Consider the following 115343-nt stretch of genomic DNA (forward strand, 5'->3'; position numbering starts at 1 on the left):
GAACGAGACGATATCCGCAAGATCGAAGCAAAGCTCGCGATCGCGGTGATGCGAAGCAAAGCTTAGCGGCCTTGACGAATCCATCGTTCGGATTTGCTCGAGCTGCGTCCGATATATCTCCCGGCCTTCCGGCGTATCGCTCGCGCATTCGTTCAGAATTGCCCAAATGATGATGCTTGGATGATTGAAATGAGTCTCTACCATCTCCCGGTTGCAATCCTCGCATTGCTTGGCGAACAGCGGATGCTTCATTTGCTCCAGACTAAGGCCGCGCGCATGATTTTCTTCCCATACAAACATGCCTCGCTCATCGCACAAATCAAGAAACCGTTCGTCGTTCGGATAGTGGCTGGTCCGTACGGTATTGGCGCCCATGTCCAGCATCAACTCGATGTCGTGCACCATAAGCGGATAAGGAATGGCGGCTCCTGCCAGCGCATGATCCTCGTGCCGGTTGAAGCCCTTCAGCACAACGTCCTCGCCGTTTACCTGGATGCGCCCGTTCTTCGTCGACACCGTTCGAAAGCCGACCCGCTCAATCAAATCGTCCATGGGGGCTTCCTGCCCCTCTACATACAGACTCGCCTTCAGCAGATAAAGCGTTGGATCACTTGCCGACCAAGGAGTAATGCCAGGAAACGGCTCCGTAATCGATAGCTCGACGGTTTCACCCGGCATCACGCTCGCCTCACCTGCATCAATGTCCCGGCCCGCCAGACTGAGCTGCAGCCGTGCGCGGCAAGCCCGTTGCCCGATATTCCGTACATAGAGCCGAATCGTCCCCTGCCAGCCTTCGGCTGTACAAATCGGCGTAAACGCGATTCGTTCGATGAATAATTCATCCAGCAGCTCAATGGCCGAAGGTCGGATTAAGCCCCCGTAGGTATAATAATCGTTCGGAACATGGAGCGCGGACGATTCGCCGAACGAATTGTCCACGATCACGGCAACTTCATGCATTCCCGGTTCGACATCCGGAATGACGAGAGCAAACGGCGTGTACGCATTATAATGGCGTCCTGCCGGTATACCGTCAAAAAAAATATCAGCTGTATGGCTCACACCTTTGAAAACAAGCCGGATTGCGCCTTTCCGCGATATTTCTACCATTCGCCGGTATACGGCTTTGCCCCGATAGGTTGAAAACTGCGGATGCATCTCCCAGCACCCGGGTACGGGCATTCGGTATTCGTAGCGGGACGGCAACCCGTCCTTTCCGTTAGTCGGTTGGAAATCCCAATCGCCTTCCAACTCTTGCACGTCGCGTATTTCATTCGTTCTAAACAATCGCAGCAACGTTTTCCCTCCAAACTCTTCATATAATTCGATGATTGCTCTTATATTCCATTACTTTCACATCAAATTATAGAGTACGGTTACATTGTGAACCATGATTTTCAGGTCATGGATTAGCATGATTTAGCCTCTAGGACTCGCGCCTGTAGCCAAGAGACTTTCAGGCTTACATTCGCTTTTACAACAACAATCGATTGCAAGCAAAATTAAACGGCCTTAGTCCGATAGATGACCGGATCAAGGCCGCCGAAATAACATTGATTCATTCATAGTTATTTATGGATTGTTGAAAGAACTCTTGTTCTCTCCATCGTGAGGGAGTCATATTAAAGTGTTTTTTTAACGTTGATATTCTCGTAAAGCCTCTTGCGAACGGAGATATTGCCATATCCTTTATAAATCTCGGCGACTCAAAAGATACGAAGGGCGGGGGCTTGGCCCCTCCCACGGCCGGACTTTCTCCGGCTAGAGAATGCGTGCCTCTGGGCACGCCTAAAACGAAAAAGGCACCAGGGCTTCGAAAAGAAGTGCCCCGGCACCTTACTAACATTTTCGTTATCATGGAGAAATCTGTTACTTGCTATCGCAGCCTCTTCGTTTCGCCTCCCGCAATACGGACGGCTTCGCCGTCTGCGCTAATCCAAACCTCACGGGCATTCGGATTATGCACCATGCTTCGATCAACCGAGAAACGGAGCGCTTTAAGGGCATTCTGATAGGTTACAATGTCCGTCATCGACGCTTTCCAGACCGATTCCTCGCCGCCGATCAGCTCGCCCACCTTGTCTACCAGGTCCCAGTTGTCATCATGATCGAATTCGTAGCTGTGGCCCCAGATAAACAATAGTTCCATCCGGCTGAACCACTGCTTGGACGACAGCAGCTGTTCCGCCTTCTCGACCATGTCTTTATGGTGGCAGGTCGGATGCCATCTCAGCGGATCATCCGGCATGTGGAAGCCGCCATGGCTCTGGACGGTGCGGGCATATTCGATACCGAGCACCGGCAGCGCGTGCACAACGCGGTCGTTGTAGGTGCCGAACGGATAACTCATGCCGCGAACTGGGTATCCCGCAATCGCCTCCAGATTACGGCGGTCCGCGATCAGTTCCTCCGCGATCTGGTCATCCGGAGACTGCTCCAGGAAGGGATGCGTGACGGTATGGGCCGAAATCTCGTGACCGCGAAATAAGTCCGACGCTTCTTCGGCAGTGATATATCCTTCCTGGCCGAAATTGCCGGAATTCAGATGGAACGTTCCTTTGAGGCCATATCGATTAAAAGCCTCCACCAGCCTCCTGTCTTGCTCGCGGCCATCGTCAAAACTAAACACGACCGCCTTGCCAAGCCCTCTCGGAAACCGGTCGAATTGAATGCTCACGTTACCCATTATGACTCCTCCTTAAGTTTTGTGGAACGGAGTGGAACAAAACCGCATCGGAAGCTTCCGTTACCATTACACCTGAATACCTCCGAACCATTACGGCCGGAGGCATCAAGCTTCTGAACTAGCTTATTCTTTCTCCTGATTGATCATGAGGAACAGTAACGGTGGAAGATGCTTCCGTTACATTCCCTGCTTGATCGGTCGCTCTATAAGTAATCGTATAAACTAGAGGCCCTTTACCCTTGGATTTTTTGGCGAGAAGCAAGAATTCCGTATCGAATGTGCTGAATTCGGCTTCTTGTACCATAGATTCATAGCTGTCGACGGCAGCGCTCGGCGTAATGGACAGCAATTCCACTTGAGACAGCTCATTATCCGTTTCAATAGTTGCCGTTACTTTAACCAGCTTATTGTTGGCCGGCCACAAGGTTTCCTTATCCAGGACAACTTTCAGGGTAGGAGCAGCCGTATCAATGACCAAGCTTCTGTACGCCCACTCCGACCAGGTGCCCCCATTGTCCTTCAAGCGAACCCTGATCGACCAATTTCCGTCCGCCAATCCATTCAAAGTGTATGAACCGGATGCGCCCGCCAGTTCGCCGCTGTCCACATCGACCGTCTCCCAACCGTTGCTGGAGGCTTGAACCTGATAAGCAGATTGAACATCCGCATCGTCGGCGTCATGGAACGTCCAGTTAAGCTGCAGATTGTTCAGATTGATCGCCTGGCCATCCTCATACGAGGTGATCGAGACGGATGGAGCCGAATTGCCGGCACCTGTGCCTGTAACGGTTGTGCCGTTCTTGGTCATTGTGTATGTGACTACCTTGCCGCTCCAGAAGTGGAACGTCAGATTCACAACTCCGTCATTCGTATTCTGGAAGAAATTTGGCGTAAGCCTGATTCTTCCATTGGCGTAGTCAGGATTGTAGGAATCATAAATTTCCTTGTACGAAGTCCAATTATGCGGACCGGCATTGCCGCCATCAGCATATTTTGCCTCCATCGTAGCGACTCGATCGCCATTGAAGGCTGTAGGAATATCAAAGCCTTGGGAGGTGATCGTGCCGGAAACGCTGGACAACGTCGCTGTATCATAATAATTAACGTACAACTTCCACGCAGGACCCGCGCTGAAATGGGCCGACAATACCGCCTTCTGGCCTAATGCGCCTGTAGCGAGACTTGAAAGATAGCTTGCTTTGAGCGTTAATACGTCCCCGTCCACCGTATAGTCTGTGCCGGGTACGAGCGTTTGATCGCCATTCTTCAGCGAGACAAAGCTGTTGCCGTTCAGGTTCAAGGTGACCGATTGGTCGCTGACCGTCTCCCCGCTCTTGATGAAGATTCGATCGAAAGACGTCGTCGAAGTGCGGCCGGTCAAGCTATGCATAATAATATGATATAGCTCCGGGTCACTCCACTCGAAAGTTGTCCGGTTAACGTACGGGCCGTAATCCCACATCATCGTCGCAATGCTCTTCGACTGCATGGCATGGAGGAAGTATTCGAAATACTTGAGCATCTCGCCGCGCTCGACGGTTTCCTCACCCTTACCGTAACCGAGTATTCCGTATTCGCCTATGACAACAGGAATGCCTTTCGATACGAACGTATTATAGACATTGTTAACCGTTGTATCGATATCGTTTTTCACTTCGGCATTAAACGTTGTGTAGCCTGCGATGTTTACAGAGAAATGCCACAAGCCGTAAAAATGAACGGTAGTGATCAGATTCGGGTCGTTCAATTGTTCTATCGTGGCTGCAAGCGAATCCACATATTTTTGGCTGGCATTCGTCCACAGCGACGGCAAAACAAGCGGACGAACCCCATTATTGCCGCCGGACTCTCTTACAATGTTGAAGAAGGTCGTATTCAATTCATCGAGCAGCGACATTTGCGTTGTGTCTGCTAGGTTGTTGCCGAAAACCGGCTCATTGATGCTTTCGAACACCAGTTTGTTGGGATAATCCTTGAACGTGTTGGCGATTTGCTTCCAGACCGCCGTGTATTCGGCTACGACCTGGTCATGGTTCGTGTCCATCGTGTTGACCCATTCCACCGAATCGTGGTGCATGTTGATCATGACGTGCAGGCCGGCTTCGAGCGACCAGTCGACAATTTGCTGTACCCGGCTCATCCACGCCGGGTCAACCGTGTAGGATGGCGCAGGTCCCGTGTGCTGATACCAGGTCACGGGAATCCGGATGCTTTTGAAGCCCTGGGCGGCAATTTGTTCAATAAATGCTTGAGTGACAACCGGATTGCCCCAAGACGTTTCATCCGGGCCTCTTGCATCCAGGGAATTCCCCAGATTATATCCCGGCTGCATCGCGTTGACATAGGACTGCATTGGCGTCTGCACCGTCGCACCCTCTTTAATATCGCCGCGCACGATGCCCATACCGTTCGTTCCGATATAGACCCGGCCGTACACTTGCCCATCGCCCGTAATCGTTCCTCTTGCATTCGCGAATTGATGCTGTTCGTCGTTAATACGGATCCAGCTCGCCCCTTCATCCTCCGATCGGTAGAACCCGAACTTGCCGCCGTTCACTCTCATCCCGGCATAGATCGTTTTATACGTTTGGCCTGGCGCTTCTTTGCCGAAACCGACGGATACCGCCTCGTCGACGCCGCCTATCTTCCCGAAACTCGCTCCTGAATCCGTCGAACGGAATAGTCCTTCCTCGCTGGCAAGCCAAATATCGCCTTCGGCCGTAGGAGCAGCCTTGAATTTGCCATTCAGATTATTCGGCAGTCCGGAAGCCGCCGAAGCCGTGAAGTTGGCGCCGCCATCCGTGCTGACATAGAACTTCCCGTCAAGGAAACCGTAGAATTTGTCCGGATTGACGCGGTCCGAAGAGACGCTCGCGCCTTGCGGGATGCCTTTCGAGGCCGTCCACGTCTTGCCAAGGTCGGTAGAGAAGCTCACCGGCCGGACAGCGCTACCATCCGGATGCGGAGCCCATACGATCGTATGGCCGTTCGCGCCGACCGCGACCCATCCTCCGCTCGTGTTGTCGCCATTCTCCGCCTGCCAGGCATTGGTCGCCGGCGTCCAGGTGACGCCGTTGTCCGTCGATATGCCCATCCGCGCGTCTTGGTTCGATGCATGGCCGACCCGCACGATCAAATTCGAATTCGTCTCCGCGTAGTCCAGATCGGTGCTGGTTCCGATATAAGGATTCCTGATCATGCGCGGCGCCGTATTCAGGTCTTCGTGACGGAACCCTCCAATATCGCCCATCGCGCTAATCAACGGCGCCCCGGATGAAGGGCTAATCAAGCCGAGAACCGCGGTCTCTTCGATCCCGTCCGCCATGACGGAGATCCCGATTTTCTCGCCTTTGTCGAGATTGGTCACGTTCTCGGAGCCGAACAGCGTCGCCCCGGTACCGTACATGATCCGGTCGGAGTTGAACGGATCGATCTCCAGGTCGCCGATCATCCAACCCAGCTTCGGCGAGGTCTCCGGATCGGTCTCAGGATCGCGCTGAACGCCCCAGTCGAGCCATGGCGAGATGGAATAATCGATCGTGTACCGGTTGTCTCGCTTCGGATAGGAGCTGAACTGCCACAACGAATTCCATGTTTTCCCGCCGTCCGTACTGCGGTAAATCGATTCCTCCGGCCACCATTTGTTCATCGTGGCGACCATCAGCGTATCCGGATGCTGAGCGTCGACGGCAAGACCGCCGTACGGATTGCTCGTATTGCCGGCTCCTTCCGGGCTGATGTCCGTCCACTCGCCCGTCTTCGTATCCAACTTCCATACTGCGCCATTGCCGCCGAGGTAGGGTCCGATCGTCGAGTTAAACGATACGTACAGCATACCGTTGGAACCCAGCGTACCGTGGTGGGGCAGGAAGCCCTGTTTCGGCTGACCCGCTACCGGTTCCCAAGTAGCCCCGCCGTCGACCGACTTGTAAATGCTCGTCTGGGTATCCGCCAAGCCGACATATATCGTCTGCGTCGCATGGCCTGCAGAGCCCGTCGAAGGATCGAAGGTGACCCATACTGGGCCGACATTGCCGCCGTAGTCATCCTTTACATCGCCGACTGCAGTGAAGCTGCTCACCTTATGCCATGTCGCTCCGTAGTCCTCGCTCTTCCACAATCCGTTCCCGTTGCGGGCTCCCAAGTAGAGGATCCGGTTATCGTTCGGGTCGACAACCAGACGTTCGCCCATGGAACGGCCGGGCATGTTGCCGCCGAATTTGAACGGCATTTCCGTCTTCTCCCACGTTTGCCCGCGATCCTGCGAACGGAGAATGTAACCGTTCGACTGCACCCAGTCGTTCGAGTAGGTGCCGGCAGCAATATAGACGCGATTCGGATCGACAGGGTCGGTAGCGATACTCTCTACGCCCGATAGGTTCCAGTCTTCTAAGCTCACCCATTCCAACAGCTGAATCCACTTCTTCGTCGCGGGGTCCCAGCGATACGCGCCCCCCATATCCGTGCGGGCATAGATGAGATCCTTCTCCTTCGGGTTGTAAATAATGCCCGGAATGAATCCGCCTCCGACGATCTTCACCCTGCCCCAATCATAGGCTTGTGACTTCATTGGCACGATGTCCGACTGTACGGCCGCTGCTGCGCTTCCGGTCGAATCCGCCGCGAATGCCTTGTTAGGGAGCGTCAAGGCAGGGCCAATGCTTACCATTAACGCGGCGGTCGTCACCAGAATTGAAGCGGACTTACATAAGGAAATCATTTGTTTGGTGAATCCACGCGACGTTTTCCTTGTTTTCATCAAGCGAATCTCCTTCTTCAATCGTTTTCTTCTTGCGATCATGCCACTTGCCCTTGTTGAAAGCCGATATATGAGAGCGTTCTCAGTTTTCGATAACCACTCCTCCTCATCCCACATCTTTCCTTGCATAACTACTTTATCAACAGGTTGAATCGCGAACCTTAATTTTTTGGACATGTATAGCACGATTTAGTCCGGTTAAATTTGGATTTTCTCGATAGAGACGAACAAGGTACCAGGGCTTCGTAAGGAAGTGGCCCAGCACCTTGTTGTGATCTACCATTTTTCGCAATGCGATGCCCGCTGCCCAATAAATCTGCCAATTCGTCTTGTCCTGTTTCGCCGCAACATCATCCGTTCAACGGTTCATATTCGAACCAATCAAAGCATGCCGGTGAACCTTGCCCCGTTTCGCAGACCGCGTACATCGCAATGATTACTCCCGTAAATCCGCCCGCTACCTCTGTCGAGAGCAGATGCGATTCTCCGGATCCCACTTCAAGAACATCGGATGGATGCTGCTGAAGCTTGAAGTGAAACCATTCCGGCTGCGCTTCAATCTTAAGAACAACAGGCCCGTCTAAGCATACTAGCGTGCTCTCCGATCTCAAAGATCCTACCGTTCGCCGGAATACGATCACTTTCCGCCCTTCTTTACGCGTTACGGCCAGGTCGTAATGATAGTTTTCGTTCATAAACACGGTAAGTCCGGCTTCCTCGCCATCTTGCTGCGGTTCGAAATTCAGCAAGGCGGCAATGTTGCTTGACCAGTGGCGCAAACGACGGCCTACAAAGGCTGGAGCGCCGGCATCGTCTAGAGACGCCTCGTTTCCGCGCAATACAAGATTCCCCGGCGATTCGCTGAGCGACCAGCATAACGGATTCGGATTTCGCAGGAACACCCAATCGAAGCCTAAGGTTGCATCGTCAAAATCATCTCGGGTTGAGTGCGTCTGCCACCGGACCTCCGACAACTGCGGAGCATCCATGACGCTCTCGACGCTTCCCCCATTACCGATGATTGGCCAGCCGTCGGCCGTCCATGACACGGGCGCCAGAAACGTCTCTCTGCCCAAATGATGCCGGTAGGGATAGGAGACAGGTCTGACACCCAAGAAAACCGCCCACCAGCTGCCGTCATGCGCTTGTACCAAATCTGCATGCCCGGTTGCCTGTATGCTGTTCTTCCGGCTTCGGTGAGAAAGAATCGGATTATGGGGGCATGGTTCGTAAGGTCCATATGGAGCGTCGCTCCTCGCTATCGTCGCCATATGACCGTACTCCGTCCCGCCTTCGGCAATCAACAAATAATAAAGTCCGTTGATTTTGTAAAGATGAGGCGCTTCCGCATGCGCTCCGCCCGTTCCTCTCCAGATCAGGCGACTCACTGTCAGCATTGTCCCGGTCGCTATGTCAATCTCACACTGATAAATGCCGTAGCCTTCATTGCCGGAATAAGTGGATTGAAAGTATACGCTGCCATCTTCATCGAATAAAAGAGATGGATCGATGCCACCCTGCACCACAGGTATCATCTCGGACCAAGGACCTTCCGGCCGTTGGCTGCGAACATAGAAGTTGCCGACCCCGCTCACATTCGTCGTAACCATATAGAACCAGCCATCGTGATAGCGGATCGTCGGGGCGTAAATCCCTCCCGATAACCAGGCGTTGGCCAGCGGCAATTGCTGCTCGGTCGTCAGACAATGTCCGATCTGGCGCCAATTGACAAGATCCTTGCTATGAAATATAGGAACTCCAGGAAAATAAGCAAAAGTGCTTGTCACCAAATAATAATCATCTCCGACACGGCAGATGCTCGGGTCGGGATAAAAGCCTGGTATTACCGGATTGCTATACGTCGCGGTGCTACACGTCGTCTCCATGTTACAACTCCTAATCATTCTAAAGTTTGATAGTACCGAAACCTTCCATTCGGATTATAAAACACGGCATAGGCTTGCACCTTCATTTTCAGGTCCTCGAATAGCATGATTTAGCCATTTGTATTTCAAGCTCTAAACAGCAAAAAAAAAGGATTGCCCAAGACCAGTAAACCAGTAAAAGGCAAACCTTTCTGAGTATGTTTAAGGCAAGCCGTTAGCTGATCCGCTTGCACTTATTTCGACCAAAGCTCAGCGCGGGCTTTCACCATATTTGTAAATTCTTCATTCAGCTTCGCAGATCCTTGTAAGTCGTTGCGCCGTAAGCCGCCAGGTTTATTGTTCGCTCGTGTAATGTAAATGGTGAGTATAAGCCCGCCCACAAACACAAGTACGCCGACTGCAAACCAAACGCTGGAGAATGCCGATGTTGACCGGGCAATCGATAAACGGCACTTCCTGCTTCCATTCGTTGAGACGCTCCAGAACCTCATAGTTTAAATACTTCAAGTTGTCTGCAGGTAGGTGGAGCTTCGCGTCTAGCAAATGTCCTGCGCCAGCTTCGCGAATATGACAATATCTTTTGCAAAGCTTAAGCTTGAAGGTGGTTGGGCTCGTTATAGCGGGCAGTGAGCCCCACTGATAGCTGAAAGATAACAAGTATTCTGTTGTTTTGCGTTTCCTTGGTTTTATTTAATTAATCGGAACCAACTGCCATTGCTGATTAAAGTTATACTGATTGCCTAATGACCATTGACCAACTGTTGCACTATCATTAGTAGACCAACCGAATACTTCCAGATACTTGCCGCTTGCAGCATTTTTAAATTCGTAATAACCACCGCCTACATCAATCATCTGCCAATGTTGATTATAGCTGCCAAGACCAGAATGTGCCCATTGTTGAGCTGCAGCTCCGTCAGAAGAAGACCACCCCCCGATTTCCAGAACCTTGCCGCTATTACGATTTATGAGTTCATAACTGTTAAGTCCGACATGAAGCAATTCCCATTGCTGATTGTAGCCGCCAGTATACGTATACTGATTTACAGCAGCGCCATCGGCAGTTGAGTAGCCATTTACATCCAGAACCTTGCCGCTATGGCGGTTGACGATCCTATAATAATTACCTATTCCGCTCATGATGGCATCGATGATTCCTTGCTGTGTTATGGAGAGGTTATGTCTGTTAATCAAACTAAAATTGGATCCATTGTCCCACCATACAGGAACTAAGCTATACTTCTTCGCTGTTGAGACAACTGCTTTTGTCCAAATGGCACGATAAGTATTGTTGGACGAGTCATAAGCCGACTTATCGATTGCACCGTATTCTCCCACGACTACAGCATAACCTTGTTTAACGAACTTATCGTACATGGATTTGAATTGTGACTCCAAGTGGGCTTCCTGTCCCCCGGAGTCTTTTTTGGCAGGGTCGGCTGTTGCTCCCCATTGGGTAGCCCCTCCGTTTTCTACTAGGCAGAAGGTGTAAGGATCGTAATAATGGACAGAAATCATGATTCTCTTTTCGGAGCTAGGAACTGTACTTGATCTGTTATAGTCTGTCGGAAGTACAAAGCCAGTATAACCATTGTTGCCTGCCGTGTAATCAATGTTCGTATTCCATCCTGGAATCAACAGCCATCTTGCCGCATTGTTTCCGCCGGTCAGTCTCACGGTGTCCACAAAGATTTGATTCAATGTATTAATGTTTGAATATATCGTGAGGTCAGGCTGTACCCCGCCATATGTCACCCCATCGAATACTTCGTTCATCGATTCGAAGATCAAATGCTCGTTATAATCGATGAATGTCTGGGCAATTTGCTGCCAAACCTTTTTAAATTTGTCTCGAATCGTAATTTGATCGCTTGCATTCGGCAACAACCAATTATCTGACGGGGTATTGGGGGTAGTAGAGTGAGCGCCATCATGGTGAATATTGAGAATGACAAACAGGCCCTCGCTGTAAGCATAATCGACAACTTCTTTCACTCTGGCCAGATACGCAGCATCAATGGCGTAATTCGGAGCAGATCCGATTTTTTTCATATACGTAACCGGGATCCGAATGGATTTAAACCCTGCTGCTTTTACCTTTTGAATTAACGCTTTTGTGATAACTGGATTACCCCATGCTGTTTCGCTAGGAACACCATTAATATTAGCATCTAATGCGTTTCCTAGATTCCATCCAGCACCCATAGCTGAAGTAATTTGAGCGGCGTTATATGGCGTGAAATCCCATGTCATAGTAGCCGCCGATACTGTGGATCCCAGGCTTGCAAAAACGGTTGTAAACATAATAATCAATGCGATCATGAATAACTTGCAGGACTTGAACGTAAATTTGGACATCAAATGGCACCCTCTTCTCTGAAAAGTAGTTGAAAAGAATAATACCTCGCTAATCACCTCCTAATTCGCTTCAACAGACGCTTCTGATAATGCAAAAGTAAGCGTTTTCAGTTCCTTGTGTTTTCATTATAGTCGAGATCAGTTAGAACCCACCTTTATTATCTAGCCATCGATTAGCATATTATAGACTAAAACGCCGGGTGTTGCTCTTTACAAAGTAATGAGGCGCCTCGTGTCAATTAAATAGATCCGAAGCGCCCTTATTAGCTACCTGGAATATCTCGTTTACATGCATCTTCAAAAGTAAAGCGGAGTTTATTTATGCTTTGTCGGCCAACATCCGGAACCAAGAGAGAGAGACGGGACCATCCAAGATTACGTACACGTCGCGCTTGCCGGAGACGCCTGTCAGCCCGCAAGTGAGGCTCCGCCAGTCACGTTCCCCGCCAGCTGGAATCTTGCACTTACCTGCAATCGGACCATCCAGTCCATCCAATCGAAATTCAACCTCAGCATCCTCAGTAGCGGCGGCCCGCAGCTCGACCGCGAAGATGCCTGCACCGAGTTCTGCGTCATGGAATGCAAGCCAGCCTCTATTGCCGTATACGGCTGCGGCGCTCCCGCCTTCGATGCATTCACCGAGATGGATGCCTTGGTACGCATCGTAATTTGCGGCCCGAGTCACAATCGTAAGGTCACGCGGCGGAATCGTCTCGCCTGAGACTGTAAGGCTGCCATCGAGCCGCAAATCGACGGAGGAAGCGCCGAGCATGACCGTGTACGTTCCGCTTTCTAAGCAGAATCGGTCGCGCGTTACGTCCCAGATGGCGAGCGATTCGAGCTGTAGTTGGAACGTCACCTCCGCAGACTCTCCCGCAGCCAGAGCGATACGTTTGAAGTCCGCCAGCTGAAGGCGCGGGCGCTTGACCCGGGATGCGTCTGCGCGAACATAAAGCTGTACGACCTCTTCACCCTCACAGTCGCTTATGTTCGTCACACGGCAGGAAACCTGGACTGCCGTGTCTGTCCCGGCCTCAGCGCGGTTCGGCAACAACTGCAAGGCTTCGTAACGGAAGTCGCTGTACGATAGGCCGTGTCCGAACGGATATAGCGGTTCGCCTTCAAAATATTGATACGTTCGGCAGCCACGGATGATGTCATAGTCCATGAATGGCGGAAGCTGATCGACGGACTTGTACCACGTCATGTTCACTCGGCCTGCGGGATTGACATTGCCAAACAGAACGTCCGCAACAGCACGGCCGAGTTCCTGACCTGCATGAGACGTGTAGATAATCGCTTTCGCCTTCTCCTGTAAAGCGTTCAAGGCGAACGGGTAGCTGCCGACGACCACTATAATCGTGTTCGGGTTTTTCTCTATTACAGCAAGCGCCAGCTTTTCCTGTGATTCCGCCAGCGTGATGTCGGGCCGATCCATCGTCTCCTTGCCGTTGATCAGTGGATGATTCCCGACAAACACGATTGCCGCGTCGGCTCCGCGAGCCGATGCGACGGCCGCGTCCAAACCGCTCGACACGCATTCAATCTCGAATGTGTCGGCTTGCGTTCCCACAACCGAACTGCCCACCTCCGCTGCTCCTCCGACGTTAATATCGTTCGACATCTCAACCTCTTGGCCATCACCTACGAGCAGTATACCTGTCTCATCATCAACCGTTACAGGTGTTCCGTTCCAGGTCGAGAAGGTAACTAGCGAACTGTCCTGGTCTACAGGTAGTATCTGGAACACTTCCTTCGTAAACCATTCCCAAATCCGATGAGCCGACGCTTGCAAATTCTTGTCGTCCGTTGTCACGAAGAGGCTATTGCGCAGTGCAATTAATGTATGGCTACCCCAGCCCCAGTCCGATATTTCGAAAATGTCGCCTTCTTCGGGCCTCTCCGCACGAGCAGCGAGAGGCGACTTTGAATCTTCGCCGAGCCGGACATACCGTCCGCTAGATATAGCCTTAATGCGCATGCGATCGGTGCCGGCGGCGTATGACGTTACGGCGTCTTTCCCCTCCGCTGCCAGCCTCTCGCGAATTCCCTGCAGCGGGGTAACCGCATATGGCAATGAACCGCTATACCAGTCTTGATAAACAACATCGGCAAGCGGGCCGATGACGGCAACCTTGCTCAGTTTGTCTGCCTGCAACGGCAGCGTCTTCCCGTCGTTCTTGAGCAGCACGACAGCTTTTTGCGAAGCCTCCCTCGCGAGCTTGGCGTGCTCTGGATGGAGAATTGCCGACTCGTCGATCGCGGCATATGGATTCCGTTCCGGCGGGTCGAACTCCCCAAGCCGAAAACGAACGCGAAACATGTTACGCAGAGCGGTATCCAGATCATTTTCTGTCAATAGCCCGTCCTTTAATGCTTCATGGATCGCCTCCGTCACTACGGCTGCATCGTCCGTAATACTGTCGATTCCGCCTTCCCGAATCGACCGGGCCACCGCTTCCTTCAGCGTCTCTACGTAGTGATGATCCCGCATCGTGCCCGTTACGTCGAAAGCATCACTCACGACAAAGCCGTTCATTCCCCATTCGCCCTTAACGATGTCTATCACGAGCTCGCTGAGATTGGCCGGCACGCCGTTGACCGCATTGTATGCCGTCATCATCGACTGGGCTCCGCCTTCTTTGAACGTGATCTCGAATACCTTCAGGTAATATTCGCGCAGGTTGCGTGGATCGAGGCTGACAGATGTATCGCCTCTTCCTGCCTCATTATTGTTACCAATAAAATGCTTCAGCGTTGCAACGGCTTTCAAGTAAAAAGGATGGTCCCCCTGAATGCCTTGCGTGAGTGCAGCGGCTAGTTTGCCGGCCAGAACCGGATCCTCGCCATACGCTTCTTCCGTCCGACCCCACCGAGGGTCCCGCTCCAAGTCAACCGTTGGCGCCCACAGCGTCAAGCCGTTAAAATTCGGATTCTGCTTGTAAAAGCCGCGAGCTTCGTCCCCAATTGCGCTGCCGATTCTCTTTAGTAACTCGCTATCCCATGTACAAGCGAGACCGATCGGTTGAGGATAACTGGTCGCTTCCCCGAGCCAAGCCATGCCGTGTGCCGCCTCCGTGCCATGCTTGTACGCCTGTATGCCTAGACGCTCTATTGCTATCTGGTACTGCGGCATAAGCTCAATTTTCTCATCCAGTGTCAGTTGGGCAATCAAGTCGTTTACACGGTCCTCGAGAGGCGCATTGAAATATAAAGGTAATCCTTTTCGATTGTCATTTTCTCACTCTCCTAGGAAATCCTTAAATATCTCTCCAATCACCATCAGCGACACACTCTAAAATTTGCTTCCGAACAGTGGAGAGCGGACGACGTTCTCTATCGCATTTTGGGCGATAAAACCCTCGTATACCCGCCTTTACTCATTCTTCTAGCATTTTAGTTCAAAAATGACATGCAAACCTCGATTTTTTGGTCTTTTTACTAGCATAATATAGACATTGCCGGCGAACCTTACCCCGTTTCGTAGACGGCGTACATGGCAACGATGACCCCAGTAAAGCCGCCCGCTACCTACGTAATAGCAGATAGCCAAGGGCATCATGCCAGCAAAAAAAGGATTGCCCAAGACCAGTAACCAGTCAAAGGCAATCCTTACTCATAAAAGCATATGCCCCACACTTCAATGGGAGCTTATTATTTCGACCAAAGCTCAACGCGGGCTTTCACCATCTTGGTAAACTCTTCATTCAGCTTGGCAACTCCTGCGTCTTCCAGGTCCTTCAGGAATTGATCATAGATCTTATCGAAATCTTCCGGCTTCGCCATAATCGCTTCCGGTATGCGTTTCTTCATAATATCTTGCGTTTTCTGGAAAATAACGTTCGCCTGGGAGCCCGTGTCGAACTGAAGCGTCCATGCCGCGCCGTATTTGCGTTCGGGGAACGCGTCTTCAGAAGGCCACAGATCCTTGTAAGTCGTTGCGCCGTAAGCCGCCAGCGTCTTTTTGTCTTCATCCGAGTAAGCTTTTTGGATCTGCTCGGGGAATGTCGTCGTGTAGTAGTTTCCGGACGGATCCTTCACGCCGTCGCCGTAACGGGCGGATAGGTTGTAGTTGCCGATACCCGTTGTTTTCGTAAAGGCATTGTTATCGTTTGATTTTTGCTCTTGCACATCGGCAGGGATGACGCGTTTGCCGTCAACCACATTGTAATGCTTGCCTTCAATACCCCAGTTTATGAGCACTTGGCCTTCATCGGAAGCAAGGTAGTCCAGGAATTTGATCAAACGAACCGGATCATTAGCATCTTTCGTAATACCAGTGCCCCAGCCAGCAAGGTAACCCGTACCTTGGAAGGAATGATCCTGGTACGTTTCGTTCAATGTGACAGGGAAACGAGCGTATGTCGAAGCAAATTTGCCTTCCGCTTTCAAAGCGTTCTCAGCTTGGCCGTAATCCCATTGCTGGTCGATAAGACCCAGAACGCGGCCGGAAGCGATTTTTGCTTTGTATTGATCGTATTTTTGAATGAAGCTCTCCGGGTCTAGCAAACCGATATCGTTCATATGGTTCAGCCAACGGAAGTATTCTCTTTCTTCAGGGCGTTGGTAGTGCATCATAGCTTTATACGTATCTTGATTAATGAACATCTCACCGTCGTCCGGTGCTCCGGTTGCGTAGAATGCAGGGTTTGTTACGGAAATCAGAATTTGCCATTCCCCGCCGTTAAGAGACAACCCGATTGTCGGTTGGCCGTCTGCCGTTTTCGGGTGTTTCTCCATGTAGGCTTTAATTGCGGCTTCGTAATCCTTAACGGTTTTGATTTTCGGGTAGCCGGCTGCTTCAAGCACTTGGTGCTGCAATTGGAATCCGCCACCCGCATCAAAGTACTTATGACCTACGGCGGCTAGTGATGGAAGGATATAAATCGCGTCATCATCCGCGCTCCAACGAAGACGGTTAAAGTATTCGCCGTAAACTTTTTTAAGGTTAGGACCATGCTCTTCGATCAATGGACGAAGGTCGATCAAAGCGCCTGCATCAACCAATTTGCCTGCGCTGCCAGATGGCATAACCAGATCCGGATACTCATCGTTTGCTACCATAAGCGCAAACATGTCCGTGTCGGTACCACCGACGGGGAATTCTGGTTTAAGTGTAATGCCTGTTTTTTCTTTAATAAATTTGCCGACATCGGATTGCATGTCATCCCAGTTCGGGTTGTTACCGGTTGCCAAGCGAATCGTAATTGGCTCAGCTGCCCGCTCATTTGTTGCATTTGTTGTTTCTGGCGTCGCCGTGTTATTACCGCCTTCTTGATTCGAATTGCGGCATGCCGTGACGAAAACGAATACGAGTGCCAACATCAAGCTAAGAGCCATGTGCATCTTTCTTTTCATTTTGTTAAAGCCTCCCTTTTTCATGAGCAAGTTTTGCATGTATATAACAGCAACCTGCTACTACCAAAAATTAGCTTTTTACTGCGCCAAGTGTCATTCCTTTGACAAAATACTTTTGAAGGAATGGATATACGAGCAAGATGGGTACGGTAACGACGATCGTAATCGCCATCTTAATGGATTCGGGCGAAACCGCCGCCATCGCTTGCTGTGCGTTCGGGTCGCGGTAATCGCTGCCCGTCTGCGTAGATAACAGCACCTTCATCAGCTCGAACTGCAACGTCGTATTTTCCGGACTCCTGTTATTGAACAAGTACGTATCAAACCAGGAATTCCAGTGTCCGACCGCAATGAACAATGCGACTGTCGCCAATACGGGTTGACAAAGCGGAAAAATAATTCTCCAAAATATCGTCCAATCACTCGCGCCGTCAATTTTCGCCGATTCTTGAAGCGCATACGGAAGTCCGTCGATATACGAGCGGATAACGAACACGTTCCACACGCTGAGCAGTGCAGGAATGATGTAAACGGAAAAGGTACCGATCAAGCCTAAGTGTTTCATCAAAAGGAAGCCCGGAATGAGTCCGCCTGAGAAATACATCGTGAGCGCGAACATAACCGACATCCATCTTCTGGCCTGAAAATCAGGACGGCTTAACGTGTAAGCCATCATGGAAGCTGCCACAACCCCGATTGCCGTACCGACAACCGTACGGATGACGGAGTTTTTAAAGCCGGTAACCAAGCCCTCAAAACCGAAAATCGTTTCATAGTTTTTCAAGGTAAATTCTCGCGGGTAAATCGTCAGACCGCCTCGTACGGTATCCACCGAATCGTTAAATGAAATCGCGAGTACGTTTAAAAATGGATATAAGGTTACAATGGCTACCACCGTCATGAATACATAGATGAATAGGTCAAATATTTTATCGCCAATATTTTTTTGAACAACGCCTTGCATAAAGTCGCGCCTCCTATATGACGGTTTCTTTGGTAACTCTCTTGTATATTCCGTTCGCGATAAACACGAGCAGGATGCTGACTATGGAATTAACGATACCGATTGCCGTACCGTACGAATATCGGCTCATTTGAATTCCGTACTTGAGCGCATACAGATCGGATACCTCGGAATAATCAGATACCAGAGGGTTGCCAAGCAAGAATTGCTTCTCGAATCCAATACTGATTAAGTGTCCAATCGACAAGATGAAAAGGACCATGAAGGTGGTACGAATGCCAGGCAGCGTAATATGCCACATCTTGCGGAATCTGCCTGCGCCGTCAACCGTTGACGCTTCGTAAAGCTCGGGATCGATGCCTGCCATCGCGGCCAGGAAAATAATCGAGTTCCAGCCCACTTCCTTCCATAAATCTGAAGCGGTTACAATTCCCCAGAACAAATTGCCTTTAGCCATAAACTGAATAGGCTGGTCGATAATGTTAAGCCACATGAGCAATTGGTTCACCGCTCCGCCGTCTGTCGAAAGCATCTTATAGACGAGTCCGGCTACGACAACCCATGAAACAAAGTGAGGCAAATACGAAATCGTTTGAACCGACCGTTTGAAAAACTGACCTTTCATCTCATTTAACAATAAGGCGAATATAACCGGAACCGTGAAGCCTACAAGGAGTCCCATCGTACTCATGGCCAGCGTATTTCGCAAAACAAGATAAAATCGTTCATCTTGGAATAATTCAATGAAATTATCAAACCCGACCCATTCCTGATCGAGAATGGAATCTTTCGGCTTGTAATTTTGAAATGCGGTCAGCCAGCCCCATATAGGTACATAACTGAAAACAAAAATCCAAACTACGAATGGGAGTGACATCATGTACAAGTAACGCTGCTGGAATGCTTTGATCCAGAACCGGTTCCTTTTGAGCGTCGATCCTGCTTCCGGGGTAGCTGCTGTTAGCGATTTCATCTTTGCTCCTCCTAGCTTCGTAAGCTTCCTCTTTACATGTGATAGCTTACCCTCTCTTATTTGTACTTATCATAAACGGTAGAGACCACTCCCTTGCACCCTTTAGAGTAGACCTAAAATCATATCAAAAGAAATGCTTTCAAACGCTTTCATAACCGCACTAGAATTCGGATTCGACAGTCCTGCCCTCACTAGGCACTCCGGGTATCCGTACTATACAATCCATAGAAAAATACCCCCAACCCATCTCGGTTGGAGGTTTCCACAATAGCATGATATGAAAAAATTTATTCATTCCAAAGTTTCACGCGGTCCTTCACCAGCTTAGTATACGCTTCGTTTAGCTTCTCGACGCCTGCTTTCTCCAGCTCCTTCATGAAGTCATCCCATATGGCGTCGAATTGTTCCGGCTTTGACAGAATGGCTTGGGTGATGCGCTTCTTCACAATGGCTTCGCACTGTTGAAAGATGATATTCGCTTCAGAGCCGGTCTCCATGTTGATGGTCCATGCCGATCCCCACGGTTTGACCGTGAATTCTTTCTCGGACGGCCACAGATCCTTGTAACTTTTGACCTTGTACGCAGCCAATGTCTCCCTGTCTTCTTGCGTGTATTCCTTCTGGATTTGTTCCGGGAAGACAGGCGTGTAATAATTGCCCGTTGGGTCCTTCACGCCATCTCCGTAGCTCGGTCCGAATCGATACATATCTACGCCGGTCGTTTTCCTAAAGTTCCAGTTGTCATTAAATTTCATCTTCGAAATGTCTTCCGGAATGACGCGTGTCCCGTTTTCCACCTTGTAATGCTTGCCTTCGATTCCCCAGTTGACTAGTACTTGCCCTTCGTCGGACGCCAGATAATCTAGAAATTGGATGATGCGAACCGGGTCTTTGGCACTCTTCGTGATCGAGATGCCGATCCCCGCCAAGTAGCCGGTGCTCTGGAAGTCATGTCGCTTGAAGGATTCATTAAGGGTAACCGGGAAGTGGGCGTAGGTTTGATCAATCTTGCCTTCCTTCTTCAATGCCGCTACTTCACCGGCGAAGTCCCAATCCGCATCGATGAGTCCCAGAACGCGGCCGCTTGCAATCTTCGCCCTGTACTGGCCAACCTTCTGAACGAAGCTCTCGGGGTCCAGCAAGCCGATGTCGTGCATATGATTCAGCCATCGGAAGTATTCCTTCTCTTCCGGGCGCAGGTAATGCAATTTTGCCTCATACGTATCCTGATCGATATAAAATTCACCATCATCCGACGCGCCAGTCGCTGCGACAGCCGGGTTGGTGACGCTGATCAAAAATTGCCATTCCCCTCCGTTCAGGGACAAAGGAATGATCGGTTGACCGTCGGCCGTGGTCTTGTGTTTGTTATAATAGGTTTTGAGCGCATGCTCGAAATCCTTCACCGTCTTGATCTGCGGATAGCCAAGCTCCTTCAGCACGGCGTGCTGCAGCTCGAAGCCGCTTCCTGCCTTGAAGTAGGTTTGGTTGACCGGTGCTGTCGGCAGGACATAAATGCCATGGTCGTCATTGCTCCAGCGCAACCGTTTCATGTATTCGCCATAGAGCTTCTTGATGTTCGGCGCGTGCGCATCAATGAGCGGCGTCAAATCGATCAATGCGCCAGCGTCCTTCAGCTTGCCCACGCTGACTTTGGCCGAAACCATGTCCGGATATTCGTTGCTTGCCACCATCCGCGCGAACATATCCGTATCCGTGTCATTGCCCGGGAATTGCGCTTTGATCGAAATGCCGGTTTTTTCTGTAATGAGCTTGCCGACCTCGCTTTGCATGTCATCCCACAGCGGGTTGTTGTCGCCCGATGCGAAAGTGATCGTCACTGGCGTGAGATCTTTCTTCGACGGTACGTCAAAGCTGTTGGAGCGATCGAAATCCAATCTGTCGCTGCAGCCGGCGGCTACAAGAAGGGTTCCGATCATGAACAAGCTTGCCGCTTTTGTTTTGCTGGCTTTCATGAAATGCTTGCCTCCCTTTCTCCCCCATGCTATACACAACTATGTGGTTTCCAGTGAAAATGCCTTGGCCTTGGGAGGAGCTCCTTTGATTGAAGAAGGGGGAGCCCCGACATATTTCTTGAATTTGCTGTGGAAATAATCCACGTTGGGATATCCGACACGCTCCGAGACCTCGTAGACCTTGTGTCCTTCCCGGAGGAGCCGGATCGCTTGCTGAATACGGACCTTATCCAAGTAGGTGTGGAAGGAGTCGCCCGTATGCTGCTTGAACATTTTCCCCAAATACCCCTTGTGGTAATTGAATATTTCCGCCATCGTCTCCAACTTTAAATTCTCATGATAATGACGCTGGATAAAATCCATCACTTGCTTGACCACAGGCAGGCTGCGTTCCCCCCCAGCCTTCCCGCCAGTTCGACGAGCTGGGTCCGTAGCGGCGCAGAGCGCCTTATCGTAATGGGTGTGTTGATAAAGCGCGGCCAGTAGCGGCGCATAGTCCTGGATATTGACGTTCTGATGGAGAGCTGCCAGATTGCTCAGCGCAATTGACAACACTTGCACCAGGCCGGACTTGATCGCGGACTCGGAAGAATCATAAGCCGCAAGCGCTCTTCCCGCTTCCTCCAGCGTCTCCGCCACACCCTCGCCTCTGCCGAGATCCAGCATGTAGAACAGCTTGGTTGCGAGCGCCTCGAGATCCGGGGGAGCATGCCTGTTCGGCTCCGTCGCCGTATGGCTCAAGACGGGTTCCGTCACCAAGTGGATCTGCCCTTCGGCAAGCAGGAAGCGGTTTCTCAACACGCCTAAGGCGCCTTCATACGATTGACGGATATCCGCAAGTTTATAGACAATCCGTCCCGCTGCAGCAGTAAAGCCTACCTGAAGACCGCCGGCGTCCTGCAGAAGCCGGATCCATTCGCTTTTGACGCCGTGTCGGTTCAGATCCCCCTTCAGAAGGAATCCGATATACGGGCCGGTCTGAAACCCGTACCCGAGATCCTCCTCCTCCGCGGCTTCCAGCCATTTCGTCTTAACCGACTCCAGACGCTCAAGTCCTGCCTGAGAGATGTCCTCCGCCTCAACCAACAGAATCTGCTTGGATTTACCTACAAAATTGGTTAAGGGCAGCAGCTCGCTTTCCAGTGCCGGAGCGTCTGCCGGGTCAGCCGCGATCAACTTGAGGATCAGTTCCTCCCTTAGCGCGTCGACATGGAATTCGGACAATTTGGCGTGACCCGACCGCTGGTCCAGTTTGGATCGGATGCGCAGCAGCTCTCCCTTTAGTTCCAGTTCATCGATCGGCTTGAGCACATAGCCGCTCACCCCCATCTCCATGGCTTGCTTGGCGTAGGCAAAATCAGCGTATCCGCTCAGGATCAGAAATTGGCATTCCCCATCCGTCTTGCGAATTTCTCGGATCGCTTGAAGACCATCCATGCGCGGCATCCGGATATCAATGACGATCAGATCAGGAGAAAGCTCCTGATGGAGGGCAACCGCTTTTATTCCGTTTGAGACGTCTCCCACCACGCAGAAGCCAAGCGATTCCCAATCGACGATCTTCAGGAGTCCCTTCCGGATGGCCGGCTCGTCGTCAACCACTAGCACTTTATACATGCAACTTTCCTCCCAGCGGTATGGAAAATGATAGGCGCGTACCGGATCCGGGCGGGCAGTCCAGCTTTAGCCCGAACCCTTCTCCGTAGGTTAGAATCAGGCGCTGATGCACGTTGCGAAGACCTATCCGATGCTCATCGGCATCTTCCATATCCTGAAAGGAATGCTCGATTTCCCGCCATTTCCCTTCCGGTATGCCGCACCCGTTGTCCTCTACCGTAATCACGACTCGGTCCGACTCCACACGCGTACCGATGATGACAATTCCCCCTTCTTCTACATCCTCCAGCCCATGCACCACCGCATTTTCCACTAGAGGCTGAACGATGAGCGGCGGAATCTCCACGCTCATGGCCGAATGATCCAGATGGAGCTCGTAGGTCAATCGTTCGTCGTCGAACCGGAATTGCTGAAGCTCCAAATAGCAGCGCGCAATATCAAGCTCTTCCCGGAGCGTGATTTTGCGGTCACCGATTTCAATGCTGCGCCTCATCAGTTTCCCCAAGAGATGCACGACATTGGAGATCTCCGCATCCCCTTTCGCAAAAGCTTTCATTCGAATGGATTCCAGCGCATTGAACAGAAAGTGCGGGTTCATTTGACTGGCCATCATCTTCAGCTTGATGTCGCGCTGCCGCAGCTCCAGCAGGTTTTTCTGCCTGTGGGACTCGCTCACTTCTTCCATCAGGCTCCGGATGCTGGCTAGCATATGGTTGAACTGCCTGGATAACGTGCCAATTTCATCATTTCCGTCCACATCGGACTTGACGTTCAAATTGCCCATGGCGACCTTGTTCAACACCTTATTAAGCAGAAGCAGTCTGCGGGACAAGAAAGACGAGGTGAAATAAATGAGCACAATCGCGATGGACAAGCTGGCCGCAATGATGGTGAACCCCAACCTGCTGACCCGGTTTGCGTCGCTCACGATACTGTCGATCGTAAAGACCGAAATGACTTTGAGCCCGTTCCGGCTAAATGGCGGAACCACCTCTTCCACCACAATCTTCGAAGGCTTCCCCTCGTAATTAAAATCGTAGACGCCAGCGCGCCGATCGCTCAGATCCTTGGCGAAATCCATGCTTTCGATATTCCGTCCGACCCATTGCGGTTGTTTGGCAGCGACAATGGAGCCCTTCTCATCAATAATCATCGTATCGAACGGTTCCTGGCTTAGAATCCCATTGAGTTCATCCTGGTCCAAATTGATGACCAGTACTCCATGGGAACGGTACAGCGGAAAATCGATCCTCCGAACGAGGCTGAGATAAGCGCGATTTTCTTTCGTCTCGTCCTTGATGTAATGCCAACCGATGAACGAACTGGATTTGTCCAGCGCCTCCCGATACCAGTTCGAGTTCTTGACAAACGCATCTGCGCTTAGAAAATCCCAGTTGCTAATCGGCAGCGGAGGGTCTGTATAGAAGCGGACGTTATCAATTTCCTTGTATAACTGCACGGAGTCCCGGAAATAGCGAAAATCCCAATAGGCCGTAACCAAGTCGAAGGTGGTCTCATAGCGGGCATTGACCAAATTGGATAACCGATCGTCCACTTGCAATTTGTTCGATATTTCAATCGGCATGCGAAGAATATCCGTTATGTGCTTCTTAATCTTATCCACGTTGTTCATGGTTTGCTGTGTAGCTTGGTCTAGTACGTTCTGGCGGTAGGAAGCGGTCAAGATAAGGCCCACGAGAAGAACAGGGATGAACACCACTGCGACGATGGAAATGACCATCTTGTTCTTTAACCGGATATTGTTCGTCTTCCTAAGGGCGGCTAGGATCATGCTTCCCATTCTAGGTCTCCTTTCGGATGCAGGAGTAAGTCGTGAGCGGATGGCTCCGTTATCAACGATAGAGCTTGGCTTGGTGGCGCTTACAACACAAAGCCGCGTTTCGCTCTTCTGGACGGGTAAGAGCGTAAATAATAGCTTCTTATCCCTTCCGCCTTTAAGCGGATTTCAGAGTTTGGAACAGCCCTCAAGGAGAGCGCTTGGCCGCTGTTCCAAGCTCTGAATCTGTTGTTTTAGACTGTCGAGGACGTCTCGTACGCTGGTTGTAGTAGATTTAATATACACTATTTTCACCATAATCCGCTACCAATTGTTAGGTTTCTACATTCAACAAATTCGTCAGGATCTGTAAGGCTGACATTCATTCGGTTCCCAGCACCAGATGCAAGAAAAGACCCTCCAAACGATACATTTGGAGGGGGATTTGAGTTTACCTACTTTACCTTCAATAAAACCGGGCGTAATAACGATTGAGAACATTCGCATTTCCGGTTAAAGTCAACTGGTTCCTGGATCTACGTGCGAGAGAACTGGACGTTATTCATGTAGAACGTAGCTGGATTGGTAACACTGGTAACCGTAATTGTTTTCCATTTCGTGAAATTGACCCCAGTCATAGTGGCTAAAGGAATAGAAACATGTTTCCATGAAGCATCGGAAGGCGTTTGTATGTTTACGGAATAACCATTCGTCCCATCGCTAACATACATGGAAAGCGTGACGCCTCCAGCTCCCGCTTTCACCCAAAAGTCTAACGTATTGTAAGCAGATACGTCATGTGAGGCCCAATCATTCGTATAAAAAGCCCCGTTCCAGCCGCTTCCTGCATAGACAAACTTCTGTGAAGCGACACCGGTATTTCCGGGTACAACCGTAGCGTCCGTACTTGCTGTTAGGTTATTCGAATTGCTGTAATTTACAGCATATGGCTTACGCTTCAATTCAAGTGACTTGGCACCAAAGGAGATCGTATAATTACCGCCTGCATCAGGTTGAATGACCTGACCATTTTGTACGACCTGATAACCATCCCCGTTCTTTAGCTTCACCTTTAGATTGATATTATTGGGGAAATAGGCTGGAACGTTCCAATTATAACTCGTTCCGGTTAAAGTCGCATTTGGTGTAAGGTTTTCGATTGTTTTCTGCGCTCTCCAGTAGCCGCTTACCGTCCCGTAGGGAGCGATCCAGATGCTGGATCGTTTGGTATCCAAATAGTTAATCAATGCATTCATCTGATCCAGCGGCAAGGAAGTAGCAGTACCACCAACATCATGTGCCGTAATTACTGTCCAGGCACCTTGGCTTATTGCATTATCTACCCAACTCTTGTAGTCCGTATTGAAGCTTCCCTCTTCCCATGTAAACCGGGAAGAGATATTCATCCAATCGGGGGTGTCTGATGGGTTCATATAGTAAGTTCCGTTACCCCAACCCCCTCTTGCTGAAAGGTGCGTATCTTTCAGGTATTTGACGAGATAGGGATCATTATTCGTGTAAGGATAGGCATAAGTTACAACTGGTGTGCCCATCGCTTGTGCAATCTCTGTTTGAGCTGCGACAGTTTCATCATAGCCTAAAGTATCGTCATAAGTCCTTTGATAGGGTTGGGTTGGATTGGCACTTGGTTCATAGTGATGTTTGGAATGGTTTCCAATTTCATGACCAGCCAAGGGGAGTTTTTTCCAATCCTCTTTTCGGCTACCCGTTATTGCCGTTTCCGTTATAAAAAACGTAGCCTTCATGCCTTTTGCATTTAAAGCCGGGACCGCATAATCAAGCTGCGAATCAACACCATCATCAAAGGTAAGAGATACTGCTGATTGTGCTCCATTCCAGGGCACGACTGTTATTTGTGGTCCAGTGTACGGATCTAGGTAGGAGAACTGAACGTTATTCATATAGAACGTCGTATTAACAGTACTCGTATTACAGGTAAATGTAATTGATTTCCACTTAGTAAAATCAACCCCGGTCATAGCAGAGAAATCAATGGAGACGTGCTTCCAGGATGCATCGGAAGGCGTTTGTATGTTTGCGGTATAACTATTCGTCCCATCGCTAATATTCATGGAAAGAGCTTCGCCGCCAGCTCCTCCTTTAACCCAAAAATCTAACGTATTGTAAGCAGATACATCATGTGTGCCCCAATCCGTGTAAAACGCCCCGTTCCAGCCGCTCCCTGAAACAACAAATCTCTGGGAGGCAACACCGGTGCTTCCAGGTACAACGGTGGAATCATTACTTGCAGATAGATTATTACTACTACTGTAATTCACAACATAGGGGGCTGATGGTGCCGCCGATGCAGTCTGAGACACAATCGGTAATGGAGATATAAGAATGAAGAGAGCTATGAATAGTGAAAAAATTCTTTTCATTCGATGTCATTCCTTTCGTTGTGCTGTAGTATACGTATTGAACTTATGTCCAGTCATACTAGCGAGAATGGAATTCACTCTTCACACGACGATGCGATTAATCAAGACGGCGGTTTCGGCCCGAGTGACCTTATCGAGAGGACGCGGCGTCAGTGTTGATTGACTGCTGTCCAAGGTAGGTGAATTCTACTTTGGGACAGCCCCATCGTCTAAAAGGATGACTTAGTTATACTTGACTGCGTACTTGCCGAGCTGCTTCGCTTTGAACTCGACATGGCCTGTTTTCGGATTGTACTTCGCATTTTTTATGATTTCCAGTTTTCCGTTATCGTTCAAATAATAGAGCGTAACCCGGTTCGGTTTCTCTCCGTCCTTAAGCGTATAGCCGATCGCCACGCGGACGTCGTTGCCGTCGAATTTCGTCACCGGCTTCCCGGCAACTGTCAAGCTGAAGTCGAGCACCCTGCTGTCGCCCAGCTTGTTCCGCACGTCGCCTGGTAGCGTGCTTGCATCCACGATGCCGACTTGAACCGCAACGCTGGCCGTTGGCGACGGACGGGTTCCGCGTACCAGCTTCGGATCAATCGAGACTACGGCAAGTCCGTTGTCGACCGCGATCGTTTTGACACCGCGGTCGTCCGCATAGGAAAGCGACTGGGCCGGCATTTCGACTATCACGGCTTTGACGTCTGCCAGCGGCTTCACCTCGGCGGTCACCTTCTTGTCCCGCGTCTGCTCAATCGCGTTCCGCACGATGTCCCCGCCTAAGGATACGGATGCCGTTCCCACGGCGTTCACGGTCGGCTCGGCATGGATCTTGCCGTTGCTCTGCGTAATTGCCGGCATGACGGTGACCACCGCCGTGGCGGCATATTGGCCGTCAGCGCTAACAGCGGCGATCGCTGCCGTCCCCGGCTTCAGTCCGGTTATCTGGTCTCCCGAGATGCTCGCAACGGATGCGTCGCTCGATGACCAGACGACCGGACGGCTGGATGCGCCGCCGTCGAATACCGGAGCCAGTGCAGCCGATTTGCCGGCCTCAACCGTCAAATCGTTCACATGGAACCCCCGCACCGCCGCATCCTGTTTCATATCGCCGCGCACGATGCCCATACCGTTCGTTCCGATATAGACCCGGCCGTACACTTGCCCATCGCCCGTAATCGTTCCTCTTGCATTCGCGAATTGATGCTGTTCGTCGTTAATACGGATCCAGCTCGCCCCTTCATCCTCCGATCGGTAGAACCCGAACTTGCCGCCGTTCACTCTCATCCCGGCATAGATCGTTTTATACGTTTGGCCTGGCGCTTCTTTGCCGAAACCGACGGATACCGCCTCGTCGACGCCGCCTATCTTCCCGAAACTCGCTCCTGAATCCGTCGAACGGAATAGTCCTTCCTCGCTGGCAAGCCAAATATCGCCTTCGGCCGTAGGAGCAGCCTTGAATTTGCCATTCAGATTATTCGGCAGTCCGGAAGCCGCCGAAGCCGTGAAGTTGGCGCCGCCATCCGTGCTGACATAGAACTTCCCGTCAAGGAAACCGTAGAATTTGTCCGGATTGACGCGGTCCGAAGAGACGCTCGCGCCTTGCGGGATGCCTTTCGAGGCCGTCCACGTCTTGCCAAGGTCGGTAGAGAAGCTCACCGGCCGGACAGCGCTACCATCCGGATGCGGAGCCCATACGATCGTATGGCCGTTCGCGCCGACCGCGACCCATCCTCCGCTCGTGTTGTCGCCATTCTCCGCCTGCCAGGCATTGGTCGCCGGCGTCCAGGTGACGCCGTTGTCCGTCGATATGCCCATCCGCGCGTCTTGGTTCGATGCATGGCCGACCCGCACGATCAAATTCGAATTCGTCTCCGCGTAGTCCAGATCGGTGCTGGTTCCGATATAAGGATTCCTGATCATGCGCGGCGCCGTATTCAGGTCTTCGTGACGGAACCCTCCAATATCGCCCATCGCGCTAATCAACGGCGCCCCGGATGAAGGGCTAATCAAGCCGAGAATCGCGGTCTCTTCGATCCCGTCCGCCATGACGGAGATCCCGATTTTCTCGCCTTTGTCGAGATTGGTCACGTTCTCGGAGCCGAACAGCGTCGCCCCGGTACCGTACATGATCCGGTCGGAGTTGAACGGATCGATCTCCAGGTCGCCGATCCCCCAGCCAAGCGTTGGCGAGGTTACCGGATCGGTCTCCGGATCGCGCTGAATGCCCCAATCGAGCCATGGCGAGATCGAATAATCGATCGTGTACCGGTTGTCGCGCTTCGGATACGAGGTGAACTCCCAAAATGGTTTCCATGTTTGTCCGCCGTCCGTACTGCGGTAAATCTGGTTATCCGGCCACCATTTGTTCAACGTCGTAACCATCAGCGTATCGGGATGCTGAGCGTCGACGGCAAGACCGCCGTACGGATTGCTGGTGTCGCCGGCTCCGCCCGGACTGATGTCCGACCACTCGCCCGTCTTCGTATCCAGCTTCCATACCGAACCGCTGCCGGCGGTGAACGGTCCGATCTCCGAGTTGTACGTTACGTACAGCATACCGTTGGAACCCAGCGTTGCGTGGTGGGGCAGGAATCCCTGCTTCGGCTGGCCCGCCACCGGTTCCCAGGTAGCCCCGCCGTCGACCGACTTGTAAATGCTCGTCTGCCTGTCCGCCAAGCCGACATAAATCGTCTGCGTCGCATGGCCTGCGGAGCCCGTTGAAGGATCGAAGGTGATCCATACAGGGCCGACTTTGCCGCCGTAACCATCCTCGACGTCGCCGACTGCAGTGAAGCTGCTCACCTTATGCCATGTCGCTCCATAGTCCTCGCTCTTCCACAACCCGTTGCCGTTGCGGGCTCCCAAATAGAGGATCCGGTTATCGTTGGGGTCGACAGCCAGTCGTTCGCCCATGGTCCGGCCGGGCATGTTGCCGCCGAATTTGCACGGCATTTCCGTCTTCTCCCACGTTTGCCCCCGGTCCTTCGAACGAAGAATGTAACCGTTCGATTGCACCCAATCGTTCGAGTAGGTGCCGGCCGCAATGTAGACGCGGTTCGGATCGACAGGGTCGGAAGCCAGACTCTCCACGCCCGACAGGTTCCAGTCTTCCATGTTCAGCCACTCCAGCAGCTGAATCCACGTCTTGGTCGCCGGGTCCCAGCGATAGGCGCCCCCCATGTCCGTACGGGCATAGATGAGATCTTTCTCCGTCGGGCTATAAATGATGCCCGTAATGAGTCCGCCCCCGACGATCTTCACCCTGCCCCAATCATAGGCTTGCGTTTTCACTGGCACGATGTCCGACTGTACAGCTTCGCTTCCGATCGATTCCGCTGCGAATGCCTTGCCGGGAATCGTTGTCAACGAAGAGCCCGTGCTTGCCGTCAACGCGGCGGCCGTCAGCACAGCCAGCCACTTATTCTTTTTTTTCATGTCCTTTATTGTTCTCCTTCTGACTATGATATTGTAAACGTTGTCATTAGCGTTGATACTAATCATATTGAAAACGATATTCGATGAATACCCAGAAAAAACAACTAAAAATCATATTAAAAATTATGCATATTAGTATGTCCATCGCCATCATGTCGCACTGCCCATAAGAAAGCAACCCCCGATCAATACCGTGCGTCATTAGCCGGTCATTAATCGGGGGTTGCGTTTGGCCTTAACCGACAATACCTGTACGCTCAATTCCTTCAACGAAGTATCGCTGCACGCAGAAGTACATGAGGATAAGCGGGAGGATCGCCAACAGGATGCCTGTATCCTGCACCATACTCAAATAAAAAGGGTCCGACTGGGATGAAACCCCGTCCGTAATTCCGGATAGATTATAGGGCAGCGCAGCCAACTGCACGGACATAACCTTACCTGAAGCCAAATACGTTGTCGTAAAGAAGCTATCATTCCATTGCCACACGAACGAAAAGAGCAGCACGGTGATCATCGCGGGGAGCGCGTTCGGGAGCATGATTCGGGAAAACGTCGTCCCGATCCCTGCTCCATCGATATAGGCGGCTTCCTCGACCTCTTTGGGGATTCCCCGGAAGAACTGTCTGAATATAAAAATATAAAGTCCGGCCTTCAGCGAATTGGCCGTCAAGGATGTCAATATGAACGGCCAGTAGGTATTCAGCAGATTGGCGGATTTGCCCGTAAGCAGCGGAATCAGCCCCATGAGCGTAAAATCCTTCAGATTGAGATAAACGGGAATGAGGATCGTCGATGGCGGAACCAATATGGTCAGAATGACGCCGGCAAACAGCAGATTGCTACCTTTGAATTTCAGCCTGGCAAATCCGTAACCTGCCAATGCGCAAGTTATCGCGGTTAGGATTGTAGTAGAGATCGACAGTGCAAAGGTATTGGCCAAGGTCTCCCAGTAATCCATAATCGCGATAGCTTGCTTGAAGTTATCCCAAGTAAAATGTATGGGAACCCACACCACGATCGGCGAATACAGATCCTCTTTATCTTTAATCGATGTCGAGATTTTTTGCAAGATCGGATATAAGATCAAAAACGAAAGTCCCACAATCAATACAAGACGGGCGAATGACCAAATCCACCTTTTCCAGGATTCTATCGATAACAATCGGGAATTGCGCACTCGTACATCCCCCCTAATCATAATAAAAAACTTTCCTTGATATCAGATAGGTGCTTACCAGCAAGATTAGCGTAACGGCCAGAAAGTAGATCGTTGCCATCGCCGAGCTAAGACCGAAATTAAAAGCGGAAAAACCGGTGTCCAGAATCAAGTCCGTTATTTCGTTGGTGGAGACCGAATCTACAATGGTATAAATCACATTGACCAGAATAAGCGGACTGACCATCGGAAACGTAATCTTCCAGAAGGCCTCATAGCCGGTTGCCGCTTCCATCTTGGAGGCTTCGTACAGCTGCGGCGAGATGGTCTGGATGCCCGCGAGGAAGATCAGAATCTGAACTCCCGATTGGCTGACAATCTGATAAATACGGTCAACGGAACCTGTGAGGTAATTGACAATCCATTCGCTTACCCCGGCTTGCAGCATCAGCTTCTCCAATTCAAAGCTCTGTAACGAACGAACTACCTTTGCCCCTGAACTCGCATCGTTTATCGCTTGCACCAGGCTTGTGCTCTCCAGATTCATAATAACGCCGGATGCCAGAATAACGGGAAGGAAGAAGATCGCCCGAGCCACGGATCTTCCGATAAATTTCTGGTTCAGTAACACCGCCAGGAATAGACTGAAAATGACGATAAGCGGAATGTTGACCACGATATTCACGATCGATTCGGTCAACACGCGGTTAAAGCTGGTGTTTATCGTTAAGGCTTCCACATAGTTTTGGAGTCCGATGTATTTAACCGTTATCCCGTCCGAATTGGCCGTGATCGAACTGAAGCTGAATCGCAACGAACTCAGCAAAGGGACAAAGAAAAAGATTAAAAACCCAATCAGCCACGGCAAAACATAAATAAAACCCCATAGTGCCTTTTTTTGAGCGTAATCCCTTTTCGACAGGCGAGGTTTACATATGGATTTCATTTTTGTACACCACCCATTACATAACCTCCGGCTTCGACGTTTATGCCATCCGCTTGTACCCTTGATTGATTGTAGTTCACAATGACATAGATTCCATTCTCATAAACGGTTTTGAAGACGCCGTCGCTTAACTTCTCGTGCGAAATCATCTTCTGGTTGTGCACTTTGCCCAAGACTTCATTCACATTCCCATAGATTTGTGCAGCCTGGTCCAACCATTGCTCGTAATTGACGGCGTACAGGTCGTCGTAGTCCGAATCCTTTACGCTATCATTCGGTTCATGAATCCATTTGAAGTAAATGCCGGAACCATACTCCAGGCACTTCAATATATACTGGTTCATGTCGTTGAAGGTCGATAGATTATAAGGCATTCCCGTATAGTCGATATATCCGCGAACAACCATTTGATAGAACGGAATTGCTTCGTCTTCAATCTTGAACCCGCTGTTCGTCATCGGCGCATTCGTAATATCCGTAACGTAGGGAAACGCATAGGCGTTGCCGCCATTCGCCATAATCTTGAGATTCCGTTCGCGAATCCTGGTCAGCGCCTGGTTCGATATCGATTCGGACTCCGTTCGGTCGATCTGATGGTTTGCCCGATAGTCGATATTCAACCGGTTGCCCAGATCCCGCAGCGAAATCCCTTCAAGACGATAGCCGTCCAGTTCGTTCAACATGGAATCCACAATCTTCATCAAGTAGCGAGGCGATACAACATAGGACGGAGCTTTGGTGTTATCGCGCTGGTTCAAGACCGGTTCAATCGGATAGATCGCTGCAGGATCTCCCTTTAATGTTCTGGAAGCTTTCTTGGTTACATCGAAGCCGTCGCTTGTACGCGCCTCCGCAATGTAGACGTCTGGGAAAAAGGAAAGGTCCTTGTCCCGGGCGAAAGAGATAAATTCCTGAAGCGCTTTGCTCCCTCCTACAGCTCTATCGACCGAAACATGATCCGGAACCTGATGATCAAGTCCTTTATTAAACCAACCCGAATACTGAAGCTTAATATTGCGGATATTGCGCTTCTGCACCTGATTTACGATGTTCTCTGCCTGTTTAAAGGTTGTCAGAGGTTCGAGCGCCTTGTAGGGTATTCCAGCCATATGTTTATTTTTGGAAATATTTCCGATCAGCTGCAAATAAAACGGCGCATCCCCTCCGGAATTTGTTGATTCGCTTGCCGACTTCGGTTCGGGAAGTCCATGCGTTTTGATCAAATACTGCTGATAGTACTGCGCCATTCCGGAATAAGTAGCTTCATCCCCGCCCAGGAAAGCGTAACGGATCGTAAAGTCCGATTTTGTCGGATTCTCTTGGTACCTGGGCGAGGAACGCTCCTGTCCGTTCGCGTCCAGGGTGACCTGGTCCTTATTGATCACATAAAAGCTTGGATAAACATAGTTATAACCATTCAATTTGCCGCTTACATCCGCATTAACGCTTGCAACGGAATCTCCTTCTTCAATAATGCCGAGAAAGGCTCCCTCCCTGCGAATCATTCCGAATACCGGCAATCTGGCTTTTTCTTCCCATACACCGTCATTGACACTCTCCATCGTGAGATCAGATCCATAGATACGTTGTTTGTATGACGAATAATTGATTTTACCATTGTTGAAATGTATGAGCGCCCCGGAACCATCCGGTACAAATAAGGAACCTTCTGTCTCCTCTCCTTCTGCGCCGAAGTAACTAAGTATCGATATCGTGTTGATCGGATATTCGTCTGAGAAGTGAATGCCGGAAGCCGGCACTTTGACCACGAGACTATCGCCATCCAGGGTATACTCGATCGAGGCCCGGAATATACGCGGTTCGGGTTTGGTTTGCTCCAGCTGAAGCGCCTCGAGATCCTTCCGGAAATCTTCATCTGTATAACCGGCATCTTCAAATGCCTGGAGAGTACGTTTCAGTTGAATTCCGGCCAGAGAGTCATTTCGCACATACACCGAAGGGTCAGTGTCCTCTTTATAGGCAATCGTCAACGCGCGCTGTCCCGTTTTATCCACTTTCCCCTTAAGTTCCTCTAAGCGCGCTTTAGTCAGCTTGATTGGGATATCGTCAGCCGTTTTCTCGTCCGTCCCGAATTGGTAAGTCACTCGAATGCCGTTAGGAATGCTTTCGAATCTGACTTGCTTATGAATGACGCTATCTGTATAGGAGTTGACCGAGCTAAGCTGGCCGAACGCGTTATGGAAATCAATTTTCAATTGAGCGGATAATAAATCCTTGTTAATTCCTGTCGCCAGTTTATCGGATTCCCGCTTCGGAGGGTTGCTATACCATACTTCTCCGCTATTTTTATCAAGAACGGCAATAACCCCTGACTGGTCGTCTGCGAATAATTGCAGACGATTGTTTGCTGCAACACCTTTCATATCCGCGACTCGAGGATCCGTGAAGGAAACGGGCAAAGCCGTTCCCTTAACAAATTCCGCTGCAACAGGGCGATCTGCTTCCGTTTGTTTATCAGAACCTGCGCCCGCACACCCTGCAGTCATTATTCCGAACAGGAACAACGAAGTCAGCAAGGCATATTTTTTCAAACTCATGGCTGCGCATGCCTCCTTCCTTAGCTTCTCAGGTCAATTTCCTGGTAAATCGTTGATACAAATGATGAGATCTGCTGAATCAGGCTGAAGAAAAGCAAGCACAGGAACGCCAGAAACCCCATGGCGACAACCGATAACAGAAGGGTACCTATGGTTTTTGACGGCGTAAATTGATGAACCGTCATATTCCCGACGAACAACAGATACAATGACCAAATGACGGCGAGGTTGTGCGAAAAATAATAGAAGCCCGTCTCTTGGATCGAGATAACGTTGCTTAACCAAATCCATGGAAAGGGGATGATAACCATTGGAATGAAGGCAAAGCAGGTCGACGTGAAAATTTCGACAAATTTCCCTTCTCCGTCCATCAAGGTCGTGAGCGACCAATTGGCCACGCACCAGAACAACACCGGAAGCAGTACATAAAGAACCTCCATCAAGCTGTTCATGTCAGCGGGATTGTAGATATTGACGAGGAATCCGCTATACTGGCTGCTCATGATATTGGTAACGGCCAAGAGGAACAAGATCGAGTAGGAAACGATCAGATTCGTTTTTTTGTTCCATTCATACTTCAAATCCCAATAGCCGTTAAAAGGGTGTAGAATCAGATAAAATGGGTGTTTAAGCAGTTCATTGTTCAATTGCGGCACGTTTCCTTCCCCCTTTCCATTGCCGGAGCTTCCTGAACGCGATTGTGCCGAGCGCAATCAAGACGATGCAGGTCATGACCGCAGGGAAGTATTCGCGCAGCACTTCCTTGCGATAAAGCAGGAATGCCTTCGAATAGTTCGGCTGATCCTTGCTTTGCTTAAAATATTTCATCGCCTCTGCGTACTTCCCTTGCCTAAGCAGCGCTTTGCCGATCCCGGCATAGGCGAATTCCAGGTTGGCGTTCATGTTGATCGACTTCTGGAATAAGGAGAAAGCAGCCTCTTCATCGCCCCTGTAGTAGCTTCGAACGGCTTCGTTTAGGGTCCGCCCGTATTCCGTTGTCTCGAATAAAGTAATTTCCCCGAGCCCCTTATCCAGAACGAGAAAATGATCTCCTACACGCTCAATGGCTGACGGCGTGTTGAATTCGCCCAGCCGGTTGCCCAGACCGCCGAATACATACATGAAATGTCCATCGCCGTTGTATGTGAATATCCGTCCGCGCCTGGAATCAAGCACCGAATAGATTTCGCTGTCCGCGACATCGATGTCAATCAGTCTCGAAGCGTCCATCTGAGACATGGCAGCGATGTCGCCGCGCGGGCTGAAATACCCCGTTCGCCTCAAAATATCGTTCCCCTGGGCATTTAATTTTTTGATCGTATCGCCAAAACTGTCGCCGTTTGTCGCATAAATAAATCCTTCATCGTTCATATCCAGGTTCGTGAATTCCGTAGGCGTAAACATGACCATCCGACTCCGCTGGGCGCGGGTCGACAGCCGTTTCCATAACAACTCGGCCGGGTCGACCCTAACGCGGTTCGCGCCGATGAACGTCGAAAATTCGCCGCTAGCATTAAATTCCATTAATCCGTCAAATACGCCGACGGCCATGACATAAATCCGCTGGGCCTTATCGACAACAACTCGAGCGGGTTGGAACTGGAACTTCTCTTGAAATAGCTCGGATTGAGGGTTCTCGATCACCTTCACAAGCTTACCATTCGAATCGAGATGAACAATTCGTTTATTGCCCGTATCAGCAACGTATAGTTGCTTGTTTTCGGTTACAAACAGGCCCTGCGGGCTCATAAACTTATCGGGCTTCCCGTTTCTATCGAAAGATTCGATGATTCGTACCGGTTTGAAGCTCGCATCCATCACCACGATTCGATTATTGCCGGAGTCCAGCACATAAATTTGCTTATCTGCCGTAACGTGTATATCGTTCGGTTCCTTGAATGGTCCGACACCCAGACTGTCGCCATTCAGGAGTGCCGTTGCCCGATAGGCGGCCGGCGAGGCGACAGCGGCTCCCCAGTAGGAATAATTATAGGATGCGGGAGTTTCTTCGGCATTGACGACCGCGCTTCCCGCCCCAATGCTTAGCAAGCAAATGAGCGTCGTGAAGACAAATGTCCGTGCTTTATATAGACTGCTCAACATCGCTTCTCATCCCTTCTACTCTTTCATTCCGGAGGTCGCCATCGTCTGCATGACGCTGCTCTGCGTGATGATAAAGAGCGCAATCGGAACGATCATCAAGAGAAGGGCAACCGCCGCACCGACGCCTGCGCGGGCGATGCCTCCTGCCGAGATTTGGCCAAGCGCGTAATGGAGCGTCTTCAGGTTCTCGCTATAAATGAAATTTCCTCCGTCGCTCCCCCATAATGCGGGGAACTGTAAAATCATAAGCGTCAACCATGCGGGCTTCACGTTCGGCATGACGATGCTCCAATAAATCCGGTATTCGTTCGCTCCGTCAATCTTGGCAGCTTCCAGCAGTGCGTCCGGGATCTGTTCCATGAATTGCTTCATGAGGAACAGTCCGAGAGGGAAAGCAAGCGACGGTACGATGATCGAGGCATGTGTGTTGATCCATCCGAGCCAGGACATCACCATATAGTTCGGAATCGCGGTAACATGTCCAGAGAACATCAAAGACAAAATGACGATAGAGAAAAGAGTCCCCGATCCCCAAAATCGGTATTTTGCAAGCGGATAGGCCGCTGCAGACGCCAGCAGAATATGGCCAGCCGTCCCGGCGATCGTGATAAACAGGGTGTTGGCGAAATAGCGGGACAGCGGCACCCATGAGTTTCCCATCAGGGCGAACAGGTCGAAGAAGTTGTCCAGCGTCGGATTGTTGACCAGAAACCGCGGTGGGAAAATAAACAGTTCGTCAAGTGGCTTGAATGCGTTGCTGACCGCATAGATAAGCGGAAGCGCCATAAACGCGCCGAAAATGGCAAGAAGCGCGAACAGTAAAAAACTGACGGCAAAGGACCGGTTCAACCGCCTGGGGGTCCTGAATACCGCTAGCATCCTCATGACCAAGTTTACTCACCTACCTTTCGCAACAATTTCTGCGTCAACTTATTGGCGCCGATCATCATGCAGAAGAGCACGGTCGCGATAGCGGATGCGTAACCCATCTCGAAGCGGATCGTACCGAAGTCCATCAAGTGCGTGACGATGGTATGCCCCGCGTAGTTAACGCTTGGAAATCCGGCTAGTGCGACCGATATATCGGCGACCGCAAGTGAGCCTGTAATCTGCATAACGGCTCCGAACATCAGCTGCGGCCGCATGGACGGCAGCGTGATGAACCATAACTCCTGCCAGCGGTTCTTGATGCCATCTACTGCTCCCGCTTCAATCAGTGTCCGGTCGATCGTCTGAAGACCGGCGATAAAGGCCAGGAAGCTGGTGCCAAGGCTAAGCCACAACTGAATGATGATAATAATGGCCAGAATATATTTCTCGTTCGAAAGCCATTGAATCGGTTCGAGAATAAAACCGAATTTCATAAGGAATCCGTTCAAATAACCGTAGCTGTCTCCAGAGAATACGATCAGCCAAATAAAGAAAACGTTCCCCGAGATGGACGGCGCATAGAACACAAGGGTCATAGCCGCTCTAACCTTGGGCGAAAGTTCATTGATAATCCAGGCAAAGAGAAAACACGCGATATAGCTGACTGGACCGGTCACGACTGCGAACATGAACGTATTCTTCAGGGCGATCATGAACACATCGTCGCCCAGGAACAATCGGGCATAATTCTGCCAGCCTACGAATCTCGGAAACTCCAGCATGTTAAAATAAAAGAAACTGAGTGCCAGCGAGATGACGACTGGAATGACCGTAAAAGTGAAGAAGATCAGCATGTACGGACTCATCAACAAGTAGTAGTGCTTGTTTTTTCGAAGCTCTCGGGCAACATAGGCGAGTCGTGACGGCTTCTTTGCCTGGATGAGGCTCGACGCGGCATGGCGGTTTACTTCTGCTTGCATCGGCTTCCACCCCCTAACTAATTCTGCAGATTGAATTCCTTCCGCTTGAGTGCGATTTCGTCATTAATGTACAAAATATAATCCGAAAGGGCTTCGCGCGGATTCTCACTCTCGTTCACGACGCGCCGGAAGGCGTTATCCAGATGCCTACCGGTGAAATACCCGCCCGGCACTTGAGGGATGCCCCTTACCCAATGCCATTGGCGTTTCAAATTGTTGAAATCCTTGACTGGCCATGGCAACTGCTCCAACGCTTCGATGTTGGCTGTCGGATATCGCGCAGCCTCGCCGAGCAATCCTTCCAGCTCTCGTCCGTAAGCGAGTTGGGTATCCTTGTCGGTCCACCACTTCATGAATGACCACGCCGCGTCCTTGTCGTCGGCATTATCCAGCATCATGACCGCGGTCGTATGGCTGGCGACCTCATGACTTACAGATCCGTCCTCGTGCTCGGTGCCGGGTACGATGGTAAAGTCCCACAACCCTTTGATCTCTGGCGCCATAACCGTCAGCATATTGTACGTTGTATAATCGGCTATACCGATCGGCATCTCCCCAGTCCGGAACCGATTCGCGAAATCCGCTTGCAGTGGAAACTTGTAGTTCGTATAAAATTGTGTCCAGCGCTTGAAAACCTGCATGGAAATCTCGGAGTCCAATGCGCTCTTCATGTCATTGTCCCGGTAGAACTGGCCGCCGTTCTGGTAGAGCAGCATGGCGAACGCCGCATTCGGAACCAGATTCGAATTGTTCGTAGCCGATTCGATTGGCAAATAAAACGCCATGTTGTGCTTCTGCAGCACCGAAATCATGTTATACACATCCTGCCACTTCTTCGGAGGCTCCAAGTCCAGCTCTTTGAGAATATCCTTGCGATAGAACAGCATCGGGAAGGTCTGCTGCTCCGGAAGTGCATATACCCCTTCGTCATAGGTGTAAGGAGTGATTGCGCTATCGCGAAACCTTGCAGCGACTTCCTCGAAATCCGGGAAAGCGGTCAAATCGGCTGCGGCGTTCCTCATCGCATAATTGACAGGGACATCCTCACCGGCCTGCAAGGCGACATCCGGTCCTTCACCAGCCAGAACTGCCGGAAGCAGGATTCCGCCCGGAACGAGCCTTACATTTACCGATATGTTCGTCTCGGGCGTAAACATGTCGTCAATCAACGCTTTCAACACTTGCGCCTGGTCCCTTCCCGTCGTTACCCAAACCGTGACGGAACGCCCGCTTTCTTGCGTGCTGCCAATACTATCGTAGTCTTCGGTATAAGAGGCCGCGTAAGCGCCTAGCTCGTGTTTGATCTTCTCGAGCAAAGTCGCTTTCGCTCTCGGAAGCTTGCTGTCCGGAGACGCGACAATCAGATAATCCAACGTAAGCGGCTGTTCGCGTACCGTCAGAATCCACGTGCCAAGCCCGCCGACATTCACCTTAAAGGAGTTCAGCCGGTTCGCGATCGTTTCCGGCTTCTCCGCCATTTCGTTCAGCTGCCTTACCATCGTGTGAAGAACAGCAACTTTATCGCTCCTCTCCCCTGTCGATTGTTCGAGATAGTCCGCCACGACCTGGATACGGCCAGCTTGTTCCCGGAAGACATCGATCATGCCGGGAATCCGCTTCTCCAATTGATAATCGCGGTAAGGGTCCGGCGTATTCGAGGTAATTAATATAATCTTTCGATACATCTCGTTGAGCTTCAGCACGCTCGACTCGATCGTCTCCATGAGCGGCGCTAGCTCGCCGAGCGAAACCGTCATACGAATGCGATGCTTCCCTTTCGTCAGATGATACAAGTAAGGCTCATCCCCTCCCAGCACATCTGTCTGCCATTCCGCATTAAAGCTGAATCGCGTCCGCTTCATTTCCTCGAATGGATATTTGCCGTCGATCATGATGCTGCGCGTCGCATAGACGCCCCGCAACTGATCCTGTTTGCGCTTCAGCGCAATCTGGTACAACCCGTCCTCTTCCACTTCGAATTCCCATTCAATCCACTGCCCCGGCAGCTTCCAGTTGAGGCCCCCGATCGCATTGACCCGAATTTTAGAAGCGCTGTACGGTGTGACCGAAGGGCTTGACCGATCGGAAAGCGGATAAAGCGTAGGGGAAGATTTTAAGGTCGCATCCTCAGCCTGAATCACGATGAATTGACCTTCGGCGGCAGCTGCTCCATCAGCTTCATATTCGGCTTTCCGTTCTTCATAGGTTTTCGTCTCCGGCTCCTGGTATAACTCGATATAGTCGATAGCCATCGGTTCCCTCAAGGAAGTCAAAGAAACGGTCTGAACCCCTTCGCCGAAATAAAACAAATAGGGCTGGTCATGGTAACCTTCTCTGTCCTCGAAGGACACGATTTGCCAAGATGGCTTCCCTATCTGCCTCGGGCGCAAATCGTTTCCGCGATTGTCCCGCTCGATTTCGTCTTCGCGATTGCCCCAATATCGATCGAACAATAAGATTTCGGCGTCCTTAAAAGGCACTTCATGATTGATCGCGAACTCCCTCTCGATAGCGGAGCTTTTCCCCTCAATAGGAAAATAATGAATTCGAATATTGTATAGACCCGGATGATCGACCCGGACCTTCCAGCTGATTGTACCGGCCTCTGGCGTCAACACGGCTTGACCTTGCAGACCTTGATATCCATTCGCAAGCTCAAAGCCGTCCCCTTCGAGTTCAGCATATTGCTCGCCTTCGATTCGAATTTCTCCCGCCGGTCTATCTGTGTTTGAGTGGCGTTTCATATAGGCGTCATATCCGTCTTTGGCATCTGCATCCGCTACCGCTGCAAAATCGCTAATCGCTCGAACATTGCCGTTGCCGGTTTGACGTGATGAATAGATTGCCCACATGGACAAACCTATACCGACTAAAATCCATATCCATTTCACTGATTTCTGGCTTCTGATGCTCAATTCTGCTCCCCTCCCCGGCAAAAGTGAGTGCAACCAGTCAGCATCCGTAAATGAGATGCGGACTGGTTGATCACTTCAATCGTTATTTCTTGTAGACTTCATCGATTGCCGCCTGGAAAGGCGTTTTGTACGTCTCGATGACCGTGGATACGGATTGGCCTTTGTTAATATCGTCAGCGAACTTATAATAAGGCATGCTCGGGAACGAAGCTAAGCTGTCGAGATAGAATCTGTTAGACGCTACTTTAACATTATTGATATCAACTTCGTTATCAAACAACGTCTCGTACCAAGATTGGAGATAATAGTTATAAATGGAGTCGTATGTCTCTATTTTCTCCCAGATATAAACGAGCTGCTCCGGATTCTCTACTGCCTTCGGAATTACCATTGCCCACGGATTGCTATCAGGTGTATTGTAGGAAGTTCCGTTCGGTCCTTTAGGGAAAGGAATAAAGCCGAACTCGAAATCCTTCATGTCTTTCTTTAGACCTTCCGCCTCATAAGCTCCACTTAAATACAACAACGTGTTACCTTGACGGAAAAATTGACTTGGCTCCGTCCAATCGCCGCCCTCGGAAGGTCTGACGAGTTTTTCAGTACTCAGTTTGGAGAGGAAATTCAAAACTTCAACGGTTCTAGGATCATCCAGGCTCTGCTTGTCCTCTTTCGTCAAGCCTGTCTCGTTTGAGGCAAGCGCTGAATCCAAAAACCCGGCACCTGCCAATCCCCATGTATCAAGCTTTCCATCGTTGTTCGTATCTTTATTAGCCTCTTTGATCACTTGAATGAACGTTTCCCAGTTCCAATTATCTTCATCAACATATTCTTGAAGCGGTTTCATGCCGAGATTCTTCATCAACGTGCGGTTGTAGAAGAAACCGGTTGCTCCACCCGGGTACCCGCCAAAGCCATACCCTCTCCCTTTATACTGCATAATCTTATTCGATACATTCGGATCGAACACTTTGTCATTTTTCGTATATTCGTCAACCGGCCACAACAGATCTTGACTTACCAGCGTTGGAATGGCGTACGATCTGGCTAAGCTGATGATATCGCCTACCGGTTCGCCAGCAAGCAGTGAGGCTGTAACCTTGTTCTGGTACTCGGCTTGATCGAGGACAACGTATTCAACTTTGAAATTATGTTTCTTCATCAGAGCTTCAAGGTTCTTCTTCCTTTGGATATTATCAGGATTGTCTTCCGGGATTTCCAAACTCCAGAAGTTTACAATCTTAATCACTCTGCCGCCCATATCAAAATCCATCTCCGGCGTTTCCTTGGAATCGCCCGCGCCTTCTGCAACGTCATTGGTCCCCTCGGAAGCATTCGTCGCCGCCGAGTCGTTGGAAGAATCCTCCGAAGCTGCATTTGTGCGTACTGGATCGTTCTTGCTATTGCTGCTGTTTCCGTTGCCGCTTCCGCCGCTGCAAGCTGCTAAAGAAAATATCAACATCAGACTAACAAGCAGCATAACCAGTTTTTTATTCATATTCATCCCCCTGCAATTTTAATGTAACCGTTGTCAATTCAATACAATATCAATCTTGCCGTTCGATCATTCCGCGCTTATCACCTCCTGGCCGCTCAACGCCGCAGCGCAATTGAAAGCCATATCGAATTCATTGCACGCGTATGAGATGAATGAAATCCACAACGTGTCCCTTACTTCTAAAAAAATCATATTGTAAAAAATGGATGCAAACCTTCATCTTTTGGACATGAAAATAGCAACATTTAGTCATGATCCTACGAAGTCGGCGTCATAACTCCCTTTTCGCACGAGCAAAAAAACGCGCAAGCGAGCCGAGCGTTATGCTCGAATCGCTTACGCGCGTTTTACGTTTGTAATCGCAATGCGACTACTTCCATGTGAAATTCGAATCTATAGTGTGTAAGCCTTTTCATTAATTTTAGTATGAATTTTGTAACAATCTAAGGCGTTATCTGTATCTACACACTCATTATAAAATCTTACATGTACAGGGGCTAAAATACGACAAAGGTTAATCGTAGACAAAAATGATAGATGATCCATTTTTGTGGAGGGCGATATCTTGAATACCGTTTATTTGAACTGGTTTACGGATGACGAGCAATTCCCGTTTTTTATCCAGTATGGCGGGCACGAAGAAGATACGAATCTTCATCAGCATGAAGACTTCACCGAACTCGTCATTGTATTGAACGGGAACGCTACGCACGTTGTAAATTCAGAAACTTACTTTATTAAGACGGGAGACGTATTTGTCATTCATGAGGCTACCCCCCATGCTTACATAAATCCTCATGAATTTAAAATTTGCAATATTATGTTTCGATCCGAATTATTTCGAATTGCCGGTCCGGATTTAAAAGTATCCAACGGTTTCAAGGCACTTTTCGTTTTGGAACCTTTTTATTACAATCTTCAACCTTTTCATAGCAGGCTCAGTTTGTCTGTTCCAAGCATGGAACACGTCTCATCCGTCATCTCCGTCATGATCAACGAATACAACGAGAAACTTCCATGCCATCAGACGATGCTTATTTCCCGGTTTATGGAACTTGTAGTTTATTTATCCAGACAGTATGACAGTCAGAAGAATGGCATGGACCGCAACCTGATGCATTTGGCTAATGCGCTCTCCTACATTGAAGATCATTATCTGGAGCCTCTTACGCTGGAGGAAATTGCGGCCAAATCCAATATTTCGGTTAGACATCTGAATCGGATCTTTCAATCTTATTATCAAACGACACCCATTTCATACCTGCAACAACTTCGTTTGTCGCGCGCGCGTACGTTGCTCCGGCAATGCAGACTCCCCATCACGAACATCTCCTACGAATGCGGGTTTAACGACAGCAACTATTTCACGCGACGGTTTACCAAAGTTTACGGACTATCCCCCAGAGCCTATAGACAGACTATGCGATGACATCTCCCTCCTGCATCATATTCCCTCCCGAAACATCCAACAAATCTATTTGAGAGTTTGACCACTTGTCTCTCACAATCATCCCACCTCCAATACGTTGGGGGTGGAAATGGATTGTCAACACAAAACTGAACAACAATTATGAGGGCGCTTTTTTAGCTATTAGGGGGTAAGATAGCCGAGGGTACCGTGGATGCAATGATGAAAAAACCAGGTGGACATAGACATTAGTTGAACAAAGGTCAGCGGCAGTCTAAGACTTTATTCTTCAGTCTTGGTCCGCCGCTGCTTCGTTTTATTAGTCAGTCTAATGCTTAACTCCACCGTTTCCGCTTCAAGATCGCATGGCTCGGATTATTTGCCGGACATGCTTGATTTCGTCCTCATACCCGTCCGTAAAATCTCTTGTTCCACCTGAACCTCCACCCAGCATGTCGGAAAAATGTCGCCCCACTTATCCTTCATTTTCTTCCATGCTTTCGGCTGATCCCGTTCCACCACTTCCAAGAATCCAAAAATATCGCTGTTCATGCGTTGAACCGCCTTCACGGCCTCCTCGACATTCCGCTTCGTTACCACTTTCCATTGCTGCTGCAGATTTCGGATCTCGGGCGATTTAGTGAGGTCCGCCGGGCAATCCGCTTCTCCAACCTTACCGGTTTGGGGATCAAAATATGGATGACCGGCGATGTTGTCCGGCGATCTCGTCATATACTTGCGGGAGCAGATTTGTTTTCGCGGTGTGGCCGTTGTGCGCCCAGACGATCGACTTCCCAAGTTTCTCCTCCGTCCATCTGGCATTTTCGTACATCGCAATATCATACTGATTGTAAAAGTCTTTAGGTTTCTCCGGTAAGTATCCCATCATTTTGGTAAAATGTTCGATGACGGCAGCATGCTGTTCGATCCAGGTGAATTCTGGGGATTCCCCGTTCAATTCCGAAAGATTCATGTAAATGTACGCATCCTTCGTTCGGGGATAAGGTCTTTAAACGTATCGTTCATAAGTGGCACAAGTTCCGGTTTATGCAGTTGCACATACTCTATGATCGATTCATAGACATTTTCGCTAATCGTTTTCACATGCCTATGATACGCACTTTTTGATCATTGTCTGGATTGTTATTATAGACCCGAATCCATTCAATCAGATCGGTCATTTCTTTCGTATTAAATATAAGGTAACCCCACTGCTCCGGACGACAGCGCATGCCTTGTCGCGAACGGTTCCCGGCGTGACGACCTCTGCGTCGATGGCTAGCTGCGAATCGCCGCTAGCAGATGTCGGATCGAGGCATCCGAGACCGAGTCCGACATGCCCACTTTCAACTGCTTTCGAACACATCTCCCACGCTGCCGCATCAACGATGACGGCAACAAGCGTCTCCCGTCAACCCAACTCTAGCAGCCGCTTCAGAACGAGGGTCAAATCCATTCGCCGGTATCCGACAAAATGACCGGTCTCGCCGCCTCCTCTGCCGCCGCTTGTAATGCTTCATCCAAGGAATAAGCTTCTGTCGTGAAGCCGAATTGCTCACTTCGGTCCCAGAAAGCATTGGGTGATAAGCCGTCATATGACAGTAAATACGCCTCATGGTGACATAATGGCATCTTGGCAGTATGACAATTACTTTGCAATACTCGGGGAGACAAATCGCTTCGCAATGAATGTCAAACAATAACCCTGGGGAGGAAAAAAATGAACAAGAAATTATTAACGAGGCTGGCGCTTACTACAATAGGTAGTATAAGTTTGGCCGGTTGTTCCACAGAAGAAATCCCATCAACACCATCCAGTTCGGGCAATACGCCTGCATCTAAACTTGAAACTGCCATGAAGGACAACCAGACTCCATTACAGTGGCTGGAGAAGAATGCAAGCAAATTAACAACAACAGAGCCTCGTGCTTCTTTGGAAGATTTACAACCACTTAAAGAGATGATAGGATCTGCTTCTATTGTTGGTTTAGGCGAAGCTTCTCATGGCATGCATGAAATATTCACGATGAAACACCGTATCGTACAGTATATGGTTACGGAATTGGGGTTTACAAACCTTGTCTTAGAGGAGAACTGGGGGAAAGGATTGATGCTTGATCAATATGTTCTTACAGGTAAAGGGCATCCAGGCAAAATTCTTAGCCCCGTGTTTAACAATAAAGAAATGACGCAAATGTTGGAATGGATTCGTGACTACAATGCCAATCCCAAACATCCCAACAAAGTACGTGTAATCGGGATGGATCAAAAAAAATTAGATGAACATGTGTTTAACAAAATTTCGGACTATATCCAACAATCTAATCCGAATTTGATTTCTCAATTAAATGACAAAATGAAAGAGCTTATTTCCGCAACAAAAGATGAAGAAAGTTTTGAGAAACTGCCGAAAGATGAGAAAGAAAAGCATCTTTCCAATGCCCGGTCTATTATTGAGCTGCTAGAAAAAAATAAAGTTAATGCCGGCAAGCAAAAAGAAGCTTACGCATGGGCATTGCATAGCGCCCGTATTATCGAGCAATTTATTCATATGCTTTTAGCTGAACAACAGCCGGAGTTCTTCTTAAGACATGATATTGCAATGTATGAAAATGCGAAGTGGACACAAGAACAATGGGGGAAAACCATTGTATGGGGTCATAACGGACATATATCCAAAACCAATACTCTTCCATTCGTATATCCGGAGATGTCAGGACAACATTTGGCTAAACATTACGGCGACAAATACGTATCCATCGGGACTTCAATCCATTCAGGTTCATATAACGTTGTTAATGAAAGCGGCAAATTCGGTCCATACGGAACGGTTAGAATCGATGACCCCCATAGCATTAACTATACCGTCGGACAAGTCAAACATGATCAATTTTTTGTAGACTTGCGCAAAGCAAGCGGTTCGGTGAAAACTTGGTTAGATGAAACCCGTCCTCTATTTGCCGGAATAACAGCATTGGGGCCTGAAGTACCTTTGTTTGTAGACGCTGCATTCGGCAAGACATTTGACATCTTTTTCTATATCAAAAAGGTCACTCCATCACAAATGAATGAATAATACGATTCCTTAATCAAAAGGAGAAACGAAATGAACAAAATTTCTATGCTCACTGTATCGACAATGATTACCGCGACTCTATTACTGCCATTATCAGGAACTGGTTTTGCAAAGCAGACGGATCCCCTCGTTACTACTTACAGTCAAGATTCGCAGACCAAAGCCAAGCAACTTATCGATGAAGCTGCTAACCATCAAAATATACCGGGCATAATTGTAGCTTCCTCAAACAAAGGATCAAAATGGGCATATGCTTCCGGTGAAGCAAGCATTTACGGTACTGACCCGGTTAAGACGAATTTTACTTTCCGGATAGGTAGTCTAACAAAGACGTTTACTGCAATGGTCATTCTTCAGCTTGTTGATGAACAAAAACTGAACCTGGATGACACGATAGAAAAATGGCTGCCTGATGTTGTTAAGGGTACTGAATATGAAGGGGATCATATCACGATTCGGCAACTATTAAACCAAACAAGCGGTATTCCTGACTATTCAGAACACAAGGATATTCTCGATAAATTACTTCCAAACCCGTTACATTCCTTTACTGTTGACGAATTAGTTCGTTCTGGACTGAACATGAAGGCAACCTCTAAGCCTGGAGAGAAATGGGTTTATTCCAATACGAATACGGTACTTGCAGGGATGATTATTAAGAAGGCTACTGGAGAAACATACGGGCAACATATTAGGAAACGTTTCATAGCTCCCCTTAAGCTAACGAGCACTTATGTACCCGACGACTACTCGTTTATTCCAGGTGAACATGCACGAGGATACTTCGTACTCGACGGTCAATTCATAGATAGAACCGAAATGAATCCCTCTTGGGCAGATGCTGCGGGATCTATGATCTCCACAGCGGATGATCTGAATACATTCTTCAGTGCCATACTTAGTGGCAAGCTATTAAAACCAGCTACTTTAGATCAGATGTTAACTGGGGTTGAAACTCCAGTAGGTGAATACGGCTTGGGGATCGTTGGAACAAAGCTTACGAATGGTATTACGATTTGGGGGCATGGCGGCAACTTTCCAGGATTCGCAACGTTCGCAGGTGGAACTCGCGGCGGGGATTATGTACAAACCCTTAATATTAATGCGATGCCTTCTGAAATTAATACGTTGCCTCTTTCCAAAAGCATTGCCGAGCAACTCATTGGCTCTTCATCACATTAAGAACACCAGCAAGCTGGCACCGGAAATTTCCTATTCCGGTGCCAGCTTGCTGCCATCGCGGCCCCGACCGTTTCCTCTGCCCGCGACGGAATGTCAGAGCCGCTCCGCCGGCGGTGGCGCTGGCTGCCCCTGCAGGGGGACGTGTTCCGACGTGTAGCTGTATATTTGTTCCACCAGCGCTGAAGCCAGAGTGATCTTATGCTGCCCCCTGGCGAAGCCATCCCCTGCGCAAGCAACGTGCCGGGCAGAAACCTTCAGATAAATGTAATTTACTTCCAATTTAAGTCCAAATTGGTTATAATACAAATAAAGATATACCGGGAGGTGCCGCAATTGCTATTCTTTAAATTACAACCTTTATTCAAAATTATCGCTTTCGGTCTCTCTATTTATGGCCTCTATGCAATAATCTCGGCGATATTGGGAGTTTTTTAACTTACGAAGGTTGTCGAGGCAAACATCCCATACTTTATTTGACCAGTATTAAATCGTAATAATTAATGGAGTCTGCCGATCGGGTAGCCTCCTTATGTTATTCAGCTAACGTTCCCAGTCCCTCAGTATTAAGGATTTATCTCACGTATGCTCACTCATTCGCAGGATTTCATAACCTTAAATTGCCGGAATAAGTCAGGAAATAAACCACAGACATCCATAAGATCAGTTTTTGGGTATGCGGGAATAGAAGAAACGCTCAGATACATTTCCCTGGGGTCTTCTCTACTGCACGCATACTCCACAATCCCTTGGAGACTAACCATCCCAAGGCTCTACGGGTCTGTGCCCTTACATTCCTTCGTTACACCTGTCCAAGGTGTGGAGACCGATAGCGTTTAGCGGATGGGTCTGTGCCCTTTTGAGGAACGAACTCGGTCCTCCGTGCTTTCTTTGTTCGAAATCCTGCGAATGAGTCAATCCACGTCTGAGCTTACATTCTTACGCTGCTTGAACCAAAGGGTGCACTGTTTTTTCAGGAGTGAAGGACTCTCCACTGTGTACCATTCCAATTAATATCCGCGCCAGTTTCCCCAGCAGTTTAAGTATCGAATTCTGTTTGCTCATATGCTTTACTTTTAGATTATCCTCATGTAACTGTCGGAAGAGCGGATTGACTCCTGTCAGGGTTAGGGTAGCAAGATACATGTACTTCCGGAGAACGGCACTCCCTCGCTTGGAGAGTATAACCTCCCCTTTGCGTTTACCCGACATACTTTCCGCTAGGTTTAAACCGGCTTTCCTTAGCAGTTGACGCCCATGAGCATACTGCGTTAAATCGCCTGCGCCAGAGAGAATAGCCGCAATATAAATGGTGCCCAGACCTTTAACTGAACGCATTTGGCCAGCAATTGGGATGTCTTCGAGCAGCAATGCGACGTCCCTTTCAATCTGTTCTAAATGACTTTCGATTCGTTCATACTCTTCAATTCACCGCCCTAGATCCTGCTTGGCCTCATGGAGCGATGTAATGTCCCCTACACTCTGGTTCGCCTTAAAAAGCAGTTCCGCGGCTTTCTGAATGCCTGAGCAGCCGCCAGCTCGCTGCATGTGTTTTCTAAGCCAGCGGATAATACGATTTTGCAGCCGTACGCTGCCCGTAACCCAGAATTCCCGGTCACTCATCATGACTTTCAGCCGCTGATAGCTTTCGGTCTGCCGACTGTACTCGTAGTAATAACCACGGCTAACCACATCTGCAATAACCAGTGCATCCTTTGGATCACTCTTGGATTGACAGTTATCCCGATTTTCCTTGTTCCTTTTGGCGCGCTGCAGCTTTTCAAACCCTTCTGCTGTGTTCTTGAAGGAAAGATGCCGAGTGGAAAGGACGATTCCCCGGACGCGTGTCCAATTCATCATGGTTTCAGCCATTATAAGCAGTATAGAACAAGACGAATTCTATCTGCCCTAGTACAGGTGACAAGATATAGTGACTATGATTCAAAGTGTGCCAAAAACCCATAAACATCAATGGTTTACATATAGCGACTATATAAAAAATAAACGCCCCTTTTGTTAGACATTTAGCCAAGCTTTCCAACATAGTCACAAGTACAGTCGCTATACTTGTGACTACGTTGGTAAAGCTAACAGGAGTGAGACAGGTTGGAGGAGAACGTACGACTAAAGCATACTTGGAGACTCGCGGCAAGCTACTGTACTTCGATCATGAAAGCTAACAACACGTGAACACAGTAACCATGAGCGGCGTAATTTTTCATTTGTTCGTGTATGAGAATGGGCTGTAATTAGCCATAGTGGCTCTCTTTGCTTCTTTTCTCTGTCTGCCTTGTCTCAGCGGACCAGAACAAGAATCTGGTTCGGCCCCACCCGCTTCAGGACTCGGTACCCCTTCTCCGACGCGGTTGCCACCCCACGCTCGCCAGGTCGGCAGTAGCCTCCCGGAACGCAGGTACCATCGTCTCGCGCGAGCAGCTTGCCGAGAAGCCCTACGGCAGCCCATTCTGGACGCTGCATACGGGGGATATATACCTGTCTAGGATCGTATGAAGGATGTAACACCGGATGAATCCGTCTTCCTGCCGGGATCACTACATTTCCCTCAGGGTCTCTTTGCTCGGGGACATCAGACTCTTCATAGAGGACACGACCCCACACGTCCGTGAGAAACATATTCTTCCATCGTAAATCCGCCGCGTCGCCCAAGACGGCTGGTGAAGAGCTGACTATCCCGAGAACATAACGGTCCCCCGCATCCGCTTTTCGGATCTTCTCTCCCTCGAGTGTGACCCAATAACCAGGTTCTATCGGCATGCCGTCTGTCGTTTCAAACATTACCGCATAATCGGCCGATCCCGATATGACGGTGCCTTCGATACGAACATTGCCCTCCTGATCCAAAATGACCACATTGCGCGATGGACCGTTTTCCATCCCGTTACCGAGATGAAAGGAGTAGGGATACTGGGCCGACGCATAGCGGCCGATGATGAACGCTCCTTCGAATCCACCCGTATCGGTATTCCGCCCTCCTGCGTGGGAATAATCTGCATCAGCAGTCGTATTGGCTCCTTCCGCATGAGCGTAATTCCCGCTAGCTTTCGTTTGGAGCCCTTCAGCGTGAGCACATGCTCCCTCCGTTGTGGTGAAGGACCCCTCGGTGTGGGAGCATGAACCGAAGGCCCGTGTCCAATTTCCTTCCGCATGTGCTGCCAGCGCGCGTGCTTTAGAAAAGATCCCCTCCGCATGAGCCCCGCGCTCCGTCGCATCGGTCACTTCACCTTCCGCATGGGCCGCGAACCCCTCGGCCAATGTGCCAGCTCCCTCCGTGTGGGAATGCTGCCCCCGCGCGATGGTTAGAAAGCCCTCCGCATGAGAGGCAGCCCCCTCGGCGTTGCAGCCGCTTCCTTCCGCATGGGAGGCATAGCCAACAGCCGTATTCACGTCTCCCTCGGCATGGGAATACTTTCCCTGTGCCCGAGAAAAGTATCCTTCGCTGTGTGCGGCAAACCCTTCCGCTATACTGCCATTTCCTTCCGCATGGGCTGCAAAGCCCGTCGTTCTGGAGCCGTTGCCCTCGCTGTGAGAAGCATTTGCCTCAGCTACGGTGGACACCCCTTCCGCGTGGGAGGCTACTCCACTTGCAGCGGTCATCCATCCTTCCGCATGGGAAGCTTGTCCCGATGCTGTCGTCGTATATCCCTCTGCCTCAGAGCAGGCTCCCGTCGCTTTTCTGCTACATGAATCAGCCATGTGCTTTTCCTTCCTCTCATCATGACTTCAACGATTGGTTAATAGATTGCTGTTTAGAGGGATATTCCCCTGAGAGTATCGTATGAGAGAGAGTTAGTCAGAGACACGGCGTAATACACTCACATTTCGGATTGGAGTCCAGGGGCAAGCATCTCCTAGCAGAGCTAGTTTTCCATTCTCATCCATGATACTGCAGCTTATAATTGACTAGTAGAGACAACGTTTTCGAGAAACGGGGAATACGAATGCAACCTGTCTTATTAAAAATGAAACTGCGCATGCCCCCCCTGCTTCCCGGCGTAGTGCCACGCCCCCGTCTGCTGCTTTCACTTGAAGAAGGCCTGGAGCGGAAAGCGACCTTCATTACCGCCCCCGCAGGTTATGGCAAATCAACGCTGGTCAGCGCATGGATCGGGCAGCGGGCCATGCCTGCCGCCTGGCTTTCGCTGGATACTGGCGACAACGATATGATCCGCTTCTGGCATTATATCATTTCGTCGATCGACTGCGCTCACCAGGGGTTCGCGGACAAGGTGAATCCGGCTTTAGAGTCGCTGACGCCGGGGGCCTTTGAGACCTTTCTCGTCCCGCTGCTGGGTGAACTGGGGGAGCTGCCCAACCCGCTGGTGCTCGTACTGGACGATCTGCACGTCATCCATGATAAACGAGTTGTCGCTTCGGTGGCCTTCTTCCTTGACTATCTTCCTGCCCAGGTCCACCTCTATATCACCAGTCGCGAGGAAGCCGCCTTTGCGACAACGCGGCTCTTCAGCAGCGGGTGGGCAGCGAAGCTGGACGTCGGAGATTTGCGGTTTGACGTGCGAGAAGCCGCGGAGCTGTTTCGTCTATGGAAGGATGCAAGCTACACGCAGGAGCAAATCGAGTTGCTTGTGCAGCGAACAGAGGGCTGGGTGACAGGCCTCAAGCTGGCAGCACTCTCCCTTCGCAAGGCGGAGCAGCTGGCAGTCATTATTCAAGACGTTGCTGGCGACAGTGGCTGGATCGCGCAGTATTTGCTGGAAGAAGTATACCACTCTCTGGAGCCAGCAGTGCAAGATTTTCTGGCCAAGTGCTCCGTTCTGCAGCGTTTCTCCGGCCCGCTGTGCGAAGCTGTTTCGGGCGAAACGGACTGTCGGCAATTGCTGCTCCAGCTCACCGATGCAGGGTTGTTTATCATCCCTCTGGACTACCAGAAGAACTGGTTCCGCTTCCACCATTTATTCGCCGATTTTCTTAAGAGCCGGCTCACCCGGAGCTTTCCGGGCGAAGTTCCGGGCTTGTACAAGACCGCCGGCGACTGGTGCGCAGCACGCGGCATGCTGGAAGACGCTGTGGAATATTATTTGGCCGGGAAGCATTTTACCGAGGCCACCCAGCTGCTGGAGCGGAGGAAGACCTTCGCGATGAAACGGGAGTATTCCACCCTCCGCCACTGGCTTTCTGCAATTCCCGAGCCGATCCTGTGGGAGCATCGGTTCCTGTATTTTTCCTATATCTTATCCCTCCTCTGGAATCATGAGCCGCAGCTAGCCGAAGTGTACCTGCAGCAGGCCGAGCAGCGGTATCACCTATCTTCCGCGGACTGGAGCCAGGAGGAGAAAGACCGGTTTCTCGGAAATCTCTACTACCTCCGTAACACCAAGGCGACCCAATACGATATGGATGTCGTCCAGGGCCTAGAGTACATCCAGTTGTCGCTTCAGCACAGCCCGGTCGGCACGGATCTGCTGTTCGCCCCGCCTCACATGCCGCTATCCCCCAGTATATTCCGTTCGTACAACGGCAAAAGGGGGCAGCATTTGTCCCGTGGAATGGCGGATACCTTCTTCCAGCGGATGATCGAATTCCTCACCCCTATGCGCGTCCACGATTCCACGATAGTGTGCTATGGCGAGCTGCTCTATGAACGGGGCGATCTGGAAGAAGCGGAGGCCGTCTTCAGGCAGGGGCTGCAAGAGAACGTTCACAACCCCTACCAGCCGGAAAAAGTGTACGTGACGGCTTACCTGTTCCTCTCGCGCATTGCCAGAGCCCGGGGGAATAACCTGGAGGCGAAGCGGTGGCTTGAGGAAGCCCAGCAGCGGGCGGTTTCGGACCGGGTGGCGGCCGTTTTTCTGTTCATCGAGGCAGAGCTTGCCGCGCTTGCACTTGACCAGGGAGATGTCGCCCCCGCCTTAGAGTGGAGAGACAAGTATAAAGTCAATGAGGGCGACCCCGTGTCCCTTCCGCAGTTGTATATCTACACATTCCTCGCACGGGTGCTGCTTCAGGAAGGGCGATGCGAAGAGGCGGAAGCGCTGGCAGATCGGCTGTTTCTGCTGGCAGTCCAAGGTCACAGGCCTATGGACGCCTTGGAACTCGGGGTGCTGCAGGCGCTGATACACCGTCACGCCGGAAAGACGGAGCAGGCGGTCCTGACGCTGGAGCAGGCGCTGAGGTACGCCGAGTCGGACGGGTATACCCGCGTGTTTGCCGATAGGGGTATGCCTGCTGCAGAGCTGCTGATGACCTACATCGAGATGCGCCGGAAGGGACATATACGGGAGAGCGAGACGCCGAGCCTTGCCTTCGTCAGACACGTGCTGTCCTGTTTCAGTGGCACCGAGTGGACCGGACAGTCAGGCAGCCGTGCAGACCGGACGGCACGGTTGGAGCAACTCCTTACGAAGCGGGAACTGACGATTTTTCGCTGTTTGGCAGGCGGTATGACCAACAAGCAGATGGCAGAGACGCTGAACATCGGCATGGGCACGCTCAAATCACATATCAACCATATATACGGCAAGCTCCAGGCCAGGAACCGTGTAGAAGCGATTCGCCGCGGCAATGACATGATGGAATGAATGGACCCAGCAAAAAAATCTAACCTCGTCTATAACCGGGGTTAGATTTTTTTTGTGGCCATATGCGCTATTCTAGACGAAGGAGGAACACTACTTCAGAGAGTAGGTGAGAAGGTAATCTACGTGGGATCAGGCTTGAAACGAGGCGTCCCGCTCATCATGACGCTTCTGCGGCTTCAGGCACCCCTCGCCGCTGCGCCAGGCGGAATGAGCGGTCGGGAATGGCATGCGACCCTTATCTCGTCATGACGCTGGCGTAGCGGAATGCAGTGCCCCACAACTTGAGCGCCAATTAGGGGTAGTACCAGCGTGGCTGACACCATCCGCAAAGTAGATGTAAGTAATTGGTGATAAGGAATCTCGTGTCACGGATATATTTCCATTTTCATTAAGGTCATCGGAACTTAGCTCTATAATAACCGTACTTGAGGGTGATATTTATACAAAATCCTAGAGTTCTTATTATCGGAGAAGGACAGCAGGCGACGGGATATGCCCGTGTTATACAAAGCCTTGCTTCTAATCTAGCTAGTGAATTTGAAATTGTTCATTTTGCAATTAACGACTATGGTTCTTTCCGGTCCATTCCCTGGATTACAGAGCCTAATACCATATTGGGTGATCGCTACGGTTGCAAACAATTACCCGCCCTGTTGAAGAGGTATTCCCCTGATCTGATTCTCATTTGCCATGACTATTGGCTTTACTCCCTCTATGAATCTTCACTGACATCATACTCTGGTAAAACCATCGCATATTGTCCTATTGATCATAATGTAGGCCCTGATCAAATCAAAGATCTAAGCTCTGTTGATGCGCTTGTTGTGTATACCTATTATAGTAGAAGCCTAGCCCTCCAAGCTTTTGAACAGCTCCTTAAAAAAAATGAGCCTATGAATATTCCCACAATCGAAGCCATCGGATTCGGGGTAGATTTGAATGCTTTTTATCCATTACCTGAGGGGCGAAGGATGTCTCGCCAAAAATTGTTTCCAGACCGTCCTGAGTTACTTAATGCCTGGATTATTTTGAACGCTAATCGAAATTCGTTCAGAAAAAGAATAGACCTTACAATAAAGGCATTTTCCGAATTCTGCCGTGGAAAGCCCGATGTGTATCTTTATTTACATATGGGTAGGGTCGATTTTGGAATCGACGTACTTGATCTTGCTAAAAGTTTAGGCATAGAAGAACGACTCCTTCTAACAACACAAAAGGAGGATAAACCCAATCTAAATGATGCTGATTTGAATTTAATTTATAATGCATGTGATGTGGGACTCAATACCTGTATGGATGAAGGATGGGGTCTTGTCTCATTTGAGCATGCAGCGACTGGTGCAACTCAAATAGTTCCTAATCATAGTGCTTGTTCCGAATTGTGGAATGACGTAGGTATCCTTATTCCTACTGATGTGGACTTAAAGGGAAATCGAGTCGTTAACAAGACCTCTTTAGTCGAACAGATGAATCTGCTTTACCATGGAGATAAGAAAATGGCGTATCTTTCAAAGAAAGCTATGGAGTATGCCACTTTACCTCAGTTCCATTGGTCCAGCATATCTAACAAATGGAAGGAATTAATATTGAAGACTCTTGGGACTTCCCATTAAGGAGGACTTTTTCTTTGAAAATCACAATACTCACATGGAACATGCAAGGGGCAGACTCTAAAGACCCCTATAAGCAAGGCAACAAAATTAACACACTGAAACGCTGGATTGGATGTTTTAGTGAACCGTTTGTTATGTGTATCCAGGAAAGTGGGAGGCATGCTTTTATTAATGATGCCATTAATGATGGTAGTTTACAACTAGTTGACAATAGAGGAGTTTATAAAGGCACAATACGCATGGGAAGTAGGCTTGAGCTATTTGTTTTATTTTATGAAGATGCTGATGCGGGAAATAATCGATGTAGTTTAGCTGTCATAACCAGAGCGGAATATACCACAAAAGAAACACGTGTTATATGGCATGAAACAGATGATGGTTTACGTCCTTCTTTGGGAATTAAGATAAAAGATGCAGATAATTTAGAAATTTTTTCCCACCATGCTCCATCTTCTGAGGCTCGTTTTGCAGCATCATACAGTATTAATCAGCTAGACGATGTATCTGCGGGGAATGGCTATAATAAATTTGTATATGCGGGGGATTTTAACTGCTCACCCATAGAGTTAGAAAAGAAATTTGGAAGAAAACCATGGAAGTGTACATGCAGTAGCAAAGAAACCCATAAAAGTGGCGGACGAATAGATTATGTCGTCACTCCAGAAAATTCAGATATCAATCTCGTGATACCACCTGCTGCTATAAAGGGTGACAATTTATCATCAGACCATTACCCGCAATTTTTTGAATATACAACCTAAATTTGGAGATGATTAATTTGAAAAACTTAGCTAATTTACCTGTCATGTCTCAAGCAAATGCTCTTGCTCAAGGTATGAATATCTACGGTACAAGAGATACATCATCATTTATCAAGTTACTTGTAACTCCAAGCAAAGCACCGAATAAAACAGTTACTTTTCTTGGAAAGGATTATCAGATTCCAAGCTATGTTAACCTACTAGAGAATACGGAGACATATTATGATGCAGGAGCCTACAACTCAAGAGAAGAAGTTCAAAATAGTCTTGGAGCTCATGTGGGAATTAGCGGGAAATACGGAGCGTTTAGTGGCGAGATGGAGGCTGATTATTCTCAGGCATATCACAAGAATTCGCAATTTGACTATGCCTACCGTAATTTTTATACCCAAGTCGCCACATTACAATATCAATATGACCCCCAATATCTTTCCAGTGAGTTTTTAAGTCGATTGAGTGACCTCCCCTACGAGTCCGACACAGACAATCTCGATATATTTTCAGAGTTCTTTAATGACTTCGGCGTATTCTTTACTAGTAAGGTTGTTCTTGGAGGAACCTTGCAATTTTACATATCCGTTGACAAGCAGAGCCAGACAAGCACAAACGAAATCTCTGCGATGGTGAAAGCACAGTACGAAGCATTGTTTAGTAGTGGAAGCCTAGATGCAAATATCAAAATCAGTGATGCTTGGAAACGTTACTCAACTAATAGTAACTCGACATTGAAGGCTACAGGAGGCGACCCCGAGAAAATCTCTCGCATAGTTATGATTGACACCTTCGAACCATCCAAGGAAACTGTAGAAGCCTTCCATGAATGGGTATCGAGTATTGCAAGCGATCCTGCAATAATAGATTTTAGCTTAGAAGGAATCTGGCAAATTTGTGGGGATAAACGGCAAGCCGTTCAATCAGCATGGGAAAAATATTCCGATATCATGCATCCAAGAATGACCATTCGTACGAGTAGCCAGGTCATCGAGTACCCCATTGAAATAGAACCAGTTACACCGAGTATCTATATTGGAAGCCAATCCTTCAAACCAAACGATACACCGGCTTCACCGGCGGGCTTTCAAGTCCTCATTCTCTCGGGATCTAATATCTCCGAGGTGATTTTCAACAAATACTATGCTATTCCACCAGTTCAATACTGGTATCTTCCTTCTCTAGAGGTGTGGGATGATTTTGTAAAAGATGTACAAGGGAAGCATGATTCTTCGAATAACATATTGATTCTTGTCACTTTCGGCTTAGACCTAGGAATGACTCCAAGTTCCGATGCTATTGACGTTCTAAGAAGCGCTGGAGCAGGCTCAGGTTTAGTAAAGTGGGTAAAAGGCTGCTCACCTCCAAGCCAAGCACCGACGCCTAGTTGGGTTTCTTATCCTGCAATGTACTCGCTAACAGGCATCTTCGGTAATGGACCAGATACTGGAGTCGAGTACCTCAAATATAGTGGTTGGGACGGAGTATATTCAGACTTATCCTTAGACTTATCCATTTATTTTTATCGCCAGACATTCAGCGGAAACTACACATTTGGATTAGGAGAACTATAGAGTCACTTTCATAATTCAAAACCCTTGCCGTAACTGGTTTTCAGGGCAACAAAAAAAGGAGTACCTACCCAAGTTATTGAATGTATGGTTACCACACCACACTCAAACGAAGGAGGTACTCTTTTGCATTCTATTCGTCAAGAAGAACTGTTTTCCCTGCAAGAGCTCATGGAAATGGTGCCCGAAAATAAATACAGCATCGTTTTCAAAGCGCTTGACCTCTTACCTGCACTGCGCATCCTCAACAAGAGAACGCACAGGGGTCGGCCAGAAGAACTGAACTACGCAGCCATGGGTGCCCCAATAGTATCAATGAATGGTGTAGTTTTGTTTTATGGCGGTAAAATTGGCGAGGAAGTTAATGAAGAGGACCTTGTACAATTCAGTCTAAGCGATAATGGGATCCCGTTGTATAAAAACAATGATCCCCCTTTCAAACTACCCGATCTTGGTGAATTGCACCTGGTGACGAACCTGACGCTGCACAACGCACCTCTGGGACAGCCCATCTCGTTGGACTGCCTAGACCGGTTTCCGAATCTTAATTCACTGAGTTAATGGGGGAACTTCTGCGATGTAGGCTTGTTGGCTCATCATGCCCAGTTAACAAATCTGGAGCTGCGTTTTATGCCTGATCTAGGGGAATTGCCTCCTTTGAATGCGTGGCCGTTGCTTGACAGTTTTATTGCCTACAATGTGGAAGAGATCGCGGGCAAGCGCATTCGGCAGCAAATGAAAACACGTGCTAAAACCCGCCCGTGGACCGGCCATGCATCAGTGAGTCAGTTGAGAAAGCCTGAGTGGTGGACATCCGAATTTGGCCGCCCGTTCTTGTCCTGGCCTAAACGTCTGGCAAAGCTGGCTAATGAAGCTTACAACGTCGCTCAGGCAACCTTGGCTGAGTCACGCAACTTTTCCGAAGCTGAGGCAGCGATTATTGCTTTCACCGTGCGCTTCAATACCTTAAAGATTTTACATGGCCGATTTTCATAAACATGCGAACGGCGCCAACCGGTACGGGCTCTTCGAAGCTTCTTACTCGCAGTTAACGGACTCTATCCTTCATCTTAAGGAAGAGCTCAATCCATTGAAGGGCATCGAGCTTTTTCCGCTACAGAACCGACGTATCTTATGCCTTTGATACGGAAAGGATCAAGCAGTCTTTTATCCGATTATCTGGAGTCCACCTATACGCCCCACCGGGAACCGACCTGGCTGTCCACTCCGGTTCTAGCCTACGGGGTCGCTTGCTATGACCATTTGATCCAGCATATTGAGGACATCCGGACGGACAGCGGCATCAAAGACTTCCGTTTCTTTCATGTGATGGGCGACCATAAGCTTTTGATGTATCCAAAGACTGCAATATATGCATGAAATCGGCTTGATTCGTGCCGAGCGGGCTCAAGCTTATGAGGAAATCCTGTAGGACGCTTCCATTCTGAGAAACCTGCTCCTGAAATTCGGCTTAACCGGAAATACCCGTCTGCTGGATCGAATAGTTCTTCTTCTCCGCAAGATTGCGGATTGCGAGAAGATCATCCTGGGACTCCTGTCATTTTTGAAATATCGTCTCCCGATAGAATTCCTGTAAAACGAATAATTTGGTCTTTGCAATAAAATAAGCGCCTCGGTACGATGGGGTTGCACACGAGGTCATTGCCTCAAACCCATCATCCAGGAGGACGCTCTACTATGAAGTTTAAAGCTTAAGACAAACAAAATCAACTCATTGAAAACATTACCTCTGTCCATCTCGTTGTTGGCGTAGATATCGCTCAAGAGGCCCATGTAGCCCGTGCAGTCAGCTATCGTGGCATTGCACTTGGAACTCCAATCGACTTTGGCAACCATGATGAAGGCTTCCGCCTCTTCGGCCGCTGGATTCAAGATCTGCTTTCGACATACAAGCTGACCAAGGTCATCATCGGCATGGAACTAACAGGTCATTACTGGTTGAGTCTGGCCCGGTGGCTTCAAGCTAAAGGCATTGAAGCAGTTCTGCAAGACAGAGTTGGAGAAGTTTATTTATGTAAAAACTCTTTTAGGCCACCGGCTGCGCAGTCTCACTAGTGTTGACGCCCATGCTGGGCGTTAAAAGTAAATAGGCAGCCGATCTTTGGACCAGCTGCCTTTGGCGCCTTGTTATTGTGCTATTATTCCTTAAATATCTTGAAAATGTGATCTTAATGAGAAATAAGGATTACGTCAACCGGAGACTGTAACGTGACTACAGCTCAATAGTATCCAGAATCAATCCTTTCAAGAATTGCCCAAAATCTTCAGCTACAGTTTTTTGTGGCCAATCTATACCTACACCGGCTGGGTATGCAACTACTTTTGGTTCTACATCTACTTCCGACCCCTGATTAAAATCCATACAATAGTAATAGTCGCCGAAATCATCTTCATAAATAATAAATAAATTGTTGGGTAGATCAATTGTCTTTCGCTCAAGTAAGGTTAGCCAAACAGCATTGGGTACAGCATCATTTTCAAATTTATCAGAAGTAATACCATAAACCTGATGACCATACGTGCTTACTATCCCGTATTCTTTAAGAAAATCACGATAAATACCGCGAAACTTAATACCCAGCTTTTTCTCCGCTACATGAATAAGTTCGTCAGAATGAGGCCCCAAATGATATGTCTTCGGGTCTTCTTTCATTAAATCTTTAGCTTCTTCATAGTCTTTAATACTCATATATTATCCTCCATTATCTATAAATTCCTGCGCTCTAGCTTTCCAATAAGATTCTCTCCATGTTTTGAAAGCTTGGAAAGCCTCGTACAACGTGATTCAGGGGAGGCGACTACCTCCTATTCAACAAATGAAGCGAATGGAGGGGCGTGGGAGTATCATTGCTATCACCAGAAACATTCCATTTAGGTCCACCGCTCTTGCCCTCGGCTTGCAGTGGCAGCATACAAAAGAAAAGCTCTCTCCGCTGTCATTTGCCGCCAGGGTAGCTGCAGCTCAGGCGGTTCTTTTTTTGCCACCGAAGGCAGTGGGTATAGGTGCGGAATGTATGGATCACTGACGATTACAGCAGTGGAGCGGCACCAGGTTAGCATTGGTTAGGGAAGTCGTTGTGTAGCCCCAGACCCAGACCTCCTCTCTGCAGCATAACTAGCGCAGAAGACAAAGTAGGTAGGATTCATCCATGCCTGGCTTTTGGCATCAGGCTGGATCATCGATATGCTTGAAGCAGCTGAATTTATAGCCTGTAGGTTCAAATCGAGGAAGACTTTGCTTCCTCCAACGCTAGTCGAATCGGCTAGAGAAAATTCAGTCTTGATTTTATGAATGGGTGGGGTGTGGTAGACTTCACCTTAAAGGTGCTCCTTTTTTTGTGGGTGATGTTCTCAGCAAACACCATTCTACCAAAAATTTGGAGCACTTTTTATATTTTTAGAGCATGGAACTTTAGAAATTCAGGATCAATTCATTTGTTAAGTTGTGGTAAAATAAATCTTCTTTGGTAAAATATATGATAAACTAACCTTGCATCCAACATATTACTAGAAAAGAGGTCATCCTGTGAAAAAATTTGTATTGATGCTTGTAGCTGTATTCATGCTCCAAATATCCTTTACCGCAGCCGCTTTTGCAAAGGACAGGCTTTACCCTGGTGAAACACTTACTAAGGGACAGTCATTAGTGTCAAACAATGGGCGATTTGAACTTCGTTTCCAGTTCGATGGGAATCTGGTACTTTATAAGGACAATACGAAGGCAATCTGGGCTTCGGGCACGAATGGTGCATGCTTCAGAAATCCTGGTGATCCACTATTTGGTGACAGGTGTTTGGATTGGCCGACCTATGTACTTTTCACCCCATCTCGGGCGGGTACCATGGGGCTCGTAATTAGTAACAATACATATAACTCCTATCAATTTTGGGCAACTGATAACGCCGGATGGATTAATAACAGCGGTCATTACTCGAATAAGCCAAAGCCAGAAAACAAAAACGCCAACATTCTGATAGTACAAGATGATGGGAATGTAGTCCTGTATAACGAATCACCATACCTTGTCGTGTTACCTTATCCTGTTTGGGCTACAAATACAGGCGGGCAATAAAATGTCATAGGGAGCCGCATCAATCTGCGGCTCTTTTTTATTTTGTATTTCATAGGAACCTTTGTAGTAGCGAATCTACGGATAACCCAGCGAGCGCATGGAAAAGAGTCCATACACCATTCGTATGGGCAGCCATAATAAGCCTTTTGACGTTAAAGCCACCAGGAAGAGATTGCTTGTTAGAGTTGGCGGTTTAGTTTAAAAATTCATCTCAATATATGAGGGGCTACGAGCAGCCTTTCGCTACCCTTTACACGGGGCCCCTCGACTGTCTGGTATTCCGGCCACTGCGTAACGCCCCCTACCCCATAAATAGGGCCCCGGTTTCGTGCAAAATTAGATGGTTTTAGTGGTTGGGGGGTTGGGCGTGTCTTCCTTTACCACAGGGCCGGTGACTTCACGCTGGAATGGGATGGGTTGGAGTTCCACAGGAAAGTGGACCATGCTCCATATGCCGCGTATGTGTACGTATCAAATGCCCAACTTTTATTGTCGCGCACCGTTAATTCATGATAAGAGAAGAACAGGTAACTTCGGCTTCTAACAAGAATGATCTCCAACCCCAAATCTTCCATAGTGTGTTTTGGATTTGCCAGAAGGACTTCGTCCTTTACCCACGTTTCAAATTCGGCTGGGTCGGATTCGTTAATATCATGGTCAGCAATATGGTCCCCAGCAACACAAGTAAAATCCGCACACGTATCTCTCCCTTCATAAAAGGCTATGAAATTCGGGGCGTGGACATGCTAGGAAGACCATTTTGTCATTGGGTGTAAAATTGTAATCTGACGGTTACTTCAATGCAAAATGGAGCAGCTGCCGAGGCAAACTGCTCCTGCATCATTCCACTAACGTTCGCCGATAGCTCGGTCCTGCAGCCGGTAGGGATATGAATAAAAGAATCCTAACAAAATACATGGATCCTAAATTACTAATGAGGAGTAAATATTTTCCGTATACTTAGTAATAGCTTCGTCATAATCTGGATACGTATAGCCGAGACTTTCTGACACAGCTTTTGAGTATTTTCTAAATAACTCATAACAAGTTAATAACGACTGCCACATTTCCTGATACCCATTCTCAGAATAGGTTGATAGGAGCTTTTCCCAATCTTCATTAGGAAGGTAACGATTAATAAATTTATAGTTCTTCCCTACGCTAAAAGTATATCCGTGTTCAGACCCGATTTGCCAAGCCATCATTCTTAATAGATTAGGTCTTCCAATCTCGTTTAAATGGTCAATCGCAAAGAGTATTTCTTTTCTGGCTAGTCCTTTTACTACGTAAGTTGAAACCATCCAGAACTCATTACAACAATCATCAAATGCTCTTGCGGTCGGCTTTTTAATCCAATATTGACGATCGTCTGCGATCACTTCATTATTGATTAGAATATCCTTATCAAGCAGGACCTCAACTAAACCGTCGTTCTTGGTAAAATAATCTCCCACTTCGTTAATTGGAAAGTGTCAAGTCTAACTTATTACCATCCTCAAAAAGAATTATATATGAAAACCAGTTACCTAGCTCTGACGGAAAAAGCTCCATATCTTCGGGTTTTTGCATCATAAGCCGATTCCCAAAAAATTCAAGCCATTGGTCAGTCTCTTTGAAAGATTCAATATCTGTTACAAAGTAAGAGATGTCATAATCCCGGAATGTATCAACGGGAATATTTTTGTTTGTACGTGACCCTTCCAAAGTTGCCAGTCGTATTCTATCATCATTTTTAGCGAAATTGATAATGGTACTCATCATTTCATGTTCACTTCTCAAGCAGTATTCCTCCGTTCCAACCGGTTTCATTTGAAGCGTAGTTTCTATATAGCCACATTATCGACGAAGATAGACATTCGAGAAATGTATCGTGATCGTTGTTGTGCATGTCTATATGGACGATCTGCTTATATTCGTTGTGCACTTGCCTGCTACCCGTTCAATGAAAAATAGAACAGTTGCCGCAGTGATTTGCTCTTCTGTATTCCGCTAACGCCTCCAGTTAGCTTAAGATCATACTTTTAAAATTGGAAATACCAAAAAATCGCTTTCTCATTAGCTGTTGGAAAATTCGAGTAAAGCATACTATCAACGCCACCGATTTTAAAATCGTTTCTAGCATAAAACAAGCAGGCCGAAATATTAACATCCTGCGTTTCTAGCATGAGACCAATTAAATTGTTTTGCCTTGCCCATTCCTCAGCTTTTTTTAATAGCGCGGTTCCGATTCCCTTCTTTCTCTGATCTTTGGCCACTGCTATATCTTCTACAAGAGCAAAACCATTCCAATTGGAACGTAGCTTGATTTGCCCAATACTGATATTGTCATCATAATACAAAAAAACGGCCTTTTCTCTTTCATAAATGTAACTAATGTCGATGTCATCATTTTCATATTGTTTGTAATATGGCTCTTCAAAAATCTCCTCTGTATATGTCCATATACTATCTTCATATTTAGGTATAATCCTACCAGTGACCATAAAACCCTCATTGTGCTTGTTAAAATCCTTCAAAGTAGAATGCGTCATTTTGATGATCATATTTATTAACTACCCCCACGATCACAAAATACTGTCCTTATTATTATACCATATATTGGAACTATACTGCCCGTTAACTTAACAAATTTAACAAAAAAGGGGATGCCTCCACACATCATCAGGAGGACATCCCCTTTTACGTATCACTTATATGTGCGCATATTCTTCAGTACATTATAGTTACAGGTGATGCGGTGGGAGGACCTATATATATGATGGTACTCAAAGGCTGCCGGATAATAACCGGCAGCCCATTGCTTCATGAACTAACGTTCTCAGATAGTTGAATCATCATTGATCATGGTTATCAGCACAATCGGTTAACTCCGCTAAAGCGATTTAACCTGCTCTCATCTCCTTGTTTCATGTGTGTTTAACCTATACGGAAATTGACGAATGGCTCCCTCTAAAATATTTCTTGACTACTTCGAAGGCCATCTTTGGTCTACGGTATCTGTCCACGATTCCTTTACTGTTCTGCGTTCCTGCCCGGGATAAGAGCCACCCCGTATCCTCAACCACACGGCAATCGCTGAACTGCCAGATGAACATTCCGTTGATATACGACTTCTGCGCGTAGGCTGCCAGGTTACTCTCGATAATGTCTGCCTGCCTTTCCTCCGTGCCCCTGACTCTCGTTGCATCACGCAACCCGTAATAGCCGTCTCCTCCGAACTCGCTCATGATCATTGGTTTGCCAAGCCCTCCCCCTTGATCGGCCCAGCCTCGAGCCTGGTCGCATAAAGTGGACGGATCCTCGTTCGTATACCAACCGGGGTACAGATTGTATGAGACTATGTCGACCAAATCTAAGCACAGGTCCTTCTCTCTGTGATGCGTCGCATAGGTTAAGAGACGGGAGTTGTCCAAGTGACGAATTTGCGTCAGCTGCTCCTTATACAGCTCCCTGCCTTCTGGTGTGTCGGATGCGCATTCGTTCAGAATGCCCCAGATAATGATGCTAGGATGGTTATAGTGACTGAGGACCATCTCTTCGTTGCAGGCAAGGCACTGCTCTTGGCAACCTGGACTTAGCATATGGTCCAATTGGAATCCCCTGGCGTGATTCTCCTCCCACACCAGAATGCCTCGCTCGTCGCATAAATCGAGGAAGCGCTCGTCGTTGGGATAATGACTCGTGCGCACCGCATTGGAGCCGGCTTCGATCATCAGCTCCATATCCTGCACCATCAGCGAATAGGGGAACGCAGCTCCGACCATCGGATGATCCTCATGTCGATTAAAGCCCTTAAGGACGATGTCTTCGCCATTGATTTGAATCCTGCCGCTATTGGTGGTCACCGTGCGGAATCCGACCCGCTCGATCAAGTCATCCGACGGATCCGCGGCCCCATCTACATACAATTTCGCGTCAAGCAGATACAGGTGCGGCGACTCGTGCGACCATGGTTTCGCATCAGGACATGCAATTCTGCCTCTAACTGCGACAGTGGCACCGGCGACGACAGAGCACTCCTGCAATTCCATTAGGGCCCCAGCTAAGTTAATTGCAACCGACACGGAGGCAACCGCCCCACTGCTGTTCGCTACGTGGACGACAACCTCACCTCCCCATATACTATCTCTCCAATAAGGTGTGAATTGGATGCGTTCGATATAAATGGGAGATATAATTTCCATACCGACCGGCCGGATCATACCGCCGTAGGTAAAATAATCGTTCGCAAAGTGCAGTTTGGACTCTTCATGAAAGGAGTTGTCGACAAGAACAATCAGCTCGTGGCGGCCCGGTATCACATCGTGGATCACCCGAGTATGAAAGGGAGTGTAGGCATTATAATGAGAGCCCACTTCTACTCCATCGAATAAAATAACGGCGGTATGGCTGATTCCTTTAAAATTGAAGCGAAGTGAAGCGGGCTCCGCAATCTCAATGAATCGCCGGTAAACGCCCTTTCCCCGATAGGTGCGAAATGCAGGATGCATTTCCCAGCATCCCGGAACAGGAAGTCTGTAGCTGTAAGCCTGAGGAATCGGCTCCTCTGGTTGCACCGGGCTAAAATCCCAATCCCCTTCAATTTCAGTAACCTTACGAATTTGATTCGTAGTAAATAAACGCAGCATTTTTGTTCCTCCTTAATCATGTTTGTACTGTTTTTCACAAGTGAAGAACCCTTCTGTAGTATTTCAAGAGCGGCTGCCTATATTTGCCGATAACCCGTATCCCGATGATCAGACCTTTCCGTTGTCCTTTCTCTATTCTTTGATAGCACCAATCATTACGCCTTTCACGAAGTATTTTTGAAGAAAAGGGTACAAAAATAGGATCGGCACCGTGGCGATAATGATTGTCGCGTATTTAATGGTCTCTCCTATAGCCATTTGATCAGAAGTCCCAACTCCCACAGACATGGCGTTCGTGTCGTTACTAATAAGAATCTCTCTTAAAATCACCTGCAGAGGAAAATAATCTCTCGTCTGCAAGAATATCGTGGCAAAAAACCATGAATTCCAATGCGATACTCCATAGAATAAAATCATCACAGCCACTACGGGCATAGAGAGCGGCAGCACGATTCGAAACAATATGGTCCAGTCCCCGGCTCCATCGATTCTTGCCGATTCCTCCAAGCTTTCGGGCACCGACTGAAAAGCAGTACGCATAATAATCAAATTGAAAGCACTCACGGCGGACGGCAAAATGACCGCAAGTCGAGTATCCAGCAAATCCAAATTGCGCATCAGTAAATAAAGAGGAATTAAGCCGCCTTCAAAGAACATGGTGAAGACGATGAGGAACATGACTGGATTCGTCAGCATTACATTTTTGCGGGACAGGGCATACGCCCCTAGTGCTGTTAGCAGAATATTGATGCCAGTGCCAACAGTCACGTAGAATAATGTATTTCCGAAGCCAGTCAAGATGTTCGGATTGCGGAACACCATCCGATAAGCATCGAAATTCAGCCCTTGCGGATAGAGCAGCAGTCCGCGATTCTGTACGACATATTGCGGATCGCTTAGCGAAGAGAACAGAACATACAGCAGTGGATATAATGTCATTAAGGAAATAAGTATCATCAATATTGAATTGCCTATATCGAAAGTTTGCTCACCTAAGGAACGCTTCATCAGCAAGTTCGGCTCCCCCTTACCATAGTTTGGTTTCCCCCAGCCGCTTGGCTGTCATGTTGGCTCCTATGAGCAATGTGAAGCTGATCGCTGCATTGAACAGGCCGACGGCGGCGCTGTAGCTGTAATTTGCCTCCAGAATCCCCTTCCGATAGACGAAAGTTTGGATGACATCGGCCGTTTCATAGATCACCGGATTATACATCAGAATGATCTTCTCAAAGCCGACAGTCATGAACTTGCCAATAAAGAGAATGAACATGATCGTGACTGTTGGCATGATTCCCGGCAGGGTGACATGCCACATCTGCTTCCACCGGCTGGCGCCGTCCATTCGTGCCGCCTCATAGAGCGATGGATTAATGCTGCTGATCGCTGCAAGATATACGATTGAGCTCCAACCAATATTTTGCCAGATTTCCGAGGAAATGTAGGTTGTTCTGAACCAGCCGGGCGATCGCATGAAGGAGACCGGCTCCAGACCAAACATCGCTATGATGTTGTTCACCAATCCGTCCCGGGCCAGAAAGTCAAACATCATGCCTACAATGACGACCATCGAGATAAAATGCGGCATGTAAGAAATGGTCTGCACAGCCTTGCGGAATATACGACCTTTGATTTCATTGAGCAGCAAGGCGAAGATAATTCCCGTTGGGAAAAAGAAGACCAGGCTGTACAGGCTGAGCAGCAGCGTATTCTTCAAAATTCGTCCGAAATACACGCTTCCGAAAAAATCCTCGAAATGCTTGAAGCCCACCCAGGGGCTTCCAAGGAACCCCTTGGCGGGTATGAAATCTTTGAATGCAATTTGCAGGCCGTACATTGGACCATATTGGAAAATCAGATAATATGCCAGCACAGGCAGTAACATGAAGTAGATGGCTTTATTTTTTAGAAGATCCTTTTGCAGTCTGATCAAATATGATCTCATGTTTCATCCTCCTCCTGTTCCTAGCGTTATCATGTCACAAAAATGGGTATGACAAAGAAAGCCGAAATAACCCAATTCCGGCTCGCTATCGTCTGAGACTCTTATCGTTTGGAGTAGCGATCGAAGGCAGTCTGCTGGATTTTAATGGCCTCTTCAATCCCGAACTTCTTCAATTTATCCACATATTGCGGGAAGTTATCGATCGGCTCCGTACCCATAATAAACTTCACAATCATTTCGTCAGAGAAGGTATTAATGTCATTCATGATCGATGCCAGCTTCTTGCTTTCATCCGCCGTCAGCGTCATGAGAGGCAGCTGCAACTGATTCTTAGCCTTGGACCAGATCTCAAGAGAATCGAACTGCTCTTGGTACTTCATTTGCTGAAGGAAGGACTCCACATCTTGTACGAACGGTCCGCCATAATGTGAACGCATGTATTGGGCCTGGGCTTGCTTAAAAGTAAGCTTGTTCGGATCCGACTTAATGGTGTCCGTGTACGCCGGCTTCCCGTTTACGATGTCGTAGCTTTGGCCTTTAATTCCGAAGTTAAATAGCATGTGACCCTCGGGGCCGTAGGCATAATCAAGCCATTTAACGATTTTTTCCGGCTCCTTCGCGGCGGTTGTAATGGCAACAGAATGCTCGCCAGGATAAGTTGGGCTTATCATACCTGCAGCCGGCGTATCTCCCTCTCTCAATGTCGGATGCGGCAGCGCAGCCATCTTGAAGCCAGGAACGGTATCCTTCATCAAGTCTGTGAACTTACCGATCGTTCCGCTGGAAAAGCCGTAGAGAACGCCTAGCTGGTTATTGGAGGTTTTGGCGTCCTTCAACTTCCCATCGACCGCTGCAAAATCCTTATCGATTAGCCCATCTTTATACCAGCGTTGCATCGTTGTGAGGAAATCCTTGAACTCCGGCTGCATTTCGCCGTAGTAGATCTTCCCATCCTTCTGATAAAATTTATCCAGGATTCCCCATGCACCGATCATGGCATTCAGCAGATCGTTGCGAACCGTCGATACCTCCAGCAGGAACGGAATTTCGTCATTCTTGCCGTTCCCATTCGGATCCTTGTCACGGAAGGCAACGAGCACCTTTTCCCACTCATTGATCGTAGTCGGCGCCTCTAAACCTAATTTATCCAGCCAATCTTTACGAATCACAGGTCCGTAATAGACCTTAATCTTATTGTCGCCGCGAATGAATGGGAAGGCGTAGATATCGCCTTTGTCTGTCTTGATCATGCTAGCGACTTCTGGGTGCTCGGCCAAATACTTTTTGAAGTTCGGCGCGTGCTTATCGATGAGATCATTCAGACGAATAATCGTTCCCTCATCAATGGCATTTTGCGGACCACGAGCCACGTTGAACCAGTTGGTTTGGATGACATCCGTCAAGTTTCTGGATGCAACCATAAGATTGAACTGCTCCAGAACCTGCGTGCCGCCGCCGGTTGGGTGCTTGAAATCAACCTTGGTACCCGTAATTTTCTCCATTTCCTTATAAGCGGCGTTCTCACTGAAGCTCTTCATGGAAATGGCGGAGTCGCCATCCAGCTCTACCCAATAGCTGAAAGCCCTCGGATACTCTGATGTGGAAGAGGAAGTACCCGATTGCGGGGCGGTACCTCCTTCCTTAGCTGAATCTGAAGAACAGCCGGCCATTACCGTTGCCGTTAAGACCGATGACAGCGCAATGAGTGCTGCTTTCTTGCCTTGATTTTTTTTCACTCGCAAGAAACCTCCTTGATAATCTAAGTGTAGAAACCTTTACTGCCTTGCGGCATAACTCATGCTGCTACTGTACACCAACCAGCCTGCCGACGATAGAATTCGATTTTTATATGCGTTAGCCAGATTTAAGATAAGGTGTTAACTATTCTTTATCCCGCTTAGCTTTCTTTCATATTCCCAAGTTGCCCCTGTATTTTCCCGGTGTAATGCCTTCGCATTTCTTAAATACCTTCGTCAGTACAATGTTGCTGGCATAGCCGACCCGCAAGGCCACCTCCTGCACTGTTAGCCCCTCAGCCAGCAGACGTTTAGCATGCGTCATGCGAATTCGCGTAATTGTATCGGTGATGTTCTCACCGCTGTGTTTTTTATAGAACGAAGAAATATAGATGGGATTAAGATCAAGCTGTTCGGCGATCATGGCTAAGCCCAGGTTGTTATCGCCATAATCTTTTTCGATCAGCTCATTGATCTTGCGGTACAGCAGTTCGCCATGATCGGTTTTGTCCTCCTTGATTAGACCGCATACCTCCACGTAGGTTGCCTTGATTCTCTCGAACGCTTGCTCCGTGGTTCCCGACTCCGTCCACACCTGATTTGGGTCCATATGCCAATTGGAGATTTGACTGTAATCAATGCGCAGCGCCTCCATCAGCTTCAGCAGAATGCTTTGTAAGTCAAGAAAGAACCATTTCCCCATTACAGGCGATAGCTGATTCTGGCTGAAATTCAGTTCATACAGGCTATTCAGCAGCCGCATGGCATTCTGATCGTCGCCATGCTTGGTATAATTCGTCAGCTGTATCTCCAAGTCCTTAGGAAAACGATAAAACACGGGCTCCTTCGTTCTGACCTCTTCAAAGTATAGAATCTCTTCCGAGCCTCTTATAATTTTATAGCTTAGGGCGAGCATAGCTTCGTCATAGCACTTCGTTACTGAGCCGATACCCTCGTAGGCACTGCTGATGCCCATTGATAGAGCTGTCTTAAAACGTTCTTTCATGATTTCAAGAAGACTCGCGCCAAACGTTTCGATCAGCTGCCGCCCCTCCGCCGTTTCTCTACTTAGGTTAAACAGCACGACGATGCGATTCTTCTCCTCCTCGAATACGTACCCATTAGAGCCAAGCAGCTCATTACTCAGATTCATCACAATGAAGCGAAGCAGAAGCCACTCCCGCTCTGAATCCGCCTTCATAAAGCGGGTACTTTCATCAATTTCAATAATCATCGTAGTGAACCAGTCATGCGGAAACCGTAGTTTCATGACTTCCATATCCTGCTCTGAAATGGTTGAGGTATCGACCTGTCCCCGAATGAGTCTCGAAAAGAAATGCGAACGGATCATTGGCAGCTGGTGCGCCAGCTTATTCTCCAGCTCATGCTCTTTTCCAAATAAGGATCGCATGGTCTCTTGAATAAGCTTGAGCTCGTTATCCGGCTTGACCGTATGCTTCGTACGGCCCTGGGCGATAATTGCAACCAGCTCTCGAATTGGCGAGTAATGTCTTCTCGTTAAATACACGCAAAGGAAGATGCCAAACAGCATACAAATCGTTATGGCCACAAGGCTCCAGGCTTTAACTTGATGCACTTGCTTAAGCACGATGCTCTTAGGAAAGACTGACAGATAAGTCCATCCATTTTCCTGGCTTGTCGTATATGAGATATACAGCTCCTCCTGGCCCACTGTTGTCAGCAACTCCCCTTGGCCGCTACTAATCATGCCCTTGATTTGATTGTAGGGGATAGGACTGTTTTCAGGTCCAATCAGAAGTTCCTTGTCCTTATTCAGTACATAGATCGATCCTTGATGCAGACCCTCGACCTCTTTAACAAGATTGCGGATTTCTTCCTCGTTAATGTGGATCACAAGGCTTCCAGCACGACGGTTTAACTCTCCGAATGGGAGCGACTGCATAAAAACAATCATATTTTCTGCCTTTTGATTGCTTGTAGAAACCACGGTATGCATGTACATTTTATTATGGTTACCTAAAAGCATGTTTGTGCGGTAATCCTCGAAGGACATGTCATGATATTTGTATATATGATGGAAGAACATATGGGCATCCGTCTTCATCGTTGGAGTAAGAATTGTATCTGTATTTCCGAAATACACGTACATATCCTCTATGAACGTATTGTAGGCTTTGTAACGGGTCAGCTCTTTCATAAACTCAATGAAGGCATATTCGTCAGTAACGGATTTCCCTTGCTGCATCAGCAATTGCTGCTTCGGATGAAAGGCGATCTGCCGCATAAGGAAATCCACCTCCTGTGTACGGCTATTCACGACATATTTAAGCTGCTCTAGCAAGACCGAGTTAGACCCATAAGCATTGCGTACCATCATGTCTTCTATTTTTATGTAGACAAAACTGCCAATCATGACCGGCACCATGAATACGATCATAAAGGAAAGTAGGAGGGTGACAAAAACGCTTTTCCCCTTTTTCCACCTGCCGAAGATTTTTGACTCCCTGTTCATTCTGACCACCCTCTCGAAACCTTGCTTGAAAGCTTAAAAGCTTGAATGTAATTATAACATACTTAAAATTGGCATCTGATTCACCATTATCAAGATCTATTATCTGTATTTAAGATTAGGAGAAATGCTGTCACAGCGCGCGCCCTTCTAGAATCATAAAAAAACAGCGATATCTAACCCTTTCTTACCTTCATGTAACGAATTCCTCCAGTTCAAATGGCGCTTGGCTAAGAGTAGTACCATCCGTACATTAACAGCTCTTTTGCTGCAGTGAAAGGGCTGGATTATTCGGAGCTATAAGTTAAATAGTGTAGTTTGCCATTTTCACCTCGGAGTCAACATCCCCTTAAAAAGAAAAAACCGCAACTTAACGCGGTCCTTAATGAATAAATGATCTTGTCATCCGACATTCCCGACCACCGCAGCTGTCGCGGTCATGACGGAAATCCTTAGTCGCTTCGTCCACACACTTTCCTCCTTTGTGCTTCTTGATTCCACCTGCCTTAGTTCGCCAGGTGGACCGCCGCCTCATGCATCCCTGAGAAAATCGCACTACCACAAAGTGGAAGAGGCTGACCCGATGAATTAACGGGTCAGCCTCTTCTTAGCGGTTCACTCGTACTCCCTTACTCCAGAAGTTCGCCTGGTGTCAGGACTGCTCCTCTTGCCGCAGCCGTGCCAGAATGGTTTTCACTAGAGCGCCGTTGGAGCGCACAGCCCTCTCCTCCAGCATCTCCTCGTGCAGACCCGTTCCGGCATAGGCATATTCCGCTCCGGTGGTCCAAGCCCTCCAGGTACGCCGCACCTCCTCCCCCTGCGCCCGGATACTCTCCGATCGGACCAGATGGATGTCGGCCGAGACGATGCCTGACGTTGGATTCGCATCGAGCCAAGCCTTGTAATCGATGATATTCCGCGTGACCTCGTCGGCGCTGAATCCCTGTACCTCTCCGAGAAAACGCGAGATTTCCTGCTGCAGGGATTCCCACATAGGCGTCCATTGCCGCATCGTCCTGCAGCGGCGCGGCGGCTTCCCGCGGGTAGGCGTCCAGCAGGAGCAAGTCGGTAACATTCCGGCCAGCCACCTCGAGAGCCTTGGCCACCTCGAACGCGAGGCTTCCTCCCGCCGAGTAGCCCAGCAGCCGGATCGGTCCCCTTGGCTGGAGCTCCCGTACCCGGCGAGCATAGGCTTCGGCGGCATTCTCCCTCGGGACATAGTCGTAGGCGTAAACCTCGACCTCTCCTTGGAGGACTTCGGCTATTCCCCGGAAGACCTGCCCGTAACCGACGATTGGCGGGAAGCAGTGGACGGGGCTTCCGCAGCCGCGATTCCATACGGACACCCCATCCACACCGCTATCTTCTCCGCTGCGCCGCCGATTCAGATGGGCTGCCAGCTCCTGAATGGTCGGATGGGCAAAAGCCGTACGAAGCGCCAGCTCCTCTCCAAGCCTCCGGCGGACCTCCCCGGTCATATGAATAAGCTTCAGGGAGTGACCGCCCGCCTCGAAGAAGTTGTCGTGAATGCCGATGCGCTCGATTCCCAGCACCTCCTGCCAGATCTGGGCCAGCACCTCTTCCAACCCGCTGCCCGGTGGAGTGTACTCGGCAGCCGGCACCCTACCTCCCTGCTGAGCCGCCAAGGCTATGCGGTCGACTTTGCCGTTTACGGTTAGCGGCAACCGCTCCAGCGTCACGAAGCGCGCAGGGATCATGTAAGAAGGCAGGCGGTCCCTGAGCTGCGTCCGGATCTCCACAAGTGCGCCCTTCGGTTCCAGGACTGCGTAGGCGGTCAGCTCCAGCGAACCCACCGCATCCGGTAGCGCCAGAACGGCCACTTCCCGGACCTCAGCCATCCGGCTCAGTTCCTGCTCGATCTCGCCCAGCTCTACGCGGTAGCCCCTGATCTTCACTTGGTGGTCGCCGCGTCCCAGGTATTCAATTGTGCCGTCCGGAAGTAATCGTCCCCGGTCTCCGGTACGATACAGCGTGTGCCCTGAATGATACGGATCGCCAATGAAGCTTGCACTGCTGAGTTGCGGCAGATTCCGGTAACCGCGGCTCACGCCGAGACCCCCGATAGCAATTTCGCCTACGATCCCCTGAGGAACGGGGCGTGCCTCCGCATCCAGGATATAGACCCGTTCGCCGGCAATTGGCCTGCCAAGCACCGGCCGCAGACGGAACCGGCCGAACTGCATGCGGTCCATCCGAAGAGCGATGGAGCCGATCGTGGTCTCTGTCGGTCCGTAATGCTGCATCACTTCGCTGTGCGGGTACTTCTCGAAGTATCGGTCGACATCGCCGCACCGGATGGCTTCGCCGCCAAGGACGAGCAGCCTGAGCGTCCCGTCTACCGGATGCTCCGCAAATGCCGGGCTGCCAGCCAGCGCGCCGAGCAGTGAAGGTGTCATTTTTGCGTACGTGATCCCCTTCTCGGTCAACAGCCTCAGCAGGCGGGCCGGATCCATGTAGACTTCCCTATCCGGCAGATGCAGCTCCGCTCCGGACAGCAGCGCCGGGAACACAGCCGTGTACCCCAGGTCGAAGGCGAAAGAGGACAAGAGTGCCGTCCGGTCGCTGCTGCCGATGGATGCTTCTTCGATGAACCACCGTACATACGCCGTTACGCTCCGGTGCGGAACCTGCACGCCTTTCGGGGCGCCCGTACTACCCGAGGTGTAGATCATATAAGCGAGATCTTCCTCCCCGTGAACCCTCTGCACAGCCGAGAAACGGCTGACGGGTGCAGCAAGCTCCAGCTCCAGCTCTTCCATAAGGACCGCTTCGAAACGCGGATCCCACGGATGACGGCATACGGCCGATGTCAGCAGGAGCGGCGCCTGCGCGTCCTCCAACATATAGAGGATGCGGCTGTCGTCCGTTTCTGGATCCAGCGGCAGATAGGCTCCGCCAGCCTTCCAGATCCCCAGCACTCCAACGAGGAGGTCAACCGATGGAGGCAGGAGGAGTCCGACGATCGTGCCCGCGCGGACGCCCCGTTCCCGGAGCAGCCATGCCAACCGGTCGGACCGCCGCTCCAGCTCTTGGTAAGTGAGTGCATACTGTCCCGAGACAACGGCCGTCCGCTCCGGAGCGAGGGCCGCCTGCCGCGAGAACCAGGAATCCATGGTCCGCTCCGGCGCTCCTTCCGCCGTTATGCCTACCACATAGGATAGCTCGGACAACTCGCACAGCTCGCCCGTGCCGCCGGAGAGCCGCAGATCGGCCAGGGGAAGCAGCGGATTCGACGCGATGGAGCGCAGCAGCGACTCGAAATAAACTGCCCAGCGCTCTATCGTCTCGCGTTCAAACAATGCCGCAGCATAACCGAACCGGAAACGCATGACCTCTTCCTGCTCAGTAACGGTAAGCGTAAGATCGAACTTGGCCGGCGGGGTCTCCTGCGTAACGGGGGTGACCCGGAGTGAATCCATGACCAGCTCTTCCCGCTCCATGTTCTGCAGGACGAGCATCGCATCGAACAGCGGACTACGGCTAAGATCCCGCTGGCTGACCACTTGATCCACCAAATCTTCGAACGGATAATCTCCGTGGGCGAAGGCGCCGAGCGCCGTCTGCTTGACTTCCTCCAGATACTCGGCGAATCCCTTGGCGTTCTCCGGCTGCGTCCGCAGGGCGAGCGTGTTGACGAATACGCCGATCATCTCCTGCACATCCGCGTGCGGACGTCCGGCCGTTGGAGTGCCGACAACCACATCCTCCTGTCCGCTGAGCCGTGAGAGCAGGATGCTGTAGGCGGCCAGCAGCAGCATGAATACCGTCGCTCCAGCCTGCCGTGCCAGCTCTCGGAGCTGCGCGGTAAGGTCGGGGCCTATTTCAAAATCCACTGTGCCGCCGGCAAAGCTGCGCTGCCGTCCTCGGGCTCCGTCCACCGGCAGATCCAGCACGGGGAGGTCTCCGTCGAACCGTGCGAGCCAATAGGCCTCCTGAAGGCGGTACGCCTCCGAGGCGACAAACTGCCGCTGCCACACGCTGTAATCCTTGTACTGCAGCCGCAGGGGCTCTAGCCGTTCGCCGGCATAGAGCCGACTGAATTCCCGGATCAGCACGCCCATGGAAATGCCGTCGGAGACGATGTGGTGCATGTCCAGCAGCAGCAGGCAGCTCTCCCTACCGAGCCGGACGATCCCCGCGCGCAGCAGAGGCGCTGCGGACAGATCGAAGGGCACGAAAAACTCCTGTAGCGCTGCGTTCACCCGATTGTCGTCGGAATCCATCTCCTTCACCGCAAATGGCACATTCTCGCGGATGACCTGTACCGGTTCGCCGTCTCGCAGAACCATGGAGGTACGCAGAATGTCATGACGCCGGATAAGCTCGGCAAACGCCGCTTCCAGCCGCTCTCTGTCGAGCGTTCCCTCCAGCCGGAGGACCATCGGAATGTTGTAGGACCTCTCCGTTCCACCAAGCTGGTGAAGCACGTACATCCGCTTCTGGGCGGAGGACATCGGATAATGGTCACTCGTCCCTGCCGGGTGAAGCGCTCGGAACGGCTCTCCGGCTCCCTGGTCGATCAGCCTGGCCATCGCCTCCAGCTTCGGATGTCGGAAGATATCGGCAATGCCAACCGCCACGCCTGCCTCCTTGTGAATCCGCGACACGAGCGTCATCGCTCGAAGGGAGTGGCCCCCACGGTCGAAGAAATGGTCATCCCTGCCGACCCGCGGTAGCTTCAACAGCTCCTGCCACAGACCTGCCAGCAGGATCTCCGCTGCCGTCCTGGGCGGTTCGTAAGACAAGCTTACCGCTGTTTCGCCGGTCGGTGCCGGCAGTGCTGCACGGTCCAGCTTGCCGTTGCGCGTCAGCGGCAGCTCGGCGAGAGCCATATAATGCTCCGGCACCATATAAGCCGGAAGCACCTCGCGCAGCCGGTCTCTGAGCTGTGCCGGCTCGACCGCAGGAGCGCCTACGTAGTAAGCGCACAGCACTTCATGGCCGGGCATGTCCCTGCGAATGATTGCAGCCGCTTGGCGGATGCCCTCGCAGAGCAACAGCTGGGCTTCGATCTCCGCGGGTTCAATCCGGTGGCCCCGGAGTTTGACCTGCTGGTCGATCCGGCCCCCGTACTCCAGCGTGCCGTCCGGTAGCCAGCGGGCCAAGTCCCCGGTAGCGTACATGGTTCCGCCTGGCAGGAACGGATCCGGCTTGAATTTCTCGCCGGTCAGCTCGGGTAAGTTCCAATAGCCCCGGGACACGCCCGCGCCGCCAACCCACAATTCGCCGGGAATCCCCACAGGAAGCAACTGTCCGCCGGTGTCGAGCACATAGGCCGTGGTTCCGCCGATCGGTCGCCCGATCGGCAGAACGGCTGCACTGCTGTTGTCCTCCACGGCATAGACCGTCGAGAATGTCGTATTCTCCGTCGGGCCGTAGCCGTTCCACACATTAAGCTGCGGGCAGGCCCGGCGAACCGCTTGTGCATGCCAAGGCGAGAGGGTTTCTCCGCCCATGAGGACATGCTGCAGACCGGCGAACAGTCTCTCATCCTCGTCCGCCAGCTGGTGGAACAGCGAGGTCGTCAGGAACATCATCGTGATGGCATGTTCGGAGAGAAATGCTCCGAGTCTGCGGGCGTCCAGCAGCACTTCCTTGTTCACCGGGTAGAGCACGGCACCGTGCAGCAGCGCACCGAAGAGCTCGAAGGTTACCGCGTCGAAACCGACCGCCCCCGTCTGGGCGAAGCGGTGCCCTGCGTGGAACGGAACTATCCGGCTGTTGACCGCCAGGTTGACCACGCTGCCGTGAGTGACCAGTACGCCCTTAGGTCTTCCGGTAGTTCCCGAAGTATACATGAGATAGGCAGGATCCTCGGGAGCGCAGCGGCGGAGCATTTCTGCAGCCTGCGGCTCCTCGCCGGCCATCGCCTCCTCGATGCGGATCACGAATCCCTCGTAGGCCGCAGGAACCGGTGCTTCGGCCGTCGTCAGCAGGAGCTTGGCTCCGCTGTCGCCCAGCATGTAGGCAAGACGCTCTTCCGGAGCTTCCGGATCCAGCGGGACATACATTCCGCCCGCCAGCAGAGTACCCAGCACGGCCGCCGCGAATTCGATGGAGCGGTCGGCCGATAGACCGACCGCTTCGCACGGCTGCAACCCTGCGCGGACAAGTCTGCCGGCAATGCGAGAAGCCCGCTCGTGAAGCTGCCCGTACGTCAGGATCCTATTTTCATACACAATAGCCGGAGAATCCGGTGTAAGGCGGACGACTTCTTCAAAGCGGTCGATAATGGAGGCGCCATCCAGCATGCGGACCGGCAGTCCGCTGAAGGCGAGCAGCCGGGCCTCCTCTTCCCGTCCGGCGAGTTTCAGCTGCGCTACAGGCGTTTCGGGCGCTAGCACCGCCTGCCGCAGCAGGTTGGTGAAATAAGCGGCCCATCGCTTCACGGTTTCCTTGCTAAACAGCGCCGTCGAGAACTCCAACTCGCCGTGGAAGCCTTCCGCATGCTCGGTCACCTGCAGCGTCAGATCGAATTTGGCCGTGGACCCGGAAGCCGGGTAAGCTTCCACGGACAGTCCCGACAGCTCCAGCCGCGGCGCCTCCGTATTTTGCATCACGAAGACCGCATCGAACAGCGGATTACGGCTGAGCTCCCGTTCGCGGACCACCTCGTCGATCAATTCCTCCAGCGGATAATCTCCATGCTCCAGGGCGTCGAGGGAAGTCTGTTTCACCTCTTCCAGCAGTCCGGCGAAGCTCTTGGCTCCCCCTGGGGAGGTGCGCAGAGCCAGCGTGTTGACGAACATCCCGATCATCCCGGACAGGTCCGCATGCGTGCGCCCGGCGACAGGCGTGCCGATGATCACCTCTTCCTGGCGGGTTAACCGGGCAAGGAAGGCGCTGAAGGCCGAGAGCAGCACCATGTGTATCGTCGCGCCGCTGTTACGGGCCAGCTGTCTAAGCCCCTCCGATAAGACACCATCCAGCGGGAAGCTCACCCGATCGCCCGCGAAGCGGCGGACTGCCGGACGCGGGTGATCGGTCGGAAGCTCCAGTACGGGCAGGCTGCCTTCCATCTGATGGAGCCAGTAGTCTCGCTGCTTCAGGTAGCCGCCGCTGCGGCGGAACTTCGATTGCCAGACGGCATAATCCTTGTACTGCAGACGCAGCGGATCCGGCGTGCGGCCGGCATACAGCTGCGTGAATTCCTCTACGAACAGACTCATCGACGCACCGTCGGAGACGATATGATGCAGATCCACCAGCAGCAGATGCTCCTCCTCCGCCAGACGAATCACCGCCGCCCTCAGCAGCGGCGCCTCCGCCAGGTCGAACGGCTGCAGGAACGCCCGGATTCGCTCTTCCGCCTGATGCTCCTCCGCCTCCTCGTAGCCGACCGCGAATTCCACCGCCTCCTGCACGAGCTGCACCGGCTCGCCGTCCACGACGGCAAACGAGGTACGCAGCACATCGTGGCGGGCGATCATCGCCCGCAGCGCTCGCTCCAGCCGCGTCCGGTCCAGCCTGCCGGTCAGCTTCAGCGCCGCCGGCATGTTGTAGCTGAGCTCCGCTCCCTCCAGCTGCTGCAGCACGTACAGCCGCTTCTGCGCCGATGTCAGCGGGTAGTATGCCTGCTTCGGCGCCGGCTGCAGCCCTTCATACGTTCCCGCGCCCGCGGCTTCCACCGCGGCCGCAAGTCCCTCCACCGTCGGCGTCAGGAACAGCTGCCGCAGGGGCAGCTCCGCCCCCATCGCCTGGTGGATGCGCGAGATCAGTGTCATCGCCCGCAGCGAATGGCCGCCGAGCTCAAAAAAGTCCTGACGGATGCCCACGCGCTCTACGCCCAGCACCTCCTGCCACAGCCGTGCCAGCTGCGCTTCTACGGCATTCCGCGGAGCGATGTAGCCCTTCTCCGCTCCGGCCGACGACGCGGCGTCCGGCCTAGGCAGCCGGCGGCGGTCCACCTTGCCGCTGGTCGTCAGCGGCAGCTCTGCCAGCTGCACGAAGTACGACGGGATCATATACGACGGCAGTACTGCAGCCAGCCGGCCTCGCAGCTCGCCGGCCGCGAGCTCCCGCTCTCCCGTCACGTACGCGCACAGCTCCTGCGCCGCTTCGGCTCCTTCAGCCGCCAGCACCGTCACCACCGCTTCGCGTACGCCTTCCGCCTGCAGCAGCTTCGCTTCGATCTCCCCAAGCTCGATCCGGTACCCCCGGATCTTCACCTGGTGGTCGATCCGGCCCAAGTGCTCCAGCCGCCCGTCCGGCAGCCAGCGCGCCAGATCTCCGGTGCGGTACATTCGCTCGCCGGGCACGAACGGGCTCTCCACGAATTTCTCCGCCGTCAGCTCCGCCCGCGCCCCGTATTCCCGCGCTACGCCCGCTCCGCCGATGCACAGCTCGCCCGCCGCGCCGACCGGCTGCGGCTGCAGCGAGTCGTTCACCACATACACCTGCGTATTGGCGATCGGGCGGCCGATCGTGATCCGCTCTCCCGCCTTCACGCGGTCGTACGTCGACCAGACGGTCGTCTCCGTCGGCCCGTACATGTTGTAGACCGCCGCTTCCGTATAGGCCCCGAGCGCTCGCGGCAGCGAGGCCGGCAGCGGTTCCCCGCCGACGAGCACGGCATCCAGGGGGTGCAGCTGCGCCGCGCTCCGCCCGTCGCCGAGCAGCATCTGCAGGCGCGAAGGCGTTGTCTGCATCATCTGCACCGGTTGCTGCGCCAGCAGCTCCGCCAGCAGACCCGCATCCTCCTGCTCCGCTTCGCCCGCAAGCACGATCTTCATGCCGCAGGCGAGCGGCACCCAGCTCTCGGTGACGAAAATATCGAAGGACACCGTCGTGATGCCGAGCATGGAGCGTCCCTCGCCGAACGGCAGCTCGCGGAGCATGCCGGCGATGAAGTTCACCACGTTCCGGTGCTCGACGACCACGCCCTTCGGCGTGCCCGTCGTGCCGGAGGTGTACATCACATAGGCGCTGTCCTCCGGCCGTACGTCCGTTTCCACAGCCTCCACCGAATAGGCGTCAAGCGCCGAGGCGCAGGTGTAGACCATCGCGGAGCCTTGGGCTACCTCGGAGCCGTCTGCCTGCAATACGCCAGACGCCGATTGTTCTGCGGCAGCGAAGTCCAGCGCCGAGGCGGAGGACTGTTCCGCGCCAGCAGCCCACAAAAGTTCCCTGTTAGAGGACGGGAGATCATCCGCTGTGTTCCTTGCTTCCGCAGCCTCCTCCAGGGCAGCCGCCGTCTCTCTGAGACCGGCCGCCGGCGGCCGAATGCCGTCCTCTACAGGCAGCACCCCGAAGCGTGCCGACGCTTTCTCCGCCGCATCCAGGCACAGGACCTCGCGCAGCGGAATCTCCCGCAGACCGTCCAGCACGCCGCGCTGCGCCGTTTCACTCAGCACGACGCGGATGCCCGCATCGCGAAGCATCGCCTCCAGACGCTCCGCCGGCAGCGACGGGTCCATCGGCACATATGCCCCGCCGGCCTTGAGAATCCCCAGCAGCCCGGCGATCAGCTGCGGCGTGCGGCTCATCAGTACTCCGACCCGCTCCTCGCGCTTCACGCCGCGCTCGCCCAGCCAGCGGGCGATGGCATTCGAGCGGCCGTGCAGCTGGCCATACGTCCAAGCTGCTCCGCCATGGACCACCGCCGGCGCTTCCGGCGTCCGCTCCGCCTGCGCCTGCAGCAGGGCAGGCAGCGTCGCCTGCTCTGGCAGCTCCAACGCCGTGGCGTTCCATCCGTACAGCATCACATCCCGCTCGGCCGCCGTCAACAGCTCCAGCTCTTCCACCGGCAGGACAGGGTTTGCGGCGATCTGCTCCAGCAGGCCCATCCAGTGCCCCTGCAGCCGCCGCATCGCCTCTTCCTCATACGTCCGGCCGTTGTAATCGAAATGAATCCGGAGCTCCTCGCCCGGCTGGATCATCACCGTCAGGTCGTAGTTCGTCCGCTCCTCGGCTTCGAAGCCCGTAATCTCCAGGCCCGCCTCCTCCGTACCGCCGTCCGTCTCCGCGCGGGCCGGTACGGGGTAGTTCTCGAAGATCAGCAGATGGTCAATCAACTCCCGGACACTCGTGCAACGCGCCTGGATCTCATGCAGCGGGTAGTAGGCATATGCCTGCGAGGCCAGCGCCTCCTCCTGCACCCGGCGCAGCACGTCGGCCGCTGTGTCCCCGGCGCTGCAGGTGACGCGCACCGGCAGCGTGTTGATGAACAGACCGATCATGCCTTCCACGCCGGGCAGGCCGGACGGCCTGCCCGATACCACGCCGCCGAACACGGCGTCGCGCTGTCCGCTGTAGCGCTGCAGCACCAGACCCCAGGCCGTCTGCAGCAGCGTGTTCAGCGTCACGCCCTGCGCCTTCGCCGTCCGCTGCAGCCGCGCGGCTTGCTCCGCGTCCAGCGTCCAGGCCAGGCGACGGGCCTCATAGCCGTCCGCCTGCCGCTGCTGCTTCGGCAGCGCCGCCGCCGGCTCGTACCCGGCCAACCGGCCGCTCCAGTAGTCCGCTGCCGCTTCCCCGTCCTGCCGCGCCAGCCAGGCGATGTATTCGCTGTACGCTCCGGCCGCCGGCAGCGCAGGCGCTTCCCCGCGCAGCAGCGCGGCGTATACCGTGAGCACCTCCTGCAGCACCAGCGGCAGGCACCACCCGTCCATGACGATGTGATGGAAGCTCCACAGCAGATGGCAGGTGTCCCCGCCGGTTTCCATCACGGCCACGCGCATCAACATCTCCGACTCCACGTCGTACCCCCGGAGTCGGTCCGCCTCCATCCAGGAGGCCGCCTCCGCCTGCTGCTCCGCCGGCGTCATCGAACGCAGGTCGATGTACTCGACCGCCAGCGCACGGCGGCGGAAGACAACCTGCAGCGGCTGGCTGCGCCACCCGGTGTCGATGCTTGTGCGCAGGGCGGCATGGCGTCCGATCACCGTCTGCCAGCTGCGCTGCAGCACCTCCTCATCCAGGCGTCCCCGCAGCGTCAGATGCATTTGGTTCACATACGCGCCCGCCTGCGGATCCAGCCGGCTGTGGAACAGCATGCCCTGCTGCATCGGCGTCAGCGCGTAGACGTTCTCGATCTCGCCCAGCGCGCTTGTGCGCTCCGTCAGCGCGTCCAGCTCCTCCTGCGTGAAGCCCGGCTGGAGCAGGTCGCTCGGCGTCAGCTCCGGCCGCTCCTTCGCCGCGCAGTGCGAGATGATCTCCCGCAGGCTCTCGTGCAACAGCTGCGCGAGGCGCTCCACGGTTTCCCGGCGGTACTGCTCCCTGCTGTAGCCCAGGTTCAGGCGCAGCTCACCGCCGGCGACCATCCCGTTGAATTCCAGCACGGCGGTCCGCCGGTGCCGTCCGCTGACCGCCTCGCCGGCGGACAGCGGCGACAGCTGCAGCGCGCTTCGCTCCAGATCTTCGTCGAACTGACCGAGATAGTTAAAACTGATCTCCGGCTCGCAGACCAGCTCTTCCGAAGGGTTCGGCTGAGCCAGATAACGCAGCAGACCGTATCCCATTCCCTTATCGGGTATGGTCCGCAGGTTTTCCTTCACCCGTTTGATGTGCTGGGCAAGCGTCACATCAAGTCCGGCTTCGAGCAAGACCGGATAGCTGGTGGTGAACCAGCCTACGGTCCGGGAGATATCCATGCCCGGCACGACCGATTCCCGCCCGTGTCCTTCCAGCATGACCGGCATCCACCCAAGGCCCGACCAGTTCCCTGCGGCCCGGGCCAAAGCGGCTAGCAGCAGATCGTTGATATCCGTCCCGTAAGCCCGGTGCGCTTCCTTCAGCAGCAGACGCGTCTCTTCGCGCGACCACTGGAGGGTAACCTGGCTGCTCGTTTCCAGCGTCGGGTTCTCCGCGGAGAAATCCTTGGGCAGCGGCGCAGTCGCCGCAGCGGCGGCGGATATCCCTGCCCAATATTCCCGCTGCCGCTCTACCGCCGGAGTGGACGCATACCAAGCCAGCTCCCGTGACCACGCTTGGAACGAGTCCGTCTTCAACGGCAGAACGGCCGTGCTGCCCTGCTCGGCTTCCCCATAGGCGGCAGCCAGATCTTCGAACAGGATCCGCCAGGACACTCCGTCGATCACCAAGTGATGGATGGCGATCAGGAGATGATCCCCGTCCTCGCACCGGAACAAACCCAGAGCCATCAGCGGTCCGGTCTCCAGCCGTAAGCCCCGCTGCAACTCGCTGGCTCTGCGTTCCACATGGGATTCCCACTCCCGCTCGCCGCGCAGGTCGTGCTCCTCCCACCGGAAGAGTTCGCTCTCCCCGGTGCCGCGGATATGCAGGATGTGTTCTCCGTCCTCCGTCTTCTGCAGCACCGCCCGCAGAGCGTCGTGGTGCACGGCGATCTGCTGCGCCGCCTGCTGCAGCGCATCGGCATGATAACGTTCAGGACGGAAGAGCATCACTGCCTGGTTGAAATGATGGGAATCCGGCAGCTCCCGGGCGATAAACCAGCGCTGGATCGGCGTAAGCTGAAGCCGGCCCCGAACCTCGCCCTGCGCGGTGCCGCCGCTTACGCGGGCAAGCCGGAGGCTGAGCTGGGCTGCTACCGGATATCGGAACAGATCTTTCATATCCAGTTGATAACCGGCCTGCAGGAGGCGCGAGACGACCTGAATGGACTTGATGGAATCGCCGCCCAGATCGAAGAAGTGGTCATCCCTGCCGACCCGTTCCACGCCCAGCACCTGCTGCCATACTTCTGCAATCGCCTGCTCCTCCGGTGTGCGGGGGGAAGCATAAGGCACTCCTGCCGCAGTCTCCGGTTTAGGCAGCGCCCGGTAATCCACTTTGCCGCTGCCGGTAAGCGGCAGACGCTCCAGCTTCACAAAGTGGGCGGGCACCATGTAGGCCGGCAGCGCCGCAGCCAGACGAGCACGCAGCCCCGCGAAGGCGGACGGCGTGCCTATGACATAAGCGCACAGCTGATCGTGCCCCTGCTCGTCCGCTCGGGCTTGGACCACAGCCTCGGTCACACCGTCCATCTCCCGCATTCTGCTCTCGATTTCACCGAGTTCGATGCGGTGGCCTCGAATTTTGACCTGATCGTCCTTCCGCCCGATATATTCCATAGACCCGTCCGCCAGCAGACGGACCAAGTCGCCGGTACGGTAGAGCCGCTCACCGGGCAGGAACGGGTGCCGGATGAATTTTCGTGCCGTCAGTTCCGGCTGTCCCAGATAGCCACGGGCCAGCCCGGGACCGCTCAAGCACAGCTCGCCGGGTACGCCGTGCGGCTGCAGCTCGCCCTGTTCCGAGAGCACATAGGCTCTTGTCAGACCGATCGGCTGACCAAGCCCATGAGCCTGCCCCGGATGCAGGAGCAGCAGGGCGGCGGAGACCACACTGTTCTCTGTCGGCCCGTACTCGCTCACCCATGCGACTCCATCGTACTTCATCATGTTATCGATCAACGCGCTCGTAATTCTCTCCCCGCCGACCACCACGCTGCGCAGCGCGGGCAGCCTGGAAGGCAGCAGTTCCAGCAGCGCGGAGAACATACCCGTTGTAAACTGGGCGTGCGTAATCTCCCGTTCGACCAGGGCGTTCACCAAAATTCCCGGATCCTTCAGCTCCTCGTCTCGCAGGAGCACAATAGTCGCTCCTGTGAGCAGCGGACCGAAGAAATGCGGCAGGAAGGCGTCGAACACGTAAGGGCTGGCATGAAGCGCCCTTCCGCCTTCGAAGCCGTAGGTCGACGTTTTCCAGCACAGGGTATGCACGATACCGCGGTGCTCGACGAGGACGCCTTTCGGTTGACCGGTCGTACCCGACGTATAGATCACGTATGCCAAATGCTCGGGACCCGCCGAAGCTTCGGGATTCTCCGGCACAAAGTCCATAAGCTCCCGATCCTGCAGCGAAACTACCGGGCACGGCGCTTCGGTCACAGAGTCGGTCAGCAGCAGCAGAGCACCGCTGTCGGCCAGCAGGTGGTTCCTCCGTTCCGCCGGGTCTTCCACGGACAGCGGCAGATAGGCCGCGCCGGATTTCAGCACGCCGAGCAGGGCGGAGGCCATCTCCAGTGACCGTCCGCAGTGCACGGCTACAATCCGGTCAGTGCCGGCCCCATGGTGCCGCAGCGCCCAAGCTATGGCATTCGAACGTTCGTTCAGCTGCCTGTAAGTCCAGCTCCGGCCGCCGCATTCGAGCGCTGTATGCTCCGGCGTGCGCGCCGCCTGCGCTTCAAAGAGCTCATGAAGCGTTCCGGATGCCTGTGATGCCGCTGCGCCGGTCGCAGGCGGTGCGGCCAGCAGCCGCTCCCGTTGTTTCGCCGTCAGCAGACCAGCCCGTCCCAGCGTCACCTGCGGGTTCCCCGTCACTTGGCGCAGCAGCTCGGTCCAGTGGCCCGCCCAGCGCTCCGCCGTAGCCTTCTCGAAGAGTCCCGAAGCATACTCCAGCGCGCAGTGCATGTCCTCATCCTGCTCCGTGACCGACAGCGTAAGGTCGAACTTGGCGGTGTTGTATGCCAGCGGATAGGATGCCAGCTCCAGACCGGGCAGAGCCAGCTCCGCCTTCTCGGTATTCTGAAGCACAAACATCGCATCGAACAGCGGATTGCGGCTGAGGTCCCGCTGCCGCACCACGCCTTCCACCAGCTCCTCGAACGGATACTCTCCATGCTCGAAGGCCTCCAGCGCCGACTGCTTCACTTCCTCCAGATAGGCGGCGAAGGTCTTGTCCGCCGCCGGTTCCGTGCGCAGGGCCAGGGTGTTCACGAACATGCCGAGCATAGGCTGCAGATCGGCGTGCGGCCGCCCTGCCACCGGAGAGCCCACGATGAGATCTTCCTGTCCGCTCAGACGCGACAGCAGCACTCCGTAGGCCGCCATAAGCACCATATATACGGTGACCCCGCTCTCACGGGCAAGCTGCCGCACCGCCCCCGCCAGCTTTCCGTCAAGCCGGAATTCCACCAGCCCCCCCGCGAAGCTGCGCTGCGGAGGACGCGGATGGTCCGCCGGCAGATTCAGCACCGGCAGTTCTCCATCGGTAAACCGGCCGAGCCAGTAGGCCCGCTGCCGTGCGTAAGCATCGCTGCGGCGGAACTCCGATTGCCACACGGCATAATCCTTGTACTGCAGACGCAGCGGATCCGGCGTGCGGCCGGCATACAGCTGCGTGAATTCCTCTACGAACAGACTCATCGACGCACCGTCGGAGACGATATGATGCAGATCCACCAGCAGCAGATGCTCCTCCTCCGCCAGACGAATCACCGCCGCCCTCAGCAGCGGCGCCTCCGCCAGGTCGAACGGCTGCAGGAACGCCCGGATTCGCTCTTCCGCCTGATGCTCCTCCGCCTCCTCGTAGCCGACCGCGAATTCCACCGCCTCCTGCACGAGCTGCACCGGCTCGCCGTCCACGACGGCAAACGAGGTACGCAGCACATCGTGGCGGGCGATCATCGCCCGCAGCGCTCGCTCCAGCCGCGTCCGGTCCAGCCTGCCGGTCAGCTTCAGCGCCGCCGGCATGTTGTAGCTGAGCTCCGCTCCCTCCAGCTGCTGCAGCACGTACAGCCGCTTCTGCGCCGATGTCAGCGGGTAGTATGCCTGCTTCGGCGCCGGCTGCAGCCCTTCATACGTTCCCGCGCCCGCGGCTTCCACCGCGGCCGCAAGTCCCTCCACCGTCGGCGTCAGGAACAGCTGCCGCAGGGGCAGCTCCGCCCCCATCGCCTGGTGGATGCGCGAGATCAGTGTCATCGCCCGCAGCGAATGCCCGCCGAGCTCGAAGAAGTCCTCACGGATACTCACTCGCTCTACGCCCAGCACCTCCTGCCACAGATCCGCCAGCTGCGCTTCTACGGCATTCCGCGGAGCGATGTAGCCCTTCTCCGCTCCGGCCGACGACGCGGCGTCCGGCCTAGGCAGCCGGCGGCGGTCACCTTGCCGCTGGTCGTCAGCGTCAGCTCCGCCAGCTGCACGAAGTACGACGGGATCATATATGACGGCAGTACTGCAGCCAGCCGGCCTCGCAGTTCAGAAGCCGCAAGTTCCCGCTCTCCCGTCACGTACGCGCACAGCTCCTGCGCCGCTTCGGCTCCTTCAGCCGCCAGCACCGTCACCACCGCTTCGCGTACGCCTTCCGCCTGCAGCAGCTTCGCTTCGATCTCCCCAAGCTCGATCCGGTACCCCCGGATCTTCACCTGGTGGTCGATCCGGCCCAGGTGCTCCAGCCGCCCGTCCGGCAGCCAGCGCGCCAGATCTCCGGTGCGGTACATTCGCTCGCCGGGCACGAACGGGCTCTCCACGAATTTCTCCGCCGTCAGCTCCGCCCGCGCCCCGTATTCCCGCGCTACGCCCGCTCCGCCGATGCACAGCTCGCCCGCCGCGCCGACCGGCTGCGGCTGCAGCGAGTCGTTCACCACATACACCTGCGTATTGGCGATCGGGCGGCCGATCGTGATCCGCTCTCCCGCCTTCACGCGGTCGTACGTCGACCAGACGGTCGTCTCCGTCGGCCCGTACATGTTGTAGACCGCCGCTTCCGTATAGGCCCCGAGCGCTCGCGGCAGCGAGGCCGGCAGCGGTTCCCCGCCGACGAGCACGGCATCCAGGGGGTGCAGCTGCGCCGCGCTCCGCCCGTCGCCGAGCAGCATCTGCAGGCGCGAAGGCGTTGTCTGCATCATCTGCACCGGTTGCTGCGCCAGCAGCTCCGCCAGCAGACCCGCATCCTCCTGCTCCGCTTCGCCCGCAAGCACGATCTTCATGCCGCAGGCGAGCGGCACCCAGCTCTCGGTGACGAAAATATCGAAGGACACCGTCGTGATGCCGAGCATGGAGCGTCCCTCGCCGAACGGCAGCTCGCGGAGCATGCCGGCGATGAAGTTCACCACGTTCCGGTGCTCGACGACCACGCCCTTCGGCGTGCCCGTCGTGCCGGAGGTGTACATCACATAGGCGCTGTCCTCCGGCCGTACGTCCGTTTCCACAGCCTCCACCGAATAGGCGTCAAGCGCCGAGGCGCAGGTGTAGACCATCGCGGAGCCTTGGGCTACCTCGGAGCCGTCTGCCTGCAATACGCCAGACGCCGATTGTTCTGCGGCAGCGAAGTCCAGCGCCGAGGCGGAGGACTGTTCCGCGCCAGCAGCCCACAAAAGTTCCCTGTTAGAGGACGGGAGATCATCCGCTGTGTTCCTTGCTTCCGCAGCCTCCTCCAGGGCAGCCGCCGTCTCTCTGAGACCGGCCGCCGGCGGCCGAATGCCGTCCTCTACAGGCAGCACCCCGAAGCGTGCCGACGCTTTCTCCGCCGCATCCAGGCACAGGACCTCGCGCAGCGGAATCTCCCGCAGACCGTCCAGCACGCCGCGCTGCGCCGTTTCACTCAGCACGACGCGGATGCCCGCATCGCGAAGCATCGCCTCCAGACGCTCCGCCGGCAGCGACGGGTCCATCGGCACATATGCCCCGCCGGCCTTGAGAATCCCCAGCAGCCCGGCGATCAGCTGCGGCGTGCGGCTCATCAGTACTCCGACCCGCTCCTCGCGCTTCACGCCGCGCTCGCCCAGCCAGCGGGCGATGGCATTCGAGCGGCCGTGCAGCTGGCCATACGTCCAAGCTGCTCCGCCATGGACCACCGCCGGCGCTTCCGGCGTCCGCTCCGCCTGCGCCTGCAGCAGGGCAGGCAGCGTCGCCTGCTCTGGCAGCTCCAACGCCGTGGCGTTCCATCCGTACAGCATCACATCCCGCTCAGACGCCGTCAGTAAACTTACGCTGCCGAGCGTGGTCTGCGGATCCTTTGTGATCTGGTGAAGCACCTCCGCCCAGCCGCCGGCCCAGCGTTCCACCGTCGTCCTCTCGAACAGCCCGGCCGCGTACTCCCACACGCAGCGCAGACCGTCCGGCTCCTCGGTGACCGACAGCGTAAGGTCAAACTTGGCTGCCGTGTTCTCGATGTCATAGGGAGCCAGTTGCAGACCGGGCAGCACAAGTTCCGCTTTGTCCGTGTTCTGCAGCACAAACATAGCGTCGAACAGCGGGTTGCGGCTGAGATCACGCTCCTTCACGACCGCTTCAACCAGCTCTTCGAACGGATAATCGCCATGCTCGAAGGCGTCCAGCGCTGCTAGCTTCACTTCCTCCAGATAAGCGGCGAACGTCTTTTCCCCCGCCGGATTCGTACGCAGGGCCAGCGTGTTCACGAACATGCCGAGCATGTGCTGCAGGTCAGCATGCGGCCGGCCGGCCACCGGCGAGCCCACCACGAGCTCTTCCTGTCCGCTGAGACGTGACAGCAGGACGCCGTAGGACGCCAGAAGCACCATGTACAGCGTAGCGTCGCTCTCTCGGGCGAGCCTGCGCGCCGCTTCGGTCAGCTCGCTATCCAGCACCAGCTCTACCCGTCCGCCTTCAAAACTTCGTTGGGACGTGCGCGGATGATCCGCAGGCAGACTCAGCGCCGGCAGCTCGCCGCCGGCGAACCGGCCGAGCCAGTAAGCTTCCTGGCGCCGATAGGCCTCGCTCCCGCGGAAGCCGGCCTGCCATACGGCAAAATCCTTGTATTGCAGGCGCACCGGCTCCAATACTTCTCCCGCGTACAACTTCGTGAATTCCTCCACGAACAGCGCGATCGAGGTGCCGTCGGCGACGATATGATGCAGATCGAGCAGCAGCAGGTGCCTCTCCCCGGATATGCTCACCAGCGTAGTCCGCAGCAGCGGCGCCCGCTCAAGATCAAACGGCTGCAGGAAGGCACGCGCCTCCTCCTCCGCCTGGGAGGGCTCCGCCTGCAGGAAGCAGACGGAGAAATTCGCCGCCTCCCGAACGATCTGCACTGGCTCGCCGTCCACTACGGCAAACGAGGTGCGCAACACTTCATGGCGTTCGACCATGGCCTGCAGCGCGGCCTCCAGCCGCTGCCGGTCGAGCGAGCCCTCCAGCAGGAACGCCGCGGGCATGTTGTAACTGAGCTCCGCCCCTTCCAGCTGCTGCAGCACATACAGCCGCTTCTGTGCGGACGTCAGTGGGTAGGTCTCCCGCTTCGCCGCAGGGAGCAGGGCCTCGTATCCTTGTCCGGATGCCGTGCGCAGCTCTTCCGCCAGACTCTCGATCGTCGGCGTCAGGAACAGCTGCCTCAGCGGCACTTCGATCCCCAGCGCCTGATGGATGCGGGAGACCAGCGTCATCGCACGCAGCGAGTGGCCGCCGAGCTCGAAGAAGTTGTCGCGAATGCCGACCCGCTCCGCACCGAGCACCTCCTGCCAGAGGCGGACCAGCACAGCTTCCGTTCCGGTGCGAGGGGCGGTATACTCTCCCTCCGCTCCGCCTCCGGCCGGCTGCGGCAACGCCCTGCGGTCGATTTTGCCGTTCGAGGTGACTGGCAGCTCATCCAGCTGTACGAAATAGGCAGGAATCATGTAATCCGGCAGGGACCGTTTCAGTTCCGCCCGCAGTTCCTGCGAAGTGAAGCGGCGTCCGCCGGCAACATAAGCGCACAGTTCATGACCGCCCTGATCGGCGGGCAGCGCCAGAACGGCCGCTTCCCGGATCCCCTCGATGCTCATAAGCCGTGTTTCGATCTCGCCGGGCTCTACCCGATAACCGCGGACCTTCACTTGGTGGTCGAAGCGTCCGCCGTATTCAATCGTCCCGTCCTCCAGCCACCGCGCACGGTCGCCAGTCCGGTACATCAAGGTCCCTGGCAGCCAAGGGTTAGGCACGAATTTCTCTCGTGTCAGCTCAGGCTGGTTCACATAACCTCTGCCGACGCAGGCTCCGCCGATATACAGCTCTCCCGCCACACCGGCGGGCAGCGGCTGACCGAGAGGGTCTAAGATATAGACCTCCGAATTGGCGATGGGCTTGCCGATCGGCGGCTGGGTCGGAGCGGGCGCATGAGGCAGGATCGTGCAGGTGGTGGCCACATGCGTTTCCGACGGACCGTAATGGTTATGCAACGTCACGCCCCGCTCCTGCAAATAACGCTGCAGCGGCTCGCCGACAATCAGCGCTTCGCCCGCCGTCACCAGGTGTTTGACCCCTCGCGGCCACACCGGCTCGTAAGCCGGATCGTTCCAGACGAACTTGACGAACGACGTAGGCAGCAGCAACGTTTCAATCTCCTGCTCGTCCACATAGCGGAACAAGGCGGCAGGGTCCTGCCGCATTCCCTCATCGATCAGATGCAGCGTTCCGCCGGCCAGCAGCGTGGAGAAGATCTCCTGGTAGCTGACATCGAAGCTGTGGGAAGCATACTGCAGCACATTCCCGTCGAAGGGAATCGCGGTATGCTCGTACTGATGCGCCAGCAGATTGAGCATGCTGCCGTGCTCCAGCATGACTCCCTTTGGCAGGCCCGTCGTGCCTGAAGTATAGATGACATAGAGCAGCCGTCCGCCATCTCCCGCCTGCAGTCCCGGCAGGGATGCGGAGGAAGCTTCCCTCGCCTCTTCCTCGGCCAGCAGAGCTTCTATCGTCAGCGGAGCGCATCCAAAACTGCCGCCGCGAGCCGCCCGCTCGGCATCGGTCAGCAGGAAGTCTGTACCCGCATTCTCCAGCATGTACTTGATCCGCTCATCCGAATAGGAAGCGTCGACCGGTAGGAAGGCCGCGCCCGCCTTCAGGATGCCGAAGAGCGCGGCAATCATCTCCGGCGTACGTCCGGCCATCAGGCCGACGATATGGCCAGGGCACAATCCCCGGCGGCGCAGAGCCTCGGCCAACTGGTCCGATTGGCGGTCGAGCTCGCGGTAAGTGACCGCAACGCCGCGGGAGACGAGTGCCCGGGCATCCGGCGTCTTCGTCGCTTGCACGCGGAGCAGTTCGTCCAGCGTCATGGACGGCAGCCGGACTTCCGGGCCACGGGTCCACGAACGCAGGGCGTCCCGGTCCTGCTCACTCAGCAGATTCGCTGCGCCCAGCAGCGTATCCGGTTCGGAGGACACATGGTGCAGCAGCTCCTCGAAATGCGCTTTCCACCGCGCAGCCGTGCGGGATTCGAACAGCGCGGAGGCATATTCCAGACTGTAGTGCAGCTCCTCGCCCCGCTCAAAGACGAAGAGGGACAAATCGAATTTGGACGTATCGGTGCCGATCTCGTACGGCGACACCTCCACCCCGGGCAGCTCCAGAGGGGACTCCTCCATATTCTGCAGGGCAAACATGGCGTCGAAAACCGGATTGCGGCTGACGTCGCGCTGCTGGTTAACCTGGTCGACGAGCTCCTCGAACGGAAACTCCGCATGCTCGAACGCCTTTAGGGACACCCGTTTCACTTCGTCGAGATAATCGCGGAACGTCCGGTCGGCAGCCGGAGTCGAACGCAGGGCCAGCGTGTTGACGAACATGCCCAGCATCCCGGACAGGTCGGCATGCGGCCTCCCTGCAATCGGCGTTCCGACAATGACGTCCTCCTGCCCGGACAACCGGGACAGAAGCAGGCTGTAAGCGGCCAGCAGGACCATGAACAGCGTCGTTCCCGTCTCCTTCGCTAGCTTGCGTAGCTTCCCGGCCAGCGGAGCCTCGATCACGAACTCCTGCCGTCCGCCTGCAAAGCTGCGAACCGGAGGACGCACCGCATCTGCGGGCAGCTGCAGCACCGGCAGTTCGCCGGCTAGCTGATCGAGCCAGTAGGCACGATGCCCCGCATAAGCCGGCGTATGCCGGACGCCCTCCATCCAGACCGCATAATCCTTATACTGCAGGGGCTGCGGGGCTAGGGCAGCGCCCGAATAAATTTCACTGAGCTCCCGGATCAGCACGCTCATGGACGTGCCGTCGGAAATGATATGGTGCATGTCGAACAGGAGCAAATGCTCCTCCTCGGACAGGCGGACCAGCCGAACGCGCAGCAGCGGTGCCCGGTGCAAGTCGAACGGACGAATGAACTCGCACAGCAGTTCCTCCGAAGCCTCAGCCGCATCCCCGTAGGAAAAGTCCACCTCCGCCTCCTCCCGGATCCTTTGCACCGGCTCGCCGCCGGCCATTTCGAATGACGTGCGAAGCACGTCGTGCCGTTCCGTCAGAGTCTTCAGAGCGGACGCCATCCGTTCGAGGGACACCGGTCCGCGCAGCCGCAGGGCGGCAGGCATGTTGTAGGCGAGCTCCGCCCCCTCCATCTGATGAAGCACATACAGACGCTTCTGGGCGGACGTAACCGGATAGTACTCCCGCAGACCCACAGGCTGCAGAGCATGGAACGATTCCCTCTGTCCCCGCTCTACGGCGAGAGCGAGCTCTCCTAGCTTGGGATAGCGGAACACATCGCCGACCGCGAGCTGAACCCCAAGCAACTGATGAATGCGGGATACGAGATTCATTGCCTTCAAGGAATGGCCCCCAAGCTCAAAGAAGTCATCCCGCAGGCCCGCCTGCGGAAGGTGCAGCACCTCCTGCCAGATCTCCGCCAGTCGAAGCTCCACCGGGGTGCGCGGCGCTGCATAAGGCGCCGCCCCCGCCGGGCCGCCCGTCGGAAACGGCAGCGCGGAACGATCCAGCTTGCCGTTGCGCGTCAGCGGCAGCTCCTCCAGCTCGGTATAATACACGGGCACCATATACGCCGGCAGCGCTGCGGAGAGGTAGGCGCGAAGCTGCGCAGGGTCGGTTGCACTTGGTCCATCGCAAACGTAATAGGCGCAGAGGGCTTCCGTCTCCGCCAGGTCCCGCCGGATGAGAACCGCCGCTTGGCTAAGCCCCGGATACTGCAGCAGCCGGGCCTCGATTTCCGCCAGTTCGATCCGGTGGCCGCGGATTTTGACCTGCTGGTCGATTCTTCCCCGGTATTCCAGCGTGCCATCCGGCAGCCAGCGCGCCCAATCCCCCGTCGCATACATAGTGCCGCCGGGCAGGAAAGGGTCGTCCTTGAATTTCTCTGCCGTCAGCTCCGGCTGATTCCAATACCCGCAGGCCACGCCTGCGCCTCCGAGCCACAGCTCGCCAGGCACGCCGACCGGAAGCAGCTGGCCGTCCGTTCCAAGCACGTAAGCCGTCGTGCCTGCGATCGGCCGGCCGATGGGCAGGCTGGCCGACACCTGTTCGTCCCCAACAAGCAGAGCCGTCGAGAACGTCGTGTTCTCCGTCGGCCCGTAGCCATTCCAGACCGTCAGCTTCGGGCAAGCGGCCCGCACGGCATGGGCATGCTTCGGCGACAGCACCTCCCCACCCAGAATCAGATGCCGCAATCCCGCGAAGAGCTTGGCATCTTCGGCAGCGAGCTGGTGAAAGAGCGAGGTCGATAGGAACATTACCGTGATGCCGTTCTCCTTTACGAAGTCTCCCATACTCTGTGCGCCGAGTAACACTTCCTTGCGGACCGGGTATAGCGTGGCGCCGTGCAGAAGCGCGCCGAACAGCTCGAAGGTCGCCGCATCAAAACCGACGGAGCCCGTCTGGGCGAACCGATGCTCCGGTCCGAACGGTACATAGCTGCCGGTATGCACTAGATTGACTACGCTGCCGTGAGTGACCAGCACGCCTTTAGGCCGTCCCGTGGTCCCCGAGGTGTACATCAGATACGCCGGGTCGCCGGCCGACGGTCTTCTCCCATCGTCCGAGGCATTCGTTGCGGGCACGCCGTCTTCCGGCGTCAACTCGGACAAACGGATCACCGTGCCGCCGAAGGCGGCCGGCACGGCAGCGTCTCCGGCGGCCAGCAGGAACTGCGCACCGCAGTCTTCCAGGATCAGGCTCAGACGCTCTTCCGGCGCCTCGGGGTCCAGCGGCACATAGACGCCGCCCGCCTGCAAAATTCCGAGCACGGCCGTGACAAACCCGGCGGAGCGGTCCGCGAGTATGGCTACGAACGCCTTCGGACGCAGTCCTCCGCGGATCAGCTTGTCGGCCAGCCCTGCGACGCGCTCTGATAGCTCCCCATAGGTCAGCTCTTCGCTGCCGAATACGACGGCGCGCTGCCCAGGGTAGCGGCGGACGCTTTCCTGGAAGCGCTCCACAATCGATTCTTCCGGTGCGCTGCGCACCGGAATCCCGCTGAAAGCCAGCAGCCGGGCAAGCTCCGTCTCCCGGCTCACCAGCTTCACCCCCAAGAGTGGCTTCTCCGGAGCGGCGACCGCATGGCGCAGCAGCTCCGTATAGTATCCGCTCCACCGCTCGGCCGTCTCCCGGGTGAACAAGGCCGTCGCATATTCCACAGAGCCATGGTAGCCGTCCGGATGCTCGCTAATCTGCAGGGTCAGATCAAACTTGGCTGTGCGGTCGGCAACAGGGTAGATCTCCACTCCGAGCTCCGGCAGAGCGAGCGGCGGCGTATCTGTGTTCTGCAGCACGAAGACCGCATCGAACAGAGGGTTGCGGCTGAGATCCCTCTCACGGACCACTTCATCGATCAGATCCTCCAGCGGATACGCGCCGTGTTCGAGCGCCTCCAGTGTCGTCCGCTTCACTTCCTCCGTCAGCTCGGCGAACGTCTTCGCGCCGGCAGGACGGGTTCGCAGCGCCAGCGTCTGGACGAACATACCGATCACCCCGGTCAAGTCCGCATAGGGCCTGCCCGCTGCCGGAGAACCGATCATCACCTCCTCCTGGCCGGTCAGCCGCGACAGAAGAGTGCTATAGGCGGCCAGCAGCACCATGTACGGCGTGGCTCCCAGTTCCGCGGCCAGCTTTCGGACGGCACCCGACAATTCGGCGCCCAGCCGGAAATCCACCCGGCCTCCGGCAAAGTTGCGCGACGCTGGACGAGGGAAGTCGGACGGCAGCTGCAGCACCGGGAGGTCGCCCTCCATTTGGCGCAGCCAGTATGCTCTCTGCGCATTGTAGGCTGTGCTGCGGGCATAGCTCTGCTGCCAGACCGCATAGTCTTTGTACTGCAGGTGCAGCGGGGCCAGCTCACCGCCGGCATACAGCGCCCGGAATTCCTCGACGAACAGGCTTATGGACACCCCGTCAGAGACGATATGATGCATGTCGAGCAGCAGCAGATACTTCTCATCGGCCAGCCGCACCACTGAGGCCCGCATCAGCGGAGCTGTATCCAGCTCGAATGGACGGAGGAAACGGCGCACATGCTCCTCCGCTCCCATCCCTTCCCCATCGGTATAGCTGACGGCAAAGTCGACGCTTTCACGGATGAATTGGGCGGGTTCGCCGTCCACCACGGCGAACGAGGTGCGCAGAGACTCGTGGCGTTCGATCATCATCTGCAAGGCGGCCTCAAGCCGCTGCGAATCCAGCCGTCCGGTCAGCATGAAAGCCGCCGGCATGTTATATGCGAGCTCCGCGCCTTCGAGCTGCCGCAGTACGAACAGCCGCTTTTGGGCCGAGGTCAGCGGGTAGTGGTCTCCCACCGGTACGGGCTTCAGCGCCTCGACCGAGCTCCTTTCCCTGGAGACAAGCAGCTCCGTCAACCCCTCTACGGACGGATGCTCGAACAGATCCCTCAGATGCACAGCCACGCCAAGCTGCTTTTGAATCCGGGCCGCCAGCACCGTCGCTTTGAGCGAATGACCGCCCAGCTCGAAGAAGTCGTCCCGAACGCCGACCGGGCGGACGCCCAGGACTTCCTCCCACAGCTGCGCCATGTCCTGTTCCGCCGCGTTTCTCGGAGCGAGAAAGCTCGTTCTGGCTTCGGTCAGGGAGCTGTCCGGCTCCGGCAGGGCCCGGCGGTCGAGCTTGCCGTTCGGCGTCAGCGGCATCCGCTCCAGCTGCGCGAAGAACGAGGGAATCATATAGGGCGGCAGGACAGCCGCGAGACTCTCCCGCAGCTCTTTGGCTTCATAGGCCCGCTCAGCCACCAGATACGCGCACAGACGAGGACCGTCGGCTCCCTCCTCGTGCACGGTGACCGCCGCTTCCCTAACGTCCGGCAGTCCCGTGAGGGCCGCTTCGATCTCGCCGAGCTCGACCCGATTCCCCCGGATCTTCACCTGGTGGTCGATCCTTCCCAGATACTCCAGGCTCCCGTCCGGCAGCCAACGGGCCCAGTCACCCGTCCGGTACATGCGCTCCCCCGGCACGTACGGATCGGCGGTGAACTTCTCCTCCGTCAGCTCCGGCTGATTCAGATAACCGCGAGCAAGACCAGCCCCAGCGATGCACAGCTCGCCCGGCACACCTATCGGTGCCAGCCGACCGAACGTGTTGAGCAGATAAACGCGCGTATTGGCAATGGGGCGTCCGATCGATACGGGATTCTCTCCCGTTAATTCCACGGCCGTCGTCACGACGGTATTCTCTGTAGGTCCGTACTCGTTCATCACCTGCATGGACGGATTCATGGCCTTCAACCGACGGACCAGCGGCTGCCCCACTGCTTCTCCGGCCACTACCGCGCTGCGGACCGTGCGCCATTCCCCGGCGCCCATGCTCTCCAGCATCGCGGAATAGAAGCTCGGCGGGCTCTGCAGATGGGTAACGCCGTAACGCAGGATCGCCTCGCGGATCGAGCCCGAATCCTTCGCGTCTTCGTCGCTCAGCAGAACGACCGCCGCTCCGGAGACGAGCGGGCCGAAGAAATGCGTCACGAACGAATCGAAAATAAACGGATTGAGCATAAGGGCCTTGTCCCCCGGGCGGAAGCCGTACTGCCGTTTCTTCCATTGGATGGTGTTGGCGAAGCTTCCGTGCTCGATCATGACACCTTTGGAGCTGCCAGTCGTGCCGGAGGTGTAGATTACATAGGCCAAATGCGAAGGTTCCACGGTCCGGGCGGACCGCTCAGCGGACGCCAGCTCGGTCGGCTGTTCTTCCAGGACAAGCAGGCTGATTCCGTCCGCAACCTCCGCAGCCCGTTCCCGATGCTCCTCTTGAGTGATCAGCACCGCGGGACGGCTGTCCGCCAGCATGTACCTAATCCGCTCCATTGGAAAGTCGGGATCGACCGGAAGGTATGCGCCTCCCGCCTTCAATGCGGCCAGCAGGCCTACCGCCATCCCGGTGGAGCGGCGGGTCATTACGGCGGTCAGCACATCGGGGCCGATTCCCCGGCGGCGAAGCTCGGCGGCCATCTGTTCCGCCCGCTCGTCCAGCTCCAGGTAGCTCAGCACCTCCGCGCCCAGGATCAGAGCAGGCTTCTCCGGCGTGCGGGCCGCCTGTTCTTCGAACATCGCCAGAACGCTCAAGGAAGACTCATACACTTCCTGCATTCCCGCCCAGTGCTCAAGAAGCTGCTTCCGCTCCACGCCCGTCACCAGCTCGTATTCCCCGAGTCGCAGCTCTGGGGTTCGGTAAGCCTCCAGGACCAGCGCCTTGAAGCAGTCGTTCCATCGTACGATCGTCCCATAGGCGAACAAAGCCGAAGCATATTCCCAGCGCATATCGAACCCTTCGGCTCGCTCCGTCACCAGCAGCGTCACATCGAACTTGGACGCCGTATGCTGCAAGGGGCGGGGGCTCAGCTTCAGTCCGCCCAGCTCGGCTCCCGGCCCTTCCTCGTGCTCCAGTACCAGCATGGCGTCGAACAGCGGGCTGCGGCCGAGATCCCGCCGGCGCACGGTCCGCTCGACCAAGTCCTCGAACGGGTACGCTCCATGCTCGAAGGCGGATAGGGCGGTCTGCTTCACTTCGCTAAGGAAGCCGGAGAAGGACTTCTCCCCCGAAGGACTCGTCCGCAGAGCCAGGGTGTTGACGAACATGCCCAGCATACGGGACAAGTCCGCATGGGCTCGCCCAGCGACAGGCGTGCCGACGACAATCTCTTCCTGTCCGCTGAGCCTGGACAGCAGTGCACTGAAGGCGGTCAGCAGGACGGTATAGGTCGTCACACCGTGCTTCCGGGCCAGCTCCCGCACCGCCAGCGCGAATTCCCCGTCCGCTTCAATGTCGACGCTTCCGCCCTCGAAGCTGCGCACCGCCGGACGTGGATAATCGCACGGCAGCTGCAGCACCGGCACCTCGCCGGCGTACTGCTTCAGCCAATACGCTTCGTGCTTCGCGTACTCGGGCGACTGCTTGTACTCCTGCTGCCACACCGCATAGTCTTTGTACTGGAGCTTGAGCGGCTCCAGCTCCATGCCCGCGTAAGCCGCCGCCAGCTCCTCCTGCAGAATCTGCACGGAGAGGCCGTCCGATACGATATGGTGCATGTCGAACAAGAGCAGGTGCCGCTCTTCGGCAACCCGCAGAACCTTGCACCGCAGCAGAGGGGCACGGCTCAAATCGAAAGGCCGGATGAATGCGCGGATGATTCCTTCCGCCGCCTCTTCCGCCGCCTCTTCCGCCGCCTCCTCGTAAGGGAGGTCGAAGACCACTTCGCGCTCCACCCGCTGAACGGGCTGACCGTTGAGGGCTACGAACGAGGTACGCAGCACCTCGTGGCGCCGAATAAGCCCCTGCAGGGCGGAGTGCAGCCGCTTCCGGTTCAGCGGACCTTCCAGGCACAGCACGGCCGGCATATTGTAGCCGAGTCCTTCGGGTTCCAGCTGCTCCAGCATATACAGCCGCTGCTGAGCGGAGGACAGCGGATAGAAGGCCTGCTCCAGCACCGGGCGCAGTGAAGCATAGCCGCCGCCCGCCGCCTGCACCGCCGCTTCCGTCAGAACCTTCAAGTTCGGCGCCTGGAAGATCTCCCGCAGCCCGATCTGCGTGTGGAACTCCTGTTGTATGCGGGTCAGCAGCGACATGGCCTTCAGCGAATGTCCTCCCAGCTCGAAGAAGTTGTCCCCGAGGCCAACCGGCTCCCGGTCGAGCACTTCCTGCCACAGGGAGGCCATCAGCCGCTCCGCCTGCGTCGTGGGCTCGACGAACCTGCGGCCTATGGCGGATTCGCCCGGAGCGGGAAGAGACCGCCTGTCCACCTTGCCGTTGGACGTGAGGGGCAGCTTCTCCAGCCGCATGAAGCTGCCGGGAATCATATAGTCCGGCAGCACGCTGGACAGAAAATCCCGGAGCACCGCTGAATCCTTCGATTCGCCGGCTGTGTAATAAGCGCACAGTACCGATTCTCCCCGACGGTCCGGCATCACGGCAGCCACTGCCTCGCGGATGCCGCCAAAGCGCAGCAGCTGCGACTCGATCTCCCCCGGCTCGACCCGGTAGCCCCGGATGCTGAGCTGGTCGTCCAGTCGGCCGAGGAATTGCAGGTTGCCGTCCGGTAGCCAGTACGCCCGGTCGCCGGTGCGGTACATCCGTCCGCCGTCCGCGAATGGATCGCGGGCGAACTTCTCCTCGGTCAGCTCGGGCCGGTTCAGATAGCCACGGGCTACGCCCTCTCCCCCGATCCACAGTTCTCCCGGCACACCGGCCGGCTGAGGCAGGCCCCCCGGACTTAACACATACATCCGGACATGGGGAAGCGGCCTGCCGATCGGCACGCTGCCTGCCTGCGGCAGCGAAGCTCCCTCTGCCGTTTCATAGAACGAGGCGTCGATGCACGCTTCGGTCACGCCGTAGCTGTTGAGGATGCGAACCCGGGGGCTGAAGCGGCCGACGATCCGTCCGTAATCCTTGGCAGTCAGCAGGTCCGACCCCAGAATCAGAAGGCGAAGCTGCCCCGTGGACAGGCCGTTATCATGTATATAGTCCATGAGCGGGACCAGCAGGGCGGGCGTCGACTCCAGCAGCGTGATGTCCCGCTCGATGAGAAGACGGTGAAGATCCGGCAGCGAAAGACGCAGCTCATCCGGGCAGATTACGAGCTGCCCGCCCTGTATCCATACCCTCGCCAGGTCACCGGCGAACACATCGAATGAGAAGCCCGCCACCTGCAGGAGGCGGACTTCCATAAGGTCCAGCTGGTACGCCTGCCGCCAGGAATGCGCGGTCTGCATCCAGCTGCTGTACTCGACCATGACTCCCTTGGGCCTGCCCGTCGTTCCGGAAGTGTAGATGATATACGCCAGCTGATCCGGTGCGGAACGAAGGCGCAGATTCGAAGCATCTCCCTCGTTCAGGTTCTCCCGCCTCAGGTCCAGCTTGCTGCAGCCTTCCGGTACGACAAGCTCGGTCTCTCCCGCGGTCAACAGAATTCGGGCGCCGCTATCTTCCAGCATATATGACAGCCGGTCGGCCGGTAGCGAAGCGTCCAGCGGAACGAAGGCGCCACCCGCCTTAAGCACGGCCAGCACGGCCGTTACGGTGAGCTCGGTCCGGCTTCCGAGGATGGCGGCAGGCTGCCCATTCTTCACCCCGAGCGCCCGCAGGGTGCGGGCGAGCCTGTTCGCGCGCGCATTCAGCTCCCGGTAGGTCCGGGACGTGCCGTCCGCCTCGGTAACGGCGATGCGGTCCGGCGTCTTTTTGGCGTGCAGTTCCACCAGCTTGTGCAGCAGAGGGCCTGTTTCCGCCTGCGATCCCCGTCCGAAGCTGAATCCGGACAAAAGCGCTGCTTGCTCTTCGGGAGGCAGAATGCTCAGCCGCTCGACCCGGCACCCGGGCGCCGAGACGCCTTCCCGGATGACATGCAAGAGCCGGCGGGCCAGCGCGTCGATCTCCGCCCTGCCGTACAAGTCCGTCAAATAGTCGATCTGAATCGCCATCTCGCCCGTCCGGATATTCTCGCGGATATGCACGGTGATTTCATTATCCTGGTGGCCGCTGCCCAGCGGAAGCGTCTCGTAGCGGATAGGCGCGTCCTCGGCCAGCACCTCCCAATCCATGGGATGGTAATTGAAGAATACGGGAAGCAGCGCGTCGGTGAAGCCGAACGATTCGCGCAGATGGGGAACGATGCGGTTGAAGGGATATTTTTGGTGGCGGACCAGCTCGCTTTGCTTGCTTTTCACCTGCTTCAATACATACTCGAACGTGTGGGAACCATCGATCCGGATCCGGAAGGGCGTAGTGCTGACGAGCATCGCCACCATCGATTTTTGCTGCTTGGAGGTCCGGTTGGCATACATAGTGCCAAGCGTCACTTCCTCCTCTCCACAGATACGGGACAGATACAGGCAGAGGGCGGTGACGAACAGATTAAAGGGGGAAGCTTGATGTTCGGTGCAGAAGGAGCGGATGGCTTCGCCGTCCGTGAGCGGGATGGAGTACTTCGCATAGGAGGCCTGACTGCTCGGAGAGGATGCGGAGGCCACGGACGAGGGAATTCGCGTGATGGCCGGAAGAGTGCGGAATTCTTCTTCCCAAAAGGCTTGGTCCTTCAAGAAGCGGGAGGACTTCAGGTACTCCTCTTCGCCGGACAGCAGCTCCAGGAACGAAGGTGCAAGCTCCTCGGAAATCGCCTCTCCCCTCAGCAGCGCCATGTAATGCTGGACCGCTTCGTTGCCCATCAGATTCAGGGAGTAGCCGTCGGCTATGATATGGTGAATTTTCAGAAAGACATGAATCGTGCGCTCGTCCGTCCGAATGAGAGTGAATTCGAATAGCGGAGCATGGAACAGATCGAAGGGCTCGCGGGCGCGAAGCTCGATCTCCTCTCTCCACTGTACATGATCTTCGCTGCAGCGATCCAGAATGTCGATGGGAAACGGGCGGAACGGCTCGACATAAGCCAGCGGTTCTCCCCCCTCCGCCGGCTTCAGTCTCATCCGCAGCGCATCGTGACGCTCAACTAGCGTATGCAGCACCCGAAGGAGCAGCTCCTCGCGGATCTCACCCTTGATCGTCAGCAGGCTGTTTAACGCCGCTACCGTCGTCTGTGGGTTCAATAGCTCCATGAACCAGATTCTTCGCTGGGCTTCCGTCAGAGCCCAGACCGCCTTATCCGTTTCTTGATTCAATTGATTGCTCATCCCATCCCAGCACCCTTCTATTTTTCGGATATTCGCTTGAAAGACAACCCTAACACTTAACCGATACTAGAATATACATTCTATGTATTTAATTTAATTTAATATAAAATATTCCAAATAATACCATGATTGTACCATACAAAATAGAGGGTGCCTATCAGGGAATTTATGAAAAATATGTGAATAAAAGGAGAAATGGTTTCCAGATGTGGATTTCTCTAGCTGCCAAAACCGCAAGGCTTTTCGAACGACTTGGTGATTCTTAGCAGCACTAAGGTTGGGATCGGAGGAACGCGGCGACATCGATATCCTGTACCGTCGCATGTTAAAACGCTGACATACTGTTGTCAGTAGCGTTTTTTTATAATTCGGTGTATGTAAACATAGAGGAGTGAGAAAGAAATGCATTTTGCTTCTATACGAATCATAACCGACGACGTGGATCGTCTCGTCATGTTCTATGAGAAAGTCATGGGTGTTTCGGCGGAACGCCCCGCGCCCGTCTTTGCTGAACTCGTTGTGCCATCGTTCACCCTGGCGATCGGCCACTCTCAGACGGTGCAGCTGTTCGGCGCTGGTTCCGCAGTGGCGGCTGACAATCACACTGTCATTCTCGAGTTCCGCGTCCACGATGTCGATGCCGAATACGAGCGCTTGAAGCCTTTTGTCCACGAGTGGGTAAAGGAACCAACCACGATGCCGTGGGGGAACCGTGCTGTGCTGTTTCGCGATCCTGACGGCAATCTGGTTAACCTCTTCGCGCCGGTAACCGAGGAAGCGATCAAACGGTTCAGCGATAGCCGTTGACGGACAGTTAAAGTGAGCGAGGCCTCAAGCCTGCTCGTTATGTAAATGAACAGGGAGAAGAACCATGGTGAACAGCCCCCCCGTCAAGTAGACAGTACAAAAAATAAAAATCTTAAGCGGCCTTGGTTTTGAGGGAGCTTAATGGCTGTCAGGTTAGTTACAACTTTTTATTTTCACGGTCTAATACCAGGTTGGCTGGGCTTCACAAGCAATCTGTCGCGGAAATGTACGCTTTTTCTTGTCCCTGGCGGCAATGTAAGTCAAGAACTTACTTACATAGAACAAAAATGCCGCACTCGGCGGCATTCATTGTAAGTATGTTTTTGTCCTCTGACATCCCTTCTTTTTCGAAAACCTTTCGTTCGCAGCGAACTCCATAACGCCCTATCCGTACGGCGGTCGGCAACCGATCGCTGACCGGCTGCCAACGCCTTAAGGAGAAAATTCTTGTGGCTTATCGTATTCAGGCATGTCATTTACGGCTAAGGATATATGTTCTTGTCATGCTTGCACAAGAACATACATCCTTAAAAAGAAAGAACCGCAACTTATGCGGCCCTTAATGAATATATGTTTTTGTCCTCCGACAGCACGCACTAAAAAATCTCCAGTCACTGGCTATTTACCCAGTAAATTATATACACCAAACGGGATAAATTTCTATTCTCCCTATTCCCGCCAATGCCCCAATCACGCCAAAAAAACCGCCGGCATTCCTGCCGACGGTTCTTGACTAACTGTGCTCTGCTCCAGCCTTAGCTAGGCGCTAAACTAAACTTAAGGATTCACAAGCTTCCACTGCTGGTTGTAGCTGGTGCTGTAGGCCCACTGGCCGAGATCGGAACCGGCGGTGGTCCGGCCGACGGTGTCCAGATACAGCCCCGTAGCCCGGTTCTTGAAGCGGACATAGCCGCTGCCCGCATCTTCCTTGGTCCACTGCTGGTTATAGCTGCTGCTGCCGCTCCAGAAGCTGGCGGCCGAGCCGTTGGCGGTGCGGCCCATGCCGTCGAGGTACAAGCCATTGGCGCGGTTCTTGATTTTCACATAAGTCCCAGCTGCCTCAACCACCCACTGCTGGTTGTTGCTGGTTCCGCTGCCCGACAGGGCTACGTTATTGCCGTTAGCCGTGCGGCCCCAGCTGTCAGCGTACAGTCCGCTGGCACGGTTTTGGAGCTTGACATACGTGGTGGTACCGCCGCCTGTACCCGTTCCGAAGACGGAGGCGAGGGCGCTCGTGGCTTTAATGCCGTTCGTACCGTTGACTACGGTGTTGCCCCACGAGGTTAAGCTGCCGGAAGGACCGGTGGCCACATCGAGATAATTCAGGTCCGAGCTGTTGCCGTACCACGACCAGACGAGCCAGCCCACGCCCTTTTGCTGCGAATAGCTCATGATTGTCGCCTCATCCACTTCGCCGTTCGAATGCTTCGGACCGAATTCGCCGACAACGACAGCCAGCCCTTGGTTCAGCACACCGTCAATGTTGCTGCGTACTTGGTCTGCCGTCCCTCCGGCATACTCGTACATATGGATGGAGAACATGGTGTTCTTGCGCGGGTCCGCCGCCAATACTTCCTTGCCCATCGTGTGAATGGAAGCGGGGTATTGGCCCCAGCCTGCAGCGTCCACCATCAGCAGATGATCAAGACCTGCGCTGCGAAGCTTCGGAATCGCCTGCTTGTAGCCGTTGGCCCAGCCGGAGGCATCCCATGTGCCGTACCACTCGTTGGCGATATTGATGATGACGGTCCGCTCTTTGCCGATCAGCGCGCTCTTCATTTCAATCCAATAGTTGACCGCATTGTCGAGGGCCGTGTACGAATCGGAACCGGTTGCATCATGCACCTCAAGAATCGCGATCATCCGGTACTGCTCGCACAGCGCTATGATATTCTGGATGAAGGCGAGAGAATCCTTGCTCCACTGGCTTCCATTGGACAGAACGATCCGGACCGAGTTGGCGCCGGTAGCGGCAATGGCGGGGATGGCCGTGGCGAGGTCATTCTTATACCAGGCGTGAGGATGGTTGATTCCGCGCATAACGAAAGGCTTGCCGTTAGCATCATATACGGTGGTTCCGCTTACATACATCCCCGTAGCTGCAGAGACGGGTTGAACGCCAATCGTCGTAAAGGCCATCGCGGTCAAAAGAGCCAGGAGCAGCGCCAGGAAAAGCTTCAGAGTGCGGTTGTTGGTCAAAATCATAATGGTTACCCCATTTCCCATGGAAATTTTGAAATCGAACAGAAGTGTGTTTTGCTGATGGAGCGAACACAGACTAGAAACTTCCGGCATGAGAATGCAGTCAAATTCTTTGTCCCACCCCCTACGCATTCAGATTATCGCATACTAAGTTAGCGTGTTGTTATTATAAAAAGCTAACTAGTAAGCGTTTCATCGTTATTATAGTTAGCGTTTTATCATAAATCAATAGCCTAAAATACGATTTTCAGAATATTATCTCAAAAAACCTCTCAAAACCTGTGAAAATCATCAAAACCAGATATGTATAAATTATAACAAAAATAACTTTTTATCATCTTTCATCTTAGGATACACACCCTCCAACAAGCACACTGCAGTTTCGGCTTGTCCACTCGGGTTCAAGGATCCCAACCATCACAGCGGCAGTCAACGGGCGTAGGGAAACACATGCAGGCTGGGGTGGAGCAAGAAAAAGGGATGGAGAACACAGATGCTGCCCTGCCCCCGAGAAAGCGGCCTGTGCCACCCAGGGCGTGCCGTTTCTCTTTCCCCCGCCCTTCCAAGGTCCCTTCCGCCGCCTGACGGCAGACAGCCGCAGCACCGTTGGGGATCACGGCACTGCGGCTGTCTGCACACTATTTTATTTCACAATCCAGGCGTTCAGGTCGATCGGCGTAGCCTTCTGATTCAACTTCAGCGTGAAGCCGTTCAGCTGGGAGAGGAATTGGTAGTATTCCTCAGGCTTCGGCTGCAGGTCCTTCAGCGCCTTCTGGCGGGCTTCGTTCCAGATCTTCGGGAAGTCCGGGAACTTCTTCAGATACTCCTCCGAAACGACGGTGAGGCTGGTGCCGATCAGATTTGGGTGCTTGGTGGCATCATCGAGCACCGGACAAGAACATATATCCTTAAAAAGAAAAAACCGCAACATATGCGGCCCTTAATGAATATGTGCTCTTGTCCTCAGACATCATCAAGACCTAATTCATTACCATAGCCGGCAGCTTTGGGTGGATAGAAACATGATCGAACACTCATCTGTCTGATCAGCAGGGTTCTGATACTCTTCATCCGAGGCACGAAAAGCAAGCTCTTGAAATCCCGGCCCTCAGGCACAACGAAGCTTTCGACATCGAGCAGTTATTGCCTCTAGGGTCCGCCCAACGTGTGCTTCGTCACTCCAAGTATCCAGTATGTGGCTGACGGCTTACGCATAGACCCTCCTATAACTTGTAGGTAAAACATACTTTGCGGTAAAATTAAGAATAATAGGTCCTTCTCAAAGAAAAGAACTGACATCGTTCACATAACGAGGCCAGTTGAAGTGAAGGCTAAGCTTTTTGAATGGAATTCAAAATTTCTTTATAATGCGGACTATGAATCAAGCCAATGATGTTTCCAAAAGGGTCTACGACCGATGCCGTGATCCAGTCGACACCGCGCTCCGTTAGGGGCTCGTATTGCGTGGCGCCCAGTTCCTCTAACTTTTCTAACATACCGGCAACATCATCCACATGCCAGTACAGCGTCGCTCCTCCCGTTCCAGTCAAGGTAGCTGTCTTGGGTGTATATTTCTTATCAATGATGCCAAGCTCATCTTGGAGGTCGCCGATCCGATATTCGATATAGGCAGGGTTCTCAGGATTCGGACTTTGGAAGTAAGGCTCTACACCCAATAGCTTCGTGTACCATTCTTTTGCGGCTATGAGATCTTCCGCCCACAAACTCACATTTGCCATGCCTCTTAAAGCAGGTGTATTTTTCATCTTATTCAAGCTCCTTTTAGATCAATTGATATTACTTATTTTCAATAATAGGGGGTGTCAACCATTACTGTATTACAGAAATCCGCAGACATTTATCAAACAGGCGGGAAGCTGGATCCTTCCGGCTTTGAGCGGCATATTAACTTTGAAACCTATGTGCCTCCAGTCTGTTTAACTCCATTCGTTAACCATTTTTGGACCATACGTTGGAATATCGCTACGGGACAGCCCTATATATCGGAGCAAGTCATGCACCGGCCCTATGTCGATGTCTATTTGTCTGCACACGAATCGGGTATTCAATGCTCATTCCGGGATAAACGGGATTACGAGGCAGCGGATAACGGCAGAATCATCGGTGCTCGATTTAAGCCAGGAGCGTTCCACGCTTTTTGGCGCAGATCGCTGGCAGGCTTACACAACGAGACAATTCCATTACAGAATGTGTTCACCGAAGCGGATCAGGCTTTTATTGAAAATACGCTGTCATTACAGGACGATGCTGCCGTCGGTGCCCTTGCCGAGCTCCTGCAAGCGCAAAGCCCGCAATATGACCCTAACATCGAAACCATAAATCGGATCATTACTGCGATTGAGACGGACCGGTTGCAGACCGTCGGGGATGTTGCTGAATGGGTTGGCAAAAGCGAACGATGGCTCCAACAGCTTTTCCAGGATTATGTTGGGATCGGGATAAAGTGGCAGCTCCAAAGGAATAAGCTGCTCACGGCAGCGAAATTCATTCGTGAATGTGACAATCCCGATTGGGCGGATATAGCCTATGATCTTGGCTATAGCAGTCAACAACATTTCATTACAGATTTCAAACGCGTACTTGGCGAAACTCCATTGCAATACAAGAAGAAACTAAGCTCCCCAGCATCCGAGTAACTCAATCTGTCTTGCTCACTGAAAAAATCATCGGATGGTTTCCAGTCTAGTTATCGCTTTTTGCAGTTGAACTGTCCTGCTCTTTGCCGATGTTGCCTTCAGGAGCGGTAGGAGAATTGCATATTGAGAGGTCTTGTCGAGCTGGCTGAAAGCTTGTTTAGCCTGTTCATGCACTTCAAATGCTGCTATGAGATCCTGCGGGATCGTTGCGCTCTTCTGCGATTCATAGGCCGCCTCCCATCTTCCATCCCCTTGTGCTCGATGAATCTCAGCATACCCCGGGGCCTTCATGCGTCCGGTCTCCATTAACTTTTCTGCTTTTCGCACGTTAACCATGGACCATGGGCTTTTTGACCGCCGCGGCGAATATCGTTGCAAGTAATACGCCTCATTGAATGCTTTGCGGTGACTATCGATCCAGCCATAACTGAGTGCGACATCAAGCGCTTCCGAGATGGTGACCGACACCTTTCCCGAATCCTTCTTAGCTATTCTAAGCCACACCTCTTCTCGTCGATCGTGGTGGCTCGCGAGCCACGATTCCCAGTCCGCAGCGTCGGTAAAATCAATGAATCCCACTGGATCGGATGTTTCCACCAAGCAATCTCTCCTTTCATACTTCCTTTAATATCCTTCCCCCTTTATATTACAAAAGATTATCAGTGCGGTATTACAAGAAACCGCAGAACTATGATGGTCCCTAACAAACACTTGAACGATCCGGAATACCTTCTTGTTCGCTAGCCAACAATTTCTCCACAGAAAGAAGCCTGGCATTGGCTGGGGCCCCATGCCAGGCCTTAAGCTATCGTCTCCAGTTGCTTCAATAATGACTAAATACAAAACAGAGATACGACCTTCTTAGAAGCCCCTGACAATAGGGATTCCGGGCCTTCGATGCAGGTGGGTTTGTTTTTGGATCCGGTCGCTGGCGAGCTCTGGGGCCCATAAACATCCTACCAAGGAGTCTTTTTACCCCAAGACTACTTCAAGAATTGATTATTGGTTCGCAGCTTCGGCGAACCAATTGTTTTCCACTTGCCCCACGGTTTTTTGACAGAAATCCCTACTACGGTTACCAATAAAATCAATTGGCCTGCTCCGAAAAGTAATAGCATAAGCCGATCATGCAAATAATCAGGGTTGTTAAGAGCATCCAGACGTTCGGTAAGTGTAATATTAATTGCATCCTGAACCCAAATATTGAGCACACCTCCTGATGCGATTAGTATCAACGAGATCACTTCTTTAGAAATAATCCAATAATATTTCGTTAACCCCCAATGTGTTCGACGGACAGGACAATCCCGGTAATAACCACTCCCAATGCGCCTGGAATAATGAGAGCCAGGTCAAAAATATGCATGAAAGAATGAGCCGCATGCAGGAACTCTCCGCTTGAAGTCAGGTGAATCAGAACAATCATTACAATTTGGGTAAAGCCTCCTCCTATCCACATCGCGGTAAATAGCAGATGGGAAATGAGCCACCAGTTTTTTTGCTTTTGCGTTAATTTTTTGGACATGTCTTCTTACACTCCTTTTCTCGGATAGCCGAAAAGTGTTATAATGAGCCCATGAAATTTATCTTCCGAAATAAAATATTTATCTCGCGAGATAAGATAATTATAACCAGGAGGTTTCTCTGATGTCAACTAGCGAAAGGGAAAATCTGCTCCACATTTTCAATGAACAGTTGCGGCATTTTAGTACGGATACCATATTGTTTCATCAAGCTGTGGCCGAAAGGCTCGGATTAAACTCAACGGACCATAAATGCTTGGACATTATATTGAGGAATCAACCGATAACGGCGGGGATGCTTTCGGATTTGACAGGACTGACGACAGGAACTGTTACAGGAGTCATAGACCGCCTCGAAAAAGCGGGTTATGTTTTCCGTGAAAAGGATCCGGAAGATCGCAGAAAAGTGATTATCCGGGTCTACACAAAAAAGGCTGAGGACGAAATCATGTCACATTTGGAATCGTTCGGACAGTCGATGAAGGCAATGCTCGATCAGTATGATAACGAACAAATCAGGTTCCTCTTTAACTTTTTCGAAAGGAGCCGGGGTATTATCCAGACCGAGACTTTGAAGCTAAAAAAATAAAAAACGAATCATTTTTTACGATAACGTGCATAGGTAGGTCTTGTCAGAAGTAGAAGCTACCTGTTTTATTCGTATCATGAAATAACATCTATGTTAAACACTCGCCCGTGCCTGGCTGCAGAGTAGATTTCGTCATTATGTTCCCCCCCTCCCCCGTTCCAGCTGATGTCTTAAGTATTCAACATGTGTGAATCCAGGATGTTTTTGGGGGGGCTAATTTGAAACGATACTAGCGACACGGTAGGAAAAAACGGGCTGTCCCCAAAAGGTCAGATTGCCTTGGGTCAGCCCCGATAAAATGCTCATCGAAAAAGGAACCAATACATTAGTGTAAAACCAGAAACTGATTAAATTTCCTTTATGTCGTAATAGTTGGGAGGTAAAATCAAGATTTTGTCTAAATCATTCTTCTAGATACGAAACGGTCAGTCCATCGCTTCTCGCATCGCCGTATCCAATACATGTAGGAAGGATGAAAAACAATGGCATCATGCTTTTCAAAAGCAGCCAGACGTTTTACCCTGCTGACCGTTCTGATCCTCGGCCTCCAGCTGCCTCTCTCAGCCAATGCGAAAAGCAGTATCGACGTCAGAATCACCTCACCTCAGAATGAACAGAAAGTTGGAGGACAGCTAAAGGTTGAAGCCTCCATTTCATCCGAGTATGAGCTGAAGGAGGCTAAAGCTTCCGTCGGCGGCATAGAAGCCCCTCTCTTTCAAAGCTGTTCCGGCTGTTCGACCTGGACCGGCACGCTGAATACCTCCTCATTGACCCAAGGGCCCCATAGCGTAATCGTCAATGCCACAGATGTAAAGAAGAAGACTGGAACCGCCAGCGCCCCCTTTGTGCATGATGAAGTCCCGCCTGTCGTTCCTTAATCGAGCTGCCCGAACAGCACAGCATCATCACTGACGGCTCGATTCATATCGCCTCGGAGGCCACGGATGAATTCGCAACCCCGGTGTATTTCCTCAAAATATACGAAGATGGCAATCCGAACGACCCCGTAATAGCAGAATCCTGGACGGGAAACTCCTACTCACGTACGTTTAATGTCTCTGCTTACACTGGCACCACATTGCACATCCATTATTCCATCGGCGACGGCTGGGAGCCGAACAGCTATAACCTCTCCAACCCCGTAAACTATGGCAGTACGGTTCATATTGCATCCCTAGCCGCTCTCACCGCTGCTGAACGAATTCCCAATGCGGAGATCGTCGACAGTGATGCAAACAGATTGCTGATTAACCGATCGGGCTCACTGTATATCCGAAGCCGGACCGATGGTACGGAAACACCGGTTGCCGGCGGATACTATCCCGTCGGATTAACCCCGTACGGTGCCGTAACCGGATCTTTAGCTCAACCGGAATTCACTGTTCGGCTTCATAGTTGGAATGGAAATTCTGTTGCCCAAGCCGACTTAGGACAATGGGATCGCTCCTCAGCCATCACGATCGCCTCTAACGCCAGTCGCATCCAGGGCAAGTATCTGCTTTCTGCCTTTGAGGGCACTGTTTATTGGATCAATACGGAGACCAATGAGGTACGTAAGATTCCGGACTTCAAGAGCCCCTATAGCTCCGATATTACCAATTATGAAGTCATGGATGATGGCGACTTGCTGATGAGTGGGAGCTCAATGACTCCGGACACCATATTTCGGTATTATGCGGCAACCGGTCAGACCGAACCTTTCCTTACCTTCCCATATCCCCCATTTGGCCCTATCTCTGATGGTGAGACGATCTTGTTTTATGCCGGT

General features: G+C 52.9%; 57 protein-coding genes and 4 pseudogenes (2 of these 61 running past the window's edge). 16 read left to right on the forward strand and 45 right to left on the reverse strand.

The features are described from left to right. The 23 genes from PM3016_RS18120 to PM3016_RS18230 form a co-directional block, all read right to left on the reverse strand. Positions 1-1296: the 5' portion of a glycoside hydrolase family 2 protein gene (locus PM3016_RS18120; RefSeq protein WP_014370426.1), read on the reverse strand. It extends 408 nt beyond the left edge of the window; only the first 1296 of its 1704 coding nucleotides appear in the window; it begins with the start codon at positions 1294-1296; its stop codon lies off the left edge, out of view. Between the two features lie 580 nt (positions 1297-1876). Then, complete coding sequence (locus tag PM3016_RS18125; protein WP_013917905.1) at positions 1877-2686, reverse strand: polysaccharide deacetylase family protein; 810 nt, start codon at positions 2684-2686, stop codon at positions 1877-1879. A 118-nt stretch (positions 2687-2804) separates the two neighbouring features. Next, the gene (locus PM3016_RS18130) at positions 2805-7355 is read right to left on the reverse strand and encodes a cellulase family glycosylhydrolase (RefSeq protein WP_041619461.1); all 4551 of its coding nucleotides are present in this window, start codon (positions 7353-7355) and stop codon (positions 2805-2807) included. Positions 7356-7795: 440 nt separating this feature from the next. Further along, positions 7796-9331, reverse strand: coding sequence for a glycoside hydrolase family 43 protein (locus PM3016_RS18135; RefSeq protein WP_013917907.1), 1536 nt, complete (start codon positions 9329-9331; stop codon positions 7796-7798). Positions 9332-10021: 690 nt separating this feature from the next. Beyond that, a complete protein-coding gene (locus tag PM3016_RS18140; protein ID WP_014370428.1) occupies positions 10022-11689 on the reverse strand; it encodes a cellulase family glycosylhydrolase in 1668 nt (555 codons plus the stop codon). A 319-nt stretch (positions 11690-12008) separates the two neighbouring features. Further along, the gene (locus PM3016_RS18145) at positions 12009-14864 is read right to left on the reverse strand and encodes a glycoside hydrolase family 3 protein (RefSeq protein WP_014370429.1); all 2856 of its coding nucleotides are present in this window, start codon (positions 14862-14864) and stop codon (positions 12009-12011) included. Between the two features lie 479 nt (positions 14865-15343). Then, on the reverse strand, positions 15344-17047 hold the full coding sequence (locus PM3016_RS18150; RefSeq protein WP_014370430.1) for an ABC transporter substrate-binding protein: 1704 nt from the start codon (positions 17045-17047) through the stop codon (positions 15344-15346). A 70-nt stretch (positions 17048-17117) separates the two neighbouring features. After that, complete coding sequence (locus PM3016_RS18155) at positions 17118-18011, reverse strand: carbohydrate ABC transporter permease (RefSeq protein WP_014370431.1); 894 nt, start codon at positions 18009-18011, stop codon at positions 17118-17120. A gap of 13 nt (positions 18012-18024) precedes the next feature. Then, the gene (locus PM3016_RS18160) at positions 18025-18984 is read right to left on the reverse strand and encodes an ABC transporter permease (RefSeq protein WP_013917912.1); all 960 of its coding nucleotides are present in this window, start codon (positions 18982-18984) and stop codon (positions 18025-18027) included. Between the two features lie 287 nt (positions 18985-19271). After that, on the reverse strand, positions 19272-20960 hold the full coding sequence (locus PM3016_RS18165) for an ABC transporter substrate-binding protein (protein ID WP_014370432.1): 1689 nt from the start codon (positions 20958-20960) through the stop codon (positions 19272-19274). Positions 20961-20999: 39 nt separating this feature from the next. Continuing rightward, positions 21000-22577 carry a response regulator transcription factor gene (locus PM3016_RS18170; protein ID WP_014370433.1) on the reverse strand — a complete coding sequence of 526 codons (1578 nt, stop codon included), beginning with the start codon at positions 22575-22577 and terminating at the stop codon, positions 21000-21002. Continuing rightward, positions 22570-24378, reverse strand: a complete 1809-nt coding sequence (locus tag PM3016_RS18175; protein WP_013917915.1) for a sensor histidine kinase — start codon at positions 24376-24378, stop codon at positions 22570-22572. Before PM3016_RS18175 ends, PM3016_RS18170 begins: the two co-directional genes overlap by 8 nt. A gap of 512 nt (positions 24379-24890) precedes the next feature. Beyond that, entirely contained in the window at positions 24891-26756 is a 1866-nt protein-coding gene (locus PM3016_RS18180; RefSeq protein WP_014370434.1) for a polysaccharide deacetylase family protein, read from the reverse strand. Between the two features lie 222 nt (positions 26757-26978). Then, positions 26979-30179, reverse strand: a complete 3201-nt coding sequence (locus PM3016_RS18185; protein WP_014370435.1) for a cellulose-binding protein II — start codon at positions 30177-30179, stop codon at positions 26979-26981. 235 nt (positions 30180-30414) lie between these two features. After that, positions 30415-31359, reverse strand: a complete 945-nt coding sequence (locus tag PM3016_RS18190; protein ID WP_013917918.1) for a carbohydrate ABC transporter permease — start codon at positions 31357-31359, stop codon at positions 30415-30417. Positions 31360-31372: 13 nt separating this feature from the next. Further along, positions 31373-32284 (reverse strand): carbohydrate ABC transporter permease, encoded by a 912-nt coding sequence (locus PM3016_RS18195; RefSeq protein WP_014370436.1) that lies wholly within the window; start codon positions 32282-32284, stop codon positions 31373-31375. Then, entirely contained in the window at positions 32281-34842 is a 2562-nt protein-coding gene (locus tag PM3016_RS18200) for a DUF5696 domain-containing protein (protein WP_014370437.1), read from the reverse strand. Before PM3016_RS18200 ends, PM3016_RS18195 begins: the two co-directional genes overlap by 4 nt. Before the next feature lie 20 nt (positions 34843-34862). Next, positions 34863-35498, reverse strand: coding sequence for a Yip1 family protein (locus tag PM3016_RS18205; protein WP_014370438.1), 636 nt, complete (start codon positions 35496-35498; stop codon positions 34863-34865). Then, complete coding sequence (locus PM3016_RS18210; RefSeq protein ID WP_014370439.1) at positions 35479-36945, reverse strand: NHL repeat-containing protein; 1467 nt, start codon at positions 36943-36945, stop codon at positions 35479-35481. Before PM3016_RS18210 ends, PM3016_RS18205 begins: the two co-directional genes overlap by 20 nt. Before the next feature lie 15 nt (positions 36946-36960). After that, complete coding sequence (locus PM3016_RS18215) at positions 36961-37830, reverse strand: carbohydrate ABC transporter permease (protein ID WP_014370440.1); 870 nt, start codon at positions 37828-37830, stop codon at positions 36961-36963. Positions 37831-37838: 8 nt separating this feature from the next. Next, the gene (locus PM3016_RS18220; RefSeq protein WP_014370441.1) at positions 37839-38795 is read right to left on the reverse strand and encodes a carbohydrate ABC transporter permease; all 957 of its coding nucleotides are present in this window, start codon (positions 38793-38795) and stop codon (positions 37839-37841) included. Positions 38796-38812: 17 nt separating this feature from the next. Further along, positions 38813-41647, reverse strand: a complete 2835-nt coding sequence (locus PM3016_RS18225; RefSeq protein ID WP_014370442.1) for an extracellular solute-binding protein — start codon at positions 41645-41647, stop codon at positions 38813-38815. A 145-nt stretch (positions 41648-41792) separates the two neighbouring features. Next, positions 41793-43205: an ABC transporter substrate-binding protein gene (locus PM3016_RS18230; RefSeq protein ID WP_014370443.1), complete on the reverse strand. Its 1413-nt coding sequence runs from the start codon at positions 43203-43205 to the stop codon at positions 41793-41795. 565 nt (positions 43206-43770) lie between these two features. Here PM3016_RS18230 and PM3016_RS18235 point away from each other — a divergent pair. After that, positions 43771-44634 carry a helix-turn-helix domain-containing protein gene (locus PM3016_RS18235; protein ID WP_013917929.1) on the forward strand — a complete coding sequence of 288 codons (864 nt, stop codon included), beginning with the start codon at positions 43771-43773 and terminating at the stop codon, positions 44632-44634. A gap of 354 nt (positions 44635-44988) precedes the next feature. Here the strand turns inward: PM3016_RS18235 and PM3016_RS37450 are convergent, their stop codons facing one another. The 3 genes from PM3016_RS37450 to PM3016_RS41430 all read right to left on the reverse strand — a co-directional run bounded on the left by PM3016_RS37450 (position 44989) and on the right by PM3016_RS41430 (position 45845). Next, entirely contained in the window at positions 44989-45345 is a 357-nt protein-coding gene (locus tag PM3016_RS37450) for a Ger(x)C family spore germination C-terminal domain-containing protein (RefSeq protein ID WP_238540548.1), read from the reverse strand. Next, a complete protein-coding gene (locus tag PM3016_RS18245; RefSeq protein WP_013917931.1) occupies positions 45302-45586 on the reverse strand; it encodes an erythromycin esterase family protein in 285 nt (94 codons plus the stop codon). The genes PM3016_RS37450 and PM3016_RS18245 overlap by 44 nt, the downstream gene beginning before the upstream one ends. Positions 45587-45713: 127 nt before the next feature. Then, a complete protein-coding gene (locus PM3016_RS41430; protein ID WP_128758928.1) occupies positions 45714-45845 on the reverse strand; it encodes an erythromycin esterase family protein in 132 nt (43 codons plus the stop codon). Positions 45846-46333: 488 nt separating this feature from the next. Between PM3016_RS41430 and PM3016_RS18250 the strand changes: the two genes are divergently transcribed. Then, entirely contained in the window at positions 46334-47689 is a 1356-nt protein-coding gene (locus PM3016_RS18250) for an erythromycin esterase family protein (RefSeq protein WP_014370445.1), read from the forward strand. Between the two features lie 30 nt (positions 47690-47719). After that, entirely contained in the window at positions 47720-48871 is a 1152-nt protein-coding gene (locus PM3016_RS18255; protein WP_014370446.1) for a serine hydrolase domain-containing protein, read from the forward strand. A 936-nt stretch (positions 48872-49807) separates the two neighbouring features. On the opposite strand, the gene PM3016_RS18265 is transcribed toward PM3016_RS18255, so the two are convergent. From PM3016_RS18265 to PM3016_RS18275, 3 genes are all read right to left on the reverse strand, one after another. Continuing rightward, positions 49808-50239 carry a transposase gene (locus PM3016_RS18265; RefSeq protein WP_041617084.1) on the reverse strand — a complete coding sequence of 144 codons (432 nt, stop codon included), beginning with the start codon at positions 50237-50239 and terminating at the stop codon, positions 49808-49810. 57 nt (positions 50240-50296) lie between these two features. Further along, a complete protein-coding gene (locus PM3016_RS18270; RefSeq protein WP_013917938.1) occupies positions 50297-50728 on the reverse strand; it encodes an IS110 family transposase in 432 nt (143 codons plus the stop codon). Between the two features lie 435 nt (positions 50729-51163). Beyond that, complete coding sequence (locus tag PM3016_RS18275) at positions 51164-52483, reverse strand: peptidase G2 autoproteolytic cleavage domain-containing protein (protein WP_238540549.1); 1320 nt, start codon at positions 52481-52483, stop codon at positions 51164-51166. A 344-nt stretch (positions 52484-52827) separates the two neighbouring features. Between PM3016_RS18275 and PM3016_RS18280 the strand changes: the two genes are divergently transcribed. The 7 genes and pseudogenes from PM3016_RS18280 to PM3016_RS39785 all read left to right on the forward strand — a co-directional run. Beyond that, on the forward strand, positions 52828-55425 hold the full coding sequence (locus PM3016_RS18280; RefSeq protein ID WP_013917940.1) for a winged helix-turn-helix domain-containing protein: 2598 nt from the start codon (positions 52828-52830) through the stop codon (positions 55423-55425). Between the two features lie 431 nt (positions 55426-55856). Beyond that, positions 55857-57038 carry a glycosyltransferase family 4 protein gene (locus PM3016_RS18285; protein ID WP_148279689.1) on the forward strand — a complete coding sequence of 394 codons (1182 nt, stop codon included), beginning with the start codon at positions 55857-55859 and terminating at the stop codon, positions 57036-57038. Positions 57039-57052: 14 nt separating this feature from the next. Then, positions 57053-57799 carry an endonuclease/exonuclease/phosphatase family protein gene (locus PM3016_RS37455; protein ID WP_014370449.1) on the forward strand — a complete coding sequence of 249 codons (747 nt, stop codon included), beginning with the start codon at positions 57053-57055 and terminating at the stop codon, positions 57797-57799. A gap of 8 nt (positions 57800-57807) precedes the next feature. After that, positions 57808-59364 (forward strand): MAC/perforin domain-containing protein, encoded by a 1557-nt coding sequence (locus tag PM3016_RS18290; protein ID WP_236628853.1) that lies wholly within the window; start codon positions 57808-57810, stop codon positions 59362-59364. Between the two features lie 123 nt (positions 59365-59487). Next, positions 59488-59658 (forward strand): annotated as a pseudogene (locus PM3016_RS41435) (transposase); the annotation flags it as partial. A 120-nt stretch (positions 59659-59778) separates the two neighbouring features. Continuing rightward, positions 59779-60333 (forward strand): annotated as a pseudogene (locus PM3016_RS18295) (hypothetical protein); the annotation flags it as partial. A gap of 762 nt (positions 60334-61095) precedes the next feature. Continuing rightward, positions 61096-61368: pseudogene (locus PM3016_RS39785) on the forward strand (IS110 family transposase); the annotation flags it as partial. A gap of 226 nt (positions 61369-61594) precedes the next feature. On the opposite strand, the gene PM3016_RS18305 reads toward PM3016_RS39785, so the two are convergent. After that, positions 61595-62071 carry an SMI1/KNR4 family protein gene (locus PM3016_RS18305; RefSeq protein WP_013917946.1) on the reverse strand — a complete coding sequence of 159 codons (477 nt, stop codon included), beginning with the start codon at positions 62069-62071 and terminating at the stop codon, positions 61595-61597. A gap of 837 nt (positions 62072-62908) precedes the next feature. On the opposite strand from PM3016_RS18305, the gene PM3016_RS37465 reads away from it, so the two are divergent. Further along, complete coding sequence (locus PM3016_RS37465; protein ID WP_014370453.1) at positions 62909-63454, forward strand: hypothetical protein; 546 nt, start codon at positions 62909-62911, stop codon at positions 63452-63454. A 923-nt stretch (positions 63455-64377) separates the two neighbouring features. Here the strand turns inward: PM3016_RS37465 and ant(6) are convergent. From ant(6) to PM3016_RS18355, 9 genes and pseudogenes are all read right to left on the reverse strand, one after another. Beyond that, positions 64378-65233: pseudogene (ant(6), locus tag PM3016_RS18315) on the reverse strand (aminoglycoside 6-adenylyltransferase). A 242-nt stretch (positions 65234-65475) separates the two neighbouring features. Next, positions 65476-65997: a GNAT family N-acetyltransferase gene (locus PM3016_RS18320; protein WP_014370454.1), complete on the reverse strand. Its 522-nt coding sequence runs from the start codon at positions 65995-65997 to the stop codon at positions 65476-65478. A gap of 378 nt (positions 65998-66375) precedes the next feature. Then, the gene (locus PM3016_RS18325; protein WP_014370455.1) at positions 66376-68082 is read right to left on the reverse strand and encodes a glycoside hydrolase family 2 protein; all 1707 of its coding nucleotides are present in this window, start codon (positions 68080-68082) and stop codon (positions 66376-66378) included. A 132-nt stretch (positions 68083-68214) separates the two neighbouring features. Next, positions 68215-69096 carry a carbohydrate ABC transporter permease gene (locus PM3016_RS18330; protein WP_014650152.1) on the reverse strand — a complete coding sequence of 294 codons (882 nt, stop codon included), beginning with the start codon at positions 69094-69096 and terminating at the stop codon, positions 68215-68217. A gap of 13 nt (positions 69097-69109) precedes the next feature. Continuing rightward, complete coding sequence (locus PM3016_RS18335) at positions 69110-70024, reverse strand: ABC transporter permease (RefSeq protein WP_013917952.1); 915 nt, start codon at positions 70022-70024, stop codon at positions 69110-69112. Positions 70025-70125: 101 nt separating this feature from the next. Continuing rightward, complete coding sequence (locus tag PM3016_RS18340) at positions 70126-71760, reverse strand: extracellular solute-binding protein (RefSeq protein ID WP_014370457.1); 1635 nt, start codon at positions 71758-71760, stop codon at positions 70126-70128. Between the two features lie 172 nt (positions 71761-71932). After that, the gene (locus PM3016_RS18345) at positions 71933-74254 is read right to left on the reverse strand and encodes a helix-turn-helix domain-containing protein (RefSeq protein ID WP_014370458.1); all 2322 of its coding nucleotides are present in this window, start codon (positions 74252-74254) and stop codon (positions 71933-71935) included. A gap of 626 nt (positions 74255-74880) precedes the next feature. Continuing rightward, a complete protein-coding gene (locus PM3016_RS39790) occupies positions 74881-89982 on the reverse strand; it encodes a non-ribosomal peptide synthetase (protein ID WP_238540550.1) in 15102 nt (5033 codons plus the stop codon). A gap of 47 nt (positions 89983-90029) precedes the next feature. After that, a complete protein-coding gene (locus tag PM3016_RS18355; RefSeq protein WP_014370460.1) occupies positions 90030-105797 on the reverse strand; it encodes a non-ribosomal peptide synthetase in 15768 nt (5255 codons plus the stop codon). 402 nt (positions 105798-106199) lie between these two features. On the opposite strand from PM3016_RS18355, the gene PM3016_RS18360 reads away from it, so the two are divergent. Then, positions 106200-106604, forward strand: coding sequence for a VOC family protein (locus PM3016_RS18360; protein WP_014370461.1), 405 nt, complete (start codon positions 106200-106202; stop codon positions 106602-106604). 777 nt (positions 106605-107381) lie between these two features. Here the strand turns inward: PM3016_RS18360 and PM3016_RS18365 are convergent. From PM3016_RS18365 to PM3016_RS18375, 3 genes are all read right to left on the reverse strand, one after another. After that, positions 107382-108809, reverse strand: coding sequence for a cellulase family glycosylhydrolase (locus PM3016_RS18365; RefSeq protein WP_041619167.1), 1428 nt, complete (start codon positions 108807-108809; stop codon positions 107382-107384). Between the two features lie 640 nt (positions 108810-109449). Beyond that, positions 109450-109695 carry a substrate-binding domain-containing protein gene (locus tag PM3016_RS18370; protein WP_148279690.1) on the reverse strand — a complete coding sequence of 82 codons (246 nt, stop codon included), beginning with the start codon at positions 109693-109695 and terminating at the stop codon, positions 109450-109452. A gap of 442 nt (positions 109696-110137) precedes the next feature. Then, the gene (locus PM3016_RS18375) at positions 110138-110572 is read right to left on the reverse strand and encodes a VOC family protein (protein WP_013917966.1); all 435 of its coding nucleotides are present in this window, start codon (positions 110570-110572) and stop codon (positions 110138-110140) included. Between the two features lie 54 nt (positions 110573-110626). Between PM3016_RS18375 and PM3016_RS18380 the strand changes: the two genes are divergently transcribed. After that, the gene (locus tag PM3016_RS18380; protein WP_238540551.1) at positions 110627-111463 is read left to right on the forward strand and encodes a helix-turn-helix domain-containing protein; all 837 of its coding nucleotides are present in this window, start codon (positions 110627-110629) and stop codon (positions 111461-111463) included. A gap of 27 nt (positions 111464-111490) precedes the next feature. On the opposite strand, the gene PM3016_RS18385 is transcribed toward PM3016_RS18380, so the two are convergent. The 3 genes from PM3016_RS18385 to PM3016_RS39800 all read right to left on the reverse strand — a co-directional run bounded on the left by PM3016_RS18385 (position 111491) and on the right by PM3016_RS39800 (position 112988). Continuing rightward, positions 111491-112060, reverse strand: a complete 570-nt coding sequence (locus PM3016_RS18385; protein WP_236628487.1) for a YdeI/OmpD-associated family protein — start codon at positions 112058-112060, stop codon at positions 111491-111493. Between the two features lie 386 nt (positions 112061-112446). Next, a complete protein-coding gene (locus PM3016_RS39795; protein WP_238540552.1) occupies positions 112447-112674 on the reverse strand; it encodes a hypothetical protein in 228 nt (75 codons plus the stop codon). Between the two features lie 62 nt (positions 112675-112736). Further along, positions 112737-112988, reverse strand: a complete 252-nt coding sequence (locus PM3016_RS39800; protein WP_014370465.1) for a hypothetical protein — start codon at positions 112986-112988, stop codon at positions 112737-112739. 122 nt (positions 112989-113110) lie between these two features. Here PM3016_RS39800 and PM3016_RS18395 point away from each other — a divergent pair, with 122 nt between their 5' ends. The 3 genes from PM3016_RS18395 to PM3016_RS18400 form a co-directional block, all read left to right on the forward strand. Then, the gene (locus tag PM3016_RS18395; RefSeq protein ID WP_014370466.1) at positions 113111-113575 is read left to right on the forward strand and encodes a MarR family winged helix-turn-helix transcriptional regulator; all 465 of its coding nucleotides are present in this window, start codon (positions 113111-113113) and stop codon (positions 113573-113575) included. A 482-nt stretch (positions 113576-114057) separates the two neighbouring features. After that, positions 114058-114453, forward strand: coding sequence for an Ig-like domain-containing protein (locus tag PM3016_RS39805; protein ID WP_238540553.1), 396 nt, complete (start codon positions 114058-114060; stop codon positions 114451-114453). Positions 114454-114536: 83 nt separating this feature from the next. Then, positions 114537-115343, forward strand: partial view of a hypothetical protein gene (locus PM3016_RS18400; RefSeq protein WP_238540554.1) — the 5' portion only. It continues 438 nt past the right edge of the window; the window shows 807 of its 1245 coding nt (coding positions 1-807); the start codon lies at positions 114537-114539; its stop codon lies off the right edge, out of view.

Origin of the sequence: Paenibacillus mucilaginosus 3016, assembly GCF_000250655.1 — a bacterium.
GTDB lineage: Bacteria > Bacillota > Bacilli > Paenibacillales > NBRC-103111 > Paenibacillus_G > Paenibacillus_G mucilaginosus.

Coding starts and splice junctions, on each gene's coding strand:
- PM3016_RS18125 (WP_013917905.1), bottom strand. CDS start 2,686: ATGGGTAACGTGAGCATTCAATTCGACCGGTTTCCGAGAGGGCTTGGC.
- PM3016_RS18130 (WP_041619461.1), bottom strand. CDS start 7,355: ATGGTAAGCATTGGCCCTGCCTTGACGCTCCCTAACAAGGCATTCGCG.
- PM3016_RS18135 (WP_013917907.1), bottom strand. CDS start 9,331: ATGGAGACGACGTGTAGCACCGCGACGTATAGCAATCCGGTAATACCA.
- PM3016_RS18140 (WP_014370428.1), bottom strand. CDS start 11,689: ATGTCCAAATTTACGTTCAAGTCCTGCAAGTTATTCATGATCGCATTG.
- PM3016_RS18150 (WP_014370430.1), bottom strand. CDS start 17,047: ATGAAAAGAAAGATGCACATGGCTCTTAGCTTGATGTTGGCACTCGTA.
- PM3016_RS18155 (WP_014370431.1), bottom strand. CDS start 18,011: ATGCAAGGCGTTGTTCAAAAAAATATTGGCGATAAAATATTTGACCTA.
- PM3016_RS18160 (WP_013917912.1), bottom strand. CDS start 18,984: ATGAAATCGCTAACAGCAGCTACCCCGGAAGCAGGATCGACGCTCAAA.
- PM3016_RS18165 (WP_014370432.1), bottom strand. CDS start 20,960: ATGAAAGCCAGCAAAACAAAAGCGGCAAGCTTGTTCATGATCGGAACC.
- PM3016_RS18170 (WP_014370433.1), bottom strand. CDS start 22,577: ATGTATAAAGTGCTAGTGGTTGACGACGAGCCGGCCATCCGGAAGGGA.
- PM3016_RS18175 (WP_013917915.1), bottom strand. CDS start 24,378: ATGGGAAGCATGATCCTAGCCGCCCTTAGGAAGACGAACAATATCCGG.
- PM3016_RS18180 (WP_014370434.1), bottom strand. CDS start 26,756: ATGAAAAGAATTTTTTCACTATTCATAGCTCTCTTCATTCTTATATCT.
- PM3016_RS18185 (WP_014370435.1), bottom strand. CDS start 30,179: ATGAAAAAAAAGAATAAGTGGCTGGCTGTGCTGACGGCCGCCGCGTTG.
- PM3016_RS18195 (WP_014370436.1), bottom strand. CDS start 32,284: ATGAAATCCATATGTAAACCTCGCCTGTCGAAAAGGGATTACGCTCAA.
- PM3016_RS18200 (WP_014370437.1), bottom strand. CDS start 34,842: ATGAGTTTGAAAAAATATGCCTTGCTGACTTCGTTGTTCCTGTTCGGA.
- PM3016_RS18210 (WP_014370439.1), bottom strand. CDS start 36,945: ATGTTGAGCAGTCTATATAAAGCACGGACATTTGTCTTCACGACGCTC.
- PM3016_RS18215 (WP_014370440.1), bottom strand. CDS start 37,830: ATGAGGATGCTAGCGGTATTCAGGACCCCCAGGCGGTTGAACCGGTCC.
- PM3016_RS18220 (WP_014370441.1), bottom strand. CDS start 38,795: ATGCAAGCAGAAGTAAACCGCCATGCCGCGTCGAGCCTCATCCAGGCA.
- PM3016_RS18225 (WP_014370442.1), bottom strand. CDS start 41,647: ATGTGGGCAATCTATTCATCACGTCAAACCGGCAACGGCAATGTTCGA.
- PM3016_RS18230 (WP_014370443.1), bottom strand. CDS start 43,205: ATGAATAAAAAACTGGTTATGCTGCTTGTTAGTCTGATGTTGATATTT.
- PM3016_RS37450 (WP_238540548.1), bottom strand. CDS start 45,345: ATGACGAGATCGCCGGACAACATCGCCGGTCATCCATATTTTGATCCC.
- PM3016_RS18245 (WP_013917931.1), bottom strand. CDS start 45,586: ATGAATCTTTCGGAATTGAACGGGGAATCCCCAGAATTCACCTGGATC.
- PM3016_RS41430 (WP_128758928.1), bottom strand. CDS start 45,845: ATGCGCTGTCGTCCGGAGCAGTGGGGTTACCTTATATTTAATACGAAA.
- PM3016_RS18250 (WP_014370445.1), top strand. CDS start 46,334: ATGAACAAGAAATTATTAACGAGGCTGGCGCTTACTACAATAGGTAGT.
- PM3016_RS18255 (WP_014370446.1), top strand. CDS start 47,720: ATGAACAAAATTTCTATGCTCACTGTATCGACAATGATTACCGCGACT.
- PM3016_RS18270 (WP_013917938.1), bottom strand. CDS start 50,728: ATGATGAATTGGACACGCGTCCGGGGAATCGTCCTTTCCACTCGGCAT.
- PM3016_RS18275 (WP_238540549.1), bottom strand. CDS start 52,483: ATGACCGCTGCAAGTGGAGTAGCCTCCCACGCGGAAGGGGTGTCCACC.
- PM3016_RS18280 (WP_013917940.1), top strand. CDS start 52,828: ATGCAACCTGTCTTATTAAAAATGAAACTGCGCATGCCCCCCCTGCTT.
- PM3016_RS18290 (WP_236628853.1), top strand. CDS start 57,808: ATGATTAATTTGAAAAACTTAGCTAATTTACCTGTCATGTCTCAAGCA.
- PM3016_RS18305 (WP_013917946.1), bottom strand. CDS start 62,071: ATGAGTATTAAAGACTATGAAGAAGCTAAAGATTTAATGAAAGAAGAC.
- PM3016_RS18320 (WP_014370454.1), bottom strand. CDS start 65,997: ATGATCATCAAAATGACGCATTCTACTTTGAAGGATTTTAACAAGCAC.
- PM3016_RS18325 (WP_014370455.1), bottom strand. CDS start 68,082: ATGCTGCGTTTATTTACTACGAATCAAATTCGTAAGGTTACTGAAATT.
- PM3016_RS18335 (WP_013917952.1), bottom strand. CDS start 70,024: ATGAGATCATATTTGATCAGACTGCAAAAGGATCTTCTAAAAAATAAA.
- PM3016_RS18345 (WP_014370458.1), bottom strand. CDS start 74,254: ATGAACAGGGAGTCAAAAATCTTCGGCAGGTGGAAAAAGGGGAAAAGC.
- PM3016_RS18355 (WP_014370460.1), bottom strand. CDS start 105,797: ATGAGCAATCAATTGAATCAAGAAACGGATAAGGCGGTCTGGGCTCTG.
- PM3016_RS18360 (WP_014370461.1), top strand. CDS start 106,200: ATGCATTTTGCTTCTATACGAATCATAACCGACGACGTGGATCGTCTC.
- PM3016_RS18365 (WP_041619167.1), bottom strand. CDS start 108,809: ATGATTTTGACCAACAACCGCACTCTGAAGCTTTTCCTGGCGCTGCTC.
- PM3016_RS18375 (WP_013917966.1), bottom strand. CDS start 110,572: ATGAAAAATACACCTGCTTTAAGAGGCATGGCAAATGTGAGTTTGTGG.
- PM3016_RS39800 (WP_014370465.1), bottom strand. CDS start 112,988: ATGTCCAAAAAATTAACGCAAAAGCAAAAAAACTGGTGGCTCATTTCC.
- PM3016_RS18395 (WP_014370466.1), top strand. CDS start 113,111: ATGTCAACTAGCGAAAGGGAAAATCTGCTCCACATTTTCAATGAACAG.
- PM3016_RS39805 (WP_238540553.1), top strand. CDS start 114,058: ATGGCATCATGCTTTTCAAAAGCAGCCAGACGTTTTACCCTGCTGACC.